The sequence below is a fragment of the Streptomyces sp. NPDC048297 genome, from assembly GCF_043201585.1.
GTDB lineage: Bacteria > Actinomycetota > Actinomycetes > Streptomycetales > Streptomycetaceae > Streptomyces.
In genome coordinates this window covers 1-114,747 of the sequence record NZ_JBICZA010000024.1, presented here as the reverse complement: position 1 = coordinate 114,747, position 114,747 = coordinate 1, and the positions used below count along the sequence as shown (strand labels likewise).

The 114,747-nt window shown below is 70.7% G+C and carries 94 protein-coding genes and 6 pseudogenes (1 of these 100 only partly in view); 63 read left to right on the top strand and 37 right to left on the bottom strand.

Annotated features, from left to right (window positions below; genetic code table 11):
* The 3 genes from clpB to ACGFYV_RS25085 all read left to right on the top strand — a co-directional run.
* Positions 1-425, top strand: the 3' end of a protein-coding gene (gene clpB / locus ACGFYV_RS25095; protein ID WP_393880690.1) for an ATP-dependent chaperone ClpB. It extends 2,173 nt beyond the left edge of the window; the window shows 425 of its 2,598 coding nt (coding positions 2,174-2,598); its start codon lies off the left edge, out of view; the stop codon is at positions 423-425.
* A gap of 483 nt (positions 426-908) precedes the next feature.
* A complete protein-coding gene (locus ACGFYV_RS25090; protein ID WP_393880689.1) occupies positions 909-1,448 on the top strand; it encodes a YbjN domain-containing protein in 540 nt (179 codons plus the stop codon).
* A 193-nt stretch (positions 1,449-1,641) separates the two neighbouring features.
* Complete coding sequence (locus tag ACGFYV_RS25085) at positions 1,642-2,127, top strand: prevent-host-death family protein (protein WP_393880688.1); 486 nt, start codon at positions 1,642-1,644, stop codon at positions 2,125-2,127.
* A gap of 424 nt (positions 2,128-2,551) precedes the next feature.
* Here ACGFYV_RS25085 and ACGFYV_RS25080 read toward each other — a convergent pair whose 3' ends face one another.
* Positions 2,552-3,769 carry a pyridoxal phosphate-dependent aminotransferase gene (locus ACGFYV_RS25080; protein ID WP_393880687.1) on the bottom strand — a complete coding sequence of 406 codons (1,218 nt, stop codon included), beginning with the start codon at positions 3,767-3,769 and terminating at the stop codon, positions 2,552-2,554.
* Positions 3,770-3,940: 171 nt separating this feature from the next.
* Between ACGFYV_RS25080 and ACGFYV_RS25075 the strand changes: the two genes are divergently transcribed.
* Positions 3,941-4,369 (top strand): hypothetical protein, encoded by a 429-nt coding sequence (locus ACGFYV_RS25075; protein ID WP_393880686.1) that lies wholly within the window; start codon positions 3,941-3,943, stop codon positions 4,367-4,369.
* Here ACGFYV_RS25075 and ACGFYV_RS25070 read toward each other — a convergent pair.
* Positions 4,279-4,608, bottom strand: coding sequence for a helix-turn-helix domain-containing protein (locus ACGFYV_RS25070; RefSeq protein ID WP_393880685.1), 330 nt, complete (start codon positions 4,606-4,608; stop codon positions 4,279-4,281). The two genes, ACGFYV_RS25075 and ACGFYV_RS25070, sit on opposite strands and share 91 nt — an antisense overlap.
* A 69-nt stretch (positions 4,609-4,677) precedes the next feature.
* Positions 4,678-4,983, bottom strand: coding sequence for a hypothetical protein (locus ACGFYV_RS25065; protein WP_393880684.1), 306 nt, complete (start codon positions 4,981-4,983; stop codon positions 4,678-4,680).
* A gap of 580 nt (positions 4,984-5,563) precedes the next feature.
* On the opposite strand from ACGFYV_RS25065, the gene ACGFYV_RS25060 reads away from it, so the two are divergent.
* From ACGFYV_RS25060 to ACGFYV_RS24990, 15 genes are all read left to right on the top strand, one after another.
* The gene (locus tag ACGFYV_RS25060; protein WP_393880683.1) at positions 5,564-6,181 is read left to right on the top strand and encodes a DUF2617 family protein; all 618 of its coding nucleotides are present in this window, start codon (positions 5,564-5,566) and stop codon (positions 6,179-6,181) included.
* An 89-nt stretch (positions 6,182-6,270) separates the two neighbouring features.
* Positions 6,271-7,893, top strand: a complete 1,623-nt coding sequence (locus ACGFYV_RS25055; protein ID WP_393880682.1) for a polyamine aminopropyltransferase — start codon at positions 6,271-6,273, stop codon at positions 7,891-7,893.
* A 67-nt stretch (positions 7,894-7,960) separates the two neighbouring features.
* On the top strand, positions 7,961-8,845 hold the full coding sequence (locus ACGFYV_RS25050) for an SRPBCC family protein (RefSeq protein WP_393880681.1): 885 nt from the start codon (positions 7,961-7,963) through the stop codon (positions 8,843-8,845).
* A gap of 40 nt (positions 8,846-8,885) precedes the next feature.
* Positions 8,886-9,692, top strand: coding sequence for an aldose 1-epimerase (locus ACGFYV_RS25045; protein ID WP_393880680.1), 807 nt, complete (start codon positions 8,886-8,888; stop codon positions 9,690-9,692).
* Positions 9,693-9,702: 10 nt separating this feature from the next.
* Positions 9,703-10,275, top strand: a complete 573-nt coding sequence (gene pyrE / locus ACGFYV_RS25040; RefSeq protein ID WP_393880679.1) for an orotate phosphoribosyltransferase — start codon at positions 9,703-9,705, stop codon at positions 10,273-10,275.
* A 150-nt stretch (positions 10,276-10,425) separates the two neighbouring features.
* Positions 10,426-11,448: a class II fructose-bisphosphate aldolase gene (fbaA, locus tag ACGFYV_RS25035; protein WP_393880678.1), complete on the top strand. Its 1,023-nt coding sequence runs from the start codon at positions 10,426-10,428 to the stop codon at positions 11,446-11,448.
* Between the two features lie 82 nt (positions 11,449-11,530).
* Positions 11,531-13,003 carry an MFS transporter gene (locus ACGFYV_RS25030; RefSeq protein ID WP_393880677.1) on the top strand — a complete coding sequence of 491 codons (1,473 nt, stop codon included), beginning with the start codon at positions 11,531-11,533 and terminating at the stop codon, positions 13,001-13,003.
* 72 nt (positions 13,004-13,075) lie between these two features.
* A complete protein-coding gene (locus tag ACGFYV_RS25025; RefSeq protein ID WP_393880676.1) occupies positions 13,076-13,489 on the top strand; it encodes a DUF3151 domain-containing protein in 414 nt (137 codons plus the stop codon).
* Positions 13,490-13,638: 149 nt separating this feature from the next.
* Entirely contained in the window at positions 13,639-14,487 is an 849-nt protein-coding gene (locus ACGFYV_RS25020; protein WP_393880675.1) for a tryptophan 2,3-dioxygenase family protein, read from the top strand.
* The gene (gene kynU / locus ACGFYV_RS25015) at positions 14,480-15,685 is read left to right on the top strand and encodes a kynureninase (protein ID WP_393880674.1); all 1,206 of its coding nucleotides are present in this window, start codon (positions 14,480-14,482) and stop codon (positions 15,683-15,685) included. The genes ACGFYV_RS25020 and kynU overlap by 8 nt, the downstream gene beginning before the upstream one ends.
* A 229-nt stretch (positions 15,686-15,914) precedes the next feature.
* Entirely contained in the window at positions 15,915-16,850 is a 936-nt protein-coding gene (locus ACGFYV_RS25010; protein WP_393880673.1) for an alpha/beta hydrolase, read from the top strand.
* Between the two features lie 141 nt (positions 16,851-16,991).
* A complete protein-coding gene (locus ACGFYV_RS25005) occupies positions 16,992-18,395 on the top strand; it encodes a sensor histidine kinase (protein WP_393880672.1) in 1,404 nt (467 codons plus the stop codon).
* Positions 18,392-19,057, top strand: a complete 666-nt coding sequence (locus ACGFYV_RS25000) for a response regulator (protein ID WP_393880671.1) — start codon at positions 18,392-18,394, stop codon at positions 19,055-19,057. Before ACGFYV_RS25005 ends, ACGFYV_RS25000 begins: the two co-directional genes overlap by 4 nt.
* 116 nt (positions 19,058-19,173) lie before the next feature.
* Positions 19,174-20,394, top strand: a complete 1,221-nt coding sequence (locus ACGFYV_RS24995) for a cytochrome P450 (protein ID WP_393880670.1) — start codon at positions 19,174-19,176, stop codon at positions 20,392-20,394.
* A gap of 87 nt (positions 20,395-20,481) precedes the next feature.
* Positions 20,482-21,078 carry a Uma2 family endonuclease gene (locus tag ACGFYV_RS24990; protein WP_393880669.1) on the top strand — a complete coding sequence of 199 codons (597 nt, stop codon included), beginning with the start codon at positions 20,482-20,484 and terminating at the stop codon, positions 21,076-21,078.
* A gap of 3 nt (positions 21,079-21,081) precedes the next feature.
* Here the strand turns inward: ACGFYV_RS24990 and ACGFYV_RS24985 are convergent, their stop codons facing one another.
* Both ACGFYV_RS24985 and ACGFYV_RS24980 read right to left on the bottom strand, forming a co-directional pair.
* Positions 21,082-22,722 carry an ABC transporter permease gene (locus ACGFYV_RS24985; protein ID WP_393880668.1) on the bottom strand — a complete coding sequence of 547 codons (1,641 nt, stop codon included), beginning with the start codon at positions 22,720-22,722 and terminating at the stop codon, positions 21,082-21,084.
* On the bottom strand, positions 22,719-23,690 hold the full coding sequence (locus ACGFYV_RS24980) for an ATP-binding cassette domain-containing protein (RefSeq protein WP_393880667.1): 972 nt from the start codon (positions 23,688-23,690) through the stop codon (positions 22,719-22,721). The genes ACGFYV_RS24985 and ACGFYV_RS24980 overlap by 4 nt, the downstream gene beginning before the upstream one ends.
* A gap of 74 nt (positions 23,691-23,764) precedes the next feature.
* On the opposite strand from ACGFYV_RS24980, the gene ACGFYV_RS24975 reads away from it, so the two are divergent.
* On the top strand, positions 23,765-24,262 hold the full coding sequence (locus tag ACGFYV_RS24975; protein ID WP_393880666.1) for a GbsR/MarR family transcriptional regulator: 498 nt from the start codon (positions 23,765-23,767) through the stop codon (positions 24,260-24,262).
* A gap of 805 nt (positions 24,263-25,067) precedes the next feature.
* Here the strand turns inward: ACGFYV_RS24975 and ACGFYV_RS24970 are convergent.
* Positions 25,068-25,481: an ATP-binding protein gene (locus tag ACGFYV_RS24970; protein ID WP_393880665.1), complete on the bottom strand. Its 414-nt coding sequence runs from the start codon at positions 25,479-25,481 to the stop codon at positions 25,068-25,070.
* A gap of 215 nt (positions 25,482-25,696) precedes the next feature.
* Between ACGFYV_RS24970 and ACGFYV_RS24965 the strand changes: the two genes are divergently transcribed.
* The gene (locus ACGFYV_RS24965; protein ID WP_393880664.1) at positions 25,697-26,566 is read left to right on the top strand and encodes a helix-turn-helix domain-containing protein; all 870 of its coding nucleotides are present in this window, start codon (positions 25,697-25,699) and stop codon (positions 26,564-26,566) included.
* A 6-nt stretch (positions 26,567-26,572) separates the two neighbouring features.
* Complete coding sequence (locus tag ACGFYV_RS24960) at positions 26,573-26,800, top strand: DUF397 domain-containing protein (protein ID WP_393880663.1); 228 nt, start codon at positions 26,573-26,575, stop codon at positions 26,798-26,800.
* Between the two features lie 201 nt (positions 26,801-27,001).
* Here ACGFYV_RS24960 and ACGFYV_RS24955 read toward each other — a convergent pair whose 3' ends face one another.
* On the bottom strand, positions 27,002-29,293 hold the full coding sequence (locus tag ACGFYV_RS24955) for a WXG100 family type VII secretion target (RefSeq protein ID WP_393880662.1): 2,292 nt from the start codon (positions 29,291-29,293) through the stop codon (positions 27,002-27,004).
* A 679-nt stretch (positions 29,294-29,972) separates the two neighbouring features.
* Between ACGFYV_RS24955 and ACGFYV_RS24950 the strand changes: the two genes are divergently transcribed.
* Positions 29,973-30,104: a hypothetical protein gene (locus tag ACGFYV_RS24950; protein ID WP_393880661.1), complete on the top strand. Its 132-nt coding sequence runs from the start codon at positions 29,973-29,975 to the stop codon at positions 30,102-30,104.
* Here the strand turns inward: ACGFYV_RS24950 and ACGFYV_RS24945 are convergent.
* On the bottom strand, positions 30,096-30,944 hold the full coding sequence (locus tag ACGFYV_RS24945; RefSeq protein ID WP_393880660.1) for a diacylglycerol kinase: 849 nt from the start codon (positions 30,942-30,944) through the stop codon (positions 30,096-30,098). The two genes, ACGFYV_RS24950 and ACGFYV_RS24945, sit on opposite strands and share 9 nt — an antisense overlap.
* 195 nt (positions 30,945-31,139) lie before the next feature.
* On the opposite strand from ACGFYV_RS24945, the gene ACGFYV_RS24940 reads away from it, so the two are divergent.
* Positions 31,140-32,423 (top strand): adenylosuccinate synthase, encoded by a 1,284-nt coding sequence (locus tag ACGFYV_RS24940; RefSeq protein WP_393880659.1) that lies wholly within the window; start codon positions 31,140-31,142, stop codon positions 32,421-32,423.
* Positions 32,424-32,607: 184 nt separating this feature from the next.
* On the top strand, positions 32,608-34,449 hold the full coding sequence (locus ACGFYV_RS24935; protein WP_393880658.1) for a bifunctional metallophosphatase/5'-nucleotidase: 1,842 nt from the start codon (positions 32,608-32,610) through the stop codon (positions 34,447-34,449).
* 83 nt (positions 34,450-34,532) lie between these two features.
* Here ACGFYV_RS24935 and ACGFYV_RS24930 read toward each other — a convergent pair whose 3' ends face one another.
* The 3 genes from ACGFYV_RS24930 to ACGFYV_RS24920 all read right to left on the bottom strand — a co-directional run bounded on the left by ACGFYV_RS24930 (position 34,533) and on the right by ACGFYV_RS24920 (position 37,408).
* Entirely contained in the window at positions 34,533-35,183 is a 651-nt protein-coding gene (locus ACGFYV_RS24930; protein WP_393880657.1) for a hypothetical protein, read from the bottom strand.
* Between the two features lie 74 nt (positions 35,184-35,257).
* The gene (locus ACGFYV_RS24925; RefSeq protein ID WP_393880656.1) at positions 35,258-35,950 is read right to left on the bottom strand and encodes a GntR family transcriptional regulator; all 693 of its coding nucleotides are present in this window, start codon (positions 35,948-35,950) and stop codon (positions 35,258-35,260) included.
* A 102-nt stretch (positions 35,951-36,052) separates the two neighbouring features.
* A complete protein-coding gene (locus ACGFYV_RS24920) occupies positions 36,053-37,408 on the bottom strand; it encodes an aspartate aminotransferase family protein (RefSeq protein WP_393880655.1) in 1,356 nt (451 codons plus the stop codon).
* 174 nt (positions 37,409-37,582) lie between these two features.
* Between ACGFYV_RS24920 and ACGFYV_RS24915 the strand changes: the two genes are divergently transcribed.
* Positions 37,583-39,811, top strand: coding sequence for a protein kinase (locus ACGFYV_RS24915; RefSeq protein ID WP_393880654.1), 2,229 nt, complete (start codon positions 37,583-37,585; stop codon positions 39,809-39,811).
* Positions 39,812-39,875: 64 nt separating this feature from the next.
* Here ACGFYV_RS24915 and ACGFYV_RS24910 read toward each other — a convergent pair whose 3' ends face one another.
* A complete protein-coding gene (locus ACGFYV_RS24910; RefSeq protein ID WP_393880653.1) occupies positions 39,876-40,625 on the bottom strand; it encodes an SLATT domain-containing protein in 750 nt (249 codons plus the stop codon).
* Positions 40,626-41,019: 394 nt separating this feature from the next.
* Here ACGFYV_RS24910 and ACGFYV_RS24905 point away from each other — a divergent pair, with 394 nt between their 5' ends.
* The 9 genes from ACGFYV_RS24905 (at position 41,020) to ACGFYV_RS24865 (ending at position 48,827) form a co-directional block, all read left to right on the top strand.
* Entirely contained in the window at positions 41,020-41,361 is a 342-nt protein-coding gene (locus ACGFYV_RS24905; RefSeq protein WP_393880652.1) for a YbaB/EbfC family nucleoid-associated protein, read from the top strand.
* Positions 41,362-41,483: 122 nt separating this feature from the next.
* A complete protein-coding gene (gene recR / locus ACGFYV_RS24900) occupies positions 41,484-42,083 on the top strand; it encodes a recombination mediator RecR (RefSeq protein WP_393880651.1) in 600 nt (199 codons plus the stop codon).
* Positions 42,076-42,735 (top strand): DUF5063 domain-containing protein, encoded by a 660-nt coding sequence (locus ACGFYV_RS24895; RefSeq protein WP_393880650.1) that lies wholly within the window; start codon positions 42,076-42,078, stop codon positions 42,733-42,735. The genes recR and ACGFYV_RS24895 overlap by 8 nt, the downstream gene beginning before the upstream one ends.
* Before the next feature lie 166 nt (positions 42,736-42,901).
* On the top strand, positions 42,902-43,654 hold the full coding sequence (locus ACGFYV_RS24890; protein WP_393880708.1) for a helix-turn-helix domain-containing protein: 753 nt from the start codon (positions 42,902-42,904) through the stop codon (positions 43,652-43,654).
* A complete protein-coding gene (locus ACGFYV_RS24885) occupies positions 43,651-43,965 on the top strand; it encodes a DUF397 domain-containing protein (RefSeq protein ID WP_393880649.1) in 315 nt (104 codons plus the stop codon). Before ACGFYV_RS24890 ends, ACGFYV_RS24885 begins: the two co-directional genes overlap by 4 nt.
* A 152-nt stretch (positions 43,966-44,117) precedes the next feature.
* A complete protein-coding gene (locus ACGFYV_RS24880; protein WP_393880648.1) occupies positions 44,118-45,395 on the top strand; it encodes an aspartate kinase in 1,278 nt (425 codons plus the stop codon).
* Positions 45,395-46,474: an aspartate-semialdehyde dehydrogenase gene (locus tag ACGFYV_RS24875; protein ID WP_393880647.1), complete on the top strand. Its 1,080-nt coding sequence runs from the start codon at positions 45,395-45,397 to the stop codon at positions 46,472-46,474. The genes ACGFYV_RS24880 and ACGFYV_RS24875 overlap by 1 nt, the downstream gene beginning before the upstream one ends.
* 473 nt (positions 46,475-46,947) lie before the next feature.
* Entirely contained in the window at positions 46,948-47,532 is a 585-nt protein-coding gene (locus tag ACGFYV_RS24870; RefSeq protein ID WP_393880707.1) for a SigE family RNA polymerase sigma factor, read from the top strand.
* Positions 47,529-48,827 carry a hypothetical protein gene (locus tag ACGFYV_RS24865; RefSeq protein WP_393880646.1) on the top strand — a complete coding sequence of 433 codons (1,299 nt, stop codon included), beginning with the start codon at positions 47,529-47,531 and terminating at the stop codon, positions 48,825-48,827. Before ACGFYV_RS24870 ends, ACGFYV_RS24865 begins: the two co-directional genes overlap by 4 nt.
* On the opposite strand, the gene ACGFYV_RS24860 is transcribed toward ACGFYV_RS24865, so the two are convergent.
* Together ACGFYV_RS24860 and ACGFYV_RS24855 are read right to left on the bottom strand one after the other, a co-directional pair.
* Complete coding sequence (locus tag ACGFYV_RS24860; RefSeq protein ID WP_393880645.1) at positions 48,800-49,648, bottom strand: SURF1 family protein; 849 nt, start codon at positions 49,646-49,648, stop codon at positions 48,800-48,802. The genes ACGFYV_RS24865 and ACGFYV_RS24860 overlap by 28 nt on opposite strands.
* A 260-nt stretch (positions 49,649-49,908) precedes the next feature.
* A pseudogene (locus tag ACGFYV_RS24855) lies at positions 49,909-50,258 on the bottom strand (hypothetical protein).
* 216 nt (positions 50,259-50,474) lie between these two features.
* Here ACGFYV_RS24855 and ACGFYV_RS24850 point away from each other — a divergent pair.
* Together ACGFYV_RS24850 and ACGFYV_RS24845 are read left to right on the top strand one after the other, a co-directional pair.
* Positions 50,475-51,104 carry a class I SAM-dependent methyltransferase gene (locus ACGFYV_RS24850; RefSeq protein ID WP_393880644.1) on the top strand — a complete coding sequence of 210 codons (630 nt, stop codon included), beginning with the start codon at positions 50,475-50,477 and terminating at the stop codon, positions 51,102-51,104.
* Positions 51,105-51,478: 374 nt separating this feature from the next.
* Positions 51,479-53,272, top strand: coding sequence for a S9 family peptidase (locus ACGFYV_RS24845; protein ID WP_393880643.1), 1,794 nt, complete (start codon positions 51,479-51,481; stop codon positions 53,270-53,272).
* Between the two features lie 73 nt (positions 53,273-53,345).
* Here the strand turns inward: ACGFYV_RS24845 and ACGFYV_RS24840 are convergent, their stop codons facing one another.
* Positions 53,346-55,265 (bottom strand): NAD-binding protein, encoded by a 1,920-nt coding sequence (locus ACGFYV_RS24840; RefSeq protein ID WP_393880642.1) that lies wholly within the window; start codon positions 55,263-55,265, stop codon positions 53,346-53,348.
* 451 nt (positions 55,266-55,716) lie between these two features.
* On the opposite strand from ACGFYV_RS24840, the gene ACGFYV_RS24835 reads away from it, so the two are divergent.
* The gene (locus tag ACGFYV_RS24835) at positions 55,717-56,688 is read left to right on the top strand and encodes a permease (protein ID WP_393880706.1); all 972 of its coding nucleotides are present in this window, start codon (positions 55,717-55,719) and stop codon (positions 56,686-56,688) included.
* The gene (locus ACGFYV_RS24830; protein ID WP_393880641.1) at positions 56,685-57,461 is read left to right on the top strand and encodes a TIGR03943 family putative permease subunit; all 777 of its coding nucleotides are present in this window, start codon (positions 56,685-56,687) and stop codon (positions 57,459-57,461) included. The genes ACGFYV_RS24835 and ACGFYV_RS24830 overlap by 4 nt, the downstream gene beginning before the upstream one ends.
* 46 nt (positions 57,462-57,507) lie before the next feature.
* Here ACGFYV_RS24830 and ACGFYV_RS24825 read toward each other — a convergent pair whose 3' ends face one another.
* The gene (locus ACGFYV_RS24825; RefSeq protein ID WP_393880640.1) at positions 57,508-58,515 is read right to left on the bottom strand and encodes a hypothetical protein; all 1,008 of its coding nucleotides are present in this window, start codon (positions 58,513-58,515) and stop codon (positions 57,508-57,510) included.
* A 271-nt stretch (positions 58,516-58,786) separates the two neighbouring features.
* On the opposite strand from ACGFYV_RS24825, the gene ACGFYV_RS24820 reads away from it, so the two are divergent.
* The 3 genes from ACGFYV_RS24820 to ACGFYV_RS24810 all read left to right on the top strand — a co-directional run bounded on the left by ACGFYV_RS24820 (position 58,787) and on the right by ACGFYV_RS24810 (position 61,345).
* Positions 58,787-59,260, top strand: a complete 474-nt coding sequence (locus ACGFYV_RS24820; protein ID WP_393880639.1) for a carboxymuconolactone decarboxylase family protein — start codon at positions 58,787-58,789, stop codon at positions 59,258-59,260.
* A 211-nt stretch (positions 59,261-59,471) separates the two neighbouring features.
* Entirely contained in the window at positions 59,472-60,494 is a 1,023-nt protein-coding gene (locus ACGFYV_RS24815) for a permease (RefSeq protein WP_393880705.1), read from the top strand.
* Positions 60,491-61,345 (top strand): TIGR03943 family putative permease subunit, encoded by an 855-nt coding sequence (locus ACGFYV_RS24810; RefSeq protein ID WP_393880638.1) that lies wholly within the window; start codon positions 60,491-60,493, stop codon positions 61,343-61,345. The genes ACGFYV_RS24815 and ACGFYV_RS24810 overlap by 4 nt, the downstream gene beginning before the upstream one ends.
* A gap of 53 nt (positions 61,346-61,398) precedes the next feature.
* Here ACGFYV_RS24810 and ACGFYV_RS24805 read toward each other — a convergent pair whose 3' ends face one another.
* The 4 genes from ACGFYV_RS24805 to ACGFYV_RS24790 all read right to left on the bottom strand — a co-directional run bounded on the left by ACGFYV_RS24805 (position 61,399) and on the right by ACGFYV_RS24790 (position 65,903).
* Complete coding sequence (locus ACGFYV_RS24805; protein WP_393880637.1) at positions 61,399-62,304, bottom strand: hypothetical protein; 906 nt, start codon at positions 62,302-62,304, stop codon at positions 61,399-61,401.
* Positions 62,305-62,398: 94 nt separating this feature from the next.
* The gene (locus tag ACGFYV_RS24800; protein ID WP_393880636.1) at positions 62,399-62,677 is read right to left on the bottom strand and encodes a hypothetical protein; all 279 of its coding nucleotides are present in this window, start codon (positions 62,675-62,677) and stop codon (positions 62,399-62,401) included.
* 483 nt (positions 62,678-63,160) lie between these two features.
* Entirely contained in the window at positions 63,161-64,459 is a 1,299-nt protein-coding gene (locus ACGFYV_RS24795) for an amidohydrolase family protein (protein WP_393880635.1), read from the bottom strand.
* Positions 64,460-64,733: 274 nt separating this feature from the next.
* Complete coding sequence (locus ACGFYV_RS24790; RefSeq protein WP_393880634.1) at positions 64,734-65,903, bottom strand: trans-sulfuration enzyme family protein; 1,170 nt, start codon at positions 65,901-65,903, stop codon at positions 64,734-64,736.
* Positions 65,904-66,055: 152 nt separating this feature from the next.
* Here ACGFYV_RS24790 and ACGFYV_RS24785 point away from each other — a divergent pair, with 152 nt between their 5' ends.
* The gene (locus ACGFYV_RS24785) at positions 66,056-66,496 is read left to right on the top strand and encodes an Lrp/AsnC family transcriptional regulator (protein ID WP_393880633.1); all 441 of its coding nucleotides are present in this window, start codon (positions 66,056-66,058) and stop codon (positions 66,494-66,496) included.
* A gap of 241 nt (positions 66,497-66,737) precedes the next feature.
* Here the strand turns inward: ACGFYV_RS24785 and ACGFYV_RS24780 are convergent, their stop codons facing one another.
* From ACGFYV_RS24780 to ACGFYV_RS24770, 3 genes are all read right to left on the bottom strand, one after another.
* Complete coding sequence (locus ACGFYV_RS24780; RefSeq protein WP_393880632.1) at positions 66,738-67,577, bottom strand: alpha/beta fold hydrolase; 840 nt, start codon at positions 67,575-67,577, stop codon at positions 66,738-66,740.
* An 83-nt stretch (positions 67,578-67,660) separates the two neighbouring features.
* Positions 67,661-68,359, bottom strand: coding sequence for an alpha/beta fold hydrolase (locus ACGFYV_RS24775; protein WP_393880631.1), 699 nt, complete (start codon positions 68,357-68,359; stop codon positions 67,661-67,663).
* A 147-nt stretch (positions 68,360-68,506) separates the two neighbouring features.
* Positions 68,507-70,822, bottom strand: coding sequence for a tetratricopeptide repeat protein (locus ACGFYV_RS24770; RefSeq protein WP_393880630.1), 2,316 nt, complete (start codon positions 70,820-70,822; stop codon positions 68,507-68,509).
* A 435-nt stretch (positions 70,823-71,257) separates the two neighbouring features.
* Here ACGFYV_RS24770 and ACGFYV_RS24765 point away from each other — a divergent pair, with 435 nt between their 5' ends.
* From ACGFYV_RS24765 to ACGFYV_RS24730, 8 genes and pseudogenes are all read left to right on the top strand, one after another.
* On the top strand, positions 71,258-73,819 hold the full coding sequence (locus ACGFYV_RS24765) for an ATP-binding protein (protein WP_393880629.1): 2,562 nt from the start codon (positions 71,258-71,260) through the stop codon (positions 73,817-73,819).
* Positions 73,820-73,925: 106 nt separating this feature from the next.
* A pseudogene (locus ACGFYV_RS24760) lies at positions 73,926-75,239 on the top strand (amino acid permease); the annotation flags it as partial.
* 257 nt (positions 75,240-75,496) lie between these two features.
* Complete coding sequence (gene kdpF, locus ACGFYV_RS24755) at positions 75,497-75,586, top strand: K(+)-transporting ATPase subunit F (RefSeq protein ID WP_018533641.1); 90 nt, start codon at positions 75,497-75,499, stop codon at positions 75,584-75,586.
* Positions 75,587-75,594: 8 nt separating this feature from the next.
* A complete protein-coding gene (kdpA, locus tag ACGFYV_RS24750) occupies positions 75,595-77,256 on the top strand; it encodes a potassium-transporting ATPase subunit KdpA (RefSeq protein ID WP_393880628.1) in 1,662 nt (553 codons plus the stop codon).
* Positions 77,256-79,412: a potassium-transporting ATPase subunit KdpB gene (gene kdpB / locus ACGFYV_RS24745; protein ID WP_393880627.1), complete on the top strand. Its 2,157-nt coding sequence runs from the start codon at positions 77,256-77,258 to the stop codon at positions 79,410-79,412. The genes kdpA and kdpB overlap by 1 nt, the downstream gene beginning before the upstream one ends.
* A gap of 5 nt (positions 79,413-79,417) precedes the next feature.
* Complete coding sequence (locus ACGFYV_RS24740; RefSeq protein ID WP_393880626.1) at positions 79,418-80,086, top strand: potassium-transporting ATPase subunit C; 669 nt, start codon at positions 79,418-79,420, stop codon at positions 80,084-80,086.
* 185 nt (positions 80,087-80,271) lie between these two features.
* Positions 80,272-80,955, top strand: a complete 684-nt coding sequence (locus tag ACGFYV_RS24735) for a response regulator (RefSeq protein ID WP_393880625.1) — start codon at positions 80,272-80,274, stop codon at positions 80,953-80,955.
* A 1-nt stretch (position 80,956) separates the two neighbouring features.
* Positions 80,957-83,470, top strand: coding sequence for a DUF4118 domain-containing protein (locus tag ACGFYV_RS24730; protein WP_393880624.1), 2,514 nt, complete (start codon positions 80,957-80,959; stop codon positions 83,468-83,470).
* A gap of 241 nt (positions 83,471-83,711) precedes the next feature.
* Here the strand turns inward: ACGFYV_RS24730 and ACGFYV_RS24725 are convergent, their stop codons facing one another.
* On the bottom strand, positions 83,712-84,278 hold the full coding sequence (locus tag ACGFYV_RS24725) for a universal stress protein (RefSeq protein WP_393880623.1): 567 nt from the start codon (positions 84,276-84,278) through the stop codon (positions 83,712-83,714).
* 358 nt (positions 84,279-84,636) lie between these two features.
* On the opposite strand from ACGFYV_RS24725, the gene ACGFYV_RS24720 reads away from it, so the two are divergent.
* Positions 84,637-85,092: an SAV_915 family protein gene (locus ACGFYV_RS24720; RefSeq protein WP_393880622.1), complete on the top strand. Its 456-nt coding sequence runs from the start codon at positions 84,637-84,639 to the stop codon at positions 85,090-85,092.
* A 20-nt stretch (positions 85,093-85,112) separates the two neighbouring features.
* Positions 85,113-86,447 (top strand): diaminopimelate decarboxylase, encoded by a 1,335-nt coding sequence (gene lysA, locus ACGFYV_RS24715; RefSeq protein WP_393880621.1) that lies wholly within the window; start codon positions 85,113-85,115, stop codon positions 86,445-86,447.
* Between the two features lie 604 nt (positions 86,448-87,051).
* Here the strand turns inward: lysA and ACGFYV_RS24710 are convergent.
* Positions 87,052-87,852: pseudogene (locus ACGFYV_RS24710) on the bottom strand (hypothetical protein); the annotation flags it as partial.
* Between the two features lie 232 nt (positions 87,853-88,084).
* On the opposite strand from ACGFYV_RS24710, the gene ACGFYV_RS24705 reads away from it, so the two are divergent.
* Genes ACGFYV_RS24705 through ACGFYV_RS24695 form a run of 3 tightly spaced genes read left to right on the top strand, consistent with a single transcriptional unit; the run spans position 88,085 to position 90,740 of the window.
* Entirely contained in the window at positions 88,085-89,410 is a 1,326-nt protein-coding gene (locus tag ACGFYV_RS24705; RefSeq protein WP_393880620.1) for a lanthionine synthetase LanC family protein, read from the top strand.
* Positions 89,359-90,222, top strand: coding sequence for a hypothetical protein (locus ACGFYV_RS24700; RefSeq protein ID WP_393880704.1), 864 nt, complete (start codon positions 89,359-89,361; stop codon positions 90,220-90,222). Before ACGFYV_RS24705 ends, ACGFYV_RS24700 begins: the two co-directional genes overlap by 52 nt.
* A complete protein-coding gene (locus tag ACGFYV_RS24695) occupies positions 90,219-90,740 on the top strand; it encodes a nucleoside deaminase (RefSeq protein WP_393880619.1) in 522 nt (173 codons plus the stop codon). Before ACGFYV_RS24700 ends, ACGFYV_RS24695 begins: the two co-directional genes overlap by 4 nt.
* Before the next feature lie 520 nt (positions 90,741-91,260).
* Here the strand turns inward: ACGFYV_RS24695 and ACGFYV_RS24690 are convergent.
* The 6 genes and pseudogenes from ACGFYV_RS24690 to ACGFYV_RS24665 all read right to left on the bottom strand — a co-directional run.
* Positions 91,261-92,487, bottom strand: coding sequence for a cytochrome P450 (locus tag ACGFYV_RS24690; RefSeq protein ID WP_393880618.1), 1,227 nt, complete (start codon positions 92,485-92,487; stop codon positions 91,261-91,263).
* Positions 92,488-92,778: 291 nt separating this feature from the next.
* On the bottom strand, positions 92,779-93,816 hold the full coding sequence (locus ACGFYV_RS24685; protein WP_393880617.1) for a 3-oxoacyl-ACP synthase III family protein: 1,038 nt from the start codon (positions 93,814-93,816) through the stop codon (positions 92,779-92,781).
* Positions 93,813-95,699: an acyl-CoA dehydrogenase gene (locus ACGFYV_RS24680; RefSeq protein ID WP_393880616.1), complete on the bottom strand. Its 1,887-nt coding sequence runs from the start codon at positions 95,697-95,699 to the stop codon at positions 93,813-93,815. Before ACGFYV_RS24680 ends, ACGFYV_RS24685 begins: the two co-directional genes overlap by 4 nt.
* 35 nt (positions 95,700-95,734) lie before the next feature.
* A complete protein-coding gene (locus ACGFYV_RS24675; protein WP_393880615.1) occupies positions 95,735-96,673 on the bottom strand; it encodes an ACP S-malonyltransferase in 939 nt (312 codons plus the stop codon).
* Between the two features lie 248 nt (positions 96,674-96,921).
* Positions 96,922-97,257 (bottom strand): hypothetical protein, encoded by a 336-nt coding sequence (locus ACGFYV_RS24670; protein WP_393880614.1) that lies wholly within the window; start codon positions 97,255-97,257, stop codon positions 96,922-96,924.
* Between the two features lie 76 nt (positions 97,258-97,333).
* A pseudogene (locus ACGFYV_RS24665) lies at positions 97,334-97,825 on the bottom strand (4-hydroxy-3-methylbut-2-enyl diphosphate reductase); the annotation flags it as partial.
* 894 nt (positions 97,826-98,719) lie between these two features.
* Between ACGFYV_RS24665 and ACGFYV_RS24660 the strand changes: the two are divergent.
* Both ACGFYV_RS24660 and ACGFYV_RS24655 read left to right on the top strand, forming a co-directional pair.
* The gene (locus ACGFYV_RS24660) at positions 98,720-99,289 is read left to right on the top strand and encodes a carph-isopro domain-containing protein (protein WP_393880613.1); all 570 of its coding nucleotides are present in this window, start codon (positions 98,720-98,722) and stop codon (positions 99,287-99,289) included.
* 173 nt (positions 99,290-99,462) lie between these two features.
* Positions 99,463-99,759 carry a hypothetical protein gene (locus tag ACGFYV_RS24655; protein WP_393880612.1) on the top strand — a complete coding sequence of 99 codons (297 nt, stop codon included), beginning with the start codon at positions 99,463-99,465 and terminating at the stop codon, positions 99,757-99,759.
* A 151-nt stretch (positions 99,760-99,910) separates the two neighbouring features.
* On the opposite strand, the gene ACGFYV_RS24650 is transcribed toward ACGFYV_RS24655, so the two are convergent.
* Positions 99,911-100,465 carry a hypothetical protein gene (locus tag ACGFYV_RS24650; RefSeq protein WP_393880611.1) on the bottom strand — a complete coding sequence of 185 codons (555 nt, stop codon included), beginning with the start codon at positions 100,463-100,465 and terminating at the stop codon, positions 99,911-99,913.
* Positions 100,466-100,951: 486 nt separating this feature from the next.
* Between ACGFYV_RS24650 and ACGFYV_RS24645 the strand changes: the two genes are divergently transcribed.
* The 3 genes and pseudogenes from ACGFYV_RS24645 to ACGFYV_RS24635 all read left to right on the top strand — a co-directional run.
* The gene (locus ACGFYV_RS24645; RefSeq protein WP_393880610.1) at positions 100,952-102,031 is read left to right on the top strand and encodes a hypothetical protein; all 1,080 of its coding nucleotides are present in this window, start codon (positions 100,952-100,954) and stop codon (positions 102,029-102,031) included.
* Between the two features lie 178 nt (positions 102,032-102,209).
* Positions 102,210-103,031 (top strand): annotated as a pseudogene (locus ACGFYV_RS24640) (helix-turn-helix domain-containing protein); the annotation flags it as partial.
* A gap of 1 nt (position 103,032) precedes the next feature.
* Positions 103,033-103,423 (top strand): annotated as a pseudogene (locus ACGFYV_RS24635) (hypothetical protein); the annotation flags it as partial.
* A gap of 290 nt (positions 103,424-103,713) precedes the next feature.
* Here ACGFYV_RS24635 and ACGFYV_RS24630 read toward each other — a convergent pair.
* From ACGFYV_RS24630 to ACGFYV_RS24615, 4 genes are read right to left on the bottom strand one after another with little or no spacing between them, the layout of a single operon-like run.
* Positions 103,714-105,003, bottom strand: a complete 1,290-nt coding sequence (locus ACGFYV_RS24630; RefSeq protein WP_393880609.1) for a TIGR02679 family protein — start codon at positions 105,001-105,003, stop codon at positions 103,714-103,716.
* On the bottom strand, positions 105,000-109,238 hold the full coding sequence (locus ACGFYV_RS24625) for a TIGR02680 family protein (protein ID WP_393880608.1): 4,239 nt from the start codon (positions 109,236-109,238) through the stop codon (positions 105,000-105,002). Before ACGFYV_RS24625 ends, ACGFYV_RS24630 begins: the two co-directional genes overlap by 4 nt.
* Positions 109,235-110,560, bottom strand: a complete 1,326-nt coding sequence (locus ACGFYV_RS24620; protein ID WP_393880607.1) for a TIGR02678 family protein — start codon at positions 110,558-110,560, stop codon at positions 109,235-109,237. The genes ACGFYV_RS24625 and ACGFYV_RS24620 overlap by 4 nt, the downstream gene beginning before the upstream one ends.
* On the bottom strand, positions 110,557-112,185 hold the full coding sequence (locus ACGFYV_RS24615) for a TIGR02677 family protein (protein WP_393880606.1): 1,629 nt from the start codon (positions 112,183-112,185) through the stop codon (positions 110,557-110,559). The genes ACGFYV_RS24620 and ACGFYV_RS24615 overlap by 4 nt, the downstream gene beginning before the upstream one ends.
* 233 nt (positions 112,186-112,418) lie before the next feature.
* Here ACGFYV_RS24615 and ACGFYV_RS24610 point away from each other — a divergent pair, with 233 nt between their 5' ends.
* On the top strand, positions 112,419-113,063 hold the full coding sequence (locus ACGFYV_RS24610; RefSeq protein WP_393880605.1) for a DUF433 domain-containing protein: 645 nt from the start codon (positions 112,419-112,421) through the stop codon (positions 113,061-113,063).
* Positions 113,060-113,407, top strand: coding sequence for a DUF5615 family PIN-like protein (locus ACGFYV_RS24605; protein WP_393880604.1), 348 nt, complete (start codon positions 113,060-113,062; stop codon positions 113,405-113,407). The genes ACGFYV_RS24610 and ACGFYV_RS24605 overlap by 4 nt, the downstream gene beginning before the upstream one ends.
* 213 nt (positions 113,408-113,620) lie before the next feature.
* On the opposite strand, the gene ACGFYV_RS24600 is transcribed toward ACGFYV_RS24605, so the two are convergent.
* The gene (locus ACGFYV_RS24600; protein WP_393880603.1) at positions 113,621-114,409 is read right to left on the bottom strand and encodes a hypothetical protein; all 789 of its coding nucleotides are present in this window, start codon (positions 114,407-114,409) and stop codon (positions 113,621-113,623) included.
* Between the last annotated feature and the right edge of the window lie 338 nt (positions 114,410-114,747).

Below are 114,747 nucleotides of genomic sequence, written 5' to 3'. Positions count from 1 at the left end.
GCAGCCAGTTCCTGGTCGACCCGGTGCTCGGCGAGGCGGAGAAGAAGGAGCAGGTCCTGGAGGTCGTACGGGCCTCCTTCAAGCCGGAGTTCCTCAACCGGCTGGACGACCTGGTCGTCTTCTCGGCCCTGGACAAGGACGAACTGGCCCGGATCGCCCGGCTCCAGATCGACCGGCTCGCGAAGCGGCTGGCCGAACGCCGTCTCACCCTCGACGTCACGCCCGCGGCCCTGACCTGGCTGGCGGACGAGGGCAACGACCCGGCCTACGGCGCCCGCCCGCTGCGCCGCCTCGTCCAGACCGCCATCGGCGACCGGCTCGCCAGGGAGATCCTCTCCGGCGAGATCAAGGACGGCGACACGGTCCGCGTGGACCGCTTCGGCGAGGGCCTCATCGTGGGCCCGGCGACGGGCAAGACACTCTGACGAACGCGCCCGCGCGTTCGCGGTGACACTCCGACGGACGCGCGCCGCGCGCTCGCGGTGACGGACGGCCCGCCGCCTGGCCACGACGGCGCCCGCCCCGGCCCATCAGGCGCCCGGGGCGGGCCGCCGCGCGTGGCGGCCGGATTCCGGTACTCGCACCGGCACTCGCACCGGCACTCGCACCGGTACTCGCACCGGCACTCGCACCGGCACTCGCACCGGCACTCGCACCGGCACTCGCATCGGCACTCGCATCGGCACTCGCATCGGCACTCGCATCGGCACTCGCATCGGTATTCGGACCGGTATTCGGCTCGGTCCTCGCCTCGGTCCTCGCCTCGGTGATCGCCTCCGTGACCGGCGACTCGGCAGAGGTCGCCGGTGGAGCCGCTTGCCGGGGGTGGTGCAAGAGCGAGAGGGTGGGTTGTACGTCTGGCCTCAGTGACAGCCGGACGAGCCGGACGACCGCAGGAGTAGCCAAGTATGTCCATCGACCCGTCCTCGATTCCGAACTTCGGGGGCCAGCCCGAGCCGCAGCCCCAAGGACCGGCCGGCCCCGTCCTTCCGGATCAGGACCTCGTGAAGCAGCTCCTCGACCAGATGGAGCTGAAGTACGTCGTCGACGAGGAGGGTGACCTCGCGGCGCCCTGGGAGCAGTTCCGCACCTACTTCATGTTCCGTGGAGAGGACGAGCAGGCGATCTTCTCGGTGCGGACCTTCTACGACCGCTCCCACAAGATCGACGAGAAGCCCCAGCTGCTGGAGTCCATCGACGACTGGAACCGCCGCACGCTGTGGCCCAAGGTCTACACCCACACCCACGACGACGGCACGGTCCGCCTCATCGGCGAGGCTCAGATGCTGATCGGCACGGGCGTCGACATCAACCACTTCGTCTCCTCCACGGTCAGCTGGGTGCGGGCCGCGATCGAGTTCGACAAGTGGCTGGTGGAGCAGCTGGGCCTGGAGCAGGAGGTCAACGACGCGGACGACGCGGAGAACCCCGGGGACGACGCGGAGTAACCGTCACCCCACGGCATCACGGAGCCGGGCCGGGGTCCGGGGGCGACACACCCCGGACCCCGGCCTCTCACATGCCGCGCAGCCGCTGCGCGGCCTCCCGCAGCACCTCCGCCCTCTTGCAGAAGGTGAAGGTGCGCGCACCGAGGGCCAGACCACACTGGAAATCAGAGCACGATCTGAGTAAGCTCTGATTATGTCTACCGCGCGCCTGCAAGCAGAAACGGAAACCGTCTCCTTCACCGACCTCTCCCGCAATCCCAAGGGTGTCGCGGCCAGAGCGGCGGCCCTGGGGCGGCTCCGCGTCACACATCGGGACGCGCCGGACATGGTGCTGACCACGGCTGTACAGGCGGAGAACGCCGAGGAGAACCTGACCACGGCCTCACGGCTCTTCCTCGCGCTGATGAAGCAGGACGACGGCGCCAAGTCGCTCCTTCTTGCGCTCCCCGAGGTGTTCCCCTGGGTGCGACACCTGGACGCGGAAGAGGTCCGGGCTTTCACCGTCGAGCTTCTTGAAGCGCTGTCGGACGCCGCCGAACTGGGGGCGGGAGAGGCCGTGCATCGCGCGATCATCTCCTGGCGCGCCACGGCTCGCATCAATGCCGATCCCGACCAGCTCAGGGAGTCGACGCGCCCGCTCGATGGTGATGACCTCGGCCCGGTCGAGGTGTGTGGGTGAGCCCGAAGAAGGGGGATCGGGTCAGCGTTCCGCCCCTCCACGGGTGGAACGTCGTCTTCGGGACCACGGAGGCGGTGACCGGCTGGGAGGAACTGTGCCGTGTGGCGTTGCCGAGCGCGCATCGCTGCTTGGACGCCCTCCGAAACGACCCGCTGTCCCGGTCCAACTGGAGTCGCCAGCATCAGCTACGAGGCAGGCACGCAACCAAAGCGTGGAAGGGGTCCGACCTTGAGCAGTGGGAGTACGAGGTCACCAGCGGTGGTCGCGTGCGCTACTTGGTCAGCGCGGAGACTTCCACCGTGATCCTTGTGTACGCCTCCCCACAGCATCCGAAAGACACCGAGTGAGCCTGGGGCATTTCCGGTCGGGGCCCGCGAGCAGGCCCCGACCCCGCCCCCCGGCGGGACTTGTTCCACGTGCTCTGTCAGACCGCCAACCGCTTGAGGCGGGTCACCGCCTCGTCCAACACACCCTTCCGCTTGCAGAACGCGAACCGCACGAACGGCGCGCCCGCCTCGCGGTCGTCGTAGAAGACGGCGTTCGGGATGGCCACCACTCCCGCCCGCTCGGGCAGGGCCCGGCAGAAGGCAAAGCCGTCCTTCTCGCCGAGGGGCCGGATGTCGGTGGTGATGAAGTAGGTGCCCGAGGTCCTGAACACCTTGAACCCGGCCTGGGCCAGCCCCTCGGCGAGGATGTCCCGGCGCTCCCGCATCTCCCGCCGGAACTCGTCGTAGTACGCGTCGGGCAGCGCGAGGGCCTCGGCCACCGCGTACTGGAACGGCCCCGCGGACACGTACGTCAGGAACTGCTTCGCCGAGCGCACCGCCGTGACCAGCTCGGGCGCCGCCGTCACCCAGCCGACCTTCCAGCCGGTGAACGAGTACGTCTTGCCGGCCGACCCGATCGTCACCGTCCGCTCGCGCATCCCCGGGAACGTGGCCAGCGGGATGTGCTCGGCGTCGTCGAAGACCAGGTGTTCGTAGACCTCGTCGGTCACCACCAGCAGATCCCGCTCCACGGCCAGCTCGGCGATCGCCGCCAGCTCCGTGCGCGTGAGGACCGTGCCGGTCGGGTTGTGCGGGGTGTTGATCAGCAGGAGCCGGGTGCGGTCGGTGACCGCCGCGCGCAGCTCGTCGAGATCCAGCCGGAAGCGGCCCCCGCCCGTTCCGTCCTGCGCGTCCTCTGTGGACGGGCGCAGCGTCACCGGGACGCGCCGGCCGCCCGCCATCGCGATGCTCGCCGCGTAGGAGTCGTAGTACGGCTCCAGGGCCACCACCTCGTCACCCGGTTCCAGCAGGCCCAGCAGCGACGCCGCGATGGCCTCCGTCGCGCCCGCGGTGACCAGCACCTCCGTGTCGGGGTCGTACGACAGCCCGTAGCGGCGCAGCTGGTGCGCGGCGATCGCGGTGCGCAGCTCGGGGATGCCCGGACCGGGCGGGTACTGGTTGCCGCGCCCGTCGCGCAGCGCCCGTACGGCCGCCTCCCTGATCTCCTCGGGGCCGTCCGTGTCGGGGAAGCCCTGGCCCAGGTTGATCGACCCGGTCGAGGCGGCGAGGGCGGACATCTCGGCGAAGATCGTCGTCCCGAACTCGGCGAGCCGGCGGTTGAGGTGGGGGCGCGCGGTGGAGGTCATGCCGGTCATCCTGCGCCCAGCCTCCGGAGTTCCTCAACTCCGCCCCGCGTGCGGTCGCGGTGCCGGGGGATTGCGGCCATGCTGGCAGAGGAGAGTGGCTGGCTTCGCGCGGGCCGTGTGCGGCGGGCGCTGTGCGTCCGCTGGGCGTCCGTGACCGCGCAGTACAGGAAGGCTGCTGTCATGACAACGGTGCCGAACAGGACACAGGGCGGGCCCGGCGGTCCCGGCGGCAGCGGGACGGTCGACGGCGCCTCCATGTTCGCCGGGATCATGATGCTGCTCAGCGGGCCCCTCAGCATTCTGATGGGCGCGTCCGGCATCGCACAGGACAGGCTGTTCGCCGCGTCCCGGTACGCCTACCGGTTCGACCTGACGGCCTGGGGCTGGATCCACCTGGTGATCGGAGTGGTCCTCGTCATCGCCGGTATGGGAGTCCTGACGGACCAGAGCTGGGGTCGCGGGGCCGGTGTGGTGGTGGCGGCGATCAGCCTGATCACCCAGTTCATGTTCGTCCCGTACTACCCGCTGTGGGCCATCCCCGTGATGACACTCGACCTCCTGATCCTCTTCGCCCTGACGAGGATCCACATCGAACACGCCACCCGCTGAACCCCACCACGCCACCACCCCAGCGGAACCGCGAAGGCCCCCGGTGGTGCCGCCTTCTGCCGACCGGAGGGGTTCCGGCCGTTACGCCATCGCTTTCCCGTGCGGAGGTTGATGCCGACGGCCTTGGCTGCCTCCGCGTAACTCACGCCTTGCTGCACGAGCCGGAAGTATTCCTCCCGCTCACGGGTCGGCTTTCTACGGCCCTGAGCCACCGTCCGGGTCTTGCGGATCTCGAACATCGCACCCCTTGAGCTGGGGTGTTGCGACGATCGCTAGAACTCAAGGTCTGCGCAGGTCAGGGGCCCTTTTCAGGTGCTCACCCTCAGAAGTTCCTCAACTCTGCTTTGGCCGGTCGGAGGGCCGGGCATTTCCCGGTCACCGTGTGAGACGCGGTGACCGGGAAGGCGCCCACGGGGGGTCGCTTCGGGGGAAGGGAAGGAGGGTGGGGCCATGGTGTTCGGCGTCATCCTGGCGGTGGCCGTCGTCGTGATCGTTGCGGTGGCGGTGAGCAGGGCCCGCAGGAACCCGTACGTCCAGGGGCCGCGCGGAAGGAGTGGAAGGAACGGCCGGACGCGCGTGTCCCGCTCGTCGTCCATGTCGTCCTCGTCGTCCACGTCCTCGTCCTCCTCGTCGTCCTCAGGGGCGGCCGGGGCGTACGACGACGGGGGTGCGAGTTGGTGGGTGTGGGGTGGCGGGGCCGACTCGTCCTCGGGTGGGCACGGGAGCCATGGGAGCCATGGCGGTCATGGGAGCCATGGTGGTCACGGGAGTCATGGGGGGCACTCCTGTGGCGGCGGACACTCGTGCGGGGGGCACTCGTGCGGTGGGGGCTCGTCGTGTGGTGGCGGGGGCGGTTGTGGAGGGGGTAGCTGACGGGGCTACGACCGTGGTGACCAGAGCGTCCGCCGGAGAAGGTGTCCGGCGGGCGCTCGGGGGCACGGGGCTCGCGCCCGGCGTACGCCGTAGTTGAACAGTTGAGCTGTGGAGCCCTCTGAGGGATGGAAACCCTCCGAACTTGGGTAAAAACGCTGTGGCGCGGCCACAGTTCATGATTCCCTCTAAAACACCACCGCAGCCCTCTGGCGTCCCGCAGACACCCCTTCCCCGGTCCGGCCGGCCTGGCGAATCGCCCGGTGTCTTCCGAGGTGCGCCGGACCTCACTCCTGCCTCATTGCGTGTTAGCGGAGCCGACCCATGCTCACGACCCTGAACACCTCCTACACCGATACGCGTGCCGCCGACCTCGCCTGGGCCCTGGGGCGCGAGCCGCTTCCCGCCCTGGCCACCCTCGACCTCGAACTGACCGGGGCGAAGCTCCAGTTGAGACTGCTCGGCGCCTCCCATCAGGTCCTGCTCGACGAGGAGTGGGGCAGCTGTTCGGAGACGGTCGCCTGCATCCCCGGCTCCAGCACCCCGCTTCCGCTCGGCGTCGCCAAGCGGATCGGCGACTGGGAGTACGAGTTCGCCGCGCGCGTGGAGATGCTCACCCCGGGCTCGTTCGCGGGCCGCGCCCAGGAGTTGCTCGCCCTGGTCTCCGGCCATCCGCACGGCCTCGCCGGCGTCTTCCCCGGCAGCCCGCACGCCTTCACCGCGATGCTGGCCCACCGGCACGAGGGCCAGGTGCACTGGCGTACCTGGCACGCGTACCCGCAGGACGGGCAGTTGGTGGCCACGCGGACCCGGGTGGGGGCGCGCGCGGCGGCCGGCCTGCCGGGGCAGGCGCGTACGGCGATGCTGCCGGACCGGGTGCGCGCCGCGATCGGTCCGGACGGGGCGCGCCGCGACCCGGCGGACACGGGCCCGACGAGATGAATCCGGCCAAACCCGAGGGACGTCAACTGCCCCCAGTTCCACACGTGTGGGTGACGAAGCGTACCGAGGGTGTGACGTAACGTCGCAGCGTGATCGATCCGCACGCCCCCGCGCCCCCGGGCGCCCCGCCCGGCTGGGCAGGCCCCGCGCTGCTGCCCGTCCGGCCCGGTACGGGGCGGTTCCTGGTCCTCGTGTGCGTCTTCGTCTGTGCGGCCTGCGGACTGGTGTACGAACTCGAACTCGTCGCGTTCGCCTCGTACTTGATCGGCGACCCGGTCACCCAGGCCTCCGTGGTGCTGTCCGTGATGGTGTTCGCCATGGGCATCGGCTCCCTCGCCGCCAAACGGCTGCGCTGGCACGCGGCCGCCGGCTTCGGCGCGATCGAGACCGCCCTCGCCCTGGTCGGCGGATGCAGCGCGATGGCGTTGTACGCCGTCTTCGCCTGGACCGGCGGCTGGGGCGGCGTCTGGTCCGACGGACCGCGCTGCCTGCTGGTCGCGTTCTCGCTGGCGATCGGCCTGCTCGTCGGCGCCGAAGTCCCCCTGCTGATGGAGCTGATCCAGCGCATCCGCCGGCAGGACGCGGGCGGTGTGGTCGCCGACCTGTTCGCGGCGGACTACGTGGGCGCGCTGGTCGGCGGCCTCGCCTTTCCCTTCCTTCTCCTGCCGTTCCTCGGCCAGTTGACCGGCGCCCTGGTCACCGGCACGGTCAACGTCGTCGCCGGCGGCGCCCTGGTCCTCGGCCTGTTCCGCCACGACCTCACCCGCCGCGCCCGCTGGACCCTGCTCCTCGCCGGCGTCACCGTCCTCGCCGTCCTCGCCTCCGCCGCCGCCCTCGCCGACGAGTTCGAGCGCGCCGCACGGCACGCGGTGTACGGCGCGGACGTGCGGGTGGCCCTGCGGACCGACGTGCAGGAGGTCGTCCTCACCGGCGGCACCGACGGCAAGCCCCTCGACCTGTTCCTCGACGGCCGTCTCCGGGCCGGCGGTCGCGGCGAGCGGCGCTACCACGAGGCCCTCGTCCACCCGGCGCTGTCCGGGCCGCACGCCCGCGTCCTCGTCCTCGGCGGCGGCGACGGCCTGGCCGCCCGCGAGGTCCTGCGCCACCCGGACGTGCGCCGCGTCGACATCGTCGAACTCGACGCCGGCCTGGTCCGCCTCGCCCGCAGCGACCCCGGCCTGTCCGACCTCAACGACCACGCCTACGGCGACCGGCGCGTCCACGTCACCACCGCGGACGCCCTCGGCCGGCTCCGCCACGCACGGAAGGGCGCCTACGACGTCGTCGTCGCGGACCTGCCCGACCCGGGCATCACCGCCAGCACCAAGCTCTACTCCCAGGAGTTCTACGGCCTCGCCCGCCGCGTCCTCGCCCCCCACGGCCGTCTCGTCGTCCACGCGGGACCCGTCACCACCCGCGCCTTCTGGACCGTCGACCGGACCCTGCGCGCGGCCGGCTTCTCCACCACGCCCTACCGCGTCCTCGGCTTCCCCGCCGGCCCCGACCGCTCCACCCGCGCCTCCCGCGCCCCCCACGACTGGGGCTTCCTCCTCGCCGCCCCCGCCCCCACGGCCCCCCGCCTCTTCCTGGACCCGAAGGGCCCGCACCTGCGCACGCTGACGGAAGCGGACCTGCGCGCCGACGAGCGGGCGGCCCGGCGGGCGCGCATCGGGGGCCTGCCGCCGTCGACGCTGGTGCATCCGCGCTACTAGCGAACGCCGCGCACCGCATCCCCGGGGGAGGGTGATTTCCGGGACTTACTGGGTAGGCTCAGCCGACATGGAGCACCAGGTCTTCCTCCCGGTTCCGGCCGACCTGCTCAGAGCGGCCCTCGCCGACCCCGCCCGGGTGGCCCGGTCGATTCCCGGGCTCCAGCAGGACGCCGGCGCCGACCCCGTCGCCGGGCGGCTGAAACTGCGCGTGGGCGGCCACTCCGTCACCTACCGGGGAGCGCTCCGCGTCACCGCCCGCGAGGACGGCACGTACGCCGTCGAGGGCGACGCCACCGAGTCCCGCGGCCCCGGCGCCGTGAAGATCGCCCTCACCCTGCGCCTCGCGGACACCGACGGCGGCACGACCGTCACGGTCGACGGCACCGCCGACGCGGACGGCCGCCTCGCGGAACTCCCGGCCGACGCGGTGGGTTCGGCGGCGACCCGTCTGCTGGACCGCTTCCTGGAGGCGCTCGCGTCGAGCGAACCGCCCCCGGAACCCGGCACCACGCCCGCCCCGGCACCGGCACCAGCGCCGGAACCCCCGCACACCTCCGTCTTCGAGACCGAGATCCCCCCACCGTCCCTGGACCCCGACACGGACGACGACACCGCCGACGGCACCGACAACGGAACCGACAACGGCACCGATGACGGAACCGCCGACAACAGCGCGGACAGCAGCGCCGACCGCACCCCCCAGGAGGCCCCCATCCCCGGAGACTTCGCGGACACGGGCGAGCCCCCCGCCGAGGCCGCGCACGCGCGCCGCACGATGATCGGCCGCAGCGCCGAGGAGGTCGACCACGCCCCGCCCCGCGGTCGCTACGCCCCCGTACCGGCCCCCCAGACCGTCGCCTCCGGCCAGGTCCTGCGCTGGGCGGCCCCCGCCGCCGCCCTGGCCCTGGCCTCCGCGATCGTCGTGAGCAGGGCACTTCGCAAACGCCGGTGACCACCCGTCACCGCGTCCGTCCCCCCAGTACTGTCATCCCGTGAGCAACGCAGAGATCACGCTGACAGCAGGCAACGCCGAGGTCCGAGTCAGTCCCGCGGGCGGCGGCCGTATCAGTGGCCTCACGGTCGACTCCCTGGAACTGCTGAGACAGGGGGACCGCTACGGCTGCTTCCCGATGGTGCCCTGGTGCGGACGGATCCGGGACGGCCGGTTCCTGGACGGCGGCGTCGTGCGCCAGATGCCGGTCAACGCCCCGCCGCACGCCATCCACGGCACCGCCCGCGACGGCGCCTGGCGCACCGCGCGCACGGCGCAGAACGAGGCGGTGATCACGTACGACCTGGTCGAACCCTGGCCGCACCCGGGCCGCGTCACCCAGGTCGTCACCCTCACCGAGGACAGCCTCACGCTGACGATGTCGGTGGAGGCGCGCGACGACTCCTTCCCGGCGCAGCTCGGCTGGCACCCCTGGTTCAACCGCACCCTCACGGGCGCGGACGGCACGGTGGGCGAGGGCGCCCGCCTCGCCTTCAACCCGGCCTGGCAGGAGGAGCGCGGCGACGACCACCTGCCCACCGGCCGCCGTATCGACCCGAAGCCCAGCCCCTGGGACGACTGCTTCGGCATGCCCGGCGGCGTCGACGTCACCGTCACCTGGCCGGGACAGCTGGAGCTGAACGTGAGCAGCCGCGAGGAGTGGGTCGTCGTCTACGACGAGCAGGCCGAGGCCGTCTGCGTGGAGCCGCAGACCGGCCCGCCCAACGGCCTGAACACGGCGCCCCGCCTGGTCACGCCGCTGGAGCCGCTGGAGGCCACCACCACCTGGAGCTGGCGCCGCCTCTAAGCTGGGCGGCATGACGGACGCCAACGAAGTATCGCCGCCGGGCACGCGCGGCGCGCTGCTGCAGCAGATCAAGGACAAGGCCGTGGTGCACGGCAAGGTGACCCTCTCCTCGGGTCTTGAGGCCGACTACTACGTCGACCTGCGCCGCGTCACCCTCGACGGCGAGGCCGCCCCGCTGGTCGGCCAGGTGCTCCTGGACCTCACCGCGGACCTCGACTTCGACGCCGTGGGCGGCCTCACCATGGGCGCCGACCCGGTCGCCGCCGCCATGCTGCACGCCGCCGCCGCGCGCGGGCGGAAGCTGGACGCCTTCGTCGTACGCAAGGCGGCGAAGGCGCACGGCATGCAACGGCGGGTCGAGGGCCCGGACATCGCGGGCCGGCGCGTGCTGGTCGTGGAGGACACCTCCACCACGGGCGGTTCGCCGCTGACCGCGGTCGAGGCGGTGCGCGAGGCCGGCGCCGAGGTGGTGGCCGTGGCGACCATCGTGGACCGGGCCACCGGTGCCGCGGAGAAGATCGAGGCCGGCGCGGGCGTTCCGTACCGTTTCGCCTTCTCGAAGGATGAACTGGGTCTGGACTGACTCCCGGGTAGGGCTGGACTTGCCCGGGGCTTGACCGCTGGGCCGTACTTCGGGTCAGGTCTGGAAAGATGGGGTCGACGATGACGTCGCCCCCGCACGGTCCAGGTCGGGCCGAAGCACAACCCACCCGCAACACTGAGGAGCGGACAGATGCCCATCGCAACCCCCGAGGTCTACAACGAGATGCTCGACCGGGCGAAGGCCGGCAAGTTCGCCTACCCGGCCATCAACGTCACCTCGAGCCAGACCCTGAACGCGGCGCTGCGCGGCTTCGCGGAGGCGGAGAGCGACGGCATCGTCCAGATCTCGACCGGCGGTGCCGAGTTCCTGGGCGGCCAGTACAGCAAGGACATGGTCACCGGCGCGGTCGCGCTGGCGGAGTACGCGCACATCATCGCGGAGAAGTACCCCGTCCAGATCGCCCTGCACACCGACCACTGCCCGAAGGACAAGCTCGACGGGTACGTGCGCCCGCTCCTCGCGCTCTCCGAGGAGCGCGTGAAGGCCGGCCGCACCCCGCTGTTCCAGTCGCACATGTGGGACGGCTCCGCCGAGACCCTCGCCGACAACCTGGCCATCGCCCAGGAGCTGCTGGAGCAGGCCCGCCGCGCCAACATCATCCTTGAGGTGGAGATCACCCCCACCGGTGGCGAGGAGGACGGCGTCACGCACGAGATCAACGACGAGCTGTACACCACCGTCGACGACGCGATCCGTACCGCCGAGGCCCTGGGCCTGGGCGAGAAGGGCCGCTACCTGCTGGCCGCCTCCTTCGGCAACGTGCACGGCGTCTACAAGCCGGGCAACGTCGTCCTGCGTCCCGAGCTGCTGAAGGACCTGGCCGACGGCGTCGCCGCGAAGTTCGGCAAGCAGTCGCCGTTCGACTTCGTCTTCCACGGCGGCTCCGGCTCCACCGAGCAGGAGATCCGCACCGCGCTGGAGAACGGCGTCGTGAAGATGAACATCGACACGGACACCCAGTACGCCTTCACCCGTCCGGTCGCCGGTCACATGTTCCAGAACTACGACGGCGTCCTGAAGATCGACGGCGAGGTCGGCAACAAGAAGGCCTACGACCCGCGCACGTGGGGCAAGCTGGCCGAGACGTCGATGGCCGCGCGCATCGTCGAGGCCACGCACAACCTGCGCTCGGCGGGCAACAGGATCAAGTAAAGCCGGCGGGACTTTCCGCGCTTTTCGTACGTGTTCGCAGCGAGCCCGCGCCCTGGTGCCGGGCTCGCTGTATACCTGGGGCATGCCCGACGTCCGGTTGGCCTCGCCCCAGGGCAAATGGATCCTGCTCACCACCGTCCTCGGCTCCAGCATGGCCATGCTGGACTCGACGGTCGTCAACGTCGCGCTGCCCACCATCGGCCGTGACCTGAACGCGAGTCTGGCCGCCCTGCAGTGGACGGTCAACGCGTACATGCTGACCCTGGCCGGGCTCATCCTGCTCGGCGGGTCCCTCGGCGACCGTTACGGCCGCCGCAAGGTCTTCGTCATCGGTGTCGTCTGGTTCGCGGCGGCGTCCCTGCTGTGCGGCCTCGCCCCCACCGACGTCGTCCTGATCATGGCCCGCGCCCTCCAGGGCATCGGTGGCGCGCTGCTCACCCCCGGCTCCCTCGCCCTCATCCAGGCCTCCTTCCACGAGGACGACCGTGCGAAGGCGGTCGGCCTGTGGTCCGGGTTCGGGGGCATCGGCGGGGCCGTCGGCCCGTTCGTGGGCGGCTGGCTGGTGGACGGCCCCGGCTGGCGCTGGGTGTTCCTGCTCAACGTCCCGCTGGCCCTCGTCTGCGTCCCCGTCGCCCTGCGGCACGTCCCCGAGTCGCGGGACAGCAGGAGCCACGGCCGCTTCGACGTCCTCGGCGCGGTGCTGGGGGCGCTCTCGCTCGCGCTGGTGACGTACGCGCTGATCGAGGCGACCAGCGGCTCGGTGATCATCGCGGTCATGGCGGTCGCGGGCGTCGCGGCCGGTGTGGCCTTCGTGTACGTCGAGAAGCGGCGCCCCGACCCGATGATGCCGCTCGACATCTTCGCCTCGCGCCAGTTCACGGCGGTCAACCTGGTCACCCTGTGCGTGTACGCGGCCTTCGGCGGCTATTTCTTCCTCACCGCGCTCCAGCTCCAGGTCGTGGCCGGCTACTCGGCCCTCCAGGCCGGTACGGCCCTGCTGCCCACGACCGCGCTGATGCTCCTGTTCTCGGCCCGTTCGGGCGCCCTCGCCGACAGGATCGGCCCGCGCATCCCGCTCACCGTGGGCCCGCTGCTGTGCGCGGCGGCGATGCTGCTGATGCTGCGTGTGGGCAAGGACGCGAACTATCTCGTCGACGTGCTGCCCGCGCTGCTGGTGATGGGCGCGGGCATGGTCACCCTGGTGGCCCCGCTCACCGCGACCGTGCTGGCCTCCGTGGACACCGACCGGGCGGGTCTGGCCAGCGGCATCAACAACGCGGCGGCCCGCGCGGCCGGCCTGATCGCGGTGGCCGCGCTGCCGCTGCTGGCCGGCATGGGCCCGGAGGCCTACCGCTCGGCGGACGCCTTCAACGCCGCGTTCGACCGGGCGATGCCCATCTGCGCGGGTGTCCTGGTCCTCGGCTCCCTGATCGCCTTCACCACGGTCCGCACCCTGCCCCCGGGCTGCACCCGCCCGCAGTGCCGCGTCCACGGCAACGTGACCTCCCCACCGGTCGAGCCCCGCCGGGGCCCCGAGCGGCGCGTGCGCCGCTGACGGGACGGGATCGCCCGGCCGGGCCCCGGGGACGATGAAGCGGTCCTGGGGGCATGCAGCAGACTGGAACCCATGACGATTCACGAGAACCTCCTCGGTGGTCCGCCCCCCACCCACCTCCCCGACGACCCGCAGCCGCGCGAAATGCTGGCGAACGGCACCGCGCCCGCGGACGTGGCCGCCCAGTACCCCACCTCCTCCCTCGCGTGGGCCCAGCTGGCCGACGACGCGTTCGAGCGGGGCTCGGTCGTGGAGTCGTACGCGTACGCCCGAACGGGCTATCACCGCGGTCTGGACGCGCTGCGCCGCAGCGGCTGGAAGGGGCACGGCCCGGTGCCTTGGGAGCACGAGCCCAACCGCGGCTTCCTGCGCGCCCTGCACGCCCTGGCCCGCGCCGCGCAGGCGATCGGCGAGCAGGACGAGTACGAGCGCTGCTCGCAGTTCCTGAAGGACTCCTCGCCGACCGCGGCCCAGACCCTCGGCTGACCGGTCCGCACGAGCGGTGTGGCCCGTCTGGCAGCGGGCGGGCCTTGCCGTCGGCCGGGGTATCACTGAGGATTCCGTTTGGGGACCGGGGCCCCCGTGTCGGCATCGGCAGGGGCGGACCGCTACCCGGAGTACAACAGGAGACAGCGATGTCCCAACAGGCTCACCTCCCTTCCGAGGCCGCTGAGCCCGAGACCCCGCATCTCGACTTCGCCGGTACGACCCCGTACGAGGACTACGTCAAGGCGGACGTGCTGACCCACCTCCAGCACACCCTCTCCGACGACCCCGGAGAGATGGTCTTCCTGGTCACGACCCAGGTCATGGAGCTGTGGTTCACGGTCGTCGTGCACGAGTGGGAGACGGCCGCGAAGGCGCTCCGCTCGGACGACGTCCCGGTCGCGATCGCCGCGCTGGGGCGCTCCGTACAGGAACTGGAGGCGCTCAACGCCTCCTGGAAGCCGCTCGGCCGGCTGACCCCGGCCCAGTTCAACGCGTACCGCGCCGCTCTCGGCGAGGGTTCCGGTTTCCAGTCGGCGATGTACCGGCGCATGGAGTTCCTGCTCGGCGAGAAGTCCGCTTCCATGCTCGTCCCGCACTCCGGCGCCCCGCGCGTGCACGCCGAGCTGGAGAAGGCCCTGCACGAGCCGAGCCTGTACGACGAGGTCGTACGCCTCCTCGCGCGCCGCGGCCACGCGATCCCGGACGAGGTGCTCGGCCGGGACGTCGCTCAGCGCTACGAGCCCTCGGACGCCGTCGAGGCCGCCTGGGCGGCGGTGTACTCCGGCGACGGGGACACCGAGCTGGCCCGCCTCGGCGAGGCGCTGACCGACGTCGGCGAGCTGGTCTGGCGCTGGCGCAACGACCATCTGGTCGCCACCCGCCGTGCCATGGGCGCCAAGCCCGGCACCGGCGGCTCCGCCGGCGTCGCCTGGCTGGAGAAGCGCGCCCGCAAGAACGTTTTCCCCGAGCTGTGGACGGCGAGGTCTCATGTCTGAGACGACGGGAGTGGCGTTCGAACTGGCGTCGCGCGCGAAGAAGTCGGACGCGGCCGACGAACTGGCCGGCCTGCGCTCCCGTTTCGTCCTCGACGAGGGCGTCTACCTCGACGGCAACTCGCTGGGCGCGCTGCCCGCGCACGTTCCCGACCGGATCGCGGACGTGGTCCGCCGCCAGTGGGGCGAGCTGCGCATCCGTTCCTGGGACGAGAGCGGCTGGTGGACGGCGCCCGAGCGGATCGGCGACCGGATCGCCCCGCTGGTCGGCGCGGCCGGCGGCCAGATCGTCGTCGGCGACTCGACCAGTGTCAACGTCTTCAAGGCGCTGGTGGGCGCCGTCCGGATGGCCCCGGACGACCGCGACGAGATCCTGGTGGACGCGACGACGTTCCCGACGGACGGCTACATCGCGCAGTCGGCGGCCCGGATGACCGGGCGGACGCTGCGGGCGCTGGACCCGGAGCAGGTGCCGGCGGCGCTGGGTGACCGTACGGCGGCCGTGCTGCTCAACCACGTCGACTACCGCACGGGCCGTCTGCACGACCTGCCCGCGCTGACGGCAGCGATCCACGCGTCCGGCGCCCTCGCGGTCTGGGACCTGTGCCACAGCGCGGGCGCGCTGCCGGTCGGCCTGGACGAGCACGGCGTCGACCTGGCGGTCGGCTGCACGTACAAGTACCTGAACGGCGGCCCGGGTTCACCGGCATACCTGTACGTGCGCAGGGAGTTGCAGGACCGCTTCGACTCCCCGCTGCCCGGCTGGAACTCCCACGCCGAACCCTTCGGCATGAGCCCGACCTTCACCCCGGCACCGGGCGCCCCGCGCGGCCGTGTCGGCACGCCGGACATCCTGTCCATGCTGGCCCTGGAGGCGGCGCTGGAGGTCTGGGACGGCGTGTCCGTCGCCGCCGTGCGTGCCAAGTCCCTGGCGCTGACGGACTTCTTCCTGGAGTGCGTGGCGGCGTACACCGAGCCGGGGCGGGTGGAGTGTGTGACCCCTCGGGCGCACGACGAGCGGGGCAGCCAGATCGCGCTGCGCTGCCCGGATGCCGGGCGGGTGATGAAGGAGCTGATCGAGCGGGGTGTGGTCGGTGACTTCCGGCATCCCGACGTGCTGCGGTTCGGCTTCACGCCGTTGTACGTGGGCTTCGGCGAGGTCGAACGGGCGGCCCGGGTGCTCGGGGAGGTGCTGAGGTAGGAGCGCTGTGGAGGGGCGGTCGCGCGACCGCCGGTGTGCGCACCCGCCCCTCCACGAAACCCCGTGGAACCCCCGTGGAACCCCCGTGGAACCCCATGGAACCGTTTTCCCCTCACCCTCCGTGACATCCCCATATCCGCGCACGTCACTGGACTGGTACCGTCCCCGCGGGCGGCCGACGAAGATCCCCCGGTCCGCCAAAACCGTTATGTCGCTGAGAGGTTGGAGCATGCCGGACGACGCCGCAGAATCCCGCGCCGCCGCCGAGGAGGAGTCGGCCTTCTCCCACCCCCCGGTGGACCCCGACGTCAGCGTCGCGTACGGCGAACACCCCGACCAGGTGATCGACTTCTACACCCCGCGCACGCCCACCCCGGTCGGCCCGCCCGTCGACCCGCAGGCCGCTCCGCAGACCGCCCCCCTGGTCGTCGTCCTGCACGGCGGCGCCTGGCGCGCCCGCTACGACCGCCGGCACATCACCCCCTTCGCGGACTACCTCGCCCGCAGGGGCTTCGCGGTGGCCAACGTCGAGTACCGGCGAGGCGGCGACTCCCCGATCCCCGCGCAGGCGCAGGCGCAGGACACGGGATCCGGTGTCCCCCGCGCCGGCCGCTGGCCCGACACCTTCGACGACGTCGCCGCCGCCCTGGACGCCCTCCCCGCCCTGGTCCGCGAGGCGGTCCCGGCGGCCGATCCCCGCCGCATGGTCCTCACCGGCCACTCCGCCGGCGGCCACCTCGCCCTGTGGGCCGCGGCCCGTCACGTCCTCCCGGCCGACGCCCCCTGGCGCACGAGCCACCCGGCCGCGCTGCGCGGGGTGGTCGCGCTGGCCCCGATCGCCGACTTCGGGGTCGCCGAGAAGCTGGACGTCTGCGGCAACGCGTCGCTGCAACTGCTCGGAGGACAGGAGCACTTCACCGATCGCCGCCCCTACGCCGACCCCGCTCTCCTCCTCCCCACGGGCATCGCGACGGCCCTCGTCCAGGGCCGTACGGACCTGGTGGTCCCGCAGGCGGTGTCCGAGGCCTACGCGGACGCGGCGGCGAAGGCGGGCGAGATGGTGGGCCTGACCCTGCTGGAGGACGTCGGCCACTTCCCGCTGATCGACCCGGCGGCGGACGCGTGCGCGGTGGTGGCGGAGGAGATCGCCCAACTGGCCTGGTGAGCCACTCCGTTCCGCCCGGTTCCCACCGGTGCCGGCCTGTTGCCTCCCCCTGATCACCGGCCGTAGTACTTGAGACGGACCCCGAAGGACCCGTCTCGCAGGGGACGACCGGGGGCCCGGTCCCGGCCTACCTTCGGGAGTGTGACCGAGGAGACGACCCACACGCAGAGCGCCTACGAGGCGTACAAGGCGCGCAGCCCCGAGTTCCGGGCGGCGGAACAGGCGCTGCGCGGGCTGCGGCAGGACCTGTTCCGTGACGCCTTCGCCTACCGCCCGCTGCCCCGCATGCGGGCCGACGGCCCCCTCACCGGACGGCTGAGCGGCCGACGGCGGGAATGGGCGACCCGGATCCCGCAGGCGGCGGTGGTCGCGGGCGCGGCCGTGACGCTGCTCGTCTGCCTGGCGAGCGCCGACAGCGACACCCGGGGCCTGGTGTACGGCCTCCTCGCGGTGGTGCCGGTGCTGCTGACGCTGGTGCGTCCGGTCGGCGCGTTCTGGCTGTCGCTCGCCGGGACCACGGTGGTCGACCTGCTGGCGGCGCCCTGGGACTCCTGGCCGTGGATGCCGGGAAGCTTCGTCTCGCATCTGCTGGTGCTCACCGTGGTCGCGCTTCGCACCCGTCCGCGTACGGCGGCGTGGATGTGGGTGGTGACGGCGGTGTACGGGTTCCTGGCCGAGGGGCTCTTCGGGTTCCACTACGACACGAACACCGCCCCCATGCTCGTCGTCTCCGCCCTGGTCCTGTCCGCCGTGACCGTCCGGCAGGTCCGCCGTGACGCCCGGCAGGAGGTGACCGCCCAGCAGACGGTGACCGCGCACGAACGCTCGCGGCGCACCCTGCTGGAGGAGCGCACCACCATCGCCCGTGAGCTGCACGACGTGGTCGCCCATCACATGTCGGTGGTCGCCATCCAGGCGGAGGCCGCGCCCTACCGGGTGGAGAACCCGCCGCCGGAGCTGGAGAAGGCCTTCGCCACGATCCGGGAGAACGCGGTGGCCGCGCTCACCGAGCTGCGCCGGGTGCTGGGTGTCGTACGGGCCGAGGACTACGAGGCCCCGGACGCCCCGCAGCCCACGCTCGCCGACCTGGACGGGCTGCTCGGCAACGTGCGGGAGGCCGGGCTGGTGGTCGAGAAGGCGGTGACGGGCGCGGTGCGGGAGCTGCCGCAGGGCGTGGAGCTGTCGGCGTACCGGATCGTCCAGGAGGCGCTGAGCAACGCGCTGCGGCACGCGCCGGGGGCGAGCGCGCGGGTGGAGATCGGGTATGTGCTGGGCGGGCTGGGCCTGCGCGTCGTCAACGGCCCGCCGCCCGCGCCGGCCCTGATCAAGCCGTCGCCGGGCGCCGGGCACGGGATAACCGGGATGCGGGAGCGGGTCTCCATGCTGAACGGCGAGATGACGGCGGGCCGGGTGGACGGCGGTGCGTACGGGGGCGGGTACGAGGTGGCGGTGTTCCTGCCCGTCGCCCTGGTGCGCGGGAGCGGCGAGGGCAGCGGGAACGGCCAGGGCAGCGGGAACGGCGAGGGCGGCGGGGGCGGGGCATGACGATCCGGGTACTGATCGCGGACGACCAGATGATGGTGCGCGAGGGCTTCTCGGTGCTGCTGAACGCGATGCCGGACATCGAGGTCGTCGGGGAGGCGGTCAACGGCAGGGAAGCGGTCGACCGGGTGCGTGAACTGTCGCCCGACGTGGTCCTGATGGACATCCGCATGCCCGAGCTGAACGGCATCGAGGCGACGCGGGAGATCGTGGCGGCGGACGGTGCGGCCAAGGTGCTGGTGCTGACGACGTTCGATCTCGACGAGTACGTGTACCAGGCGCTGCGGGCGGGCGCGTCGGGGTTCCTGCTGAAGGACGCGTCGGCGCGGCAACTGGCGGACGGCGTAAGGGTGGTGGCCTCCGGCGAGGCCCTGCTCGCCCCCACGGTGACGAGGCGCCTGATCACCGAGTTCTCGAAGCTGGCGGCCACGCCCAGGCTGATGCCGTCCGCCCACGCGGCCTACGGCGACCTCACGGAACGCGAGACGGAGGTCCTGATCCTCATCGCCCAGGGCCTGTCCAACGCGGAGATCGCGGAGCGGCTGGTGGTCGCGGAGTCGACGATCAAGACGCACGTGAGCAGGGTCCTGGTGAAACTGGGCCTGCGCGACCGGACCCAGGCGGCGGTGTTCGCGTACGAGGCCCGGCTGGTGACACCGGCGTGAGCGGGGGCCGGCGACCGGCCACGGTCAGCCACGGTCAGCCACGATCGGCCATGACCGTCCACGATCATCCCTCGGACGGTGTACCGGATTTCCGGCGGAGCGCTTAGCGTCGGTGCATGGCACCTGCTGCGGACCTCGCCTTCGACCCGTGGGACCCGGCGTTCCTCGCCGACCCGTATCCGGCCTACGCCGAGCTGCGGGCGCGCGGCCGGGTGCTGCGGTACGAGCCGACCGACCAGTGGCTGGTCCCGCACCACGCGGACGTCTCGGCGCTGCTGCGGGACCGGCGGCTCGGGCGGACCTACCAGCACCGGTTCTCGCACGAGGAGTTCGGGCGCGGTGCGCCGCCCGCCGGGCACGAACCCTTCCACACGCTCAACGACCACGGCATGCTCGACCTGGAACCCCCGGACCACACCCGGATCCGGCGACTCGTGTCGAAGGCGTTCACGCCCCGGACCGTGGAGCGGCTGAAGCCGTATGTCGTGGGGCTCGCCGGAGAGTTGGTGGCGGGCCTGGTGGACGCCGGCGGGGGCGACCTGCTGGCCGACATCGCCGAGCCGCTGCCCGTCGCCGTGATCGCCGAGATGCTCGGGATCCCGGAGGCGGACCGGGGGCTGCTGCGGCCCTGGTCGGCGGACATCTGCGGGATGTACGAGCTGAACCCGGGCGAGGAGACGGCGGCGCGGGCCGTACGGGCGTCGGTCGAGTTCTCGGCGTATCTGCGGGAGTTGATCGCCGAGCGGCGCGAGGAGCCCGGTGAGGACCTGATCTCGGGGCTCATCGCCGCGCACGACGGAGGCGACCGGCTCAGCGAGCAGGAGATGATCTCCACCGCCGTGCTGCTGCTCAACGCCGGGCACGAGGCCACGGTGAACGCCACGGTCAACGGCTGGTGGGCGTTGTTCCGCCACCCCGGGCAGCTGGCCGCGCTGCGCGCCGACCACTCCCTGGTCCCGACGGCAGTCGAGGAGCTGATGCGCTACGACACCCCGCTCCAGCTCTTCGAGCGGTGGGTGCTGGACGACATCGAGATCGACGGGACGACGATCCCGCGCGGCTCGGAGGTCGCCCTGCTGTTCGGCTCCGCCAACCACGATCCCGAGGTGTTCGCGGACCCGGGCCGGCTGGATCTCACGCGGGTGGACAACCCGCACATCTCCTTCAGCGCCGGCATCCACTACTGCATCGGCGCCCCCCTCGCCCGTATCGAACTGGCCGCCTCCATGACCGCCCTGCTGGAACGGGCCCCGACCCTGACCCTGGCGGCGGACCCGGAACGCAGGCCGAACTTCGTGATCAGGGGGTTGAAGGGGCTGAGCGTGGACATGAGGTGATCACCTGTTCGGCTGATCATTGGATGACGTGGGGTGATGTGTGCCCGCGGTTCGCCACGCTGGTGTCCGCCTGCGAAGGGAGGCACCATGACGGTTACGGCAGAGCGCACGTCGTCTCAGTTGTCAGTGGACGTGTTCGAGCGGATCGCCGAGTTCGCCGCCCGTGAGGACGAGACCGTCAGGTTCGAGTTCATCGACGGACGGATCGAGGTCAAGAAGGTGACGAACGGCAGTCACGGCGAGATCGCCATGTGGTTGGTCTTCCAGTGCAAGCACGCTCGGCCCGATCTCACCCTCAACACCACGGGGCAGGGGCTGAAGGTCGAGACGTACCGGAACGGGCGAGCGCGGCCGGATGCTGTGCTCGCCCCGGTGGGGCACTTCAGTGGGCAGGGCGACTGGGCCGAACCCGACGGCGTGCTGATGGTCGTCGAGATCGCGTCGTACGACTCGGACGCCCATCGGCGCGACCGGATCCAGAAGCCCCTGGCGTACGGCGAGGCGGGAATCCCGGTCTACCTCCTGATCGACCGCGACCGGTCGAGGGTCGTCGTGCACAGCGAACCGGGCGCGCGGGTCGGGTACCACCACACGTACGTCGCGGAACTCGGTGAGAAGGTGACCCTTCCCGCGCCCGTCGGCTTCGAACTCGACACCGAGGACCTCAAGGGGTACATGGACTGATCGTCACGAGACCATGTCCCGCCTGCGCAGCCCCGCGAGTCCCGCCGCGACCAGTGCCGCCGCAAGCGCCGTGAGGATCAGGACCGGGGGCCACGACATCTCGCCGCCCGGCATCTTCGGCAGGTGGCCGAAGGGGGAGAGGTCCAGGATCGCCTGGGGGAGGTTCAGGACCGGGCCGATCCAGCCGATCAGGAGGATCGCGCCGGCGACACCCCAGGCCGCCATCGCCGCCCGGGGGAGCAGGCCGTAGAGCGCGACCGCCACCGCGCCGACCACCCAGATCGCGGGTACCTGGAGCAGACACGCGCCCAGGATCGGTCCGGCCTCCTTGCCGTAGCCCACCGCGAAGCCGAGGCCCGTCAGCAGCATCAGCGCGACCGTGCCGCCGAAGGCGATCACCAGGTGGCCCGCCGCCCAGCGCAGGCGCCCCACCGCGGCGGCCAGGAGCGGTTCCGCCCGGGACGACGTCTCCTCGCCGTTCAGGCGGAGGGTGGAGGACACGATGTACAGGGCCGCGATCAGGCCCATCAGGCTCACCATCGACGCCAGGAACGCGTCCGTGAGGCCCGCGTGGCCGCCCAGCCGCTGGAACATCTCCTTGGCCTGCTCGTTGCCGCCGACCAGGTCCGCCGCGCCGTCCGTCAGGCCGCCGTAGACCACCCCGGCGAGGAAGAAGCCGATCGACCAGCCGAGGACGCCGCCGCGCTGCAGGCGCCAGGCCAGGGCGCCGGCGGACGCCAGCCTGCCGGTGGCCGGGCCCGGCCGGGTGGGCAGGAAGCTCATGCCGATGTCGCGGCGGCCGGCCAGCGTGTAGGCGGCGGCTGCCTGTACGGCCACCGCCGCGACGAACAGGAGCAGAACCCACCAGCGGTTTCCCGCGAAGGAGCGGGTGTTCTCCAGCCAGCCGAGCGGGGACAGCCAGGTGAGGACGGAGGAGCCGTCGGTCGTGGCCGAGTCGCCCGCCGCCCGCAGGACGAAGGCCGCTCCGAGGACCGCCGCCGTCAGGCCCCGGGCCAGGCGCGCGCTCTGCGTGAGCTGGGCGACGATCGCCGCCATCGTGGCGAAGACCATGCCCGTCCCGAAGAGGGCGAGGGCGAAGCACAGCGCTCCCGCGGCGCCCTGGTCCGACAGGCCCGCCGTGACCAGCAGGGCGAGGGCCGCGTTCGCCACGGCCGCCGCCAGCAGGCTCGCCGTCAGCGGGGCGCGGCGGCCCACCATGCCGGACGACACCAGCTCCTGGCGACCGCTCTCCTCCTCGTCGCGGGTGTGCCGTACGACGACCAGCAGGCTCGTCACGGCCGCCAGCGCACCCGCGTAGACCCCTACGCGCCAGGCCGTCAGCGCGCCCAGCGACGTGTCGAAGACGGGCCCCACCAGGGCGCGCAGCGAGGCGTTGGTGGCCATCTGGTGGGCCAGGTCGGTTCGTTGGGCGGTGGTGCCGTAGAGGGTCTTCAGCGAGTTCGGCATCGACAGGACCATCAGCGTGTTCACCGCCACCCAGACCGGGATCAGCACCCGGTCCCGGCGCAGGGCGAAACGCAGCAGGGTGCCCGTGGCGGCCAGCGGGCGGGTGCCGGCGGAGGGCGGGGCGGAGACCGGAGCGGCCGGGGTGGTCGTGGGGGTCGTGGGGGTCGTGGCGGTCATCGCGCAGCCGCCTCGTCCGCCCCGGCCTCCGCCTCGGCTGCGTCAGCCGCCCAGGCCCCCTCGGCCGCCCCGTCCGCCCCGCTCGCGCCATCCTGATAGTGCCGCAGGAACAGCTCCTCCAGCGTGGGAGGCGTCGACGTGAGGGACCGTACGCCCGACTCGCTCAACTGCCGCAGGACGGCGTCGAGTTTGTCGGTGTCCACTTGGAGGCGGACACGACGGCCCTGGACGTCGAGGTCGTGGACGCCGGGCAGGTGGGCCAACCCGTTGGGCGGGCCCGCCAGTTCGGCCTTGACGCTGGTGCGGGTGAGGTGGCGCAGGTCGGCCAGGGAGCCGCTCTCGACCGTGCGGCCGGCCCGGATGATGCTCACCCGGTCGCACAACTCCTCGACCTCGCTGAGGATGTGGGAGGAGAGCAGGACGGTACGGCCCCGGTCCCGCTCCTCCTCGACGCAACGCTGGAAGACCTCCTCCATCAGCGGGTCCAGGCCCGAGGTCGGCTCGTCCAGGATCAGCAGGTCCACGTCGGAGGCGAAGGCGGCGACCAGGGCGACCTTCTGCCGGTTGCCCTTGGAGTAGGTGCGGCCCTTCTTGGTGGGGTCCAGCTCGAAGCGGTCGATCAGCTCCGTACGGCGACGGGCGTCGAGGCCTCCGCGCAGACGGCCGTAGAGGTCGATGACCTCGCCGCCGGAGAGGTTGCGCCACAGGGTGACGTCGCCGGGGACGTAGGCGATCCGGCGGTGCACCTCCACGGCGTCCGCCCACGGGTCGCGGCCCAGTACCTGCGTGGCGCCCGAGTCGGCGCGCAGCAGGCCGAGCAGGACCCTGATGGTGGTCGACTTGCCGGCGCCGTTGGGACCGAGGAAGCCGTGCACCTCGCCGGCCTCGACGTCCAGGTCGAGTCCGTCCAGTGCGTGCGTACGGCCGAAGGACTTGTGGAGTCCGGCGACCGTGATTGCCTTCGTCATGCTTCGGAACGTACGCTACTTTCAGAAAATTGTGAAGTTAAGGAAGCGTGAAAACCGTCGATAGGATGAGCGGCATGACGGAAACAGCCGGGACGGGGCGGGACACGGAGGCCGTGTCGAGGTTCGTCGAGTCCTTCGCGGCGCAGCTCGTCGAGGCCGGGATGCAGCGTATGCCCGCCCGGATCTTCGCCGCGCTCCTCTCCTCCGACGAGGGCGCGCTGACCTCCGCCGAACTGGGCGAACAGCTCCAGGTCAGCCCCGCCGCCGTCTCCGGCGCGGTCCGCTACCTCGCCCAGCAGCACATGGTGGCCCGCGAGCGCGAGCCCGGCTCACGGCGCGAGCGCTACCGCGTGCACAGCAACCAGTGGTACGAGGCCCTCACCAACCGCGAGGCCGTGATCAAGCGCTGGGAGGGCGCACTGCGCGAGGGCGTCACCAGCCTGGGCCCCCAGACCCCCGCGGGCCGCCGCATGGCCGAGACACTCGCCTTCTTCGAGTTCGTGGACGACGAGATCGCCGCGATGATGGAACGCTGGCGAGTGCATCGCGACAGGACCTTCGGGCGGGGGTGACCCGGTCGCCGCGCATGAATCACCTTTCCGCCGCATGCGGCGGCAGTCTCCGACCGCCGCGCCGGCATCCCGGTCCGCATGTGCCGACGCCGCTCACGTTCCGCTTTCTTCAGCCGGGGGCCTTCGCGTGGCGAGAACGTCGGCGTAGAGCGCCCTGCCTGTGGCGCAGCCCTTCGACGGGACGGGCGCGTTGACGCAGGAGTCGCAGTTCGGGCCCGTGAGGGGTGCGGAGTGTTCCATCCACTTGCCCCATGCCTGAAGGAACTCCGTTCTGACGACGGGAATCGCCGCCTGCGGGTCGCTCACGTGTGTCACCTCTCCCGGTCGCCGTGCGGGACGTACGGCCGGACCACAGCGCCCGCGTCCTCGAAGAAGGCGTCATGCCGCGCGGCTCGACGCCGGTGTTCCGACTGGTGCCACCCGAGAGGAGGACCCCAAAGGTGCGGGTCATCGGTGGGGGGTGGCACGGGGCGGAGCCCGGGAGTTCCTCCCCGGGCGCGTTGCAGGCGTCGCCACCGGGCGTCGCGAGCGCTGGGAGGCCGCCAGCCCCGCCACACGTACGGGTCGGGCACCGCGGGCGCCTGGGCGAGATCCGTGGGCGGCGCGCCACGTGGACGCCCGTAGCTGCCCTCGCCGCGGAGGGTGCGTACGTAGCCGAGCGCGAGCCCGGCCAGGGCGCACGCGGCGGCGGACCCGGGGAGTGCCCAGCCGATAAGGTCTGTCATGGTCTGCGATCTCCCTTGCATCGGTTGCGGACTGCCGCCACGCGCCCTTCGCGGAGCATCGGCGCGTCGTGTCGCGTGCCTCACCCGGAACATGCGGGCACCTTCACCCTGAGTTCCGCCCAGACGGTTTTACCTGTGGTTTCTACGCACCATCCCCAGTCGCAGGAGAGCGAGTCGACGAGGAATAGACCACGGCCGTGCACGTCACCCTGTGCGGCATTCTTTTTGGCGGGAGCTTCGGTCTCGTAATCCCGTACAGCGATGTGCAGTACGTCTCCGAAGAGTTCGAGTGCGAGCCAGAAGTGTGAACGGGTGCAGGCGTGTGTCACCGCGTTCGTGGCCAATTCACTCGTCACGAGGATGGCGTTTTCCGTATCCTCTCCGGCAGCGTCTGTGATGCCCCATTCCCGTAAGAACTCCCGTACCAGGGTGCGGGCTTGGGCGACGGAGGCCGGTTGGGTGGGATACTGACGCCGCGTGGTTGGTTCGGGCATTGCTACATCCCCCAGGGGGTGGGCAGCGCTACGGAAGGCGCCCGGCCGGTTACGGCTGGGTGCGGTTGCAAGCTTGCGCCTTCGTCGCGCTGAGATGCAACCCTGCAACGACGTGTTACTCCGAATGAGGGTTGGTCAGCTGCCCGTGTCAACTGGGGTGTTGGCATGAAAGTGCAGCTCGGAGAGGGTGGGTGTGACGGATGGTCAATAGGCGCATGGTTGAGCCGACGGCACGCCAAGTGCGGCTGGGCCATGTCCTCAAAGGCCTCCGGGTCGACGGTGGGTACGGCAGTCAAGGAGACGTTGCCGCCTCGCTCGGCTGGTCGGAGTCCAAGCTGAGTCGCATCGAGTCGGGGCGCCTGGGTATCACGGACAACGACCTGACCGCCTTGCTCGCCCGGTACGACATCACGGACCGTGGTCTGAGGGCCTACATCGTCCAACTGAAAGCGCGCGGCAATGAGCGCGGCTGGGAAACCGCCGTGCGAAACGCGGTGTCGTCTGTGTATGCGGATTACATCGGATACGAGGGCGATGCGTCGGACGCCTACAACTGCGAAACCGTCCTCATCCCAGGCCTGCTGCAGACGCATGATTACGCGGCAGCGGTAATCGACCAGCACTTGCCGGACATTACGGAGGGAGAGCGCGAGGAACGGCTGGACATCCGGGCCAAGCGTCAAGAGGTGTTCGGGCGTCCGAACCCGCTCGTTTTCTGGGGCGCGGTATCCGAATCTGTGTTCCGTCATGTTATTGGCTCGCCAGAAATTATGGCGGCGCAGCTTGATCACATGTTGAAGATGTGTCAGGCGTATCCGCGCGTCATCAACATCCAAATTCTGCCGGAGTCGGCTGCAAGTCATGCAGCTCTATTCGGGCCGTTCGTGGTCCTGTCCTTCCCGGAGCGCTGGGAGCCTGACATCGTCTACTTGGAGGGGTTGACGGCGAACAGGTTCCTTGAGGAAAACGGCGAGGTGCAGGACTACTCGCGGCTGTTCAAGCGGCTCATGATGCAGGAATCCTTGAGGGAGCCTGAATCGCTTGAGCTGATCCGGAAATATAAGGACACCTATAGCAAGGGGTAGGCACTCATGTCTGAGCACGTCGTCACGGACGCTTCGATGCTGGACGTCACGTGGCAGAAAGCGGAGGCGTCCGGAGGGAACGGTAACTGCGTCGAGTTCGCTGCCGTGGACGGCATGGTCGCCGTCCGGCACAGCAAGGCGCCCACCGGGCCGGCGCTCCTGTTCAGCAAGTCGGAGATCGCGGCCATGCTCGACGGCGCCCGGCAGGGGGAGTTCGATCACCTGGCCGAGTAGCCACAGCCGGTACGGCTCACAGCCGCAGGGGCGCCCCTGGCCGGTTCCCTCCGGTGGGGGCGCCCTTCGGACAGAGGTGAGAGGCTTCCTGGCTGGTTGCTTGAGACGTGAGACATCTCGATCAACCGCCAGGGAGCCTCGTTCGTTCTGCCTTCACCGCGATCGACCGGCTGTCACCCGGTCGGGGCGATCTGAAAAGGCTCACTGAGTGTTCTGGGGAGCAATCTCCGTTGGAGTGGTCTGCCCGGATATGCCGTTCACGATGCCCTCCCTGCCAGTCAGGTACATCGCGTAGTAGGACCAGGAGATGGGCGACGAGGCGATCCATCGCAGAAGCGCAGGTGATCCTGAGGGTTCGTTCCGGTGGCCGAGCGGTTCGCCCCATCGGTGGAACGCTGTCTGCCTTGTGCCCGCAAGGGTGCCGATGAGGACTTGGAGGCCGAACTGCTGCGCCGTCACCGGCTGATCGGAATTCCGGATATGGTTCACTGCGACATTTGTCTGCAAGTTTCCGATTACGGTCTTGACGCCTTCGGTCACTCCCGCATCAATCGATTGGGCCCAAGTCTTCGGCGTGAATCCCTTATGTGTTGCGGGCAGCTCTGTGGAGTCAGGAACCCTGAACTCTCGTGAGGCCCTGCTGCTCGAGCGTGGCGCCAGCACCTCGCCCATACGAGCTGCGTCCGCCGCCACATCAGGAAGTGCGTCGGTGAAGGCCGGATCATGAAGGGGAACGGGGGACTCAGGTGCGTGCGGAAGGGACGTGGTGGCGCGCTCCGGGGAGCCCACGTGGGGGTGGGCTTCGGTGGTGGCCGATACCTTCGGGTTCTCGGGGTGGAGGAGTTCCGGAGTGTCTTTCGGTTGGGTGACCGGGGTTGCGTGTGTTTCGGGTGCGGGATCCTGGGCCGTCGTGTGGGGGTGGGTTTCGGTGGTGACCGATTCCTTGGGGTTTTCGGGGTGGAGGGGTTCCGGGGTGTCTTTCGGTTGGGTGACCGGGGTTGCGTGTGTTTCGGGTGCGGGATCCTGGGCCGTCGTGTGGGGGTGGGTTTCGGTGGTGACCGATACCTTCGGGTTCTCGGGATGGAGGAGTTCCGAGGAGCCGCTCGGGCGGCTGGGCCCGGTGATCTCGGGCCCCCGGTAGGACTGCGACGATGGTGCCTCATCCTCACCGGGCCGGACTATGCGGACCGATGCCTCGGATTCGCCATCGCCAGAGGCGTGGAGCTGCTGCGCTCGGCTGGAGGCAGAGGAGGAACGAGCGCCTCGCGCTGCTCCTGCGTCAGCAGCCCCGCGCACACTCGTGCTGTCGCTGAGGGCGGCGACGGGCTCAAGCGGCTCAGTCCAGGCCGCTACGGGATGCTCGACTGCGGCCGGCTGCGCCTCCAGGCGTACATCGTGAGGACTTGTTGCCGAGTGACTACCGGTTGCCCGTGCGTCGGTCGCCAGATGTGAGTCCGTCGAACCTGAATCGCCTCCCACCGGCCGTGTCGACGCCTGTTCCGTCTCCTGGGCAGAAGGAGCCTCGCTCCTGACATCGCCGCGGCCGGCGTCGTGAAGTTCCGTCTCCTGGACAGAAGGAGCCTCGCTCCTGACATCGCCGCGGCCGGCGTCGAGAAGTTCCGTCTCCTGGGCAGGAGGAGCCTCGCTCCTGACATTGCCGCGGCCGGCGTCGTGAAAAAGATCAACAGGATCTGTGGAGGGGACACCACGAGCCTCGGCAACCACGGAACCCTCCGAATCTGCCGCGCCCCGCCCTGATCGAACTATGGATCTGAATGCTGATTCGACCAAACTGTTGGCTATGTCGAAGCCGAAGAACAGTGCAGTCTGCCATGCGTCTTCGGCCCATGCGACAGGTCGACCGCTCAGCGCCGGCGCTGTCGCTTCGGCCAGGTAGAATTCGGTATAGACCAATGCGTATTCGGGGATTTCGGAGAGGACCTTCTCGGTCCCGCTGCCGATCATCGTGCCGATCTTCTCGCCCACCCTGCCTGCAGTGCTGCCGACTTCCTTTGCCCATTCCGCGAAGTCCGCGAGCAAGGCTCGGTATCGTTCCATGATCTGGACGATCCGCTCGATCAGAGGTGCGACGCGAGCCCAGAGAAGGTTTGTGATTCCGGCGAAAATCCAGCTCAGGAGGAGTCCGACCGCCAGGATCTCGAGTATCTCAAGGGCGATTCCGATGACTTCCTTGACGATTTCCCAGCTGTGATCCGCATGCTCGTCCACCCGGTCCGCCGTCGACTGCAGGTTGCCGGCCGTTTCCTCGGCTAATTTGGCATGTTCTTGCCATGCAGCCGAGAAGGCTTCATGGTCCGCACCCGACCAGGAGGAGGAGCTCACTTCCGTGGCGAGCTGCGCGTGCACGGCTCTGACATGGGCGGCCTGTTCCCGGAGCTCATCGGCGTGGTCGCGGAGCCCGTTCGGATCTCCAATTTCCCGAAGGACATTGGTGAGCCATTCGGCGATGGCCCCGTTGATGTCCACGCTCACGTTCGGCCTCGAGCGGAAAAGCTACGGGCCGCGCCGGTGTTGGATTCCTCCACCGCTGTGTACAGTTCGGATGCGGCGGAGCGAAAGAATTTCGCAAGCCTGTCCGCGTTCTCCATCTGCACGCTGAAATCATGACTCATGGCGGAACCTCCTCCTAAGTGAAAAAGCGTCTGACAGCAGGGGTGGACGGCCGCTACCTGCTCAGAGAGATTCCAGGAGCCGGACTTCGTTCAGGGTTTATCGACGCCTCGTCCACCTGAACCTGAGTTCCGCCGTACTCGACGGACAGCTTCGCGGAAGAAGCCGACTGTATGGCGGCTACGGTCGCCAATGCGACGGTGGCCCCGATGATGGACGTCCGCTGGGTGAGTTTCCCGTACCGCACGGATTTTCCTCCAGAACCCGCAGGTGCCGCTCTTCCTGATAGGCGCAGATCAGACAGGGTGAACTTCTGGAGGATCGTGGATCGTGCCCACTCATGGCGTCAACGGCTCGCCGTCATCTGAAAGAAATCAGGCACCAAGGCTGCCCTTCGAGCCTGGCCGGTCGCATAGCGGTGCCCGCACGTCTCGGAACGACCAAAGGTATGGGGAGTGGGCCGAGCCGCCGGTCGCCGGACCCGCACCGGTGGCGACGTTGACGTCGGCGCCGGCTATGCATGCGGGAGGAGCAGGTCACGGTGTTCGGGAATCCCTCGGCCAAGGGATACGAGTCGCGCGAGACGAAGCCGTTCGGGGAGAAGCTGACCATCCCCGCCCCGTTCGGCTGTCCCCTCGTCACCGCCGGTTTCCAGGCTCCCGGCTCACGCTGACGGCAGTACCAGACCCCACGCCCCCTCCACCCCGCGCCACGTCCGCCTTCGTACCGGGCCTGAGACCGCCGCGTCGGCGCGGTAGCGGAAGTCGCCGCCCGCCACGGTCACCGCGTGCCCGGAGACGCTGAACGCGGGCTCCTGGGTGTCCAGCGGCAGTGGGCGGACCTCCACCCGGGCGAGGCCGCCGGAACCCGGTGTCACCGACACCGCCTCCACGGGCCGGTCCAGGTCCACGACCGTCTCGCCGTCGACCTCCACCCGCAGCCGGGACGGGCCCGGCGCCGGTATGCCGCCGGGGCGGGCGGGGCGGGGGCCCAGGGTGCGGACCAGGGAGCGGTACGTCGAGCGCAGCCACGGCCGTCCGGGCGGCGCCGGAACCGGTTCGCGGGCGCCCGGACGCCGCGGCGCCGGCGGGATGCCCAGGGCGCCGAGGACGACGCCGTCGCTGTCGTCGACCAGCAGGTCGAGGCGCCGCTCCACCCCCTCCAGCACGGCCCGCGCGGACGCCACCGCCCCGGCGGGCACACCGAGGGACCGGGCGAGGCCCGCCTCCCCGACCGGCACCACCGACAGCGCGCATCCGGCCAGCTCGCGGTGCCGGTGCAGCAGGGTCACGGCGCGGACCAGCGCCCGGTCGTCGCCGACCACGACCGGGCGCCGGGACCCCCGCCTGCCGAGGACCCGGGCGAATTCCTCCGGCCCCTCCGGCAGGCACACCTTGGCCGCCGCACCCGCGCTGAGCACGTCTTTCGCGATGCGTACGGACTCCCCGTCCGCCTCCCGTGCCCCCGGATCGATGATCACCAGCAGCTGGTCGGACGTCGCGAAAGTCGCCACCTCGGTCCTGCCTCACTTCCTCGGGTAGCATCTTTGTGCAAGAGCCCCTTGCGCTATTGCGCCAGGGGCTTCGTCTATTCCGGGGCATCCGGTCCGACGGTTTGCGGCCAACGGTGGTCGCTGTGGCACGCGGCGGTGAACCTTACGCCCACGCCCCGACCTTGGACATGCCCCGCCCGGAAGGGGTGTACGCGCGTGCCCGCACTTGTGCTGCTCGGTGCTCAGTGGGGTGACGAAGGCAAGGGAAAGGCGACGGACCTGCTCGGTGGCTCCGTCGACTATGTGGTGCGATACCAGGGCGGCAACAACGCCGGCCACACGGTCGTCGTCGGCGACCAGAAGTACGCACTGCATCTGCTCCCTTCCGGAATCCTCTCGCCCACATGTGTTCCGGTCATCGGCAACGGAGTCGTCGTCGACCCGTCGGTCCTGCTCTCCGAGCTGAGCGGTCTGAACGAGCGTGGCGTCGACACGTCCAAGCTCCTGATCAGCGGTAACGCGCACGTCATCACGCCGTACAACGTGACGGTCGACAAGGTGACGGAACGCTTCCTCGGCAAGCGGAAGATCGGTACGACCGGGCGCGGCATCGGCCCGACCTACGCCGACAAGATCAACCGCGTCGGCATCCGGGTCCAGGACCTGTACGACGAGTCGATCCTCCAGCAGAAGGTCGAGGCGGCCCTCGACGTCAAGAACCAGCTGCTCACCAAGCTCTACAACCGGCGCGCCATCGCCACCGACCAGGTGGTCGAGGAGCTGCTCGGCTACGCGGAGCAGATCAGGCCGTACGTCGCCGACACGGTGCTGATCCTGAACCAGGCCCTGGAGGACGACAAGGTCGTCCTGTTCGAGGGTGGCCAGGGCACTCTGCTGGACATCGACCACGGCACGTACCCCTTCGTCACCTCCTCGAACCCGACCGCGGGCGGCGCCTGCACCGGCGCCGGCGTGGGCCCGACGAAGATCAGCCGGGTCATCGGCATCCTCAAGGCCTACACGACCCGTGTCGGCTCCGGTCCCTTCCCGACCGAGCTGTTCGACGAGGACGGCGAGGCGCTGCGCCGCATCGGCGGCGAGCGGGGCGTGACCACCGGCCGTGACCGCCGCTGCGGCTGGTTCGACGCCGTGATCGCCCGCTACGCGACCCGCGTGAACGGCCTGACGGACTTCTTCCTCACCAAGCTCGACGTCCTCACCGGCTGGGAGCAGATCCCGGTCTGCGTGGCGTACGAGATCGACGGCAAGCGCGTCGAGGAGCTGCCGTACTCGCAGACCGACTTCCACCACGCGAAGCCGGTGTACGAGAACCTGCCCGGCTGGTCCGAGGACATCACCAAGGCGAAGTCCTTCTCCGACCTGCCGAAGAACGCCCAGAACTACGTCAAGGCGCTGGAGGAGATGTCCGGCGCCCCGATCTCCGCGATCGGCGTGGGTCCGGGCCGGGACGAGACGATCGAGATCAACTCGTTCCTGTAGTCCCGTTGTTCGGGAACCCTTCACGGGCCGGTCATGGACATGAAGTTCCTTGACCGGCCCTTGGGTTGTTCGTGGTTCTCAGGGGAGGGGCCGAAGACAAGCATCTACGCGGGTAGTTGCCGTGTCCGGCCCTCGTCGCCGTCGCGGCCCCTGTCGCCTCGTCGCCTCGCCCCTGGAGCCCTGAATGCCTCTCAGCCCCATGAACCGCCGGGAGTTCGTGAAGAAGTCGGCCGTCACCGGGGCGGCCGTCGCCGCCGCGGGGACCGCGGCGGCGCAGGCGCCCGCGCAGGCGGCCGAGCGGGAGAGCGGGCGGGGGAGCGAACACCGCCCCCGCACCTGGTCGTTCTCCATCCTCGGCACCACCGACCTGCACGGCCACGTCTTCGACTGGGACTACTACAAGGACGCCGCCTACACCGACAGCGCCGGCAACTCCTGCGGCGTCGCCCGGGTCGCCACGCTCGTCGAGCGGCAGCGCGCGGCCAAGGGCGAGGACCGCGTCCTGCTCGTCGACGCCGGCGACATCATCCAGGGCACCTCCCTGGCCTACTACTTCGCCCGCGTCGACCCGATCACCGGCACCGACGGCACGGCCGGCCCCCGGCACCCGATGGCCGTCGCCATGAACCACATGCGCTACGACGCCGCCGCCCTCGGCAACCACGAGTTCAACTACGGCATCGACGTCCTGCGTAAGTTCGAGAGCCAGTGCCGCTTCCCGCTCCTCGGCGCCAACGCGCTCGACGCGAAGACGCTGCGGCCCGCCTTCACGCCGTACACCGTGAAGCGGATCCGGGTGCCCGGCGCGCCCGACATCAAGGTCGGCATCCTCGGCCTCACCAACCCCGGCATCGCCCTGTGGGACAAGGACAACGTCGGCGGGAAGATGGTGTTCCCCGGGCTGGTGGAGCAGGCGAGGAAGTACGTGCCCCGGCTGCGCGCCCTCGGCTGCGACGTCGTCTTCCTCACCGACCACTCCGGGCTCGACGGCTCCTCGTCCTGGGGCGACTCCCTGCCCTACGTCGAGAACGCCTCCAACCTGGTCGCCGAGCAGGTCCCCGGCATCGACGCGATCCTCGTCGGCCACACCCACGTCGAGGTGCCGTCGTACACCGTGAAGAACGCCGAGACCGGCGAGGAGGTGCTGCTCTCCGAGCCGTACTGCTGGGGCTACCGCCTCAGCGTCTTCGACTTCGCACTCGAACTCCACCACGGCCGCTGGAAGGTGACGGGCAAGACGGCCCAGACCCTCAACGCCAACACGGTGGACGAGGACCCGGAGATCAAAAGGCTCCTGGAGGCCGACCACGAACTGGTGGTCACGTACGTCAACACGGCGGTCGGCACCTGCACACAGGACCTCTCGGCGGCGGAGTCCTGCTGGAAGGACGTGCCGATCATGGACTTCATCCACAAGGTGCAGACGGAGACCGTGAGGTCGGGCCTGTCGACGGCCGACGCGGCGCTCCCGCTGATCTCCGTCGCCGCGCCCTTCAGCCGCACCGCCGACATCCCGCGGGGCGACGTCACCATCAAGGACGTCGCCGGCCTCTACATCTACGACAACACCCTCTACGGCAAGAAGCTGACCGGCGCCCAGCTCAAGGACTACCTGGAGTTCGCGGCGAAGTACTATCACCAGGTCCCGTCCGGCACGAAGGTCGACACCGCGACCCTCACCAACGCCAACAAGTTCTGGGACTACATGTACGACACGGCGGCGGGCGTCGACTACGAGATCGACATCGCGCGGCCCGAGGGGTCGAGGATCAGGAACCTCAGCTACGGCGGCGCCCCGGTCTCCGACAGCCAGGTCTTCGTGGTGGCCGTCAACAACTACCGGGCGAACGGCGGTTCGGGCTACCCGCACATCGCGACCGCCGACATCGCGTACAGCTCCACCGACGAGATCCGCCAGCTGATGATCGACTACGTGACGGCCAAGAAGGCCCTGGACCCGGCCGACTTCGCGGTCACCAACTGGAAGCTGACGCAGGACGGCACACCGGTGTTCCCGGACGCCTGAGCCGGGAGGGGTGCCGGTCCCCGGCACCGTCCGTCCGTCCGTCCAGCCGGTCCGGCCCGGACCGGCTGGACGGACGAGCGGGGTCAGCTGAAGACGATCATCGAGCCCTGGGCCAGGCTCCGGGTCGCCGCCGCGTGCAGGCCCAGCCACACGTGCCGTTCGCGGGCGAAGGGGCTCGGGTCGTACGGCGCCGCGACGGCCGGCTCCTCCAGCTCCGTGGGGGCCGCCGGCGGGGCCGGGGCGGCGGGCGGGTTGGCCGGGTCGATGCCGATGGCCGGGGCGATGTGCTCCAGCTCCCGAAGAAGCGCGTGCGAGGAGCCCAACGGGCCGCCGCCTTCGAGGAGTTCGTCGGACGACAGCGGGTGCGGGAAGTCGACGGGGACGTAGGCGCCCGCGTGGTCGTAGTGCCAGACCAGGTGGGACTGCTGTGCGGTGGACTCGAACATCTCCAGCAACTGCTCGTAGTCGCCGCCGAGTTCGTCCACCGGGGTCACCGGCAGCCCGCAGACCTGGAGGAGATAGGCGCGGCGCAGGAAGTGCAGCGCGTCGTAGTCGAATCCGGCCACCGGGGCGACCTCGCCGGACAGACCCGGCATGTACTGGTACACCGGCACCGGCGGGAGACCGGCCGCGGCCAGCGCGTTGTTGTAGTGCGCGAGTTCCTCGGCGAAGGGGTTGTCCGGGGTGTGGCACAACACGTCGACGAGCGGTACCAGCCACAGGTCACAGGCCAAAGAGAGCTCCTCGCATCATCGGCACGCACGCGTACACGCACACAAGCAGGTGGTCTGGGAAGGGTAACGGTCCCTTACCCGTTGGTCAGGCGTTCCACCAGCTCCAGGGAGTGCGCGTTGGCGGCGGCGACGATCGCGCGGGCCGCCGCGGGATCGCGCCGGGACAGCGCGTCGACCAGCTCCGTGTGCCCGGCCCACAGCCGGCCGCGCACATCGGGCACCCGGCGCAGGTGCTGCACCGCGCACACCCAGGACTGCACGCGCAGCCGGTGCAGGAAGTCGGCGAGGTAGGGGTTGCCGAACAGGCCGCTCAACTCGCGCCAGAAGCGCAGGTCGTAGCCGATGAGCACGCCGAAGTCACCGGCCGCCGCGGCGCGCTGGGCCTCCTCGCCGCGCCGGCGCACCGCGGCCAGCGCCGCCGCCGTACGGGGGCCGGGGGACTCGGCGAAGGCGGGGTGGCCGGCGGTGAGGCTCTGGAACATGCCGTCGGTGACCATGCTCCGGGCCTCGATCATGCTCCGGTAGTCGGCCACCGAGTACTCGGGGACGCGGAAGCCGCGGTGCTGGTCGGCCTCCAGGATGCCCTGCGCGGACAGGTCGACGAGCGCCTCGCGCACCGGGGTCGCCGAGACGCCGTACTGTTCGGCGATCTCCTTGACCGTGAACGCCCCGCCCGGCAGCAGCCGCCCCGCGAGGACCTCGTCGCGCAGCGCGTCCGCGATCTGCCGGCGCAGGGTGTTCCGCGTCACGGTGCCGTTGCCGGGCATGTCCGGGACTCTCCTCACGCGAAAGGGTGACGTACTCGCACTGAGTTCTTACGAGCACGTCACCTTACGCGTCGGGTCGGCCCGGCGGCAGTTGCCCGCCGGTCACACCGTGTGTTCGTCAGCCACGCTCAAGGCCGCGTCCAGGGCCGCGAGACCCTCCTTCAGCTCGGCCTCCGTCACGTTGCACGGCGGCACCACATGGGTGCGGTTCATGTTCACGAAGGGCCACACGCCGTGCTTCTTGGCGGCGGCCGTGAACGCGGCCATCGGGGCGTTGGCCTCACCGGCCGCGTTGTACGGCACCAGCGGCTCGCGGGTCTCCCGGTTCCTCACCAGGTCCAGCGCCCAGAACATGCCGGTGCCGCGCACCTCGCCGACGCTCGGGTGCCGCTCGGCCAGCTCGGTGAGAGCGGGGCCCACGACGCTCTCGCCGAGCCGCTTGGCGTTCTCGACGACGCCTTCCTCCGCCATCACGTTGATCGTGGCGACGGCCGCGGCGCAGGCCAGGGGGTGCCCGGAGTAAGTCAGACCGCCCGGGTAGGGCCGCTTGCCGAAGGTCTCCGCGATCTTCTGTGAAATGGCCACGCCGCCGAGGGGCACGTAACCGGAGTTCACACCCTTGGCGAAGGTCATCAGGTCCGGGACGACGCCGAAGAGGTCGGCCGCGAACCACTCACCGGTGCGCCCGAAACCGGCCATGACCTCGTCCAGCACGAAGACGATCCCGTGCCGGTCGCACAGCTCCCGCACCCCGGCGAGATAACCGGGCGGCGGCATCATGATCCCGGCGGTGCCCGGAACGGTCTCCAGGATGATCGCGGCGATCGTGCCGGGCCCCTCGAAGGCGATCGTCGTCTCCAGGTGCTCCAGCGCCCGCGCGCACTCCTGCTCCTCGGTCTCCGCGTAGAAACGGGAGCGGTAGAGGTAGGGCGCCCAGAAGTGGACGACACCGGCGCTCGCGCTGTCGGAGGCCCAGCGGCGCGGGTCACCGGTGATGTTCACGGCCTGCTGCGTACCGCCGTGGTACGAGCGGTAGGCCGCGAGCACCTTCGGGCGGCCCGTGTGCAGCCGGGCCATGCGCACCGCGTGCTCGACGGCGTCGGCGCCGCCGTTGGTGAAGAAGATCTTGTCCAGGTCGCCGGGGGTGCGCTCGGCGATCAGCCGGGCGGCCTCCGAGCGGGCCTCGATCGCGAAGGCGGGCGCGAAGGTGGTCAGCTTCGCGGCCTGCTCCTGGATCGCGGCGACGACCTTCGGGTGCTGGTAGCCGATGTTGGTGTAGACGAGCCCGCTGGTGAAGTCCAGGTACCGCTTGCCGTCGTAGTCCCAGAAATAGGACCCCTCGGCGCCGGCGACGGCGAGCGGGTCGATGAGGTCCTGGGCGGACCAGGAGTGGAACACGTGGGCGCGGTCCGCGGCCTTCACTGCGGCGCCGGCTTCCGGATTGGGCTGAGGGGTCATGCGGGCGAGCGTAAATGTCCGGCATGCGGACGCGACATCGGCGTCCTGTTCCGTGGGCGGGCCGTTTTTGCGACAGGTTGTCGACAGGCTGCCGACGACGCCCTCGTGCGGCCGCATTATTCTCGGTCAGGCGCACACCTATGGGGTGCGCGCTCGGGGGAAGGCGGGGCGGGCGTGGAGAAGCTGGGACCGGGGGATCCGCCGCGCATCGGCGCGTACCGGCCGCTGGCGCGGCTGGGCGCGGGCGGGATGGGGCACGTGTATCTGGCCCGCTCGGAGCGGGGCCGTACCGTCGCCGTGAAGCTGGTCCGGCCGGAGCTGGCCGCGCAGGAGGAGTTCCGGGCGCGGTTCCGGCAGGAGGTGCGGGCCGCGCGCGAGGTCGGCGGCCACTGGACCGCCCCCGTGCTGGACGCGGACACCGAGGCGGAGGTGCCGTGGGTGGCGACCGGCTACGTGGCCGGACCGAGCCTGCAGCAGATCGTCGGCCACGACCACGGGGCGCTGCCCGAACGCTCGGTCCGCATCCTCGCGGCCGGTCTCGCGCACGCGCTGAAGGACATCCACGCGGCCGGGATCGTGCACCGGGACCTGAAGCCCTCCAACGTCCTCGTGACCATCGACGGGCCACGGGTGATCGACTTCGGGATCGCGCGGGCGCTGGAGACGGCGTCGGGCGACGGGCTCACCCGTACCGGTTCGCTGGTCGGGTCGCCCGGCTTCATGGCGCCCGAGCAGGTGCGCGGGGACCGGGTCACCGCGGCCTGCGACGTGTTCTGCCTGGGCTCGGTCCTGGCCTACGCCGCCACCGGCGCGCTGCCCTTCGGGGGCTCGGACAGCGGCGTCCACGCCGTGATGTTCCGGATCGCGCAGGAGGAGCCCGACCTGGAGGGGATGCCGGAGGGCATGGCCGACCTGGTGCGCGAGTGCCTACGGAAATCCCCCGCCGCCCGCCCCACCCTGGACCACATCCTCGACCTCACGGGCGCCGGCGACACCGTCTCCGACGGCCGCTCCCACGACCCCTGGCTTCCCAGCGCCCTGGTCGCCCAACTGGGCCGCCACGCCATCCAACTCCTCAACACCGAAACCCCCACCTCCACCACCCCGCCCCCGGCACACCCGACCCCCACCGCCCCGGCGTCCACGCCCGCGCCCTTCACCGGACCTGGCCCCGGACACCCGACCCCCACCGCCCCGGCGTCCACGCCCGCGCTGCCCACCGGGCCTGGCCCCGGACACCCGACTCCCACCGCCCCGGCTTCCACGCCCGCGCCCTTCGCCGGGCCTGGTCCCGGACACCCGACTCCCACCGCCCCGGCTTCCACGCCCGCGCCCTTCACCGGGCCTGGCCCCGGACACCCGACTCCCACCGCCCCGGCGTCCACGCCCGCGCCCTTCACCGGGCCTGGCCCCGCACACCCGACCCCCACCACGCCGGCCTCCACGCCCGCGCTGCCCACCGGACCTGGTCCCGCGCACTCAACCCCCACCGCCCCGGCGTCCACGCCCGCGCCCTTCACCGGGCCTGGCCCCGCACACCCCACCCCCACCGCACCCGTCCCCACGCCCCCGACCCCCACGGTCATCGCGCCCACCCCCGCCCCCGCGCACCCGTCCGCTCCCGCGCCCGCGCGCGCTCCCGCAGTCGCCAACGGCGGGTACCCCCCACAGGGGCCACCGGCACCCGACAACGCAATCCGCACGGGTGGTGCGGGTGGGAACCCGAACCCGGCCGGAGGCCGGGTGCCCACCCACACACCCGCACCCGCAAACGCACCCGCAAACGCACACCCCTACCGCACCCCCCAGCCCTACCGCACCCCCCACCCCTACCCGTACCACCCCTACAACTTCCCCCCACGCCCCCCTGAGCGCAGAAACACCCGCTCCACCATCCTCCTGATCCTCGTCGCCCTCGTCGTCGCCCTGGGCGCCGGCGGCTCCGTCTACGCCCTCATGCAGCAGCACGCCGACGACCACGGATCCGGCACCCCGACCACCCCCACCACCCAGCCCCCCACCAAATCCAACACCCCCGCCCCCAAGAACGGCGCGATCCCCGAGTCCTACCTCGGCACCTGGACCACCACGATCGACGGCGCCGACGGCACCAGCACCCGGCAACTGACCATCACGCAGGGCCACGTGGGCGACAAGGTCCTCACCCTCGTCGCCGACGGCCCCACCGGCGGCGGCTCCTACCACTGCGTGTTCGAGGCGACTCTGTCCGAACGCCCCACCGGTGACGGCCCGTTGGAGATCGGCCCGTCCACCGTCAGCTCCGGACAGCCCGCCTCCTCCTGCTCTCCAGGCGAGCCGACGGAGGTCACCCTGCTCCCGGACGGACAGCTGAAGCGCGCGAAGAAGTCCGGCGGCGAGAGCCTGACGTACACCAGACAGTGACCCGAAGACAGCGACCGAGCTGAACCGGACCCGAGCCGAACACCAACCGGAACCCAGCGGAGCGTCACCGCGGCTCCGGCGGCCGCTGCCGCGGCATGTTCGGCCGGGTGCCGTTCGCCGAGGAGAGCGGGAACCGCCCCGCCGACCCTCCCGACTCCGACCGCGCCCCGGACGTCACCGCCGCCTGGATCCCGAGCGGCGCCGCCCCGGTACGGAACTCCACCATCCAGTCCGCCGTCTCCAGGCGGACGAGATCGGTGACGTCCTCGGAGAACTTCCGCAGCACCCCGAGACACCGCTCGGCGGCCTCGCTCGCCGTCCCCTCGGCCGGCCCGAGAACCTCTCGTACGCACTCGGACGCCCAGTCGAACTGCAGCGCCTGCAGCCGCCGTTGCACGGCCTGCGCGGTGGCCACGTCCCGCATCCAGCCGGACGTGACCCCGAGGCAGCGGTCGACGGCGACACAGGCCACGGCGACGAGCAGGGCCAGATAGCCCCAGGGCGCGACCCCGCCGACCACCCGCGTGAGGTCCAGCAGCGGCAGCGCGGCCCCGACGACCGCTCCCGCCGCCGCCCCGCCCCGCAGCGCCCGCGCACCGCGCCGCTTCCACACCCGGTCCTCCAGGTACCAGGACGCGGTCTGCAGCGCCCCGCGCTCCACCCACCGGTACAGCTCGTCCAGCCGCTCGGCCGGCTCGCCCCAGTCGCCGAGCGGCAGGGACCGCCCGGTCAGATCGCCCGGCCGCAGCCCGGCCGCACCCTCGCCCCACCCGTCCTGAGGCGGACCCTCGGGCTGCATCTCCGGCTGACCCACCCGGCACTCCCTACTGACACGACACCGAACTCGACACCCGGTACACGGGACGGAAAACGGCACACAACACGGCACACGACACGGCACACAACACGGCACATACGGCACACACGGCACAGAGCACAGCACGGAACACGGCACGGAACCACGCATCGGACGTGGTCGCTCACACTGCGTGACATTGGATGCCGACGTGCGGCCCCCTTCCTACCGCCCAATGGGTGGCGGGGAAGACCCTTTCCCGGCTTTTCCGCCCGTAAGGGGGTGTTGATCAGGTATAGACACGGTGACGTTCTCACTCGAAAGAGTGGCGGAGCGACGGTCGCGTAGACCACGTAGGCTCGTGCACAACGGAGAAGCAGCCGAGAGTGCACGAGGAAACCAGGAGCTGATCGTGATCCCCGGTGGTGGCCAGCCCAACATGCAGCAGTTGCTTCAGCAGGCCCAGAAGATGCAGCAGGACCTGCAGCGGGCGCAGGAGGAACTGGCGAACACGGAGGTCGACGGGCAGGCGGGCGGCGGTCTGGTGCAGGCCACCGTGACCGGTTCCGGCGAGCTGCGCGCGCTGAAGATCGACCCGAAGGCGGTGGACCCGGAGGACACCGAGACCCTCGCCGACCTGATCGTGGCGGCCGTCCAGGCGGCCAACGCGAACGCGCAGAGCCTCCAGCAGCAGAAACTGGGCCCGCTGGCACAGGGCCTGGGCGGCGGCGGTATCCCCGGCCTGCCGTTCTGACGCGGGCCTGATCCGCTGACCGTTCGGGTGTTCGCCACCTGTGCGACACCCCCGCCGCCTTCCTAGGACAGGCGGCAGCCAACTACGGTACGTACCGAAAGGTCTCCAGGAAGGGCAGTCCGGTGTACGAAGGCGTGGTCCAGGACCTCATCGACGAGCTGGGGCGGCTGCCCGGCGTCGGTCCGAAGAGCGCGCAGCGGATCGCTTTTCACATCCTCCAGGCGGAGCCGACGGACGTGAAGCGGCTCGCGCAGGCCCTCCTGGAAGTGAAGGCGAAGGTCCGTTTCTGCGCGACCTGCGGCAACGTGGCGCAGGAAGAGCTGTGCAACATCTGCCGCGACCCGCGCCGCGACCCCACGGTCATCTGCGTGGTCGAGGAGCCCAAGGACGTCGTGGCGATCGAGCGCACCCGCGAGTTCCGGGGCCGCTACCACGTGCTCGGCGGCGCGATCAGCCCGATCGAGGGCGTCGGCCCGGACGACCTGCGGATAAGGGAGCTGCTCGCCCGGCTGGCCGACGGCACGGTCACCGAGCTGATCCTCGCCACGGACCCCAACCTCGAGGGCGAGGCGACGGCGACGTACCTCGCCCGCATGATCAAGCCCATGGGCCTGAAGGTCACCCGCCTGGCCAGCGGCCTCCCGGTGGGTGGCGACCTGGAATACGCGGACGAGGTCACCCTCGGCCGCGCCTTCGAGGGGAGACGACTCCTAGATGTCTGACGCCACGCTGCACGCCACGTCGCAGAACCCGGACGACTTCGCGGTCCAGGTCTCGGACCAGATCGAAAGCTTCCTGGTGGCCGTCACCGAGGTGGCGAGGGGCGACGAGCCCGGCTCGACGGTGCCCTTCCTGCTGCTGGAGATCTCCCAGCTGCTGCTGGCCGGCGGCCGTCTCGGCGCGCACGAGGACATCCTCCCCGACGAGCGCTACGAACCCGACCTGGGCCCGGAGCCGGACGTCGACGAGCTGCGCGAGAACCTGGCCCGGCTGCTGGAACCGGTGGACGTCTACTCCGAGGTCTTCGACCCGTACGAGCCCCGCAAGGCCCCCGTGCCCGCGCGGCTCTCCGACGACATCGCCGGCATCATCACCGACCTGCGCCACGGCATGGCCCACTACCGCTCGGGCCGCACCGCGGAGGCCCTGTGGTGGTGGCAGTTCTCCTACTTCTCCAACTGGGGCCCGACCGCCTCCGCCGTCCTGCGCGCCCTGCAGTCGGTCCTCATCCACGTCCGCCTCAACCAGCCCCTGGAGGAGCTGGACGGTCTCGACACCGACCAGGGCGTGGGCGACGAGACCCTGGAGATCGAGGCGGGCCGGGTGATGGCCGAGGAGATCGGCGCACCGCTCGGTATGCGCCAGGGGAAGTGACGCCTCCCGTTCCGAATTCGGTCACACGACGGCATACGGAACGCTACGCTCGGTAGCGAGCCGGAAAGGGTGCGCAAGGGGGCGCGCCCGGTCGGAGGTGGTGACCTTGTCGGGTACGGACAGCAACAACCAGCCGCCCGCCGCCTGGCGTTACAGCGGCGACCAGATGAAGCGCTGGCGCATCAAGGCGGACGTCAGCCGCGAGAAGCTGGCTTCCGCCGCCAACTACTCCACGGAGACCATCGCGTCGATGGAACGGGGGGTCCGCAGACCGACTCCTCGGGTGCTGGACGTGGCGGACGAACTGTGTGACGCACACGGGATGTTGAGCGCGGCGAAACCGTTCCTGAACCTGGAGCGGTTTCCGGCGCGGGCTCAGGACTTCATGGAGCGGGAGCGCGAGGCGACCAGCATCTGGTGGTACGAAGTCACGTACATCCCCGGCCTGTTGCAGACCCAGCGGTACGCGCGAGCGCTCATTGACAACCATGTCCCACCTCTTGACGAAGAGGTGGTGGAGGAGCGGATCGCGGCCCGAATGGAGCGACAGGCCATCCTCACGGCCCGGAAGCCGACGGTGGGTCTGAGCTTCGTTGTTTACGAAGCCGCCCTGTGCAGCCCCCAGGTGGACAAAGAACAGCTTCATCACCTGCTGGAGGCGTCTCGCCCTCGGAACGTCCTTGTGCAGGTGCTTCCTTTCGAGCGGGCCATCCCTGCGGCGCTCATGGGCCCCATGGTGTTGCTGGAGACCCGGGACCACGAGCGATTCGCCTTTACGGAAGGCGCGTTCGCCAGTGAGTTGTCGGCTGATCCGGGGGTTGTCAGCCGGGCGACCGAGCGGCTTAGCATGATCCGGACGCAGGCTCTCGGCCCCGACGAGTCGGCCCGTTTCATCGAGAGGATGGCGGATCAGCGATGAACGACCAATTGCAGTGGTTCAAGTCGAGCTACAGCGACAGCGAGGGCGGCAACTGCGTTGAGGTCGCCCTGAACTGGTTTAAGTCGAGCTACAGCGACTCCGAAGGCGGCGCTTGCGTCGAGGTCGCTCTGAACTGGTTCAAGTCGAGCCACAGCGACAACGAAGGCGGCGCCTGCGTCGAAGTGGCGGCCCTCTCCACCGCCGTCCACGTGCGTGACTCCAAGGTCCCCGCAGGCCCCGAGCTTCACGTGGCCGCGCCCACCTGGGCGGCGTTCGTCTCCACGGTTCGGCTGGTCGACCGGATCGTGTGACACGGCCCACTTCCGTGCGTGACGTGCCCCCGTCCGGGCATGTGAGCGTCCGGAACGGGCGGCCCGAATGTCTCACCATGCGGTATCGGACAGGGAAAATTCGGACGCTCGATAGACTGAGCCGACATAAACGAACCGAGCGAGGAGCGCACGTGGGCCTTGTCGTGCAGAAGTACGGAGGCTCCTCCGTAGCCGATGCCGAGGGCATCAAGCGCGTCGCCAAGCGGATCGTGGAAGCCAAGAAGAACGGCAACCAGGTGGTTGTCGTGGTCTCCGCGATGGGCGACACGACGGACGAGCTGATCGATCTCGCCGAGCAGGTATCGCCGATGCCTGCCGGGCGTGAGTTCGACATGCTGCTGACCGCCGGAGAGCGTATCTCCATGGCCCTGCTGGCCATGGCGATCAAAAACCTGGGCCACGAGGCCCAGTCGTTCACCGGCAGCCAGGCAGGCGTCATCACCGACTCGGTCCACAACAAAGCCCGGATCATCGACGTCACGCCCGGCCGCATCCGCACCGCGCTGGACGAGGGCAACATCGCCATCGTCGCCGGTTTCCAGGGCGTCAGCGCCGACAAGAAGGACATCACCACGCTGGGGCGCGGCGGGTCCGACACGACGGCCGTGGCGCTGGCCGCCGCGCTCGACGCCGAGGTCTGCGAGATCTACACCGACGTCGACGGCGTGTTCACCGCCGACCCGCGCGTGGTGAAGATGGCGAAGAAGATCGACTGGATCTCCTTCGAGGACATGCTGGAGCTCGCCGCCTCCGGCTCCAAGGTGCTGCTCCACCGCTGTGTGGAGTACGCCCGCCGTTACAACATCCCGATCCACGTCCGCTCGTCCTTCAGCGGGCTGCAGGGCACGTGGGTCAGCAGCGAGCCGATCGAGCAAGGGGACAAGAAGGTGGAGCAGGCCATCATCTCGGGTGTCGCGCACGACACCTCCGAGGCCAAGGTCACTGTCGTCGGTGTGCCGGACAAGCCGGGCGAGGCCGCCGCGATCTTCCGCGCCATCGCCGACGCGCAGATCAACATCGACATGGTCGTGCAGAACGTGTCCGCCGCGTCCACGGGCCTGACGGACATCTCCTTCACGCTGCCCAAGACCGAGGGCCGCAAGGCCATCGACGAGCTGGAGCGCAACAAGGGCGGCATCGGCTTCGACTCGCTGCGCTACGACGACCAGATCGGCAAGATCTCCCTGGTCGGCGCCGGTATGAAGACGAACCCGGGCGTCACCGCGACCTTCTTCGAGGCGCTCAGCGACGCCGGGGTCAACATCGAGCTGATCTCCACCTCGGAGATCCGTATCTCGGTCGTCACCCGTGGCGACGACGTCCCGGAGGCCGTGCGCGCCGTGCACTCCGCCTTCGGGCTCGACTCCGACTCCGACGAGGCCGTCGTCTACGGAGGAACCGGCCGCTGATGGCGTCGACCGGCAAGCCGGCACTCGCGGTCGTGGGAGCGACCGGAGCCGTCGGCGCGGTCATGCTCCAGATCCTGTCCCAGCGCGCGGACGTCTGGGGCGAGATCCGTCTGGTCGCCTCGCCGCGCTCGGCCGGCCGCAAGCTGACCGTGCGCGGCGAGGAGACCGAGGTCGTCGCGCTGAGCGAGGAGGCCTTCGACGGGATCGACGTCGCGATGTTCGACGTGCCCGACGAGGTCGCGGCCGAGTGGGCGCCGATCGCCGCCGCGCGCGGTGTGGTCGTCGTCGACAACTCGGCGGCCTTCCGCACGGACCCGGACGTGCCGCTCGTCGTCCCCGAGGTCAACGCGCACGCGGTGCGTACCCGGCCGCGCGGCATCGTCGCCAACCCCAACTGCACGACCCTGTCGATGATCGTCGCCCTGGGCGCGCTGCACGCCGAGTTCGGGCTGCGCGAGCTGGTCGTGTCGTCGTACCAGGCGGTGAGCGGCGCAGGACGGGCCGGGGTGGAGGCGCTGCGGGCCCAGCTGTCCCTGGTGGCCGGTACGGAGCTGGGGACCACTCCCGGCGACGTACGGCGGGCCGTGGGGGAGGACACCGGGCCCTTCCCGGAGCCGGTCGCGCTCAACGTCGTCCCGTGGGCCGGGTCGCTGCGCGAGGACGGCTGGTCGTCGGAGGAGATGAAGGTGCGGGACGAGTCCCGCAAGATCCTCGGACTGCCCCAGCTGCCGGTCGCCGTGACCTGTGTCCGGGTGCCGGTGATCACCACGCACTCGCTGACCGTCCACGCCCGCTTCCAGGGCGAGGTGAGCGTCGACGGCGCCCGCGAGATCCTCGCCACCGCCCCCGGGGTCGTCCTGTACGACGACCCGGCCGCCGGTGAGTTCCCCACCCCCGCCGACGTCGTGGGCACCGACCCCACCTGGGTCGGCCGGGTCCGGCGGGCCCTGGACGACCCGACCGCGCTGGAACTCTTCGTGTGCGGCGACAACCTGCGCAAGGGTGCCGCGCTCAACACCGCGCAGATCGCGGAGCTGGTGGCGACGGAGATCACAGGCGACGTCCAACCTCGCGGGTAAGACGTTTGTAGGATCATTTTAAGAACTGTGGCCGGAACCATGGTCCAAACCACTTGAACCCGCAACCACAGCAACAGAGGATTTCCCTCCCCGCCCCGCGCAACCGCGCGCAGGGCGGGGAGCGTCTTTGCGGTCACCCTCGGTGGGCTCCGAGTTCATCCGTGGTGGGACCGGGGCGTAAGGATCCTGGCGTGGGGACGCCATGGTCGGGGCGTGGGGACGCCCGTTCACATGGGACATAGGGGAAGAGCGGGGCGCATGGCGGCACTTGAGGCACCGTCGGTCGTCGCACGTGTGACGTCCGGCACGTACAACCCTTGCGGGGGTAAACGTGTCCAACCGGCGTGGCAGAGGTACTCGAACTCACCCCCGGACTCTTCGAGCAGGGGGTGTCCCCAGCGGCCGGCGGCGCCGCGGCTCTCCGGCCGTCCCGCGCGGCACACCGTCTGCGTGTCGCCGGCCCGGCCGGCGGCATGCCGGTGATCGCGCCCATGCCCGCGACGCGGCCCGCCCGCATACCCGGCCAGCGCGACGGCGCCGAGGACACCGCGCCCGCCGCGGTCGTCGGCACCACCGTCGACCACCTCACCGAGACCTACCGCGCGCACTACCGCTCGCTGCTCGGTCTCGCCGCCCTGCTGCTCGACGACACCGCCTCCTGCGAGGACGTCGTCCAGGAGGCGTTCATCCGGGTCCACTCGGCCCGCAAACGCGTCCGCGACCCCGAGAAGACCCTCGCCTACCTCAGGCAGACGGTCGTCAACCTCTCCCGCTCCGCCCTGCGCCGGCGCATCCTCGGTCTGAAGCTGCTCTCCAAGCCGATGCCCGACATGGCGAGCGCCGAGGAGGGCGCCTACGACTCGCTGGAGCGGCGCGACCTCATCAAGGCGATGAAGGGCCTGCAGCGCCGTCAGCGCGAGGTCCTCGTGCTGCGCTACTTCGCGGACATGACGGAGGCCCAGGTCGCCGAGACGCTCGGTGTCTCCCTCGGCTCGGTGAAGGCGTACGGCTCGCGGGGCATCGCCGCGCTGCGGATCGCCATGGAGGCGACCCGATGAGCGACAACTCCGAAGGGGGCGATCCTCACGAACGCCTCTCGCACGCCCGCCACGAGCCCTTCGCCTGGCGCGAGCCGACGAAGCGGCACGAGCACGACCACACGCCATCGCACGTTGGGAACGGAACTGTGAACCACGGCCCCGACGAGAAGGGCCCCGAGGGGCTCGGCGACAAGGGTTCCGAGGAACTCGGCCAGGGCCTCGACGGGCTCGACGGCCTCGAAGGGATCGGCTCGCTCGGCTCGCGCGACGGGCTTGGCGGGCTTGGCGGGCTCGACGGGCTCGCACCGGACGAGCAGGCGCTGCGCCGGCTGCTGCACTCGGCGGTCGACGACATCGAGCCGCGCACCGGCACCCTGGACCACCTGCGCCGGGCGGTGCCCGCACGCCGGGCCCGCAAGCGCCAGGCGGCCGTCGGCATGGCGGCGGCGGCCCTGTTCATCGGCACGGCGATCCCGGCCCTCGTGCACGTCTCGAACTCCGGCGGCTCCGACCCCAACACCGCCATGGCCGGCCAGTCCTCGGTCAGCGAGGGCGGCAACGGCCAGAGCAAGCACCCGGACGCCGCCGGCAGCGGCACGGGCGGCTCCCAGGGCCAGACCCCCGGCCCCGGCACGGACACCGGCACGCCCGACGCGTCGAGCAGCCCCGGTGCCGGCGAGACCGGTGCGAGCAGTGGCGCCGACCCGGCCGCCACCGCGACCGCGGGCGTCCTGGCCTGCACGTCGGCCCAGCTGGGTGCCACCGGCACCGCGACCGCCCCGGACACGGCGGGCGCCGTCTACGGCACCTTCCGCGTCACCAACGTCTCGGGCACCCCCTGCACGGTCTCCGGCGGGGTCACGGTCGGCGCCACGGCACAGGGCGCGGCCGACCAGACCAAGCTCGCCGTCTCCCAGCACATGGCCGGGGACCCGGCGGCCGGCCTGCCCGCCCCGACCGCGGCGGCCTCCAGCCTGGTCCTCCAGCCGGGCGGGGCCTACCAGGAGAAGTTCGCCTTCGTGCCCTCGCAGACCTGTCCGGCCACGGGCGGCACCAGCACCGGCGGTTCGGGCAGCGGCGGCCCCTCGCCCGACCCCTCGCCCTCGCAGGGCGCGAGCACGGGCGGCAGCGGCAGCACGGACCCCGGCACGTCGTCGGGCACCACCACCCAGCTCACCTTCGCGGAGGGGACGGCCGACGGCAGCGTCGTCGTCACCTACACCGGAGAGACGGGCGCCCCGTCGGCGACGGCGCTGGTGCCGAACGCGTGCGCGGGAACGGTGTACTACACCGGGGTGCTCGCGGCGTCGTAATTCTTCTCGGGGTCCTGCTCCGAGGGGTCCTGCTCCGAGGGGTCCTGCTCCGAGGGGTCCTGCTCCTGTACGAGGCCGAGTGCCGCGTCGCGCTGGAACTCCACCTCGCGGCGCAGCAGCCGGAACCACATGAAGAGCGTGAAGCCCGCGAAGACGAACCACTCACCGGTGTAGCCGAGGTTCTGGAACGCCTTCAGGTCCAGGCCGGTGCCCGCGGGCGCGGTCGCGGGCACGGCCTTCATGCCCGCGTCGGCCCTGTCGAGGGTCACCCACGCGTCGTACATCTTGTCCGGCACCAGGTTGACGAGCGAGGCCGGGCTGATCGCCGACGTCTGCCCCGCGGGCAGCCCGCCCTGGGCGCTGACGCCGTTGTCCCCGGGCGTCTCGGGCGCCTGGAGCGCGCCGGTGACGGTGACCTCGCCGGCGGGCGCGGCGGGCGCCTTCGACGCGTTCGCGGCGCCCGGGATCCAGCCCCGTACGACGGGCAGGGACGAGCCCGAAGCGGTGCGCAGCAGGGTCAGCACGTAGAAGCCGTTCCTGCCGTCCAGCTCCCGGCCGGGCACCAGCAGCTGCGTGCCGTACCGGCCGCTCGCGGTGACCCGCCGTCCCGAGGTGGTCTTGTCGACCGGCAGCAGGTCGGCCAGCGGCCGGGCGGCCTCGTCGCGGTCGGAGGCGGCCTGTTCGGTGGCGGTGCGATGTTCCTGCACCCGCCCCTCGAACCGGCCCAGCTGCCAGGACCCCATGAAGATGCAGAAGGGGATGGCGAGCAGCACGAAGACGTTGATGCCCCACCAGCGGGATGTCAGCAGAAACCGGTACACGCCCCCACGGTACGGCGCCGCCGTCGCCTTCCGGGGCGCGGGGCCGGAAAGTTATCCACAGGCTGGGCACAGTGGTCGGCGGATTGTGGGTGCGGCCAGGCACTATGGGGGCATGACTGGGGCGAAGAGTGAGAGCAGGACACCGGGCACACCGGACACGCCGGACTTGGGGACGCCTGTCCGGTCCCGCCGGGCATCCCTCGCTCTCCTCACGCGCTGACCCCGCCTCTCCGGTCCCTGACGGGGTTCTTCCCCCGACCTCAGTCAGGAGTGGTCGAGTACCGCTCGATGCTCGCACGGGCGCTCGACCGGTCGAGCAGGCTCAGCTCCCACGGTCCGGTGTTCACGTCGAAGTCCTTCCCGAACCCCACCCACTTGCCCGCCATGCGTCGGCCTGTCGGCTCGATCAGCATCTGAATGGCGCCGTGATAGCGGGCCCGGTACGGCCCGTGAACCGCTTCAGCGCCCGCGCGTACAGCGGACGGCATGTCCTGGTCTCCCCGGACTCCCAGCGTTGCACGAGTCGCTTGGAGGCGTCGTTGGGTTCGCCCAGCTCCTCACCCGCGCCGCGTAGGCCCTGAGCGAATTCGTCCTGGCTGAGGACTCGCAGGACGGCGGTCCGCTGGTCCTGGAACGGACGATCAAGGCCATCGAGGCGGCCGGGTTCGAGGTCGACCCCGACCAGTGGGGCATGGAGAGTGCGGCCGACTGCAACCAGTGCCACGCCGGATGCCACGACTCGCCCAAGTAGGGCCGAACAGCACATGAGTTGGGGGCTCATCCCCGTACGTTGGGGGTGGGCCCCGCTCCCGGAGAGGAACACCGCATGTCATTGGCTGAGTCCTGGGACAGGTACGCGGTCGGGAGTACGCCCCGTAGGGCCGAGAACGCCAAGGGAGATACGACCTGGCTGAACTGGACTCAGTACGCCGAGCACGGGCCGAACGAGAGTCTTCTAGGTCCTGTGGCCGGGCGCCGGGTGTTGGAACTCGGCTCGGGGAGCGGAAGCAACCTGGCACACCTGGTGACCCTCGGCGCGTCCGGTCTCGGGGTGGACATCGCCCCCGCCCGCGAGGCTGTGGCACGGGAGCACTGGGGTGATCTGCCGGGACTTGAGTTCCGGACGGCGGAGGCGACGGCGTTCCTGCGCGGGACGGACCAGACATTCGATGTCGTGCTCTCGATCTTCGGCGCCGTCTGGTTCGTCGATCCGGAGACTCTGCTCCCACTGATCCGGGCCCGCATGACAGCGGGTGGCATTCTGGCGTTCTCGCACCTGCCTGCCGGAAGTCGGAGTCCGCGACCAGGCAGGGCAGGTATGCGGCACGACCACAGCCCAACCGCATGGGAGCGACTCCTCACCGGCCACGGATTCACCGATGCTTCCGCATTCGTCATCGACCCGCCGGAAGGCAGGACTGTAGGCACGATGCTCGTTCGTGCGGTAGCTCCCTGACCCTTTCCGCCCGGACATGACGATGCCCCCGACACAGACGGGGTTCTGGATGACGCAGGCAACGGTGGCGGCTTTCCGCTTCCAGCAACAGTAACGATGTGCTTGTTGTTGTCCTCGACCCGGTCGAGGAGTTCGGAGAAGTAGCGGACCTCCCGGGATATCCGGTCGATACGCGGGAAAGCCAGCGCGTCCCATTCATCCATGCGCTCGGTTATCCAGGGGCCGAGCTGTGGCCGCGAAGATTCTCAGGAATTACTTGAGTTCTAGCCCGTTCCATGGTTTCGACCTAGCGATCAAAATGCGTGAAAGAATGCGGGGTTTAGCGTTTCCGAAACCCGTTCTTGGCAGGTCGCGCCATTTGGTTGAATAGAGGCATGACGACTGATGCAGCCATGCCCGACTGGGAGAAGCGGTTCCGAGCACCTCGCGTCTCGCTGCCCGACTGGGCAGAGGACGCCCCCGACCGCAGCCTGTTCGTGTCGAACGCGACCGGCACGTACGAGATCTACGCGTGGGACCGGAAGACCGGCGAACAGCGGCAGGTCACCAACCGGCCCAACGGCACCACGGACGGCACGCTCTCCCCGGACGGGGCGTGGATCTGGTGGTTCGACGACAAGGACGGCGACGAGTTCGGGATCTGGCGCCGCCAGCCCTTCGGCGGCGGTCCGGACGAGCCGGCCGTCCCCGGTCTCGACCCCTCCTACCCGGCGGGCCTGGCCCTGGCGCGTGACGGCCGCACGGCGGTCGTCGGCCGCTCGACCGACGAGGACGGTACGACGATCCATCTCGCCCGCGAGGGCGAGGACCCGGTGGAGATCTACCGGCACCGCGAGTCGGCCGGCGTCGGCGACCTCTCCCACGACGGCTCGCTGATCGCCGTCGAGCACACCGAGCACGGCGACGCCATGCACTCGGCGCTGCGTGTCCTGCGCCCGGACGGCACGACGGTCGCCGAGCTGGACGACACCAAGGGCGGTGCCGAGGAACTGGGCCTGGAGGTCCTGGGCTTCGCCCCCGTCACCGGTGACACCCGGCTGCTCATCGGCCACCAGCGCCGTGGCCACTGGGAGCCGCTGGTGTGGGACGTGGCGACCGGCGAGGAGACGGACCTGTCCCTGGACCTGCCCGGTGACGTCGGCGCCGAGTGGTACCCGGACGGCAGCGCCCTGCTCGTCGCCCACAGCCAGGAGGCCCGCAGCGAGCTGTTCCGCTACGACCTCGCGGGCCACGAGCTGACCCGTATCCCCACCCCGCCCGGCACGGTCTCCGGGGCGAGTGCCCGGCCCGACGGCAGCGTGGAGTACCTGTGGTCGTCGGCCGCCGAGCCGCCGGTGGTCCGCTCGACGGCGGGCGGTGTGGTCCTGGACCCTCCGGGCATGGCGTGCCCGCCCTCCGTGTCCGTGGAGGACGTGTGGGTGGAGGGCCCCGGCGGCCGCATCCACGCCCTCGTCCAGAAGCCGGCCGGCGCGACCGGCCCCCTTCCCACCGTCTTCGACCTGCACGGCGGTCCGACCTGGCACGACAGCGACTCGTTCGCCGCGGGCCCGGCCGCCTGGGTCGACCAGGGCTACGCGGTGGTCCGCGTCAACTACCGCGGCTCCACGGGCTACGGCCGCGCCTGGACGGACGCCCTCAAGCACCGGGTCGGCCTGATCGAGCTGGAGGACGTGGCGGCCGTCCGCGCGTGGGCGATCGACTCCGGCCTCGCCGACCCCGACCGCCTGGTCCTCACCGGCGGCTCCTGGGGCGGCTACCTCACCCTCCTCGGCATCGGCACCCAGCCCGACGCCTGGACGGTGGGCATCGCCGTCGTGCCGGTCGCGGACTACGTCACCGCGTACCACGACGAGATGGAAGCCCTGAAGGCCATGGACCGCACCCTGCTGGGCGGCACCCCCGAGGAGGTTCCCGAACGCTTCGAGGCCTCCTCCCCGCTGACCTACGTCGACCAGGTCAAGGCCCCCGTCTACATCTCCGCGGGCGTCAACGACCCCCGCTGCCCCATCCGCCAGATCGACAACTACGTCAAGCGCCTGGAATCCCGCGGCGCCCCCCACGAGGTCTACCGCTACGACGCCGGCCACGGCTCCCTGGTCGTGGACGAACGCATCAAGCAGGTCCGCCTGGAAATGGAGTTCGCGGAGCGGCACCTGCCCCGGCCGTAAGGAGCGTCCGCGCACCTGCCCCGGCCGTATGGAGCGTCCGCGCGTGGCCCTGGGTGGACCCCAGGGCCACGGGTCAGGTCAGTTCGGCCAGGCCCCGGCGGGTGGCGGCGACCACGACACGGTCGTCCTTGGTCAGCACATGATCGCCGCGGACGTCCGGGCGCCCCTCCAGGGCCAGCACCCGGAACGCGCCCGCGCGGAAGGCGTCCCGCACGGTCCGGCCCTCCAGCTCCGGGTTCCCGGCCACCTCGACCGAGGCGAACAGCAGCACCCGCCGCTCCACGGGAACCGCCCCCAGGATCCGCCGCCCCAGCATCGCCCCGGCGAACGCGGGCGTGGACATGTGGGACACGCTCCTGCTGCGGGTCGACGCCTGGGGGTGCGCGGCACGCAGGGTGCGGTACACCGCGGTCGCGAAGTCGTCGTCGTACAGCCGCAGCACCACCCGCAGATCGGGCCGCACGGACCGCGCGTACAGCACGGCCTCCAGATTCGTCGTGTCCGCGCTGGTCACCGCGAGCAGCGCGTGGGCGCGATGGATCTTCGCGGCCTCCAGCACGCCCTCCTGCGTGACGTCCCCGAGCACCACCGGCACCCGCAGCCGCCGCGCCGTCGCGAGTCCCCGCGCGTCCGGGTCGGACTCCACGCACACCACGGGGACGTGCAGTTCCCGCAGCCGGGTCAGCACGCGGGTGCCGATCTTCCCCAGCCCCAGCAGCACCACGTGTCCGCCCAGTCCGCGGGGCGGTTTCCGCAGCGTGGAGGCCGTGCGGAAGGTACCCAGCGCCTCCAGCACGGCGGCCAGCAGGACCGGCAGCAGCAGCAACCCCATGAGCCCGGACAGCAGTTGCAGGATCTGCCGCCCGAGGGACTTGCCGAGCGCCGGGTCGTCGATCGCGAACATGTCCAGCAGCGTCAGATAGAAGGCCCCCAGCGGATGGATGCCGGTGACCGCCCACAGCGCGACGGCGAGCGCGCCCACGCACCCCACGAGCCCGGCCAGCGACCAGCGCAGCCGCCGCGAGAACAGCGAGGCGAGCGGCGGCACCGCGCCCACCCCGCGCGCGGTGGTCGCCGAGGCCGCGGCGCCGGCGTCGGAGACCTGCTCCAGGACGACGGAGGGGCGCCCGAGGGCCTGGCTCACCTCCTCGTCGTCCGGGAGCAGCCGGGGCCCGTGCTCCCTGCCGTCCTCGACCGTGGACAGCAGGGCGAGGGTGCACAGCCCGGGGTCGGTGACGAGGCCGCCCGGGGGCGGGGTCCGTTCCACGGCCCGCAGCAGCAGACCCTCGGTCTGGACGACCTTGCTGGTGCCGGCGACGGCGGTCGCGGCGAGCGCGGGCGCGGCGGTGTCGGCGTCGGACAGGACGGTCGTGGAGGCCTCCAGGGTGTCCTCCTCGCCGTCCCCGGCGGCCAACGCGGCTGCCTGGTCGAGGAGTTCCTCGATGTGCTGACCCAACCGCCGGTTGTAGAGCCGCAGGACGAGGCGCAGGCGCGGGTTGAGCCGGCGGGCGGTGAGCGCGGCGCGGATGTTGGTCTCGTCGTCGTCGTACACGAGGGCGAGCGCGGCGGCCCGTTCCACACCGGCCTCGGCGAGGACGGCCTCGGTGGGCAGGGAGGCCTCCAACACGCGCTCGCCGTCGCCCCGTTGCCCACCGCTGCCGGCGCTGCCCGAGGTCCCGCCGCTTCCTCCGCTGCCGCTGCTGCCACTGCCGCCGCTTCCGCTTCTGCCGCTTCCGCTTCCGCTTCCGCTTCTGCCGTGCCCGGGGCCGCCGCTCGGGGGTGTGGTGGTGTTCCCGTTGCCGCCGCCCCTCCCGACCGTCGCGCTGACCACCCGGTCGAACAGCGACGCCGAGGCGGACCGGGCCCGCCCGACCACCGGGGGCCGCGCGGTTCCCTCGTGCGGGGGTACGACGAGGACGACCTGCTCGCGGTAGACACCGCGCAACTCGGCCGTCAGCCGGTGCGCGAGTCCGTCGTCGCCGCACACCACCATGTGCGCCGACGTGTCACTGGGTCCACCTTGGTACGGAACGCTCGCCACGAGGGGAAAGACTGCCCCAAGGAGACGGGTGGTTCCAGCAAGTAGCTGAACGGGCTTGCGGGGCAGCGCGTATGAGGGAGTAGCGGAGTAGCGGAGCAGTGGAGTAGCGGAGCAGTGGAGCAGCGGAGCAGTGGAGCAGCGGAGCAGCGGAGCAGTGGAGCAGCGGAGCAGTGGAGCAGTGGAGCAGCGGAGCAGTGGAGCAGTGGACAGCCGGAGGTACCCATCCGTGGCCATCACCGAAGACGCCCGACTGGGGACCGCCGTCCCCGACCCCGGGCCCGCCCCCGAGCCCGCTTTCTCCCCTGAGCCTGTCCCCGTCCCCGAGCCCGCTTGCGCTCCCGAGCCTGTCCCCGTCCCCGAGCCTGTCCCCGCTCCCATCCCCGTCCCCGACTCCGCGCCGGACATGCGGGACTCCGCCCCGGACGCGCGGCGCCTCAGCTCTCCGCTGCTGCTGACGCTGCTGCTGGTCCTGGCGGTGCTCGCGCAGTCCCCGATCCGCGGGGCCCTCGGCACCCCGGTGATGCAGAGCTGGATGACGGTGTTCGTGGCCGTGACGGTCCAGGCGCTGCCCTTCCTCGTCCTGGGCGTGCTGCTCTCGGCGGCGATCGCGGTCTTCGTGCCGCCCTCCTTCTTCGCCCGTGCCCTCCCGCGCCGCCCGGCGCTCGCCGTACCGGTGGCCGGGATGGCGGGCGCGGTGCTGCCGGGCTGCGAGTGCGCATCCGTCCCCGTGGCGGGCGCGCTGGTGCGCAGGGGCGTGACCCCGGCCGCGGCCCTCGCCTTCCTGCTCTCCGCCCCGGCGATCAACCCGATCGTGCTGACGGCGACGGCGGTCGCGTTCCCGCGCGACCCCGTGATGGTCCTGGCCCGCTTCGTGGCGAGCCTCCTCGTGGCCTGCGTGATGGGCTGGCTGTGGCAGCGGCTGGGCCGCACGGACTGGCTGCGCCCGCCGGCCCACGCGGCGCACGAGGGCGCGACCAAGGGGGAGGCGTTCTGGGACTCGGTCCGTCACGACACCATGCACGCGGGCGGTTTCCTGGTGCTGGGCGCGATGGCGGCGGCCACCCTCAAGGCGGTGGCCCCGGCGTCCTGGCTGCGCACGGCCGCCGACAGCCCGGTGTTCTCCGTGCTCGCCCTCGCCGTCCTGGCGGTGGTCCTGTCCATCTGCTCGGAGGCGGACGCGTTCGTGGCCGCGTCGCTGACCCAGTTCTCGCTGACGGCCAGGCTGGTGTTCCTGGTGGTGGGCCCGATGATCGACCTCAAGCTCTTCGCGATGCAGGCGGGCACCTTCGGGCGCGGTTTCGCGCTCCGCTTCGCCCCCGCGACCTTCGCCCTCGCCGTCGCGGGCGGCCTGCTGACCGGGGCGGTGCTGCTGTGAACCGGCAGGCCCAGGCGGCGGTCATGTTCCTGCTCGGCGCGGCCCTGCTGCACGCGGGCTCGACCGGCCTGTACCTGCGCTATGTGAAGGCGGGCCTGCAACCCCTGTTGCTGGCCTCGGGAGCCGTCCTGATCGCGGTGGCCGCGGCGACGGCCTGGTACGAGCGCCGGCGCGCGAAGGCGTCCCGCTCGGAGGACGCCGGCGACACCCACGCCCATGCCGGTCACGCCCACGCCGGCGCCCACGCCGACGCCGGCACCCCGCACCCCGAGCCCCGTATCTCCTGGCTCCTCGTGCTGCCCCTGCTCGCGCTCATCCTCGTCGCGCCGCCGGCCCTCGGCTCGTACAGCGCCGTGCGGACCGGGACCGCGCTGCAACAGCCGTACGGATACGACAGGTTGCCCGCCGGTGACCCGGTCCCGCTGAGCGTGGTGGACTACGCCTCACGCGCCGCCTACGGGAACGGCCGCTCGCTGCACGGCCGTACCGTCCGCGTCACCGGTTTCCTCGCCCTGGACCACGGGGGCACCCCGTACCTGGTCCGGATGGCCCTCAACTGCTGTGCGGCGGACGCCCAGCCGGTCAAGATCGCCCTGAGGGGCGAGCTGCCGCCGGTCCTCCAGCCGGACGCCTGGCTGGAGGTGACCGGCACCTACACGCCCGGGGTGACCCGCGACCCGGTGAACGACGGCCCGATCCCGTACTTGAGGGTCGACCGGGCGAAGCCGGTGCCGACCCCGCGCGATCCCTACGACGAGACCTGGAACAACTGAGCCGTCATTCCGTCAGCCGTCAGCCGCCCAGAGATCAGGACGACTGTCAGCCGCCCAGGCAGAGGACGACCAGGCACAGCTGGTTCGGGTGGGTCGCCGCGGGGGAGGGGGGCGTCTGGGGTGTGCCGGAGGTGCTCGTCCCGCCGGTCTGCGCGGGCGCGGGGGTGGCCGCCGGCTGCTGCGCCGGGGCCACGCTGGTCTGACCGGTGCTCGTCGTGCCGCTGCCGCTGCTGCCGCCGGTGCTGCTGCCGGTGGTCGTGGCGAGGGCGGAGGAGGCCTGGTGCGGTACGGCCGCTGTCAGGGCGGGCACGGAAGCAGCCGCGGAGTCGGTGTGCGCGTTCGACACGGAGGTGTGCGGCGCGGCGGCGACGGCGTGCGCGGCCTGCTGGTACGGGGCTCCGGCCGTCTGCCGCTGGGGGTGCGCAGGGCTCGTGCGGTGCGCCGGATGGTGGGCGCCGGGCGCGGCCGGCTGCGGGGTGGCGTCGCCGGTGCTCTCGTCGCCGGTGGTCTCCTCGCCCGCCACGCCCATGCTGCGGTTGTCCGGTGCCGAGGCCGCCTGCGTGCGGTCGGTGGACTGGCTGTTCATCGAGGCCAGCGTGATGCCGCCGCCGACGAGGGCGACGGCGGTGGCGACGGCGGCCCGGCGCTTGTTCTTCTTCCAGCGGGCCAGCTGACGGCGCCGGGCGGCCCGGCCTCGCGGCGCGTCGAAGGAGGGGCCCGCGCCGCCGGACGGCTGGAACTCCGTGGCGTCGTCCGCGCCGGCCGCGTCGGCCGCTGCGGCTGCCGCGGTCTCGCCGTGCAGGTCGCTGTGAAGGTCGCCGTACAGGTCGTCGTCGAACGCCGCCGCGTGGTGCGGGGTGTGGAGGTCGCCGAAGTTCCGGAAGTCCTGGAGGTCGTGGAGATCCTGGAGACCTTGGGGATCCCGGGGTCCCTGAGGGGCGCCGTGCCGGCCGGTCGGGGCCGTGGACGGGGCTATGTCAGGGGCGTACGCACCGCACCCGGGACAGACGAGGGCGCCGTTCAGATGCCGACGGCACGAGGAGCAGTAGTCCATTTCGGTCTTCCTGAGTCGATGGCGCCTGCGGCCTCGGCACCGGGCCTGGTCACGTTCGTACGCGGGCTCGAACGGCCAGCAACGCTAACGACCCTTTCGGAAGACTGTGTGCGCCCGGTGTGCCTCTCCTGCACACATTCTCAGCGGATTCGTGAACGCCTGTGGCGCGGGTCACATGCGGTCCTGTCACATCCCCGCGCTCCGCCCCGTCGTGACAGTGAAACCGCGAGAACGGCCGCCCGACCGCCCGACGACGACACAGGAGCCCGCCATGGAAGCCCGTCTGAACCTCTTCGGCAGCCCGCTCGCCGGCAAGATCCTCAAGCACTTCAACGCGGCCGGCAAGGTCGTCGCCGACTCGTCGCTGCCGGAGGCGACGCAGCACCTGGTGCTGCTCCGCGCCAGCCAGATCAACGGCTGCGGCTTCTGTACCGACATGCACAGCAAGGACGCCGTCGCCGCCGGCGATACCTGGCCGCGCCTCAACCTCGTCGCGGCCTGGCGCGAGGCGACGGTGTTCACGGACGCCGAGCGCGCCGCCCTGGAACTGGCCGAGGAGAGCACCCGTATCGCGGACGCGGCCGGCGGTGTCGACGACGAGGTCTGGGCGAACGCCGCCAAGCACTACGACGAGGAGCAGCTCGCCGCCCTGGTCGCCCTGATCGCCCTCATCAACGCCTACAACCGGGTGAACGTCATGGTCCGGCAGCCGGCCGGCCACTACGAGCCCGGCATGTTCGCGTAAGGCGGGACGGCACTGCCGTTCACCCATCCCGTCCACGACGTCCCACCCCGCCATCCGCGCCGCAGCCCACCCCACCATCCGCCCCGTCATTCATCCCGCCGCCGTCCCGTCATCCATTCGCGACGGCGTGTGCGCACGGCTACGACTGCGTCCCTCGCATATCGTCGGCCAAACGCCAACATCCGGAGTGAAAATGGGAAAAACGGATGAAATGGTGAGCGTCGGCGTTCTCGACGGGGAGGCGGTCGTCTCCACGGGCCCGCCGGTACGCCGCCAGATCCCCGTACGGCCGCTGGTCGCCGCGTCCGCGGTGGCGGCCGTCGGGCTGGCGGTGCCGCTGCTGGCCGCCGCCGGGTGGCTCGGCCACCCCGCCGTCCAGGCCTGGCGCACCGTCTGCCTGGCCATCACCGTCCAGGCGCTGCCCTTCCTCCTGCTGGGCACCGCCCTGTCCGGCGCCATCAACGCCTTCGTACCGGCCGACCTGTTCACCCGGGTGCTGCCGAAACGCGCCGTCCTCGCCGTGCCGGTGGCCGGCGTGGCGGGCGCGGTGCTGCCCGGGTGCGAGTGCGCCTCGGTACCGGTCGCCAACAGCCTGATCCGCCGGGGTGTGACCCCGGCCGCGGCCTTCGCCTTCCTGCTCTCCGCCCCCGCGATCAACCCGATCGTGCTGACCGCCACGGCCGTCGCCTTCCCCGGCAACCCCGCGATGGTCGCCGCCCGGCTGCTCGCCTCGCTCGCCACCGCCGCGCTGATGGGCTGGCTGTGGCTCTGGCTCGGCAAGGAGAAGTGGCTGCGCCCGGCGGTACGGCACACCGGCCATCGTCACGGGCACAGCCGCTGGACCGAGTTCCGCCAGGGCTTCCAGCACGACTTCCTGCACGCCGGGGGCTTCCTCGTCCTCGGCGCCATGGCCGCGGCCACCTTCAACGTGAGCGTGCCGCGTTCCGTCCTCGACACGTTCTCCGGATCGCCCCTGCTGTCGGTGCTCTTCCTGGCCGGCCTCGCCGTGCTCCTGGCGGTCTGCTCGGAGGCCGACGCGTTCGTCGCGGCCTCGCTCACCGGTTTCTCGCCGACCGCGCGGCTGGCGTTCATGGTCGTCGGGCCGATGGTCGACCTGAAGCTGATCGCTCTTCAGGCGGGCACCTTCGGTCGCGCGTTCGCCGTGCGCTTCTCCACGGCGACCACGGTCGTGGCGGTCGCCGCGAGCGCCCTGATCGGAGGCGCGCTGCTGTGAGACGCCCCGCCCAGTCGGCCCTGCTGGCCCTCACCGGCATCGGCCTGCTGCACACGACCCTCTTCACGGACCTCTACCTGCGCTACGTCAAGGACGGCCTGCGCCCGCTGCTGATCGTGTCGGGGTTCGTCCTGCTGATCCTGGGCGTGGCGAACGCGGCCCTCGACGGACGCGGAGCGGCCCGCCGGATCGACCTCCCTGAACCCCCGAAGCCCTCGACAGGCGCCCACTCCCACCACACCGAGGACCACCACGCCGAGGACCACTCCCACGACCACGGCCACGACCACGGCCACGACCACGGCCACGACCACGGCCACGGCCACGACCACTCCACCGCCCCCCGTGTCGCCTGGCTGCTCTTCCTCCCCGCGTTCAGCCTGCTCTTCTACGCCCCACCGGCCCTCGGCGCCTACACGGCGGCGCACTCGGCGAACAAGGCCGTCACGAAGCAGAGCCGCTTCGACGCGCTGCCCGCGGCCTCCCCGGTCCCCATGACCCTCACGGGCTTCACCACCCGCGTCCAGCAGGACCGCGCCCTGGCGATCAAGGGCCGTACGGTCCAGCTCACCGGCTTCGTCACCCCGATCGCCGGAAACGGCGGCGGCTGGTACCTGACCCGGATCATCTTCACCTGCTGCGCGGCCGACTCCCAGTCCGTCAAGGTCCGCATGTACGGCACCGAGGCCCCGCCGGCCAACACCTGGCTGTCCGTCACCGGCACCTGGCATCCTCGGGGGGCCCTGGGCACCCGGTCCGCGGAACCGGCCCTCGACGTCCGCGCGAGCCGGACCGTCGCCCAGCCGGTCAACGCCTTCACGGACGACCTGCCGCTGACACCGGACCGCTAGGACGGGCCCTGTCCTACAGGCTTCGTGGGACAGGGCCCGGTGAGCGGGGAGGGTCAGCCGACGTTCAGGGTCAGGGCCGCGGTGTGCAGCCGGCCCGCCGTACGGAACTGGAGGAACAGCCGCCAGTCGCCCGAGTCGGGGAACTCGGCGTGGAAGGTCAGGGACGGTCCGCCGTGGTCGCCGTCGACCTCGGTCTCCGGGTGGAGGTGCGCGAAGGCCATGTCGCCCCGGTGGAACGCGGTGAGGTGGGCGTACGTGTCGAGGTACGGCTGGAGGTCGGTGACGGGCTTGCCGTCCTTGGTGACGGTGGCGGTCAGCTGGTGGGCCATGCCGGCCATCGGGGCGCCCTTCACCGTGACCGTGTAGCCGTCGACCGTGGCCGTGGCGGACGCCTTGGGCAGCGGGGTGGCCGTCGCCGTACCGTTCACCTCGACGGTGCGGCTGAGGACGAGACCCTTGCCCTTGCCGGACCCGCTGTCCGGGGTGAAGGAGGCGTACAGCCGCCAGGTGCCGGGCCGCAGCGCGTCCAGCGGCGCGGTCCAGGTGCCGTCGCCGGCCATGGTGGGGTGCAGGTGCTGGAATCCGGTGAGGTCGGAGCGGATGGCGTAGAAGTGCATCCGCTTGGTCTGGTCGACGGCGAAGTCCGTGACCGGCCGCCGGTCGGGACCGGCGACGGTGAAGCGGTAGCCGGTCGCCTTGCCGGCGGGCAGGGCGGCGGCGGTGACGGGGTCCATCCGGTAACCCCCCTTCGCGGCGCCCAGGCCATTACCGGCCTCGGCGCCACCCATACCAGGCATGCCGGGCATGGCCGGGCTGTGCCCGGAGTGCTGCCCGGAACCGGAACCGGAGTCGGAATCTGAGCCGGAGTCGGAGCCGCACGCGGCCAGGGTGAGGGTGAGCGCGGCGGTGGCGACGGCCGCCGTCAGGGCATGACGGGACGTCCGGAAACGCTGGGACATGAATACGTCTTTCCAGGTGGGCGCCGTGAAGAGGCGCGGTGAACGGGAGAGCCGGTGCCGGACCGCGGCGCTGGGCGGCGGCCCGGTGCTCTCGTCACGTCCGCGCGACGCACACCTGGAGAAGGAGCCGACGACCGCTCGGCGGCGGCCCCCGCCGGCGCGTGCCGTCGTACGTACGGCGCCCTCCCGGCACCAGGACCACCGCCGGGAGGACGACGGCGACCGCGGACAGCGGAGGAATCGGGAACGCCGATCGGGGCGTAGTGGCCACGCACTGCACACCCCGCATGGAGGGATCCGCCTGCACGACGACCTTGCCGCCACCCCCGTGCACCGCGTGTCCGGTGTGCCAGGCACCCGTATCGACAGGCATCCCCCCATGACAGCCCGCCTCTGCCGAGGCCGGCCCACCGTGCATGAGAAACAGCCCGAACAACACCGCCACCAACACGGCGAACCGCACCGAACGACGGCCCCCGGCCGTGCCATCGACGGGCTGCGTAACAATCACCGCTCCACTCTACGGGCGCATCCAACACCCCACCGACACACGGCCAGAGTCACCCCAACCCACCCCAACTCCCAAGGAGCGCGGGGCTGTATCGATTTGCGGCTCCGCCGCGCGGGCGCGACCAGCCCCCACACACCCGCACCGGCGAACCACCCCCCCCAACCCCCACCCCCAAGCTGTGGGATCTCAGACCTCGTGGGACGCTGCTCGGGTCGCGTACCCGGCCCTCGCCGACCACGAGGCCGAGCGCCACACGTCCCACATTGGTGAACGTGACCAGCTTCATCAGCCGGCTGTCCCTTATCCGAGGTGGGTTGAGCAGGCTGTTGGCCGTGCTCGGTGCGGCTAGTTCGTTGCGGGCTGCGGGTTCCAGGTGCCATCGAGCGGGACCCCGGCTGCCGTTGCGATGCGGTTGCGGGATGCGAGCAGGCGGGCCTTGAGCGTCGCCAGGTCCACGTCCACCAGCGCGCCGTCGCGTTTGACGACGCGGCCGGCGACGAGGACGGTGTCGACCAGACCGGCGTGCCCGGCGGAGACCACGGTGCCGACGGGGTCGGTCACCGGGAACACGGTCAGGTCGTCGGTGCACAGCAGGATGATGTCGCCGTCCTTGCCGGGGGTGATGCTGCCGGTGCGGGCGTCGAGCCCGCACGAGGCGGCCGCGTCGGCGGTGGCGAACTCCAGCAGGTCGCGCGAGCGCAGGCCGCCGTCCAGGCCGCGCTGCGCGGCGAACGCGACCCGCATCGCGGAGAACATGTCGCCGGCGACCGAGGGGACGACGTCGATGGACAGGGTCGGGCGCAGCCCTGCCGCCAGTGCCCGCCCGGTCATGGGGGCACCGAAGCCCATCTTCAGCTCGACGTCCGGGCTGATCGAGATCGAGCTGCCCGCGTCGGCGAGCATGCGCAGTTCCTCATCGCTCAGCCCGTTGCCGTGGACGAAGGTCGTGGTGGCGCGCAGCAGACCGTGCTTGTGCATGTCGGCGATCGGGCGCTGGGTTCCGTCGGACCCGGTGTGCAGGCTGGTGCGCAGGCCGAGTTCGGCGGCCAGCTCCAGCTCCCGGGCCAGGGCGTCCATGCCGGTGTCGTCGGCGCCGCGCAGTCCCCAGGCCATGGTGACCAGGCCCTCGCCCGGCAGTGCGGAGCGGACGCGACGGATGTCATCGTCGACGGAGTGCGGGGCGGCCCATCCGGCGCCGAGGCAGAAGACGGAGCGCGCCGGGGCGTCACGCAGCGCGGCGACGGCGGCGTCCTCGTGCTCGGGGCCCTGGGCGACGTGGTACCAGTCCAGCATCGTGGTGATGCCGGAGTGCAGCGCCTCCAGGCGGCCGACCAAGGTGGCCACGTAGACGTCCTCGGGCGTGTAGTGCGGCTTGACGGTGCCGTGCATGGCCGCCGCCCACTCGCCGAACGTCCAGTCCGCGCCGATGCCACGGAAAGCGGTCTGCCAGTTGTGGCGGTGGTTGTCGACGAAGCCGGGCATGACGATCCGGTCGCTCGCGTCGATCACCTCGGCGTCCGGTGCCTCGATCCGCTCGGCCACCTCGACGATCACGCCGTCCTCGATCAGCACGTCACCGCGGTCGAGATCGCCGACCGCCGGGTCCATGCTGACCACGGTGCCGCCAGTGAGCAGGGTCCTCATCGCGGGCTCCTTCAGGTAAATGTTCCAGTTCGTGCAAATTCGTGACCCCCTCAAGCGTTTATCCGGCTGCCTGCCGGGTGCGCGCGATGGCGGCAGTTTTGGCAGCAAGTTGCGCCAGACCCGGCTATCAGGCCGTGCTGGAGGGGGTGAACGAGCAATAATCTGCCGCTCGGACGGGGCGAGCCGGTCGATCCTGTCCGGGCCTGCAAGGGCAGGCGGATGCACAGCCCTGGGCTCGCCGCCGAGGGGCGTGACCGAAGCCCGCGCCGGTCGCTCAGGTGCGCGCCGCGTCGGCCGCGGCGAGCACGTCCGCGACCAGGTCGGACGTGTCCTCGGTCCCTGCTGCCAGCCGGATCAGGCCAGGCGGAACGGCTGCGGCGATCTGTTCCTCGTCGAGCATGCCGCGCCACATGGACGCCGGGTGCACGGCGAGTGATTCCACGCCGCCCAGGCTCGCCGAGCGTCGCGGGTAGCGCAGGTGGCCGAGGAAGGCGTCGGCGGTCTCGAAACCGCCGGCGAACTCGACGCTGAGCACCCCGCCGTAGCCACTCATCTGGTCGAGGGCCAGCTTGTGCTGCGGGTGCGTCACCAGCCCGGGGTAGTGCACCGTGGCCACCGCTGGATGCTCGTGGAGCGCCCGTGCGAGAGCGAGACCGTTCTCGTTGTGGCGCGGCATCCGCAGCGGCAGGGTGCGTATGCCGCGCAGCAGCAGCCAGGCGTCGACCGGGCCGAGCGTGGCGCCGGTGAGCAGGCTGGTGTCCCAGATGCGGTCCAGGATCTCCGCAGGCCCCGCGAGCGCTCCGGCGGAGACGTCGGAGTGGCCGTTGAGGTACTTGGTGGCGCTGTGCATGACCAGGTCGATGCCGAAGTCCACGGGGCGCTGGTTCAAGGGCGTGGCGAAGGTGTTGTCCGCCAGGGTCAGCGCGCCGTGGGCGCGGGCCAGCTCGGCGACGGCCCGCAGGTCGGTGATCTGTAGCAGCGGATTGCTCGGCGTCTCCACCAGGATCAGGCGCGTCCGGGGGGTCAGAGCCTGGGCGAACGCCTCGGGGTCGGTCTGGTCCACCAGGGTGGTCGACACCCCCAGGCGCGGCAGCAGGTTCTGCAGCACCGAGGCCGTGCCACCGTAGGTGGACTGCTGCCCGATGACATGGTCACCGGCGGACACCACGGCCAGCACGGCCGTGGTGATCGCCGCCATCCCTGAGGCGGTGACCATCGCGGCCTCCGTGCCCTCCAACTCCGCGACGACGGCTGCGGCCTGTGCATGGTTCGGGTTGCCGAAGCGGGTGTAGAAGTTGGTGCCGCGCGGATCGACGGCGGCCTGCGCGAACGTCTCCGCGTCCTCGGCCGAGAAGGTCGCGGTCTGGTAGATGGGTGGCGCCACGGCGCGGCTGGGGTGGATGTCGCGATCGGCGTGAACGGCGATGGTGCTGTTGCCCGGCATGGCTGACCTTCCGTGGACCGGCGGGGTACGCCATCCAGCCTGGCCCTCCGGCAGTCGTAGATGCCCGAATCGCCGCAACGTTGGCAGTAAATTGCTCCCTCGGCAGGCACAAGATTGTGCTAGCAGGCACTCCAGCGCAATATTCTGCTTCCATGGATGAAGTGGACCGGTCGATCCTGGCCGTACTCGAAAAGAACGGCCGTATCAGCAACGCCGAACTCGCCGCCCAGGTCGGACTGTCGCCGTCCCCCTGCCTGCGGCGCGTGCGCCAGCTTGAGGAAGCCGGGGTCATCCGCGGCTACCGCGCACTGATCGACCCCGCCGCCATCGATCGCGGCCTGCGGGTGTTCGCCGGCGTACGGCTGATGCGGCACACCCGCCCCGACGTGGTCGCGTTCGAGCGCAAGGTCACACAGCTGCCCGAGGTGATCGCCTGCCACCACATCACCGGCAACTTCGACTACCTGCTCCAGATCGAGGTGGCCGACCTGCCCGCGTACGAGAACCTCCACGCCAACCAGCTGGCCAGCCTGCCCGGCGTGGCCACCGTCACCAGCTACGTCGCCATGAAGACACTGTCCCCCAACACCTGACGCGCTTGGCGTGCCCACGCACCTTCGTGAACCAGCGGGGGCGGGTGCCGCGTCATCCTGGTGTGCCGCTCGTGCCGGTGCCGCCCGGCTCGTCAGCGTGTTCATCATCAGCGTCGCCCAGTCCTGATCGGCACGGGCCACCGGCGTCGGCGGCGGCTTCGCCCAACTGCGGTACACGGTCCAGAAGTAGTGCTCCGTCGCCCCGTGCCCCGGCCCTGAGCGGGCCGGGGCCGGAGGTGCGTCACCGGATGGCGCGGGCGGCGTCCTCGATCAGCTGCGCGGTGGCCTTGGGGTGGCTGATCATCGCGACGTGCGACGAGGTGGGTACGTCGACGACCTTGCGGCACTTGGCCCGCTGGTACATCCAGCGTTCGGTCGCGGGCGGGATCGTCCGGTCGCGGCCGGCGACCAGCCCCCACGACGGGATCGTCCGCCACGCAGCGGCCTGGGTCGTGTAGGTGAAGGAGTCCGCGTCGAACGGGCGTTGCGTGGCCTGAAGGAGCCGGAATGCGGACGGGGACAGGTCGGCCGCGAACGCGGCCTGGCCGTCCTTGCTCAGATACAGGTCGGTGCCGGTGGTGCCGTCCGGCTTCGTGTAAGGGACGGGCACGCTCACCGCCTGGACCTCGCTGCCGGGGAACTTGGCGATCAGATCGGCCTGGCTCTCGCCCACGTCCGGCACGAACGCCGCGATGTAGACCAGCGCCTTGACGTTGCTCTTGCCCGCCGCGGCGTTCGTGATGACGGTGCCGCCCATGGAATGCGCCACCAGCACGACCGGCCCGCTGATGGAGTCCAGCAGGCTCGCGATGTACGGGGCGTCGGTGGGGATGCCCCGCAGCGGGTTCGATCCGGCGATCGTGTCGTAGCCCTTGCTCTGCAGTTGCTGGATGACCGCGTTCCAGCACGATGAATCGGCGTAGCCGCCGTGGACCAGCACGATCGTCGGCCGGGCGCCCGGCGAGTGCGTGCTGCCGGTCGCGGCGGTGGCGGGGTGCGGGGCGAGGACCGCGGCGGATGCCGCGGCGGCCGCGCCGGTGGCGAGGACTCTGCGGCGGGTGAACATGGGGCGTGCGGGCATGAGCATCTCCCTCGTGTGGACAAAGGCGTGCCCCGGGCGGATGGTGCCGTCCAGGGCACGAGGATGGTGGCGCGGCGATGGGGTTACGCGTTGCCGCCGCGGCCTTCGGCGGCCTGGGTGATGACGGCGGCGACCGTGGCGGGGCGGGAGATGTAGACCGCGTGGCTGCCGGGGGTCTCGGAGACGGTCGCGCCGGTCCGCTCGGCCATCGCGCGCTGCGCGGGCGGCGGGATCATGCGGTCGTCGGTGGCCACCAGGTACCAGGCGGGCTTGGTCCGCCAGGCCGGCTCCGAGACGGCACCTTCAAGTGCCGCCACTCCCCAGGGCACTTGGGAGTCCGCGAGGAACGCGGCCTGGACGGCGGGCAGGTCAGCGGCGAAGGAGTCGGCGAACTTGGCACGGTCCAGGAACAGCACCCCGTCCCGAGGAGGCAGGATCGGCGGCACCGGTGCGCCGGGCGGCGGGTCGGCGATCAGGGTGCTGACCGACTCACCCTTGTCCGGGGCGAACGCGGTGACGTAGACGAGTGCGCTGACGTTGGGGTGGTTGCCGGCCTCGGTGATGACGGCGCCGCCGTAGGAGTGGCCGACCAGCACGGCCGGTCCGTCGAGGGCGTCGAGGATCTGGTGAGTGGCCGTCACGTCGCCGGCCAGCGACTGGGTCGGGTTCTGCACGATGTGCACCCGGTAGCCGTCCGCGGTGAGCTGTTCGTGGACGCCCTGCCAGCCCGAGCCGTCCACGAACCCGCCGTGCACCAGCACGATGTTCCTGATGGTCGCCATGGTCACTCCTGCCGGAGAGGGACAGGCCCAGCGCCTGTCCGGTGCCCCCCAGTGAAGCCGTCCGAGCCGGGGCGGACCATGCAGAACAGCACGCAGAAGTTCTGCGCACAACCGCCCGCGAAGCGTCCGCCTCGCGTCCCACGAAGGTCACTCAGTGACGGCGAGTCGCCGGCAGCGCCGGTGTCCTTCGACGTCACCGATCGCCTCGTAGACCTCGGCCGCGCGGGCATAGGCGCGACGGCTCTCCTGCACCCGGCCGGTCTCGGCGAGCAAAGGAGCAAGGGCCTCCAGGACAAGGCAGTTGACGTAGCTGGGGTCCTTTCCCAGGGCCGAGTCCGCCTGGGTGAGGGCGGTGATGGCCTGCGCGCGCTCGCCGAGTTGCCGCAGGCTCAGCCCGAGCCCCGCCGCCATGTGCGTGCGCAGATACTCGGCCAGGGTCGGTGCCACGTCGTAGCCGTCGTCGAGCAGTGCGATGGCCTCGTGGTAGTGCTCCACGGCCTCACGGTGGCGTCCGGCGTCGCGCAGGCAGTGGGCGAGATTGCCCATGCAGGTCAGGTGCGAGTCGTTGTCGCCCAGCGCCTTGAAGGAATCGACCGCCCGGTACGCGGCGCTGACGGCCGCGTCGAACTGCCCCAGCTTGCGCTGGGCCACCGACTGGTAGTTGTGGGCCCAGGCGACCTGCGCCGCCGCACCGCTGCGCACGGCCAAGTCCAGTGCCTGGGTCGCATACCGCAGGGCGGGCACCGGATCGTTCATCGGCGTGCTGTGCACCCAGGACAGGTAGTTCAGCTGGGTGGCCTGCTGAGGCAGATCCCCCAGCGAGGCGGCGGCCTCCGCGCCGAGCGTGAAGACCTCCCGCCAGTGCGGACCGTGGATCCACCGGTCCGAGTACCAGTGCATGGACTCGGCGCAGTCCAGCACCGCTTGGTCCTCCCCGGCCGCCCTGGCTTGGCGTAGTGCCCCGAGCCAGCTGTCCACGTTGGCCCGCAGCCACGTGTCGGCTTCCTGCGTCGTCGCCAGGACGGTCAAGTCGAGGCCGGGCCGGTCGGGTTTGCCGTAGCCGGGCTCGAACCAGCGCCCGGCCATGGTCGCCATCCGCAGCAGCCACGACCGCACCTCCAGGGCGACCGTGGTCCGGTCGGCCTGCGACTCCTCCCGCCGCAGCCGGTCCCGGGCGAAGAGGCCGACCAGGTCGTGGAAGCGGTAGCGGCCCGAGGTGCCGTCCTGCAGCAGCCCGAGATCGACGAGCTCGTCCAACGCGTCCCAGCTGTCACCGAGACCGATACCGCCCGCCACCGCCGCGAGAGCGGCATCGAAGTCCGGGCCGGGAACCGCCGCCAGACGCCGGAACACCCGCCGGGCCACGGAGCCCAGCTGCTCGTACGACATCCCGAACGCATTGGCGATCTTCAAGTCGCCCGCGGTGAACTGCTCCAGACGACGCTCCTCATCCGCCAGACGAGCGGCGAGTTCCTGCGCGCTCCACCGCGGGCGGCTCACCAGCCGGTTGCCGATGATCCGTAGCGCCAGCGGCAGCCCTCCGCACAAACGGGCCAGCCGGTCCAGCGCGGCCTGCCCATCGGTGGCGGCCCGCTCGCCGACGATGCCGGTGAGCAGCTCCGTGGCCTCCGGCAGCTGCAGCGGGCCCAACACCAGGCGGCGCACCCCCTCCATGCCCGCCAGCAGCCGTCGGCTGGTGACCAGGACCCGGCTGGATCCCCCCGCCCCCAGCAGCGGACGGACCTGCTCCTCGGAGGCGGCATTGTCCAGCACCACCAGGATCCGGCGCTCACCCAGCAACGACCGGTACAGCGAGGCCCGTTCCTCCGGACCGGTCGGCACCTGCCGCTCCGTGATCCCCAGTGCCCCCAGCAGCAGACCCAGCGCGTCGAACGACGAACGGGGATGCGTGGCCATGCCCAACAGATCGAGGAAGAGCACCCCGTCAGCGAAGTCCGGCCGCAGTGTGTGCGCGGCACGGATCACAAAGCTCGTCTTCCCCGACCCGGCCGAACCCGTGACAAGCCCCACCAGGGCACTGCCGGGCGGATCAGGAGTCCGGGCCAGAGCATCGATCCAGCCCAGTTCCGCGCCCCGGCCAGTGAAATCGTCCACCGCGCGCGGCAGTTCACACAGCCCGCTGGGCCGCCCCCAGTGATCCCGCAGACGACCATCGCGCGCCATCTCGACGAGCCGCTTGCGGTCAGCCTCCGCCAAGGCGAGAGCCTGCGCCACCGCGACGACCGTCCGGTGCTGGGGCCCTCTGCTGCGGCCACGCTCCATGTCGGACAGCGTCCTGGCACTTACCCCGGAGACATCCGCGAGCTGTTCGAGCGTCAGACGAGCCGCCTGCCGATGACGACGCAGCAACTCAGCGAGACTCGGATCGTCAACGATGACGACACCCCCCTGCGAGCGGAACAACAACCGAACCGTTCGAATGAGGGCAATCGTACGGAGCACCCGAAGAAGCGACAGGGACTACGCCATAAACGCTCAGCTTCCGCTGGCTGATGACGAGTACGAGCCTCGTACGCAGACTCTGCCGTTCCGCCGGAACGGGATGGACCACGCCGCCGTCAGTACCGTCAACGGCAGGACTGGTCCTCCCGTCGCGCCGAGGACCTGGACACGGTCGTGAGACCGAGGTCCGCGGACACAACCTGAGACAAGCCAAGAAGGGCGCAGGCTGCAGAGCAGGCGTCGGGACATCGTCAGCGGGATCCCACACAAGCCCTGGGCCAGAGCCACTCACGTCAAGACAGCGTCAAGGTGCCCGACAGCAGCGCCAAGGAAGCGCTAACAATAGACCCCGCCGCCCCACGAACCCGCTTCCTTGGAGGAAGAAGCCCTCCCGCACAGAGGAGTCGGCCGAGCGAGCGGAGCGCGTCAGCGGCGATGAGTGACGTACGGCCCGGACGACTGAAGATCTACCTCGGAGCTGCCCCAGGGGTCGGCAAGACCTACCGGATGCTCGACGAGGGCCGGCGCCGCGCCGCCCGCGGGGCGGACGTGGTGGTGGGACTCGCGGAGTGCCACGGGCGCCCGCGCACGGAGGCGATGCTCGCCGGTCTGGAGTCGGTCCCCCGGGCGCCGTGCGTCCACCGGGGTGGCCGGTTCCAGGAGATGGACCTGCCCGCCGTCCTGGCCCGGTGCCCCCAGGTCGCGATCGTCGACGAGTTCGCGCACAGCAACATCCCGGGCGAGGGCCGCAACCCCAAGCGCTGGCAGGACATCGAGGCCCTGCTCGACGCGGGCATCGACGTGATCACCGCCCTGAACATCCAGCACCTGGAGTCGCTGAGCGACGTGGTCGAGAAGATCACCGGGGTGCCCCAGCACGAGACCGTGCCCGACGAGGTCGTACGACGCGCCTGGCAGATCGAGCTGGTGGACATGCCGCCCGAGGGCCTGCGTCGCCGCATGGCGCACGGCAACGTCTACGCCCCGGAGAAGATCGACGCCGCCCTCGCCAACTACTTCCGGCCCGGCAACCTCACCGCGCTGCGTCAGCTGGCGCTGCTGTGGGTCGCCGACCGGGTCGACGAGGCACTCCAGGAGTACCGCTCCCAGCACGGCATCGGCCGGGTCTGGGAGACCCGGGAGCGGGTCGTCGTGGCCCTGACCGGCGGCCCGGAGGGCGACACGCTCGTACGCCGGGCCGCCCGGATCGCCGACCGGTCGGCGGGCGGTGACCTGCTCGCCGTGCACGTGGCCCGCAGCGACGGCCTCGCCGCCGGCGTCTCGCACGCCTCGCTGGCCCGCCAGCGCCGGCTGGTGGAGGACCTCGGCGGCAGCTACCACTGCGTGGTCGGCGACGACGTGGCCACCTCCCTGGTGGACTTCGCCCGCGCCGAGAACGCCACCCAACTGGTCCTCGGCACCAGCCGCCGTGGCCGGCTCGCCCGGTTCCTGACCGGGCCCGGCACCGGGGAGACCGTCACCGAACTGTCCGGGGACATCGACGTGCACCGGGTCACCCACGAGCGGGCCGGGCTCGGCACCCTCCTGCCCTCGCGGCGCCGGACACTGTCGACGGCCCGCCTGATCGCCGGCCCGGTCGCCGGACTGGTGCTGCCCGTGCTGCTCACGGCAGGCCTCACCCAGTCGCGCGGCACCCTGAACCTGACCAGCGAGGCACTGCTGTTCCTGCTCGCCGTGGTGGGCGTGGCCTGCATAGGCGGGGTCGCCTCGGCGGTGATCGCGTCGGTGACGGCGTCGTTGCTGCTGAACTACTGGTTCATCCCGCCCGTCGGCCAGTTCACGCTGAACGATCCCAACGCGCTGCTGGCCCTCGCGGTGTTCGCGGTCGTGGCCGCCACCGTCGCCGCCGTCGTCGACCGCTCGCTCAGGCTGTCCCGGCGCTCCGCGCGGGCGACGGCCGAGGCGGAGACCATGTCGTCGCTGGCCGGCAGCATCGTGCGCGGCGAGGCCACCATCCCGGCCCTGCTGGAGCGCACCCGCGAGACCTTCGGCATGGAGTCGGCGGACCTGGTGGACGAAGCCGTCGACACGGCCGGGGTGACGGCCGTACCCGCCGGATCCGGCGCCCACCTCGCCCTGACCGGCCGTACGCTCTCCTCCTCCGAACGGCGGGTGCTGGCCGCGTTCGCCGCGCACGTCGGCTCCGCGGTCGAGCGGGCCCGGCTCGCCGAGGCGGCGGCCGAGGTGGAGCCGGTGAAGGCCGCCGACCGGCTGCGCACGGCCCTGCTGCGGGCCGTCGGCCACGACCTGCGCACCCCGCTCGCCGCCGGCTGGGCCGCCGTCACCTCGCTGCGCAGCCGCGACGTCGCCTTCTCCGACGAGGACCGCGACGAACTCCTCGCCACCGCCGACGAGTCCATGGCCAAGCTGAACCGCCTGGTGGAGAACCTCCTCGACCTCAGCCGCCTGGAGGCCGGCGCCCTCACCCTGAACCTGCGGGCCGCCTGCCTGGAGGAGGTGCTCCCGATGGCGCTGGCCGACGTGCCGGAGGTCGAGGTCGCCGACCTGGAGGACATCCCCTCCGTGCTCGCCGACCCGCCCCTGCTGGAACGGGTGATCGCCAACCTGGTCGGCAACGCCGCCCGGTACACGCCGGCCGGGAAGAAGGTACTGGTCACCGCCAGCGCCCTGGCGGGGCGGGTGGAGCTGCGGGTCGTGGACCGGGGACCCGGGCTGCCCGCCGACGGGCGCGAGCGGATGTTCGAGCCGTTCCAGCGGCTCGGCGACACCGACAACACCACCGGACTCGGCCTCGGACTGGCCCTCGCCCGGGGACTGACCGAGGCCATGAGCGGCACCCTCACCCCGGAGGACACGCCGGGCGGGGGCCTCACGATGGTCGTGTCCCTGCCGATCGCCACCCGGCCCGCACCGACCGACCGGCAGAGCCCACAGAGCCCACAGAGCCCACGGAGCCCACAGAGCCCACAGAGCCGGCGTAGCCAGCAGAGCCTGGAGAGTCGGCAGAGAGCGTAGGAGGTGCGTGATGAGCACCGTGACCGGTATCCGCAAGCAGCATCACCGCGGAGAGACCCGCGCCCCGCACCGCACCTGGCCGGTGCGCGACCGCATCGCCCTGGTGGCAGCCCTGGCCGCCCCGTTCCTGGTGGCCCTCGCGCTCGTCCCGTTCCGTACGACGCTCACGCACGCGAACGCGGCGCTCGTCCTCGTCGTGGCGGTGGTCGCGGTGGCCGCGCTGGGCAGCCGTACGGCGGGTGCCGTGGGCGCGCTGTCGGCGGCGGCCTGGTACGACTTCTTCCTCACGCCGCCCTACCGCTCCTTCGACATCACCGCGTCCGCCGACGCCGAGACTGCGGTGCTCCTGCTGGCCGTCGGCACGGTCGTCGCCCAACTGGCGGCGCGGGCCCGCCGGCTGGAGGTCGTGACGGTGACGGACGAGGCCCACCTCACCCGCGTCCACCGCACGGCCGCCCTGGCGCAGTCCGCCAACTCGGCGAACACGTCCTTCGGCGGCCTGCCGGTCCTGCTGAGGCTGCTCGCCCGTGACAACTACCTGCCGCACGTCTTCGCCCTCAAGGCCGACCGCCAGGTGCACCGGCACGGCGTCCTGGCCCTCGCCCTGGTCTCGGCGGCCCTGCTGGTCTTCTCCGGCGGCGACACCAACACCCTGGTGCCGCTGTTCGCGATCGGGGTCTTCGTCGGCTTCACCATCGCCCAGGTGGGCATGGTCCGGCACTGGTTCCTGGAGCGTGGCACCGGCCAAAATGGCACCGGCCGGCGCGGGAAGGCGCTGCTGAACGGCTTCGGCGCGGTCCTCACCGGCGTCGCGGCCGTCGTCGTCACCGCGAGCAAGTTCACCGAGGGCGCCTGGCTGATCGTGATCGCCCTGCCGCTGCTCGTGGCCGCCTTCGAGACCGTGCACCGCGCCTACGGCCGGATCGGCGAGCGGCTCGGCCTCGGCCGGATCCCGCGGGCCCCGCACCGCGAACGCTCGCTGGTGATCGTCCCCGTCTCCTCCCTGACCCGGCTGACCTCCGAGGCGCTCACCGCGGCCGCCTCCCTCGGCGACGAGGTCCGCGCGGTGACCGTCTGCTACCCGGACCCCGAGGACCGGGTCCAGCTGCACGCCCTGGAGCGGGCCTGGGCCGACTGGGACCCGGGCGTGGAGCCGGTGCGGCTGTCCTGCGAGCGGCGCGGCCTGGGCCGTCCCATCGCCGCGTACGTCCGTGACGTGTCCGCCGCCGAGCCGGGTACCCGGGTGACCGTGCTGATCCCGGAGACGGAGCCGGAGCGGCTGTGGCTGGGGGTGCCCCCGCGCGAGCGAAGCCGAGCGTGGGGGAGGCTGCTGCAGAACCAGTGGGGCGCGGTCGTCGCCCACGCGGTGCGCCGCGAGACGAATGCCGTGATCTGCAGGCTGCGTTTCCGGCTGCCGTGACGCCGGTCACAGATCGTCACCAGGCTTTACCCACCGGTACGAGTCAACCTCGTAAGAGTCCCGTCAAAGGCGTACGCGGCGCCGTAAGGGAGCCGTCAACGGCCGGTCGGATCCGGCCATCCAGGGGTTTTCCTTCTAAGCGTCCGTTTCAACCGAACCTCACTCCAGGAGTTCGCGATGGCCGATCTGGCCTTCGTCGTCACCGTGCTCGCGGGTTTCGCGCTGGTGGCCCTCGTCGCCAAGGGGGTGACGAAGCTGTGACCGCCGAGAACATCGTCGGCCTCGTCGTGGCCGTCGCCCTGCTGGGTTATCTCGTCCTCGCCCTGATCTACCCGGAGAGGTTCTGAGACATCTCATGGGTCCCGTACTCGCCACCGTGCTCCAGCTGCTCGCCCTCATAGGCGCGCTGGCGCTGGTCTACGTCCCCGTCGGCACCTACATGGCCCGGGTCTACTCCTCCCCGAAGCACCTGCGCGTGGAGAAGTGGGTCTACAAGGGCATCGGCGCCGACCCCGACACCGAGATGACCTGGCCCGCCTACCTGCGCGGTGTCCTCGCCTTCTCCGCCGTCAGCGTGCTGTTCCTGTACCTGCTGCAGCGGCTCCAGGGCGTCCTGCCCGGCTCGCTGCACTTCTCCTCGGTCAACCCGGCGCAGTCGTTCAACACGGCCGTCTCCTTCGTGACCAACACGAACTGGCAGTCGTACTACGGCGAGCAGACCATGGGGCACGTCGTGCAGAGCGCCGGTCTGGCCGTGCAGAACTTCGTCTCCGCCGCCGTCGGCATGGCCGTGGCCGTGGCCCTCGTGCGCGGCTTCGCCCGCTCCCGCACCGGTGAGCTGGGCAACTTCTGGTCCGACCTGGTGCGCGGCACGCTGCGCATCCTGCTGCCGGGTGCCGCGATCGCCGCGGTGGTCCTGGTCGCCTGCGGCGCGATCCAGAACTTCTCCGGCATCCACGAGGTCGGCCAGTTCATGGGGGGCTCGCAGCAGTGGAACGGCGGCGCGGTCGCCTCCCAGGAGGCGATCAAGGAGCTGGGCACCAACGGCGGCGGTTACTTCAACGCCAACTCCGCCCACCCCTTCGAGAACCCCACCCCCTTCACCAACCTCTTCGAGATCTTCCTGATCCTGGTCATCCCGTTCGCGCTGACCCGCACCTTCGGCGTGATGGTCGGCTCGGTGAAGCAGGGCTACGCGATCCTCGCCACGATGTTCACGATCTGGCTGGGCTTCGTCGCCCTGATGATGTGGACCGAGTTCGCCCACCACGGTGCGGCGCTGCAGGCCGCGGGCGGGGCGATGGAGGGCAAGGAGGTCCGCTTCGGCGTCGGCAGCTCGTCGATCTTCGCCGTGTCGACCACGCTCACCTCCACCGGCGCGGTGGACTCCTTCCACTCCTCCTTCACCGGCCTCGGCGGCGGCATCACCATGCTCGGCATGATGCTGGGCGAGATCGCGCCCGGCGGCACCGGCTCCGGCCTCTACGGCATCCTGATCATGGCGGTCATCGCGGTGTTCATCGCCGGTCTGATGGTCGGCCGCACCCCCGAGTACCTGGGCAAGAAGATCGGCGGCCGCGAGATGAAGCTCGCCGCCTGCTACATCCTCATCACCCCCACCCTGGTCCTCGTCTTCACGGCCGCCTCCATGGCCCTGCCGACCCCGCCGCACTCGATGCTCAACCCGGGCGCCCACGGGTTCTCCGAGGTGCTGTACGCGTTCACCTCGGCCGCGAACAACAACGGCTCGGCCTTCGCCGGCCTGAACGCGAACACCGACTGGTTCAACACCATGACCGGACTCGCGATGCTGCTGGGCCGCTTCCTGCCGATGGTGTTCGTCCTGGCGCTCGCCGGCTCGCTCGCCGAGCAGAAGCCGGTCCCGGAGACCGCGGGCACCCTGCGCACCGAGAAGCCGCTGTTCACCGGACTGCTGGTCGGCGCGATCCTGATCATCACCGGCCTCACGTACTTCCCCGCCCTCGCGCTGGGCCCGCTCGCTGAAGGGCTTGCGTGATGACCAGCCGTACCGAGAACTCAGAGGACTCCATGTCCACAGCCACTCCCACCCGGGCGCCGCACAGCGACGTCCCCACCGGGCACAAGCAGGCCGAGGGCCGTGTCGGCGCGGGCCTGTTCGACCCCAAGGCACTGGTCAGGTCCCTGCCGGACGCCTTCCGCAAGCTCGACCCGCGGGTGATGGTCAAGTCCCCCGTGATGTTCGTGGTGTGGGTCGGCTCGATCCTCACCACCGTCTTCTCCTTCCAGCACCCCGGCGACTGGTTCGGCTGGACCATCAGCGTCTGGCTGTGGCTGACCGTGGTCTTCGCCAACCTGGCCGAGGCGGTCGCCGAGGGCCGCGGCAAGGCGCAGGCCGACACCCTGCGCAAGGCCAAGACCGACACGGTCGCCCGCCGGCTGCTCGCGGACGGCGCGTCCGAGGAGCAGGTGCCCGGCACCGAGCTGAGGATCGGCGACCTGGTGGTCTGCGAGGCCGGTGACGTGATCCCCGGCGACGGTGACGTCGCCGAGGGTGTCGCCTCCGTGGACGAGTCGGCGATCACCGGTGAGTCCGCCCCGGTCATCCGTGAGTCCGGCGGCGACCGCTCCGCCGTCACGGGCGGTACGAAGGTCCTCTCCGACCGCATCGTCATCAAGATCACGACGAAGCCCGGCGAGACCTTCATCGACCGGATGATCAACCTGGTCGAGGGCGCGGCCCGGCAGAAGACGCCGAACGAGATCGCGCTGAACATCCTGCTGGCGTCCCTGACGATCGTCTTCCTGCTCGCGGTGGCGACCCTGCCGCCGTTCGCCGACTTCGCCTTCAACAACGCCGGCAGCCACCAGCACCTGACCATGGTCGTCCTGGTCGCCCTGCTGGTCTGCCTCATCCCGACCACCATCGGCGCCCTGCTCTCCGCGATCGGCATCGCGGGCATGGACCGGCTGGTGCAGCGCAACGTGCTCGCCATGTCCGGCCGCGCGGTCGAGGCCGCCGGTGACGTCTCCACGCTGCTGCTGGACAAGACCGGCACCATCACGTTGGGCAACCGGCAGGCTTCCGAGTTCGTGCCGGTGCGCGGGACGACCGAGGCCGAGGTCGCGGACGCGGCCCAGCTGTCCTCGCTGGCCGACGAGACCCCCGAGGGCCGCTCCGTCGTCGTCCTGGCGAAGGAGAAGTACGGGCTGCGCGAACGCCACCAGGGTGAGCTGGCGCACGCCGACTGGATCGAGTTCACCGCCCAGACCCGGATGTCGGGTGTGGACGTCGACGGCCGGAAGATCCGCAAGGGCGCCACCGCCTCGGTCATCGCCTGGGTCGAGGAACAGGGCGGCACGGTCCCCGAGGACGCCGACACCGTCGCGCACCGCATCTCCGCGGCCGGCGGCACCCCGCTGCTGGTCGCCGTCCACGACGAGCGGGGCGCCCGCGTCCTGGGCGTCATCCACCTCAAGGACGTCGTCAAGGACGGCATGCGGGAACGGTTCGAGGAACTGCGCCGCATGGGCATCAAGACGGTCATGATCACGGGTGACAACCCGCTGACCGCCAAGGCGATCGCCGAGGAGGCGGGCGTCGACGACTTCCTCGCCGAGGCGACTCCCGAGGACAAGATGGCCCTCATCAAGCGGGAGCAGGCCGGCGGCAAGCTGGTCGCCATGACCGGTGACGGCACGAACGACGCGCCCGCGCTGGCCCAGGCGGACGTCGGCGTGGCGATGAACACCGGTACGTCGGCCGCCAAGGAGGCCGGCAACATGGTCGACCTCGACTCCAACCCGACCAAGCTGATCGAGATCGTCGAGATCGGCAAGCAGCTGCTGATCACGCGCGGCGCGCTGACCACGTTCTCCATCGCCAACGACGTCGCCAAGTACTTCGCGATCATCCCGGCGCTGTTCGCGGCGGTCTACCCGGGTCTGGACAAGCTGAACGTCATGCAGCTGTCCTCGCCGAACTCCGCGATCCTGTCGGCCGTCGTCTTCAACGCGCTGATCATCATCGCGCTGGTGCCGCTGTCCCTGAAGGGTGTGCGGTACCGGCCGCTCAGCGCCGACAAGATGCTCCGCCGCAACCTCGGGATCTACGGCATCGGCGGCCTGATCGCGCCCTTCGTCGGCATCAAGATCATCGACCTTCTCATCTCCCTCATCCCCGGGATCGGCTGATCGCCATGAACAACTCCGTAACGAACACCGCCCGGTTGCTCGGGGCGGGCCTGCGCGCCCTCCTCGTACTGACCCTGGTGACGGGCGTCCTCTACCCGCTGGTCGTCACCGGTGTCGCCCAGGCACTGTTCGGCGACAAGGCGAACGGCTCGGAGATCAGGGCGGACGGCAAGGTCGTCGGCTCGTCCCTGATCGGGCAGTCGTACAACCTGCCGCTGAAGAAGGGCCAGGAGACCCCGGACCCCGACCTGAAGTGGTTCCAGGGACGCCCTGCCAACGGACTTGGCGGCAACAGCATCAACACGCGGTACAAGCTGATCCTGTCGGGCGCCACCAACCTCGCCGCCGACAACAAGGTGCTGATCAAGCAGGTCGAGGACGCCAAGGCCGCCGTCGTCAAGGACAACTCGGTCCCCGGCTACCCCGTCAAGCCGTCCGACGTCCCCGCTGACGCCGTCACCTCCTCCGGCTCCGGACTCGACCCGGCCATCTCCCCGCAGTACGCCGAACTCCAGGTCCACCGGGTCGCCGTGAAGAACGGCCTGCCGGTCGCGCAGGTGGAGAAGCTCGTCAAGGACCAGACCCAGGGCCGCGCCCTCGGGTTCATCGGCGAGCCGCAGGTGAACGTCCTGAAACTCAACATCGCGCTCAAGGACCTCGTGGCCAGGAAGTGACGGCCTTGCGCGTGAGGGCCTTACGTGTGACGGCCTTACGTGCGGCGGCGTTTCGCGTGACGGCCTTACGTGCGACGGCCTTGCTCGTGACGGCCTTGCTCGTGACGGCCTTACGCGATTCACGACGGGAGTTGGCGCCCTGCGGGTGCCAACTCCCGCAGGCATGACAGGAGAGGCACACACCCATGACCCGGGTGCTTGTGGTGGAGGACGACCCGCAACTCGTACGGGCCCTCGTCATCAACTTGCAGGCTCGTCACTACGGCGTCGACGCCGCCCCCGACGGGGCCACGGCCCTGCGGCTCGCCGCCGCGCGCCAGCCCGACGTGGTGCTGCTGGACCTCGGCCTGCCCGACATGGACGGCGTCGAGGTCATCAGGGCGCTGCGCGGCTGGACCCGTGTGTCGATCATGGTCCTCTCCGCACGGCAGGCGTCCGACGAGAAGGTGGCCGCGCTCGACGCGGGCGCCGACGACTACATCACCAAGCCGTTCAGCATGGACGAGCTGCTGGCCCGGCTCCGGGCCGCCGTCCGCCGCACCGAGGACACTCCGCTCGTCCCCGAGACCACCCGGGTCGAGACGGACGACTTCACCATCGACCTGCTCGCCAAGAAGGCCGTCCGCGCCGGCCGGGACGTCCGGCTGACCCCGACCGAATGGCATCTGCTGGAGATCCTGGTGACCAGCCCCGGCCGCCTGATCACCCAGAAGCACCTTCTCCAGGAGGTCTGGGGCGTCTCGCAGAGCAACAAGACCAACTATCTGCGGGTGTACATGGCGCAGCTGCGCCGCAAGCTGGAGACGGACCCGTCGCACCCCCGCTACCTGATCACCGAGCCCGGCATGGGCTATCGCTTCGAGGGATGACATGGGACGCGGCAAGCTCCGGATCTACCTGGGCGCGGCACCGGGCGTGGGCAAGACCTACGCGATGCTGTCCGAGGCGCACCGCCGTGTGGAGCGCGGCACCGACTGTGTCGTCGCCTTCGTCGAGCACCACGGCCGCGCGCGCACGGAGGTGATGCTGCACGGCCTGGAGCAGGTTCCGCGCCGGGAGATCGAGTACCGGGACAGCACCTTCACCGAGATGGATGTGGACGCGGTGCTGCGTCGTGCTCCGGCTGTCGCTCTGGTGGACGAGCTGGCTCATACGAACATTCCGGGTTCGCGTAACGCGAAGCGGTGGCAGGACGTGGAGGAGTTGCTGGCGGCCGGGATCGATGTGGTGTCCACGGTGAACATCCAGCATCTGGAGTCGCTGGGTGATGTGGTGGAGTCGATCACGGGGGTGCGGCAGCGGGAGACGGTCCCGGACGAGGTGGTGCGGCGGGCGGACCAGATCGAGCTGGTGGACATGTCGCCGCAGGCGCTGCGGCGTCGTATGGCGCACGGGAACATCTACCAGCCGGACAAGGTCGACGCGGCGTTGTCGAACTACTTCCGGCCGGGGAATCTGACGGCGTTGCGGGAGCTGGCGCTGTTGTGGGTGGCGGACCGGGTCGACGAGTACCTGAACGCGTACCGCAGTGAGCACCGGGTGTCGAAGATCTGGGGTTCGCGTGAGCGGATCGTGGTGGGTCTGACGGGTGGTCCGGAGGGCCGGACGCTGATACGGCGTGCCGCGCGGCTGGCGGAGAAGGGCGCGGGCGGCGAGGTCCTGGCCGTGTACATCTCGCGCAGCGACGGCCTGACCGGTGCCTCCCCGAAGGAACTGGCTCTGCAGCGCACCCTGGTGGAGGACCTGGGCGGCACCTTCCACCATGTCGTCGGCGACGACATACCCGCCGCCCTCCTCGACTTCGCCCGCGGCGTCAACGCCACCCAGATCGTCCTCGGCGTCTCCCGGCGCAGGACCTGGCAGTACATGTTCGGGCCCGGCGTCGGCTCCACGGTCGCCCGCGAGTCCGGACCCGACCTCGACGTCCACCTCATCACGCACGACGAGGTGGGCAAGGGACGCGGACTGCCGGTCGCGCGCGGGGCACGGCTCGGACGCTCCCGCGTGATCGCGGGCTGGCTCGTCGGCGTGCTGGGCCCGGTGCTGTTCACCTGGCTGCTCACCGGCGTCGCGCCGGCCGTCGGACTCGCCAACGACATGCTGCTGTACCTGACCTTCACGGTCGCCGCGGCCCTGCTCGGCGGCCTCTTCCCGGCACTGGCCTCCGCGGTCGTCGGATCCCTGCTGCTCAACTGGTACTTCACGCCGCCCGTCCACACCCTGACGATCGCCGACCCGAAGAACATCGTCGCCATCGCGATCTTCGTCGGGGTCGCCGTGTCCGTGGCCTCCGTGGTCGACCTCGCCGCCCGGCGCACCCACCAGGCGGCCCGGCTGCGCGCCGAGTCCGAGATCCTCTCCTTCCTCGCCGGGAACGTCCTGCGCGGCGAGACGAGCCTCGAAGAACTGCTCGAACGGGTCCGCGAGACCTTCGGCATGGAGTCGGCGGCCCTGCTGGAACGCACCGGCGAGAAGGCCCCCTGGACCTGTGCCGGCAGCGCCGGACCCCGGCCCGCGGACACGCCCGAGGCCGCCGACGTCGACGTGCCGGTCGGCGACCACATGGCACTGTCCCTGCGCGGACGCGTGCTGCCGGCCGCCGACCGGCGGGTCCTGGCCGCGTTCGCCACGCAGGCCGTCGTCGTGCTGGACCGCAGGCGCCTGCGGGAGGAGGCCGACCAGGCCCGCGCGCTCGCCGAGGGCAACCGCATCCGCACGGCACTGCTCGCCGCCGTCAGCCACGACCTGCGCACCCCGCTCGCCGGGATCAAGGCCGCCGTCTCCTCGCTGCGCTCCGACGACGTGGCCTGGTCCGAGCAGGACCGGGCGGACCTGCTGGAAGCCATAGAGACGGGCGCCGACCGGCTCGACCACCTCGTCGGCAACCTGCTGGACATGTCCCGCCTGCAGACCGGCACGGTCACACCCGTCATCCGGGAGACCGACCTCGACGAGGTCGTGCCCATGGCGCTCGGCGGGGTGCCCGAGGACAGCGTGGAGCTGGACATCCCCGAGACACTGCCCATGGTCGCCGTCGACCGGGGGCTGCTGGAGCGGGCCGTCGCCAACGTCGTGGAGAACGCCGTCAAGTACAGCCCGCCCGGACAGCGCGTCCTGGTGTCCGCGAGTGCGCTCGGCGACCGGGTCGAGGTGCGGGTGGTCGACCGCGGACCGGGTGTCCCGGACGAGGCCAAGGACCGGATCTTCGAGCCCTTCCAGCGCTACGGCGACTCGCCCCGCGGGGTCGGCGTCGGCGTCGGCCTCGGGCTCGCGGTGGCGCGGGGGTTCGTCGAGGCGGTCGGCGGCACGGTGCTCTCCGAGGATACGCCGGGGGGTGGGCTCACCATGGTGCTTGTCGTGCGGACGGCGGCGGGGCGGGGGTAGTTGAGGGAGGGGAGGGGGCGGGGGGCTTGTGGGGGTGTGTGGGTGTGGGTGGGGTGTGGTTGGGCGCGCAGTTCCCCGCGCCCCTGGGGAGTTGGGGTGCTGTTGGTCGTGATGGGTGGCCTCGTCGGGGTGGGGGGCTTGTGGGGGTGTGTGGGTGTGGGTGGGGTGTGGTTGGGCGCGCAGTTCCCCGCGCCCCTGGGGGGTGGGGTGCTGTTGGTTTTGATGTGCGGGCCCGTCGGTCTCAGGCTTCCGGCCTTGCTGTGTGCAACTCGCGTTGCAGGTGGGTGGTGTTCAGGCGGAGGCCCCACGTGTTGCGGCGGTGGAGGGAGGTCAGGTCGGCCTGGAGGGGGGAGGGGGGTATCGCGAGGACGGGGCAGCCGGCGTGGGTGAGGCAGTAGCGGCCGACCGAGGGGAGCAGGGTGCGGTGCAGCAGGTCGCGGCGGCCGGCGCCGACGACGAGGATGTCGTCGTCCCGGTCGGCGAGCGCGACCAGCGCATGCCCCGGGGCGCCCCGGGCGATCAACGCCCGCCCGCGCAGCCCGGAGCCGGCGCCGCCGAACACCTCGCCCAGCGCCGTGACCAGCCGCTCCCGCGCCAGCCGCTCCCACTCCTCCACCATGACGGACGCGGCCGGGGAACGGCGCGCGGCCAGATCCCCTCCGGGCGGCTCCGAGGCCAGCACCGGCCACAGTTCCGCTCCCCGGCCGCGGGCCTCCTCGGCCGCCCGGGTCAGCGCGGTGAGGCTGCCCAGCGAGCCGCTCACCCCGACCACGACACGAGCGGCTGAGCACGGGCGGGACTCGGACATCGTTTCCACCGTTCTGCGTACGCGGGCCGGAGTTCGGCCGCCGGAGGTTCCGGCCCGGGGTTCCGGCCGGCGGTCCTCTTCGGGACCCCTCCATCCCACTCCCGCTCCTACGCTCCCGAACAGGGGCAACGCCCGTTCTTGGCGCGCTTCTGACGGCCCCTTCCACGCCCTGCGACCAGCACGTCAGCGTCCCGTCAAGGTCGTCCGCGACGCCGTCAGCGTCCCGTCAGGGGTTGCCCGGATCCCCCGGACCGCGGGCATACCGTCGACGGCGAGCCCCGGTCCGCCTCCCCGCGGCCGGGGCCCGGCCCACTCCCCGCGCACACTCCCCGCGCACCATGCCTCCGGGAGGCACCCCATGGCAGAAGTCCTGTACGGCGACGACCCCGAACCCTCCGATCGGTTCCCGGCCGGACCCCTGTACGTCCCGGTCCGGCCGGGCCCTTCCGGGTGTGCGGCCCGGCTCTTTCGCACACCGGTCGGCGACCGTACGGCCGTCGCCTTCACCTCCGAGCGGCGGCTGACCGCCACCCTCGCCCCCGGCCAGGCGTGGATACGCCTCGCCGAACCCGCGCTGCGCGCGCTCACCGCCCCGCTGGGCATCGCCGCCGTCACGGTGGACCCGCTGTTCACCGCCCCGGCCCCCGCCCCCGCCCCGGCCCTCGCACCGGTGGCTCAGGCCGTCGAGGGATCCACGGCCGCCACGGCCGCCGCGGCCTCCGCCGGCAGGTCCGGCTCCCGGTTCTCCACCTCCGCCTCCACCTCCGCCTCCGCCTCCGCCCCCGCGCCCGTCCGCGCGCTGCGGATCGCCTGAGACCGAGAGAGGTCCGCACGATGACCACCGTTCATGAACCCGGCACCGCCACCCCGTCCGCCGAACTGTCGGTGTGGCCGGCCTCGACCGCCCGGTCCCCGCACGGCGACCTCGCGGTGGGCGGCGTCCCGCTCGCCGACCTCGCCGACCGCTTCGGCACCCCCGTCTACGTCCTGGACGAGGCCGAGGTCCGCGACCGCTGCCGCACCTACAAGGACGCCTTCCCGGAGGCCGACGTCCTCTACGCCGCCAAGGCGTTCCTGTGCCGGGCCATGGCCCACTGGATGGACGAGGAGGGCCTCGGCCTGGACGTCTGCTCCGCCGGCGAACTGGAACTCGCCGTCACCACCGGCTTCCCGCCCGAGCGGATCGTGCTGCACGGCAACGCCAGGTCGCCACGCGACCTGGACACCGCCCTGCGGCTCGGCGTCGGCCGCATCGTCATCGACAGCCCCTCGGAGATCGCACGGCTGGCCGCCGCCGTCGGCCCCGACGGTCACCAGAAGGTGATGGTCCGGGTCGTCCCCGGCATCAGCGCGGGCGGCCACGAGAAGATCCACACCGGCACGGACGACCAGAAGTTCGGCCTGTCCATCGCCGACGGCTACGCCCAGCACACCATCGCCCGCATACTCGACCAACCGCAGCTCCACCTCACCGGCCTGCACTGCCACCTGGGCTCCCAGATCACCAGCGTCAAGCCGTACCTGGTCGCCGTACGCCGCATGGTCGGCCTGATGACCCGCCTGCACGAGCAGCACGGACTGGTCCTGCCCGAACTCGACCTCGGCGGCGGCCACGGCATCGCCTACCGCCCCGGTGAGGCGGCCCTGGACCTGACGGCACTGGCCCGCAAGGTCCGCGCCGAACTCGCCGACGCGTGCGCCGGCGCCGGGCTGCCCGTGCCGCGCCTGATCATCGAGCCGGGCCGGGCGATCGCGGGCCCCGCAGGAGTCGCCCTCTACCACGTCCTGTCCGTGAAGCACACGGGCGAGAACGTGTTCGTGGCCGTGGACGGCGGCATGAGCGACAACCCGCGCCCCGCCCTGTACGGCGTCCGCTACCAGCCCCGGCTGGTCGGCCGGCACAGTACCGGGGCCCCTGCCCGGGTGACCGTCGTGGGCCGGCACTGCGAGGCCGGCGACGTGCTCGCCGCCGACGTGGAACTGCCCGCCGACATCCGCCCCGGCGACCTGCTCGCCGTACCCGTCGCGGGCGCGTACCACCTGTCCATGGCCTCCGCCTACAACCTGGTCGGCTGCCCGCCGGTGGTCGCCGTCCGCGACGGCCTCGCCCGCCTGCTGGTCCGCCGGGAGTCCCTGGCCGACTTCCGCAGCCGCGACGTGGGCCTGTGACCGGCCCGGTCGTCAGCAGATGCCTTCGGCGGGTGTCTTCCACAGGTGCCGTCGGCGGGTTCCGTCACTGCGTGGTCTTCGGCGGGGCGGTGCCCAGGCCGAACTGCGCGGCTTCGAGGGTGCCCGTCCCCGAGCCCGAGGCATGGGTGCCGCCGACGTCGAGGCTGAGGTCGTTCGTGGTGGCGTACCGGGTGTACCAGATCCGGTCGGTGCCGAGCCTGTCGAGGGCGGCCCGCTGGGCGGGGGTGGGATCGGCGGCGTACCGCCTGCTGACGACCAGCCGGTCGGTGTCCGTGAAGGTGCAGTCCGCGTTGTCGCCGCCGGTGCGGTAGGACCAGTGGACCTTGCTGTAGTAGTCCCGCGGGAACGCCGGGTCGGCGTGCGGCACGGGGTCGGACTCGCGGGCGGTGACCATGCGTGGGTCGAAGGCGCCGACCAGGCGCGTGCCCGTACGGGTGTCGTCGACGATGAGGACCGGGACGAACGCGGAGTCGTACTCCTCGCGCAGATGCATGTCGGCGCCGATCACCGAGTACACGCCGACGCTGCCGCGGCCCCAGCGCCAGTGATCGACGTAGGAGGGGAACGGCTCGTTGCCCCAGTTGTGGTCGTGGTACCCGTGCCCGGAGAACGGGCGCTGCTCGCCCTTCACGGTGACGGTGCCCGTGACGGTCCCGGACGGCACCGCGCACAGCCAGCCCAGGTACATGTTCGTGTCCCCGAGGTAGAGGACACCGGTGCCGGGGCGGAACGGCTGCACCAGGCTGGTCAGCGTCAGGTCGACGCCCACGTCGCCCGACTGCCCCCGCAGCCGGTACGTCCTCAGGTCACCGGTCATGCTGAAGGGCCCCACGCGCACGTCACAGCGCTCCTGCGAGGCGGTGAACTCGTCCCAGCCGTAGGTGTGGGAGCCTCCGTGGCTGGTGCCGTCCGGGTCGGTCACGATGACGGAGGCCGCCGGCCTGCGCCCGGTCTCGCCCGGCGCCGGTACGAAGCCGTCGTTCACCCGGGTGTGCAGGGTGAAGGACACGACCGTGCCGTCGCTGCCGGTGAAGTCGGCGTACCACCACTCGAAGACGCTCGGATCGCCGTTGTCGGCGGCGGTGCGGAACCCGTCCTCCCAGATCTCGACGCTGTCGCGCCGCAGCCCCACCCGGACGAAGTCGGCGTCGGTGTGCCCGTACCCGTTGGACGTGAGCCCGGCACCCGAGGCCGACCGGTCCTGCCGGGGCCGCGCCTCCGCGGTCTCCGTCCGCGTCGCCGCGGAACAGCCCGACAGGGCCACCCCGGGCACCGAGGCGAGCAGCCCGGCCGCCGCGGTGCCCCGCAGCAGCGAACGCCGCGACGGAGCGGGGCGCCGGGACCCGTACGGACGCCGGGACGGAACGGAATCCTCATGCACCATGGGGTCTGCCTCGCACTCATGCCGACAACGCGCCGCGATCCCAGTGCACGCCCCTTCCCGCGCTCCGGCATGCGGGGCGACCCCGATCGAGTGAGCGGCGCGCTCAGGACCCCGGCACGGTCGCCCGGCTGACCGCCCCACCACCGGGGGAAATCCCCACCCCACCTCGCCCCCGCCCCTCCCTCTCCTCCCCCCTCTGGACGGGCCCGGAAGATCACGCGAGGGTGGGCCCATGACGGCACCAGAAATCAAGGTCGTAGCGAGCGAGGGCATAGGGAATATCGGGGACATCGGGAACGTCGGGGACATCGGGGACGTCGAGGAACTCGCGGTGGACGGGCTGAGGTGGCTGACCGCGGCGGCACGCGAAACCGCCGGAGGCGGCCTCGCGTGGACGACCAAGCCGTCGGACGACGACGCCGACCCCATGCTCTACAACGGCACGGCCGGCAACATCCCCGTACTCCTGGACGCCTGGCGGCACTTCGGCGACGACTCCTACGCCGACACCGCCGTGCGCGCGGCCCGGAGCCTCGCGGAATCCGTCGACGGCGCCGACGACGACTCCCTCTACTTCGGCCGCACCGGAACAGCCCTCGTCCTGCGGGCAGTTCACGACGAACTGGGCGACACGGCCGCCGGCGCCGCCGCGGACCGCACGCTGGAACTCGTACGGTCACGCTTCGACGGCACCCGCTGGGGCGAACTGTTCGAACTGATGGGCGGCAACGCGGGCATCGGCCTCGGCGCACTCCTGTCCGGCGACCCCGAACTCGCCGTCCTCGCCCTGGAGCCGTATCTGCGCACGGCGGAGCAGACCCCGGCGGGCGTCCAGTGGGCCCACCGCCCCGGAATCGACTCCCGTCTGCACCACGTCTCGCACGGAACGCTCGGTATCGTCCTGGCACTTGCCCGGGTCGGCGAGGCGACCGGCCGCGCCGACCTGGTCGAACTGGCGCTGGCCGGCGCCGCGGACGTCGTCGCCCGTGACGAAGCGGGGCCCGAGGGCTTCCTGGTGCCGCACTCCACCCCTCAGCACCGCCCCGACGTGGTCGATCCCGTCAGCTACGGCTGGTGCCACGGCCCGGCCGGCGACGCCCAGGCCTTCCGGATCCTGCGGGACGTCACGGCCGACCCCGCCTGGTCCGCCCTCGCCGACCGCTGCTGGCACACGGTCACCCACTCCGGCCTGCCCCGCCGCCTTCGCCCCGGCTTCTGGGACAACAACGGCCGCTGCTGCGGCACCGCGGGCGTCCTCGCCCTGGCCTGCGACCGGATCGCCGAACAGCGGGACCCGTACGACTTCGCCCACGTCCTCGTCGCGGACCTCACCGCCCGCGCCCTCCGCGACGGCGCCGGCGCCCGCTGGTCCAACGTCGAGCACCGGGCCACCCCGAGCGACCTCGAACCGGCCACCGGCTGGGCCATGGGCAACGCGGGCATCGTCCGCGAACTCCTCCGCTTCGTACGCCTGAGCCGCGGCGGCAACCCCCGCTACACCTTCCCCTGGCCGGACCAACTCCCCGTACCCGCCCGCCCGATGCCACCGAACGCCTAGGTGGGCGGGTCGCCGGGGAGGGCGCAGGCGAGGTAGAGGTCGACGCGGTCGCCGGCGCCGTCCAGGCCGCGCGCTCGCTGAGCTTCTCCTCCTACGCGGCCGACTACACCCGCTACCTGCCGCGCGACACACCACCGGGCAGACTCGTCCGCAACGCCTTCGGCGGGGCACTGCTGGGCTCGGTGTGGATCGCGAGCCTGGGCGCGGCCATCGGCACGCTCACCTTCGTCGGCACCCCCACCGACCTGGTCAACAACGTCCTGCCACCCGCCCTCGGGGCACTCACCATGCTCGCCCTGGGCATCTCGACCATCACCTCCTCCTGCCTGGACTGCTACTCCGGCGCGATGGCCTGGCTGGTGGTCGGGGTCAGGATGGCCCGCTGGCAGGCCGTCCTGGTGGTCGGCACGATCGGCTCCGCGATCGGCTCCGCGATCGGCTGGGCGGCCGGACAGGGCGACTACTGGGAGTCCTTCCAGAACTTCCTCATCCTGCTCGGCAACTGGATCGCCCCCTGGATCGCCGTCATGCTCGTCCACCACTACTCCGCCCCCGCCCCCTCGGACGGGGAGACGCCCCGCTTCGGCGCGGGCTTCGCAACCTGGCTGCTCGGCATCGCCGCGGCGATCCCGTTCATGAGCCAGCCCGGCGTCTTCACCGGCCCCCTCGCCGACCACCACCCGTCCCTCGGCCCCTACGCCGCGGCCGTCGCCTTCACGACCGCCGGGCTCACCCACCTCCTGCTCACCCGCACCACACGCACGCGCAGGCACCTCAACTCCCCTACCAACCCTGAGGAGATCCCCGCATGACCACCGTCCACCCCAAAGCCGAAACCCCCTCCCCCTCCTTCTCTCCCTCCGCCACCGACCTCGCCCACCTGCGCACCGCCGTCACCGTCGCCCAGCGCTCCCGCGACCGCGGCAACCACCCCTTCGGCGCCCTCCTGGCCGGCCCCGACGGCACCGTCCTGCTCCAGGCGGAGAACACGGTCACCACCGACAGCGACGCCACCGGCCACGCCGAGACCAACCTCGTCCGCCTGTCCACCCAGAAGTACGACGCCGACTTCCTGCGCACCTGCACCCTCTACACCAGCACCGAACCCTGCGCGATGTGCTCCGGCGCCATCTACTGGGGCAACATCGGCCGCGTCGTCTACGCCCTCGGCGAGGACGAACTCCTCGCCATGACCGGCGCCAACGCGGAGAACCCCACCATGGCCCTGCCCTGCCGCGACGTCTTCAACGCCGGCCAGCGCGCCCTCCCGGTGCTCGGCCCCATCGACCTGCCCGAGGCCCGCGAAGTCCACCACGACTTCTGGAACTGACCCCCACACCCACCCAACCCCCCGCCGACCGCCTGCCCGGAAGCTTCTGGCAACTCCCGGGCGGGCGGCCCCATGCCACCGCACCACAAGCCACGCAGAAACAGATCAGGCAGGTACTGATGTGGTGTCGCCCGTCACCGCGACCCGCACCAGCCCATCGTGACCACGTTCAACGAGCACCCAAAGAAGGTGTTCCGCGTCCGCGATCCGCACGAGCACCTCGGGTCTGCCTACCGACGAGCCCTTGATAAACGTCACCCGCTCCCGCCTGGGACGACTTGTCCGCCAGGGACCCATCGAACAACCCGGTCGCGGCCGCTACCAGAAACGGACTCAACGCTCTCTGAAGGGGCTGGATCCGAAGGCGCGGGAGACCGCCGTGCGTGCCGCGAGCTCATGGGGGCACGACATCGCAGGCGTCCACCTCGTCCGACATGGGACGACCGGGCAATGGTGTGTACGGGAAGTCAGCCCGACCCCGGCCCAGTCGTAGAACCCGGCCCACTCGTCGTGCCCGGTGTCAGGTGAGAACGACCGGCAGCTCACGAACACAGTTCGTCGACAGCGAAGGCACCGGCTCGAGCGAGTCGAGATCGACCGGGCAGTACAGCTCGGGGAAACGGGCGAACAGTGCCTCAAGAGCCACCTCGGCCTCCAGCCGGGCGAGCGGGGCGCCCAGGCAGAAGTGCGGGCCATGGCCGAAGGCCAGGTGGCGGCGGCTGCCGTCCGGTCTGTCCAGCAGGAAGGCGTCGGGGTCGGGCACGGCGTCCGGGTCCCGTCCGGTCGTGGCCAGCGAGACGAGGACGGGTTCTCCGGTGCGTATGAGCCGGCCCGCGAGCTCAAGGTCTTTCGCCGCGTAGCGGAACAGCACGCAATTGACCGGTCCGTCCCGTCGCAAGGTCTCTTCCACGACAGCGGACCAGCCGACGGTCTTCTCACGGACGAGGGACAGTTGATCGGGATGCTGCAGCAGATTCTTCACCGCGTTGGTGATGAGGTTCTGTGTGGTCTCGTGTCCGGCCAGCAGCATCAGGAACAGGGTGTCTCCGAGTTCCTTCTCGGACAACCGGTCCTCGTCCTCGTCCCGCGCCGCGATCAGCGCCGTCGTCAGGTCCTCCCCCGGCTCTTCGCGCTTGCGCATCAGCAGGTCGCTCGTCACGTTCTGGACGCCTTCCAGCGCCGCCAGAATCCGCTCGCCGCTGGTACGGCTGTCCAGCAGCGCGTCCATGTCCGAGGCGAGCCGATCGCGGGCGGCCGCGTCGTCAAGACCGAACAGCTCGCAGATGACCTCCATGGGCAGGCGGGAAGCGAACCGGCTGCGCAGGTCTGTCGACGTGCCGGGCTCGGTCCCCGCGAGCTGGTCGAGCAGACCGGCGACGATGTCCTCGATCCGTGGGCGCAGCGCCTCTATGCGTGCCCGGGTGAAGGCCGCCTGTACGAGAGAGCGCACTCTCATGTGGTCCATGCCGTCGTAGTTGAGCATGGTCTCGGCCACGACCATGCCCAGCAGCGGCCATGTCGGAGGGATCTTCCCCTCGGTGTACGCACGCCAGTTCTTGGGGTTCTTGAGCAGGTCCGGATGGTGAAGCACCGAGCTGACCGTCTCGTGGTCGGTGGCAGCCCAGGCGGGCACACCCTGGGGGAGTTCCACCGGGACCATCGGACCCAGGGCGCGCAACCGCCGGCCTTCGGCCTGGATGTCCCGGGCGAGCGGATCGAGGGTGAGGAGAGGATGGGCCAGATCCATGGATGCTCCGCTGGAGTCGTTGACGGGCAAGCGGCCGAGGCACCGCCTGACTGCTCACCTAGAGATACGCCGCGCCGGGCCGGCAGTCGACCTCGGCAACTGCCACAAGCATCGACGCCGCCCGTTCGACCAATTCCCTTGTACCGGAGGGCTGTTGTGTACGAGAGCTGGTGGACGCGCCGGTCCCGCCGTCGCGTCCCGGCCCGAGCCGCCGTCCGCTCAGTCGGCCGCTCAGTCTCCCGTCCGCTCAGTCGGCCACTCAGTCTCCCGTCCGCTCAGTCGGCCGTCCGCTCAGTCGGCCGTCCGCGCCGGGGCGGCGCTGACGGCTGGGGCCCCGGACCAGTTCAGCAAGGCGCTGCCCCATGTCATGCCGGCGCCGAAGACGGTGATGAGTACGCGGTCGCCGGGCCGGAGCGCGTGGCGGTCGGCGGCGGCCGTCAGGGCGTAGGGGGCGCTGGCCGAGCCGATGTTGCCCACCTCGTCGCCGACAATGATCATGCGGTCGTCGCCGATTCCGAGCTGATCACCCAACGTGCGCAGCAGGATGGGGTTCGGTTGGTGGGCGATCACGCAGTCTATGTCGTCGAGGGTGAGGTTGTTGCGGGCGAGGGCGCCGTGGACGAGGCGGGGGAAGGTCTCTTGGATGAAGCGGCTGACAGCCCGGCCGTCCATGTGGATGTAGTGGTCGCCCTGGCCGAGGGTGTCGGGGCTGGCGGGTCGTCTGCTGCCGCCTCCAGGGATGAGCACCCAGTCGGCAAGTGTTCCGTCGGAACCGAAGTGGAAGTCGCCGAAGCCTTCCTGGGCGGGCACGGGACCGAGGATCGCGGCGGCGGCGCCGTCGCCGAACAGGACCGAGGTGCCGCGGTCGCCGGGAGCGAGGAACTTCGAGTACGCCTCGACGCCGACGACCGCCGCGTATCCGGTGCCAGGCGCTTGGCGGAGCCAGTCGTGGGCCGTTTTCGCGGCGAACAGCCAGCCGGAGCAGGCGGCCGCCACGTCGAAGGCGACCGCCTGCTTGGCGCCGAGCAGCCCTTGGATCCGGCAGGCGGTGGACGGGCCGAGTTCATCGGGTGTGGAGGTCGCGCAGACCAGCAGCCCGAGATCCGAGGGGTCGCGTCCAGCGGCCTCCAGGGCGCTGCGGACCGCGGCCGCCGCCATGTCGGAGGCTGCCTCGTCCGCTGCCGCGACGCGTCGTTCGCGGATACCCGTGCGTTCGAGTATCCAGCCGGACGGGAGACCCAAGGTGTCCGTGATCTCCTTGTTCGTGCGGATTCTCGTGGGCAGGTGGCTGCCCATGCCGAGGACGCCGATGCCGGGGGCTGTGCTCATGAGAGGTCGTTCTCCTGACCGGGGGTGGTGTGCGGGGGCCCGGCCGCTTCGGCGGGGGCCGACGGTGCGTGGACGATGTCGTCGGGGTACGCGAACGCTTCCTCCAGCTGCGGCAGGTGGGGGAGCAGTCGCTCGCAGAGCTGGTCGGCGGATTCGGCCAGGGCGCTCATCTCCTGTCGGGAGACGGTTCCCGCGGTCAGCAGCCGCCCCGCCCAGTGCGCGCCCGCCCTGGTCGCGTTCAGGGCGGCGAGGGTGGTGAACGCTTCATGCGCGGGCACGTCGTCCGGTTCCACGAACCGCTGCACGGCCCAGGCCACGTCGTCCGCCGCGAGCCGTGCGGCGTACGTCTCGCCCAGTTCGCCGGCGAGTTCGAGCAGGGGTCCCCATACCCCGAAGTCGTCGTGTCCCTCGGCGAGCCGGGCGTCACGGGCCTGGCGCAGCCGCACGGCGAGGCCGCGTTCGTGGGCCCGTAGTACCGCGGGCCACCAGTGGACGTCGGTGACGTCACGGGGCCGTGCGATGTCACCGAGGGGGGTGGAGCCGACTTCGTCGGCGAGGCGCTGTCCGAGGTCGTAGTAGATCAGCTGGCTGTCGCCGCCCGCCGGGTCGAAGGCCCGCAGGAACCCGTGGTAGCCGGCCAGCCGGTTGGCGTCGAGGAGTCCGGAGTATCCGCACAGGCTCTGGCAGTGGGCGATGACGCGGGATGCGGTCCGGGCGGCGTGCGCCTTGTACGCGGACAGGGAGCGGCTGACCGCGGCCCAGGGAGAGAACTCCATCTCGTCCACGGAGCGCTCTCCCCCCTCGTCGGGGGCTTGAACGGTGCGAAGTACGTCGCGGGCCCGCGCGGCGGCGCACGTCAGCGCGAACGCTTCGGCCAGGGCGCCGAGTATGGCGTGGCGTTGGCCGGGAAACTCGAACAGGGGGGTACCCGGAGCGAGCCGCGCCTGAGTGCGGCGGCCGCGTGCGTAGTGCAGCGCGAGGACGGCGGACTGGCGGGTCTGGGCCGCGGCGGCGGCCGGGAGCGTGGCCCACAGTTCCCTTCCCACGCTCAGGGTGCGCTGGAGCCTGGCGGCCTCGGATCCGAGTGGATCCCGCGGGGTTCCTCCGCTGTCGATGGTCGCGTCGTCCCGCAGCCACCAGCTGTAGGGCACCTTCACGTCGTCGAAGCTCACCAGGACGTAGTTCAGTGGCAGGTCGGTGAGAGGCATCGGCGGGGAGAGGCGGACGCCGGGCCGAAGGCCCCGGTCGTCGGCGAGTTCCACCAGGAAGGGGTACACACCGTGTTCCTCTTGCCCTGTCCGTAGCCGGGCGAGTACGACGGCCAGGCGGCGGCCGGGGAACGACGACACCCCGCCGAACTTCGCCGCGCCGTCGTCCGGGGTGCGCAGGGCGAAGGTACGGGTCTCGGGGTCGAAGACGGCTGTCGTCCGGGTCGCCAGGTGGCTGTTGGCGTTGCCGGCCTCGGTGATGAGGTAGCCGCATTTCGCGTCTCCTCGCTCCAGTTCCTCGCGTACCGATGTCAGCTCCGCCTCGTCCGCACCGAACCGGGAGATGCTGCCCTGCCCCAGCACGAGGTGGGTCACAAGGTTCATGCACAGACGCGGGTCGGCGACGCCGGTCCACGCCATGAGTTCGGCGAGCCGATCGGGGTCGTTCAGCAGGCGGTGTGCGGGAGGCAGGGCCCGGGACACATCGCGCAGGCGCGTGTCCAGGTACGCATCGCGGTCGTCCGGTTCCACGGCGGTGCGGAAGGGGGTCGCGGCGAGGGCCTTGTGCAGGCCGGTGCGGAAGGCCGGTTCACAGGCGCCGTGGATGAGCCGGTGCAGCGCGTTTCCCCCGGTCGGGGCGGAGTGGGTGTCATGGGTGGGACGGTTCGACGGCATGGGTCGGCTTTCGGGAGTGGTCCGGTGTGTCCTGGTCAGGGCGCGGTGGTGCGGGCAAGGGGCGCGGTCACGCTTGTCCGGTCCGTGGGAAGGACCCGGCGGACACTGCGTGCGAGCGCGCTGCCTGGGCCGGCCTCGCGGAAGACGGTGTAGCCGGTCTTGTCCATCAGGTGCAGCAGACCGGGGAGTCTCGCCGGATGGTCGAGGCAGTCCCCGAGCCGTGCCGCCAGGTCTTCGCCGGGGGCGTACGACCGTCCGGCCACCGCCGAGAAGACGGGGTGCCGGGGTCGCTGCCAGGTGTGGGAGCGTACGAAGTCGGCGAAGCGTGCCGCCTGCGCGTCGAACGCCGGATGGTGGGAGCCGAAGGGCAGTTTCAGGCGGTGTGCCGCCAGGCCCAGCCGCTGGGCGCCCGTTTCCACGGCGGTGAGCTCCGTGAGCGGACCGCACACGACCGTCTCCTGGTCGTCGTTCACACACGCGATGACGACGGAGGCGGTGGCGGATTGGGCTATCAGCTCGGCCGCCGTGGCTTCGTCGCACGTCAGCAGGGTGAGGCCGCCCGGACAGTCTCCCAGGACGCGGGTCAGATCGTGGGCGACGAGCGCACCGGTCCCCACGGACCACGCCTCTGCCGCCGTGAGCGCGGCGATCTCTCCGAAGCTGACGCCCAGCAGGGCGGCCGGTTCGCCGTACCGGGCCGCGAGGGTCCGGTGCACGCTCACCGAGGCTCCGTAGAGCGCGATTTGCTGCGCACCGTCGCCGAGTCGGGCCAGTTCCAGGCCGCTCGGTGGGGCGTCGCCGAGCAGGCGCGGTCCAAGGGCGGGCAAGCCGCGGGTTTCCGTCGCCTCGTCGATCTCGGCGAACACGTCCTGGGCGGCCCGGCGAAGGTGGGTGTCCTGGGCCAGTCCCACCGTGAACGCTCGGACGGAGAAGTCCCCTTGTCCCGGGAAGAGGTGGACTGTTGTCGCGCACATCGTGAACTCCGCATGGTCGCTCGCGCATGCCGGCCTGGTGTTTTCGCGGGCAGGCGTCATCTGGGGGAAGGGGTGCTCGTGGCGGGTCCCGTTTCGTCCGCGAGGCGGGGGAACCCTTGTACGTCGGCGAGGTCGCGTCGGCCGCTCGGGGGTGTCATCAGGTCGGACGTCGATCCGGCGTCTGCTGTCCGAGTCCCCGTGGCAGGCCGAAGATCCGGTTCTCCCGGGCGACTTCGGCGGGAAGCGGCTCACCATAGCCGCGTGCGGCCAGTGCCGTCAGGGCGTCGTCGATCGAGTGCCGGGGGGGCTGGGGCACCTGCTGTCACGCCCACGACGCGCACGCGCTCCAGCCATTCGTCCCGTATGTCGTGGGCGTCCCGCACCAGATGGGCGGGAGTGCCCGCGGTGAGGGACACCTGGACGAGGCGGTTGGTGTTGTGCGAGTCCGGTGATCCGACGACCAGGACGAGCTCGCTCCGGACGGCGAGGCGTCTCATGCCCGCCTGCCGGTTCTGTGCCGCGTAGCGGATGTCCTCGCTCGGGGGATCGCGGAGTTGCGGGAAGCGTCGGCGCAGCGCCGCCACCTTGTCGGTCTGTCGGTCTGTCGGTCAGCGTGGTCCGGGCGAGCCGGACGACCCCGTCCGGATCCGTCACCTCGATGTTGTCGACGCTGTCCCGGCCCGCGACGATCCTCGTCCGCTCGGGCGCGACCCCCAGGATCCCGACCACTTCGTCGTGGCCGGGTTGGCCGATCAGCAGGACGTCGCAACCAGCGGCCGCGAACCTCCGCGCTTCTTTGCGGACCTTGGAGACGAGGGGGCACGTGGCGTCGATCGTGCGCAGGCCCCTGTCCTTCGCGGCGGCGCGTACCTGTAACGCCACGCCGTGGGCGGATAAGACGACGACGGCCCCTTTGGGGACTTCGCCCACCCCCTTCACGAACACCGCCCCTTGCCGGCCCAGCTCCTCGACGGTGTGTTGGACGTGTTGGTTGTGGACGATCCGGCCGCGTAGGTACACCGGTGCGCCGTACAGCGAGAGGGCCTGCTCGACAGTGGCGACGGCTCGGAAGACGCCGGCACAGAAACCGTTGGGCGCGGCTACGAGTACCGTCGCCCCGATTTTGGGGCGGGTTCTTCCCTCGGTGTCCATGGACCGGCCTCCTTGGCATGTCACCTTGGGGATTCAGTCAATCACCGCGGGTAGACGCCGGTCCTCGGCGCGAGGGAAGATCTGCACGAAAGGACAGTCCTGAAGTCCTGGCGGTCCGGGTTCCGGGGGCGTGGGGCGTCACAGCCGGGACGGGCACCGGCACCGGCACCGGCGTCGCCGTCGACCGGAAGGTCCACTGCGCTGATCCAGGCCCCGGACTCCTGTCCCTGACCCCAGGTCCCAGCAGACCGCCTGCCTGGCCGTCGGGAGCGGTAGGAGAAGCGGGCGCGGGGCGGGAGCAGTCGCCGTCGGTGACGGTGATCTCGATCTCCAGGCCGCCGCAAGCCAGGCTCCTGCGGTCGATGCACAGAACCAACGGCGGACTGCCCGAGACGAAGGCGTTCGTCGCGCGCTCGGACCCGATCAAGCGGGCATCAGCGAGCACGTCCGTCTCAGTGCCCCGCAGCGCCGGCGTCACGGCGCCCCGGGCGACCGCGGCCGCTTCGGGTCCGTACGGCAGATCCGTGATCAGCGTGGTCGTGCCGTCTCAGCGACGAGATCGCGTCCCGGGGGCAGAGGCTGGTTGACCAGCGTCACGGTCCAGCACGCCGGCCGGTCGGCCCGGGGAGGGTCTTGTGCGCTGTCTCAAGGCCCCCTCTTTCTCCGTCGGCTTGTGGAAGACGGGTGCCTCAGCCGGGATCCAAGAACACGGGAAGGGGCCGGTCACACGGCACCCGATCAGTGGGTCAACTCGGTCAACTTCCATAAGACGGTGGTGAATCGCCTACCCAGCGGCATCACCACGGAGCCCGCGAAGTGACAGCCGAACCACTGGAGCGAAAGGCGGCCGGACGTGCCGCCGCCGACAGGTGAACCCAACGCCGTACTGGCGGGGTGCCTCGACGAACTCGGTTGGACCCGAAGGCGCTTGCTCGCAAGCTCAACAGGGTGTTCGGAGCGGGCACGACGGCCGAGTCAGCGCCGTACCACTGGCGGGACGCCGGTTCCCTGCCGCGCTCGCCGTTGCCGATGGCGGCCGCCTACGTGCTCTCCCAGGAACTGGGCAGAAAAGTCTCGCCGGCCGAACTCCGACAGGGCCGTGTGGGCGACTCGTCAGCGCTCGTCCCTGGACCGCGCACGGCATGGAGCGATCGTGGACGACTGGGTGACAACGACTTCGCCCACACCCGTGGCGCCGCCCGCGAACTGATCGCAAGCCGTGACGGCAGCCAAGAAGAGCCCCGTCGGATGTACTTCATCACGGACAACCGCTCGGACTGTCAGGCTGGTTACGGACTGATCCAATTGGGTCGTGCCCGACAGAAGGCCGACAGCGGGAAGAAGAGCCGTCGCTTCCTCGCCGAGGGGACCGTTCGGCCCCCTGTTTGCCCCCCAAGCACGGCAGAGGCCACATACGGAAATCCATATGCGGCCTCTGACCAGCGTCGGGGTGGCGGGATTTGAACCCACGACCTCTTCGTCCCCAAGCAACGTGGGTGCGTGCCTGGCTTTAGGCTGGTGCGGCTCTCACCTGCACTGAGGGTCCGCAGACGTTCGTCCTCATCCGCCGTTGTTCGTCGGCGTTGTCACGCAGTTGGGCACTCGGGGGGTGCCGGGGGCGCGGTACAGTGCGCGCCGTGGACATACCCGACTGGTCCGTCTGGATCGCTCTGAGTCTGACCGTCTTGCAGGCCCTCGGCCTCGTTCCCGCCATTCGTCGACTGCGTGGATCCGACTCGTCGGTGCGTTTCAAGGCACGCCTAGACCTGATGGACGGCATTGGCTCCCTACTGCTCTTCGGCGGCCTGTTGCTGAGTCTTGCAGCGGCCGAATCCTGGATCTGGCTCACCTTCGCCGGCTTCGCGCTCATGGCCGTCGTCTACGCCGCAAAGGGCGTCCACTGGCTCCGCGCTCGCCGCCGTTCCACGGCCTGATCCAAACGACAGGCTCTCACCGCTCGGCGCACTCAACTGACGACCGACACCTTCAATGCCCTGCCTGAGCCCCAGCTTGGGAAGCTGTGGTCATCCGGGGGAGCTGCGGGCGCTGACCTGCGTGAACACCCCCGCCCTGTAGCCCAATGCCCTACGACAAGGGGCCGGGGAGTCTGTCGTCCACGTGCAGATCCTTGACCTGGATAGGGCAACTGGCTGCGGTGGCTGTGACTTTGCTGGCGGAGGCTGAAGCGGTGAACGCAAGTGGTGCCCCCTCGGACAGTCCGGTCACACCGATCCAGTAAGAGAGGCCGTCACCTGAGTGTTCGGAGAGGAGCACGCCCTTTAGCCTCCTGATCCGGAGCTTGGCGGTGGCCGCACCGAAGTGGGACTCGTCCCAGCTGGTTGGGTCAGTCGCGCTGGGCGCGCCCCAAATGTAGCCGTTGGGGATCTGGCTGTAGCCCACGAACTGCGGCTGATCCGACGATGACGTAGCGTCCGTGGCCACGATCTCCAGCGTGAGCAAGACGTCCTGGAAGGTGATTGTCTGGTACTTCGTAGATGTCAGCACGTCGATGCTGAGAAGCGCAGTGGCATGCGGCTGAGGCCAGTCTGGTTTCTCGGTGTGGGGGTGCAGTTGCACGTCGCCCACGAGTACGACGTCGGAAGTGCACTCGGGATCGATCTTCGATGAACTGGCGGCCATAGAACGGCTCCCTTTGCTGTCTGGGACCCGCGTGACGCGGCCCTGGGCGCCCCTCCTCGTCCGGACCTGCGGGACGATGCGCCATGCGCGTCCGTCTTACGGCACAACTCCATGCAAACACCGGCCGGGCCGTGCTGCCACTTGGAGACAGGCCCACCCGCAGGGCTGCGTACCCTGGTCGGCGCGGGCGCGGGACCTTGCGCGCCTGGGGGACACCCGTGGTCGATGAGCGAACCGCTCAACGACGCCTGATCGTGGCTGAACTTAATCAGGTCGATCGCGGACTTTCCGAGAGTGGAGGGACCTTGGCCCTGCTCGGATCGATCGATCAGCTGGGTGCCGCTCTCTCCCGTCGCGTTCACCGCCGGTCGACTTCAGCCGTTGGTGTCACGCGCAATGGGGAGTGGCAAGTTCAGGTAGTTGGATGCACCCTGGAACCAGGGACTTTAGCGCGCGTATGGGTGCTCATAGGGACGCCGGCACAGCGTGCCGCTGCTGCAGCACCCCGATTTGGCACGATGCGGATCGTTTGTTTGCTTGCCGATTTGGGGCGACACCTGTCCGGCGGCCACCAGATCTCCCGGCGCTTCAGCGCCTTTGGTGCGGCTGGACGAGGAATCGTGGCGCGGTGGCCGGAAATCGTTTGCGCGCGAACGGCGATGTGACGCGCTCTCAGCACTGACGACAGCAAAACGAGGTGACACCATGACGCTGGCTCCCTCCACTCGGAAAACTACCCGGCCGATCAGCCGGACCACCTCGGACGATGCCATTCGGGGCACCTCGCTGAAGAAGCTTCAGCAGTCCATGACGACCTTTGGGAATGCTCGGCTGGTCGAACTGCGCAGTCACCGTCGGTATCCCACCGAGCTTGAATCTGACGCTTCCGCAGCGCTTGCTGATGGCGGGACGATGGAGGAGCTGAAGAGGGACTTGCTTGACGGCCTCACCAACCGACTTCGGCCCGAACTCACTCCGCTCAGGTTGGACATCCACCCCGGAACGCAGGTAGTCGCAGCACCGTATGACAACAGCTGGGAGACCGGACTCGGGCTTCCCCTTTCAAAGGTCGACGGACACATGGCTCTGCTCGGGGGTGATGAGTTCTCCGGAGCGGGCTTCAGCTTTTTCCTCACGGCTACTGCGGACGCGTCAGTGGCGGTGACACCCCAGGGGAGCTACGAGCATTCGTTCGGTGTCTTGGACCTGCAGACCCATCCGAATGTGACGACGACGGGCGGGGCCGGGGCCATCGTCTATGGAAGCGGCGGGACCACGATCGTGGATCCCAAGGCCACGCTCTGGAACCGGGTGGGCATGACCCCTACCACCGGGGAGTCCGTGAATATCGCGATGCCTGACATCACTGGGATGTCAGGGGGACCTTTCCCGGGACAGCGTCTCTTTCCGGTCCTGTTCGACATGCGCCAGGGAGACACTTTCGAGGTGTGGATCTATCTCTGGAATGCGAACGCCAACACCACCGGGACGCCTTTCCTGTGCAGTCAGTCAGGCAAGGTGCCGGTCGTGACTGTAGAAGCCGGACCTCCCTTCATCCTGGGTTAGGTTTGAGTCCCACCGCCATTCCCATCTTTGGCCTGCGGAGCCGACCGCCCCGGCCGGAGGCCGGGCCTGCGCGCGGTGAGCGGAGCGAGCCGCCTTGAACCAGTAGAGAAAGTTTGAATCATGGCGGGGCTGGCCTGGGGTGTAGAACCCTGACGTGGGGAGTGGACGGCGGGAGTTGATGAAGGCGTTGGGAGCGCGTCTTCGTGTGCTTCGGGCGGAGTCCGGCTTGACGGGTGCTGTGCTGGCGCAGCGTGCTGGTGTGGGGCAGCCGACCGTGTCCAAGGTTGAGACCGGGCCCATGGTTCCGAGTCTGGATGTGCTCGACCGGCTCTCGCGGGCTCTCGGCCTCGGTGAGCCGACCTCTCGTGAGATTCGTGAACTGTTGGCTGCCGTGGCTGCTGCCGAGGATTCCGAGCCGCCTGTAGACGGCACCGTTGGGGCTGGTGCGACCGTCGATGAAGAGATCCGGTTCGCGCGGCTCGTGCGCTCGTTCCAGTGCGTCGCTGTGCCGGCCATGCTTCAGAGGGCGGAGTATGCCCGGCACGGCTTCGCCAGTGCGCCCGACTTGACGCCTGAGGTTGTTGGTCGGGCTGTCGCTGCCCGTGTGGATCGGCAAGGTGTGTTGTACGAGCCGGGCCGAGAGTTGGTGTTCGTGCTGACGGAGGCCGTGTTGCGGACCTGGCCCGGGACCCCTGCGCTGATGCTTGCCCAGATCGATCGGCTGCTGGCTGTCGAGAGCCTGAACACGGTACGGATCGGGGTCATCCCCTGGCGCCGGCCGGTGCCCGTGTTGCCGCGTCACGGGTTCACTCTCTGCGATCAACGGGCGGTCGTGGTGGAGACGTTCGACAGCGAGCGTGTGTCGGTCGACCCTGTTGAGCCGGCCTCCTACGGCGAGACGTTCGCTCGCCTCGAGCGGGCTGCGGTCTTCGGTGGCGAGGTGCGTGAGCCGCTGTTGCAGGTGATGCACGAGTTCCGGGTCTTGGGAGACTCCCTCACTGACGCTCAGCACGCGCACGCTCCAGGGAATCCACTCCTGCCTCAACCGCGCGGTCAAGCGGGCCATGGCGCGGGACAAGGTGTAGCGCAATGTCGTCGAGCTGTGCTCGGTGCCCCAGGGACTGGCCGGGTGCCCGTCCATGGCGCTCACCTTCACCCAGGCAGAGGCCGTCCTCAAGGGCGCCGAGGGGACCTCGATGTACGCGTACGTCGTCGCCCTGCTGACCGGCGCCCGCACCGAGGGGCGTGCCGCTGGAGGAGATCTCTCGGCTCGTCGGGCACTCCGGGACGCCCGTGACCGAGGAGGTCCACCGGGAGCAGATCCGGCCTGTGATCCAGACCGGCGCCGTGGTCATGGACGGCATCTTCGGCACGCAGGAACGGCGGCCGTAGGCACGCGGGAAGCGGTAGGCACGCAGATAGGCACGCAGGCAGAGACAAGAAGACCACCTAGGAGCGTTCCTAGGTGGTCTACCTGCTATTACGGCTGTCGGGGTGGCGGGATTTGAACCCACGACCTCTTCGTCCCGAATGAGGTTCGCTCAAGATGCACACCGGGTAGTTTGGTGTTTTGCCTGGTCAGGGTGTTGGAGAGAAACGGTTTCGGGTGGTGTGGAAGGGGCTCGGGGAGCGGGTCGGCTCCCAGATGGCTCCCAGACGCCGGCACGGAGGCGTCGATGTCCCTACGCCCGGCGTGACAGGTCGTCCACCAGGAGGTCGAGGGTCGCCTCCTCATGGAGCGCGACGCCGAGGGCGGTCATGGCAGGGGCGAGATCCGCGTCCCAGTCCGCGTCGACCGGCTGGCCGTCGAGCGCCAGTTGAGGGATGCCCTCAGCCTGGCTGCGAGCGGCCAGGTGCTCGTAGTCCGTGGTGCCCATGCGCCACGGCCGGGCTTCGTAGCGGCGGATGACCCGGTTGGCCAGAGCGATCCCCGGCCAGTCGAAGTCGCCGTGGTAGGCAAAGCGGCAGCCCGTGGCGGCGAGGGCGTCAAGAAGCGTGAAGACCACGGTGGCGCCGCTGCCGGAGGTGCACACGAGGGGCTGGACGCAGGCCGAGTCCGCCGCGGCTTCCACCACGCGCGGATTCTCACAGATGTGGATGAGCGTTGCGGCGGGGAGTTGGAGCCGGAGGTCATGCAGGTCGCGTGGTGTGACGTGAACCTCGGCGTGATGGTCGGCCCGCTCCCGCAGGGCACGCTCCCGCCAGCCCTCGCCGTCGGGCCGCAGCCCGTAGGTGAGCACCGTGCTGGAGACCTCGTCCGGCGTGACGGACACCAGCCGCCACAGAGCGCGTCTACCGGCGGCGTCGTCGGGGAACTCGGTGCCGTGGGCGAGGGCGACCCCGCGTTGGACGAGGCGTGCGAGCCAGGTGCCGTCGTCCAGGCCGTGCGCGGAGCCGGTCGTCATGGCGGCGAGTTCTCCTCGGCCGCGTGTGCCGTTGCGTTCAGGTCTTTCAGGTCCTTCGGGTCCGAGGAGAGCGGTGAGGACTTGGACCGCCTGCTGGAGTGTCCAGATCGCCGTTTCGGGCGTCACTCCTCTCGGAACGCCGGCACGGCGCAGCAGGTCGCACCACTGCCGGGGCCATTCCTGGTCGGCGAGTGGGGAGGCGTCCAGTGACGAAGCGAGGGATGACCACACCTGTTCCCGCCGTGCCGCCACGTCCGCGCGGGCGGCACGGCGGTCGGTGAGTGGCGGGCCGAGTTCCTCCAGGGTCTGTCTGAGGCCGAGTCCGGCGGCCGAAGCGCGTAGCCGTGCGTCGAGCACGTCGAGCCGTATGGTCACGGCGGCACCTGTGAGGGGTTTGCCCAGTAGCAGAGAAAGGTCATTGCGTTCCTGGGCGTTCATCGCGGTCAGCCGGAGGGAACCGGTGGCCTGTACGCCGTTGCTCTCCAGGCGTTTCCGTGCCCCCTGCCAGAGCCGGGTGAGTCCAGGTCCCGTCAGCCAGTCGCGCGTTGCGGCGGGCAGCGCGCTCATACGGACACCAGACGCCGGTGCCGGCCGTTCCAGGTGTAGTGCAGGGTGGCCACCCCGCGTACGTGGGGGTCACGCAGGCACTCGTAGATGTGCAGGGACGGAACCTCGGGCCAGTTGCCCATGAGCCGTTCGCTGGTGAGGACGAAGTCGAGATCGAGGTCGACGAGGATACGGCCCAGCCGGCCGTGGGTGGGTTCGTCGACCTTGGCGAAGGCGTCGTCCAGGAGGATCAGCCGCGGCGCGTGCGGTGCCGACTCGGCGAGGCTGGTGAAGTGGGCGGCCGCCGCGGCGAAGAGCACGAGGTAGGAGAGGACCCGCTGTTCGCCCTGGCTGAGACCGGTCCGGCCGGTAAGTTTCCGACGGCGGCCCGGAGCCGCGTCCTCGACCACGAAGGTGTGGAAACGGAACCAGTCGCGGTAGTCCAGCGCGGTCCGCAGATGGGCGGCGTAACCGGCTGACGGGTCGGCACGACGGGCGTCCTCGATCCGGCGTTGCAGCACCTCGCGCAGCTGCTCGGTCTGATCGCGAGTCCTGAGGCTCGACGGACTGCGCAGCAGCTCGACGGCCGCGCGCACATCCGCATCCACGTCCTCGTCCAGCTTCCACAACAGCTCGACGCCGAGGCCGTGGGAGGTGCGCACGGTCTTCAGGGTGTCGTTGAGAGCCGCGACCAGGTTCGCCGCGGTGATGACCTGCGCCGAGAGGTGGTCGCCGAGCTCACCGGTCAGGAACCGCTGGAACACCTCGCGCTCGCGTTCGGTGAGCCGTCCCCGGGCCTCCGCGGCCTGAACCGCGATCCGCTCGCCCACGGATGCGACGTCATGAGACCCGTGGTCGTCGACCAAGCGGCACACCTTGATTCCGTCGCGCTCCTCCAGCTGCGCGTCGAATCCGCCAGCCAGTTGGTCGCGCAGATCGGTGTGGCGGTTGAGCAGGGTGCTGTCCGACACCTCGCCCTTCGGGCGGCCGAGGGCCTGTTCCACGGCGTCGGCGAGGGCCCGAAGCGCTCGCAGACGGCTGCGCACGTCCGTGCCGGGATCGTCCGACATGTACTCGGGCAGCGAGGACCGGTCAAGGCCGGCGCCGAGCACCACCTCCGGTCGGCCGAGAGCCCCGCGCAGAGCGCTGCCGGTGTCGATGACCGCCGTCTCCTGGTCCGCCAGGGTCCCGCGCAGGCGTTTCTCGTCCTCTTCCGCGCGCACGCGCAGGTCGTGGAAATCGTCGCGAGCTCGTTGCGCCGTGGGGAGCGCTTGGACGGCGTTCGAGATGCGCTGCTTGGCCTCCTGCTCACGGGAGAGGATCTCCTCCTCGGACGACCCGATGGCCTCCTCGCGGGTACGTAGGTCCTGCTCAGCGGTGCGCAGTCCAGCGAGGTGGAGCCGGTAGCTCTCGTCTGCGGCCAGGCGGTCCTCTCGGGCGCGTCGGTACCGGTCGGCATCGGCCTGGTTCGTACCGAGCCGCTCGCCCGTGCCGCCGACGGCCCTGCGCAGATGCCCGACACCGCTGAGCAGGCCGGCCAGTGCGGTGCGCACACGGTCCAGGGCAGCAGGGTCGCCGGGCAGGTCGTGGGCGGTGGCGGTGGCCTCTGCCTCGGTCCGCGCCGATACCGCGAGAGCGCGTGCCTCCTCGGCCAGCCGCGCCGCCCGGGTCGCCTTGGCGGTCAGGTCGCGCAGCGTCCGCTCGGCTGATTCGGTCCTGCTCCAGGCGTCCGCGAGACTCCGCGCCCTGGGAAAGTCCCGTTCCGCGAGCGTGAGAGCCCGACGCATGGCATCGGCTACGGCGAGCTCTTCGCGGACATCGGCCAGCCGCTGTTCCGTATGCGCGATCCGCTCCTCCAACTCGGCGAGAATGCGCCGCCGAGTCTCGGCGCGTACGGCGGCCCCCACGTACTCGGTGCCGCGCTTGTCATGACGACCGCTGAGTACGCCCAGACGCCAACTGCCGTCGTAGAAGACCGCGTTGTGCGCGGAGGTCTCCTGTGCCGATGTGAGTGCGATGGTGGCCAGGAGACCCCCCACCTGCTCGGAGGTGACGCCGCAACCCGGTTCAGGGGCTGGGCGCAGGGCCGAGGCGAGAGTCGGCCCGTCGGACAGCGTGGGACCCGGCTGGAGAAGGGTGTCCCGGGTGCGCGGATCGAGAAGGACGCCGTCCGCACTCACCCACGCGTCCAGGATTCCACTCGCCTCCAGCGCCCCTTCCAGACCGGCTCGGTCGGCCGGAGCCAGGTCTTCCACGAAGTCCACGAGCCGATAGAAAGGGGCTCCACTGCCCGGCGTCCTCGCGGCGGCGCGATGGTGCGGGGCCGGCGGCTCGGGGTCGGTACGTTGCTCCCAGTCCCGCTTCTGCTCCGCCAGGTGGTCGAGTTCCTCGCCGAGTCGGTTGACGCCGAGTGCCAGGGCGTCCCGGCGTCCGGTGAGTTCCTCGCCGTACGGCTCCAACGTGGCCTGAGCTGTCCGCCACGCCTGGCTGTCGATATCGGGCGGCAGCGTGCGGTCCGCGAATGGCGCGTCAGCAGCGGTCTCGTGGCCGACGGTGGCGTGGACGGCGTTCAGCGACGGGCAGTCGGGACCGAGCGCATTCCGCGTGCGGGCAGCCCACTCGGCGACTTGAAGGGAGTAGGCGCTGCTCTCCTCGGCGACCTTCTGACGGCTGCTGTCGAGATGGCCGGCGGCCTCTTCTGCCTCGCCTTCCAACCGTTCCCGCTCGGCATCGGATTGAGCCGCTGCGGCCCGGGCCTCGTCCGCCCGTGAGATGAGGCGGGTCACCTCCTGAACCATCCGGGCCCGGTTTCTCACGACCGACTCGGCGTCCTCCAGCTGGTTCTGCCAGGACCGCAGCCCTTCCTGCGCCGTGACGGTGTCCACACGGGCCACCGATCGGTGCCGTACGGTACGCATCTCCCCGTCCGGAGTCGTCAGTTCGGTCTCGGCGGCCTGGGCCAGAACCGTGCGCGGCAGGGCTACCGCCTCGCCGAGATGGCCGGTGGGAAGCCCCGCCTTCTCCGCCTGCGTCAGCAGCTCCCGGTGTTCGGTTCCCAGCTCGGCCAGCCGACTTCCGAGGTGTTCGACACCTTCGGCCAGCCGCTCCGCCGAGCCCTCCTCCGCATCGTGTGCGTTCCGCAGGGTGGTGAACGCGGCCGCGGCGGCGGTGTGCAGCGCCTCCACCGTGCCGCGGCGTTCCGACAGTTCGCGCAGGCTGCGGTAGGCGTGACTGGCGTGCAGGGCGGCCAGGTCGGTCCTGGCGGCCTGTTCCTCCTCACGGAAGGTCTCCAGTCGGCCCTCCGACTCCTCCTCCTGGGTCCTCAGGTCGCTCGTCCGCTGTGCGGCGTCTCCGGCTGCCCGGCGCCGCTGTGCGAGGACGCCCAGCTCGTGGCTCACTCTCTGGGCGGAGGTGCGCAGGACCCCGGCCAGGTAGCTGCGGTAACTGGTGAGGAACGTGCGCAAGGCCGCGTCGGTGCGTTCCAGGCGGCCGAGTTCGTCCCGTACGGCGTCAAGGTCGTGGAGGTTGCGCGCCACCTTCTCGACGACGTCCTCGTCGAGCCCCGGCAGGGTCTCGCTCAGCAGGGAGACCAGGCCCCCGTGTTCGATCCGATCGCCGACCGTCGGGCGCCGCAGCCGGTGGAGGAGCTGGGTGAGGTTGCGGTAGCGCGTCGCGTCGGTGATGCCGAACAGTTCCCGGGCCACACGCGCACGGTGCTGGACCGCGCGGTCGGTCGTGTTGTCGGAGCCGATGATCTCTTTGAGCCGGTCGACCGGGAGCGGCTTACCGGCCTCGACCAGGTGCAGGTCCTCACCGATTCGCAGCGGGGTGACGAAGAACGTCGGCAGCGCCTTCTGTGTCGACTTCGAGGCGCGGATGGCGGCACCGAGTGTCAGGTGGCGGTGACCGCCGTCGTCGGCCGTGCCCCGGAACTCCACCCACAGGTACCCGAGACGGTTGGTTTGTTCGAACCCGTCCAGCATCAGCCAGGCGAGCGTGGTGCGGCCGGTGCCGGTCGCGTCCAGTGCCCGGGAGTCGCCGTCCAGAAGATACGGGAGCAGCATCTCCAGGGCCTTGGACTTGCCCGCGCCGTTCTTGCCGCGCAGCAGCAGCCGTCCGTCGCCGAAGGAGAACTCCTGCTCGTCGTACTGCCAGACGTTCTGGATGCCCGCCCGGTGCAGCCGGAAGCGCGCGCCGGTGGATGTCGCGGGGTCGGAACGCGGCAGCGGTACGAGGCCACGCGCGTCGGTGGTCATAGCGGCAACTCCTCTTGAACGTCCGTGCCTTTGCCGGCTGCGGTGGCCGGGCGCACCGTGACGTGGGTGGCGTAGCGGGCCGCTGCGGCCAGCAGCACCCAGCCGTCGCCGCCGGGCCGTGCACCATGGACATCGGTCACCGTGCGTCCTTCCGACGCCTCTTCGACGTACCCCTCCGGCAGTCCTTCGCCCTCGGCGCGCAGCCGGTCCGCGCGGGCCATCAGCCGCATGCGGACCAGCAGGTCCAGTACGGCCTCTCGCAGGGAGGGAAGGTCCTCCAGGTAGCCGCGTTGCCAGCTGCTGCGCTGCCCGTACTCGGTGATGAGCTCGGCGAGCACCTCGTCCACCAGGCCGTCCGGGACGGCCACCCCGATGACGAGCGTCCCGCCGGTCGCCGGATGCCCCGGTTCCTGCGGCCGAAGCCGTTCCACGAGCCGTTCCGCCAGCAGCAGCGCGGCCTGTGCGACGGTCCCGGTGCCCGGTAGGTGCAAATCCGTGAGCTCTTCCTCGGGGTCCACCAGCGCCACGCCCTCGGCACGGATCTCCATCTCCAGGCCCAGGAGCTCGGAGAAAGCCTGGGCCTCCCGGCGCTGCCGGGTGCGCAGCCAGTCACGCTCGGCGTCCGTCAGCTCGTCGAGGTGGACGACGGGTGTCTCGACGAGCATCCGGCGCACGTAGGTGCGTGGTCCGCCGAAGCCCGGGTCCGCTGCCCGCCGGACCAGGTCGGCGCCGTCCCGTGCCTGGGAGAGCGGGCCGGCGACGACCACGCGTGCCAGCTCCCGATCTATCGTGATCAGGGCTTCTCCGCCCGCCTCCTGCGCAAGCGCGGCCACATGGCCCTCGGTCTCGATGAGCACGCCCCAGTCGACGAGCTGGCGCAGAGCCGCGACCAGGGTCCGCTTCCCGGCCGCCCGGCCCGGTTCCTCCAGCTCAATCCCGGCGTCGGCTGCGGCAGCCCTGATATCGGCGACCAGGTGTGACAGCAGCATCTGCTCGGGCGCGGTCACCAGAACAGACAGGGCCAGCGCGAGGCAGGCGTACGTGTGTGGGGTGAACGGGGTGCCGGTGGAGCGCTCCAGCCGATGCCCCGAACCCGCCCCCAGCCCCGCCTTGAACAGCCGGGCGTAGGAGCTGTCGACCAGCAGGCGGTAGCCGAGCACCTGCTGGAACCGTTTGCCCAGCCAGTCGGCATGCCTGCGGATCAGTGGGAAGAGGTCGGCGTGGGGGCCGTCCGACGCGACCAGCGGGTGGGCGAGCAGCAGCCGGGCGGCGGTGCGGCGCTCGGCTGCCAGGGCTACGTCGTGAGTCGAGGGGAGGGTCATGACACGCTCGCCTCCGCTTCGCCCTCGACCGCGGCGGAGGTACGACCGATGTCCAGCTCCAGGTCGTCCAGCAGCAGGTCGCCGTCGGCCGAGTACAGCACCGTTCGCGTGCCCGCCGTCCGGCCCACGGTGAGGCGGATACGCAGTTCGGCGTCTTCACTGCTGGCCGAGTCGAGGTCGAACCCCGCCGTCCTCTCCCCGTCCGTGCTGACGGGCCTGCTGAGCTGTGCGTTTCCGAGCGCTGTGGCCAGTAGCTCCAGGAGCAGGCCGAGCGCCGCTGACGTGAGGCGTACCTCGGCGAACCGGCCGGACGCGCTGCGCAGTTCGTCTGCCGCCGCTGCTCTGGCCGCTGCCCGATGACGGGCTGCCCCCATCAGCAGCTGCTTCTGTGCAGAGTGGTCCTCCACCGCTGAGGCCCGGCCCCGCTGGGCTCGGCTGCCTCTTTCGCGCAGGGCCACCGGCACCTCGACCACCGGACCGGTCCACCAGCTTGTGTAGGCGGGCACCACCTCGTCGGTGGCCGGAGGTATGCCCAGATGGCGGGCGCCGTACAGCCCGAATGCGGCGACGGCGATGTCGTGTGCGTCCCGCGGCGCCGCTTCGTCGAACCAGCGGGCCAGCCGCAGCAGATCCTTGCGCCGGGACATCTCACCGGTGGCCGACCGCAGCATCCGCTTGGCGTTGGCGAGCAGTGACTGCAGCGCGCGCAGGGTGGCGTCGCGTAGCTGGTCGACCTGGCTGCCCTGGCCGTCGGTGTTGCTGAACCAGCCGCGCAGCCCCTCCCAGTCCGCGAATTCGCGGCCCCGGCTGCGCTGGATCCGGACCTCCGGGCGACTTTCGCCCTGCGCCTGCGCCGAGAGCCCGGTGAGCCCCTGGGCGTGGGAGTCCAGCCGGTCCAGCAGAGCCGGGATGTGCGGCCACAGGGTGTCCAACGCCGCCGAGATCCGGGGCGCGCGGAACGCCACATCCTCCGTGATCGCCTCGACGTAGTCCAGGAGCAGCTCCTTGAAGCCCTGGTACTCGGCGCTGTCCAGGTCGTAGCGGGACAGCACCTGGCCGAGGTAGGCGTAGAAGTCGCGTATGGAGTCCGCGAACTCGGTGAACTGCACGAACAGCGTGCTGATCCGCTCCAGTCCGTCCTGCGGCTCGACGCCGCCCGGCGCGGTCACGAGGTCGGCCAGCTCCCGTAGCCCGCGCTCGACCAGTGCCAGCAGTTCGTTGCTCACCTCGCGGGCGGCGTCGGCCTCGGCCAGGACCCCGTCGGCGTCCCGCTGGATGCGTTCACCCAGTTTCGACAGCTGGTAGCGCGAGCGGGAGCGCTGGTACTCGCTGATGCTGGACGCGTTCACCGTGTGGCTGCTGCGGAGCAGGTTTCCCCACTGGACCAGCTGTTCCAGTCGGACCGTGAGGGTGTCGGCGTCGAGTACTGCGGCGGAATCACCGGCCTGGCGCAGTTTCGCCATGATGTCCGGGACGGCGAGATCCGCCAGCAGCGTTCCGCAGAAGACCCGCATGATCGCGACATGCTCCAGCCGCTCGGGCGCGCTGAGGTACGTGTACGCGTTCAGCCGCCGCCGTGCCTCCTCGTCGGCGTCCTGACCTGCACCGGATGCTGATGCCCCCATGCCCGTGAGGTTACGCGGAGCATGCGGGCGCCGCCGGTGGGTGGCCGAAAATGCCACGGACGTGTGCCGGCCTGTGGCGATTCCCGTGGCAGCGGCCTGTGCGGCATGCGGGCGTTCGGCGTCCCCGGCTCACCCTGAATGGGCCCTTCGGTTTCTGCGCTGGGTGGCCTCCAGGACAATGGGGTACGTTCAGGCCGATATCGATGGGGGCGGAAGACGGAAGGAGGCACGCGGTGTCGTACGAACCCAAACTCGCCGCGGCTCTTTCCGGCGCGACTCTGCGCCAGCTGTCCCACTGGCGCCGGGCCTCCGGGCCCAAGGGCGCCGTGCTCGTGCCCGAGATCTCCAGCGAGAGGCCGATCCTCTACTCGTTCCGCGACGTTGTCGCACTCCGCATCTGTGTGCAGCTGCGCGAAGAGGCTTCGTTGCAGAAGATCCGCCGTGCGCTGAACACGCTTCGAGAAGACCTCGGCGAGTGGGAGCACCTCTCCTCGTACAAACTCGTCGCGGGCCCGGACACGATCTATCTGGCTGAACCCGACCACGCCGTAGACCTGATCAAGGGAGGCAACGTGGTCATCCACCAGATGGTGGATGTTCTCGCGCCCTTCTATAAGGACGGCCGCAGCATTCCCGCTCCGCTCACCCCCCGTGAGCACGTCGCGGTCGACGAGTCGGTCCGTGGCGGAGAACCGGTCATCCAAGGCACCAGGATCCCGGCGTCAGATGTCGCTGCCCTCGTAAGAGACGGCATCCCGCCGGACCAGATCGGTGAGTTCTACCCAGGCGTGACGGCCGAGGCCGCCCGTGACGCGGCCGACTTCAGCGAGTACGTCGACAGCTACGGCAGCAGCGAGCCCCGGCAGGTCGTCGCTTGAAGCTGTTGCTCGACGAGAACGTGCCCCGGCCCATGGCCGAGATCGTGCGGATCCTGCTGAAGGCTCATGACGTCGTCCACGTCCACGAGCTCAAGGGCTGGACGGGCACGAAGGACATCGAGCTGTACGCCAAGGCCAAGGCCGACGGCTTCGAGGTCGTCATCACCAACGACACCAAGCAGCTCAGCCGGCCACTCGAAGTGGCGGCCATCGCGCAGTCGGGCCTGCATCGCGTCGAGTATCGCCAGAACAACAAGCATGGTGGGCCTGGTGGGCCTGGGCACGGCGATCGCCACTGTCTGCGCGGCCCTTCCTCACGCCCTTTCCGAACTCGAAGCAGCTGACGGCCAGCGTCTCGTCTCTCTGACGTCGATCGACCCGACCCGGTAGAAGCGCCTCCAGATCACGGACCCGGCCGTCGCCCCGCCGAAGCACTGGCCGGGGCGTGATTTTGGCCTCTGAGCCCTGACGCCTCGATACACGAGGGTTCCCGGCCGGTACCCCATGGGAAGCGATGCCGGGAAAGGATCTGGCATCGCCGCCTGCGCTTCGTCTCATCAAGACTCACTGCCGAGCTCTTCCTGGAACTCGGCGATGCGCCGTTGGGTTGCCGCCGCGCTCTTCTGCTGACGGGTCAGTTTCGCCTCGGCCGCAGCCAGTTCCCGAGCGAGCCGCTCTCGATCAGCTGCCACCCGCTCACGGATGGTCCCGTCATCGCGGTACGCCGGCCCTACCTGCTCACTGCTCACTACGCCGCGACGCTCTCCGCACTCTGGGCAGTCGACGACGCGGGCAGAGACGCGGGTGTTCTCGCGATGCTGAATGTAAGGCACCACGTGGTCGCAACGGAGAGTGAGATCCCATCTATCGAGGTCCTTCTTGCGTTCCTCCCGTGAGGGCCAGGAGGCGAACAGCCTGGCGAGCTTCTCCACCTGCTTCGGCCCCATCGGCGGTGGCGGGCAGCAGAAACAGCAGTGCGTTACCCGAGAACCGCTGACGGTCCACCGCGCGTCCCGGCAGTCGGCGTGCCGCTCCCGGAACCTCTGGTTGGCTTCCTCGTATTCGAGCTTCTCCGCCTCGGACAACTTCAGGAGGGGTGGCCAGCTCCCCAGCTCATCCGTCATGGGCAGTCCGCAACCGCGGCAGGGCTCACCAGCCACGTACTCCGCCCAGCTGAGGCGTGTACCTTCTCGCTCCCATTGCTCATCCCGCTCGCGGCGCCGCCGGTCATCCGCTTCGGCTTCGAGGGCCGAGCGCAGAGCACGCTTGGCGGCTCGTTGCTGCTTCTGCTCCTCAGTGAGCTTGGCCATGGGCTTCACCCCTCGCTGCACCGTGTTCTCGTGCACGACCGTGCAATCCATGCTGGCGTGGCCACCCCATGCGCCGACTGCCCGTGTGCCGGATGACGACTTGTGACCGGACCTGGATCGCAAGCGGCCTTCAGGCGACTGGTGTCGTCTGGAGCGGACAGCCGGAGGTTCCCTATTTGATACGTTGTCAGGAGCCGCACTATAGAGAGCACGGACAACAGGGCACACGACGCAAGGGCCAATCTCGCCAGCCCGCGACCTGCCCCGAACCCGTAGATGGAGCAATGCTCAGGACTTGTGGATCAGCCCCGGGCGAGGACGCGGAGGGCGTACCTTCCCGAATGATCCGTAAGGTCTCCGAGTAGGCCCGCGTT

Bases quoted from the DNA above. Each gene is read 5' to 3' on its own strand.
- ACGFYV_RS25090 (WP_393880689.1), top strand. From the start codon at position 909: ATGTCCATCGACCCGTCCTCGATTCCGAACTTCGGGGGCCAGCCCGAG.
- ACGFYV_RS25085 (WP_393880688.1), top strand. From the start codon at position 1,642: ATGTCTACCGCGCGCCTGCAAGCAGAAACGGAAACCGTCTCCTTCACC.
- ACGFYV_RS25080 (WP_393880687.1), bottom strand. From the start codon at position 3,769: ATGACCGGCATGACCTCCACCGCGCGCCCCCACCTCAACCGCCGGCTC.
- ACGFYV_RS25075 (WP_393880686.1), top strand. From the start codon at position 3,941: ATGACAACGGTGCCGAACAGGACACAGGGCGGGCCCGGCGGTCCCGGC.
- ACGFYV_RS25070 (WP_393880685.1), bottom strand. From the start codon at position 4,608: ATGTTCGAGATCCGCAAGACCCGGACGGTGGCTCAGGGCCGTAGAAAG.
- ACGFYV_RS25060 (WP_393880683.1), top strand. From the start codon at position 5,564: ATGCTCACGACCCTGAACACCTCCTACACCGATACGCGTGCCGCCGAC.
- ACGFYV_RS25050 (WP_393880681.1), top strand. From the start codon at position 7,961: ATGGAGCACCAGGTCTTCCTCCCGGTTCCGGCCGACCTGCTCAGAGCG.
- pyrE (WP_393880679.1), top strand. From the start codon at position 9,703: ATGACGGACGCCAACGAAGTATCGCCGCCGGGCACGCGCGGCGCGCTG.
- fbaA (WP_393880678.1), top strand. From the start codon at position 10,426: ATGCCCATCGCAACCCCCGAGGTCTACAACGAGATGCTCGACCGGGCG.
- ACGFYV_RS25030 (WP_393880677.1), top strand. From the start codon at position 11,531: ATGCCCGACGTCCGGTTGGCCTCGCCCCAGGGCAAATGGATCCTGCTC.
- ACGFYV_RS25025 (WP_393880676.1), top strand. From the start codon at position 13,076: ATGACGATTCACGAGAACCTCCTCGGTGGTCCGCCCCCCACCCACCTC.
- ACGFYV_RS25020 (WP_393880675.1), top strand. From the start codon at position 13,639: ATGTCCCAACAGGCTCACCTCCCTTCCGAGGCCGCTGAGCCCGAGACC.
- kynU (WP_393880674.1), top strand. From the start codon at position 14,480: ATGTCTGAGACGACGGGAGTGGCGTTCGAACTGGCGTCGCGCGCGAAG.
- ACGFYV_RS25010 (WP_393880673.1), top strand. From the start codon at position 15,915: ATGCCGGACGACGCCGCAGAATCCCGCGCCGCCGCCGAGGAGGAGTCG.
- ACGFYV_RS25000 (WP_393880671.1), top strand. From the start codon at position 18,392: ATGACGATCCGGGTACTGATCGCGGACGACCAGATGATGGTGCGCGAG.
- ACGFYV_RS24995 (WP_393880670.1), top strand. From the start codon at position 19,174: ATGGCACCTGCTGCGGACCTCGCCTTCGACCCGTGGGACCCGGCGTTC.
- ACGFYV_RS24990 (WP_393880669.1), top strand. From the start codon at position 20,482: ATGACGGTTACGGCAGAGCGCACGTCGTCTCAGTTGTCAGTGGACGTG.
- ACGFYV_RS24985 (WP_393880668.1), bottom strand. From the start codon at position 22,722: ATGACCGCCACGACCCCCACGACCCCCACGACCACCCCGGCCGCTCCG.
- ACGFYV_RS24980 (WP_393880667.1), bottom strand. From the start codon at position 23,690: ATGACGAAGGCAATCACGGTCGCCGGACTCCACAAGTCCTTCGGCCGT.
- ACGFYV_RS24975 (WP_393880666.1), top strand. From the start codon at position 23,765: ATGACGGAAACAGCCGGGACGGGGCGGGACACGGAGGCCGTGTCGAGG.
- ACGFYV_RS24970 (WP_393880665.1), bottom strand. From the start codon at position 25,481: ATGCCCGAACCAACCACGCGGCGTCAGTATCCCACCCAACCGGCCTCC.
- ACGFYV_RS24965 (WP_393880664.1), top strand. From the start codon at position 25,697: ATGGTTGAGCCGACGGCACGCCAAGTGCGGCTGGGCCATGTCCTCAAA.
- ACGFYV_RS24960 (WP_393880663.1), top strand. From the start codon at position 26,573: ATGTCTGAGCACGTCGTCACGGACGCTTCGATGCTGGACGTCACGTGG.
- ACGFYV_RS24935 (WP_393880658.1), top strand. From the start codon at position 32,608: ATGCCTCTCAGCCCCATGAACCGCCGGGAGTTCGTGAAGAAGTCGGCC.
- ACGFYV_RS24925 (WP_393880656.1), bottom strand. From the start codon at position 35,950: ATGCCCGGCAACGGCACCGTGACGCGGAACACCCTGCGCCGGCAGATC.
- ACGFYV_RS24920 (WP_393880655.1), bottom strand. From the start codon at position 37,408: ATGACCCCTCAGCCCAATCCGGAAGCCGGCGCCGCAGTGAAGGCCGCG.
- ACGFYV_RS24895 (WP_393880650.1), top strand. From the start codon at position 42,076: ATGTCTGACGCCACGCTGCACGCCACGTCGCAGAACCCGGACGACTTC.
- ACGFYV_RS24890 (WP_393880708.1), top strand. From the start codon at position 42,902: ATGAAGCGCTGGCGCATCAAGGCGGACGTCAGCCGCGAGAAGCTGGCT.
- ACGFYV_RS24885 (WP_393880649.1), top strand. From the start codon at position 43,651: ATGAACGACCAATTGCAGTGGTTCAAGTCGAGCTACAGCGACAGCGAG.
- ACGFYV_RS24875 (WP_393880647.1), top strand. From the start codon at position 45,395: ATGGCGTCGACCGGCAAGCCGGCACTCGCGGTCGTGGGAGCGACCGGA.
- ACGFYV_RS24870 (WP_393880707.1), top strand. From the start codon at position 46,948: ATGCCGGTGATCGCGCCCATGCCCGCGACGCGGCCCGCCCGCATACCC.
- ACGFYV_RS24865 (WP_393880646.1), top strand. From the start codon at position 47,529: ATGAGCGACAACTCCGAAGGGGGCGATCCTCACGAACGCCTCTCGCAC.
- ACGFYV_RS24850 (WP_393880644.1), top strand. From the start codon at position 50,475: ATGTCATTGGCTGAGTCCTGGGACAGGTACGCGGTCGGGAGTACGCCC.
- ACGFYV_RS24845 (WP_393880643.1), top strand. From the start codon at position 51,479: ATGACGACTGATGCAGCCATGCCCGACTGGGAGAAGCGGTTCCGAGCA.
- ACGFYV_RS24840 (WP_393880642.1), bottom strand. From the start codon at position 55,265: ATGGTGGTGTGCGGCGACGACGGACTCGCGCACCGGCTGACGGCCGAG.
- ACGFYV_RS24835 (WP_393880706.1), top strand. From the start codon at position 55,717: ATGCGGGACTCCGCCCCGGACGCGCGGCGCCTCAGCTCTCCGCTGCTG.
- ACGFYV_RS24825 (WP_393880640.1), bottom strand. From the start codon at position 58,515: ATGGACTACTGCTCCTCGTGCCGTCGGCATCTGAACGGCGCCCTCGTC.
- ACGFYV_RS24820 (WP_393880639.1), top strand. From the start codon at position 58,787: ATGGAAGCCCGTCTGAACCTCTTCGGCAGCCCGCTCGCCGGCAAGATC.
- ACGFYV_RS24815 (WP_393880705.1), top strand. From the start codon at position 59,472: ATGGTGAGCGTCGGCGTTCTCGACGGGGAGGCGGTCGTCTCCACGGGC.
- ACGFYV_RS24805 (WP_393880637.1), bottom strand. From the start codon at position 62,304: ATGTCCCAGCGTTTCCGGACGTCCCGTCATGCCCTGACGGCGGCCGTC.
- ACGFYV_RS24800 (WP_393880636.1), bottom strand. From the start codon at position 62,677: ATGCCTGTCGATACGGGTGCCTGGCACACCGGACACGCGGTGCACGGG.
- ACGFYV_RS24795 (WP_393880635.1), bottom strand. From the start codon at position 64,459: ATGAGGACCCTGCTCACTGGCGGCACCGTGGTCAGCATGGACCCGGCG.
- ACGFYV_RS24790 (WP_393880634.1), bottom strand. From the start codon at position 65,903: ATGCCGGGCAACAGCACCATCGCCGTTCACGCCGATCGCGACATCCAC.
- ACGFYV_RS24785 (WP_393880633.1), top strand. From the start codon at position 66,056: ATGGATGAAGTGGACCGGTCGATCCTGGCCGTACTCGAAAAGAACGGC.
- ACGFYV_RS24780 (WP_393880632.1), bottom strand. From the start codon at position 67,577: ATGCCCGCACGCCCCATGTTCACCCGCCGCAGAGTCCTCGCCACCGGC.
- ACGFYV_RS24775 (WP_393880631.1), bottom strand. From the start codon at position 68,359: ATGGCGACCATCAGGAACATCGTGCTGGTGCACGGCGGGTTCGTGGAC.
- ACGFYV_RS24765 (WP_393880629.1), top strand. From the start codon at position 71,258: ATGAGTGACGTACGGCCCGGACGACTGAAGATCTACCTCGGAGCTGCC.
- kdpA (WP_393880628.1), top strand. From the start codon at position 75,595: ATGGGTCCCGTACTCGCCACCGTGCTCCAGCTGCTCGCCCTCATAGGC.
- kdpB (WP_393880627.1), top strand. From the start codon at position 77,256: ATGACCAGCCGTACCGAGAACTCAGAGGACTCCATGTCCACAGCCACT.
- ACGFYV_RS24740 (WP_393880626.1), top strand. From the start codon at position 79,418: ATGAACAACTCCGTAACGAACACCGCCCGGTTGCTCGGGGCGGGCCTG.
- ACGFYV_RS24735 (WP_393880625.1), top strand. From the start codon at position 80,272: ATGACCCGGGTGCTTGTGGTGGAGGACGACCCGCAACTCGTACGGGCC.
- ACGFYV_RS24730 (WP_393880624.1), top strand. From the start codon at position 80,957: ATGGGACGCGGCAAGCTCCGGATCTACCTGGGCGCGGCACCGGGCGTG.
- ACGFYV_RS24725 (WP_393880623.1), bottom strand. From the start codon at position 84,278: ATGTCCGAGTCCCGCCCGTGCTCAGCCGCTCGTGTCGTGGTCGGGGTG.
- ACGFYV_RS24720 (WP_393880622.1), top strand. From the start codon at position 84,637: ATGGCAGAAGTCCTGTACGGCGACGACCCCGAACCCTCCGATCGGTTC.
- lysA (WP_393880621.1), top strand. From the start codon at position 85,113: ATGACCACCGTTCATGAACCCGGCACCGCCACCCCGTCCGCCGAACTG.
- ACGFYV_RS24705 (WP_393880620.1), top strand. From the start codon at position 88,085: ATGACGGCACCAGAAATCAAGGTCGTAGCGAGCGAGGGCATAGGGAAT.
- ACGFYV_RS24695 (WP_393880619.1), top strand. From the start codon at position 90,219: ATGACCACCGTCCACCCCAAAGCCGAAACCCCCTCCCCCTCCTTCTCT.
- ACGFYV_RS24690 (WP_393880618.1), bottom strand. From the start codon at position 92,487: ATGGATCTGGCCCATCCTCTCCTCACCCTCGATCCGCTCGCCCGGGAC.
- ACGFYV_RS24685 (WP_393880617.1), bottom strand. From the start codon at position 93,816: ATGAGCACAGCCCCCGGCATCGGCGTCCTCGGCATGGGCAGCCACCTG.
- ACGFYV_RS24680 (WP_393880616.1), bottom strand. From the start codon at position 95,699: ATGCCGTCGAACCGTCCCACCCATGACACCCACTCCGCCCCGACCGGG.
- ACGFYV_RS24675 (WP_393880615.1), bottom strand. From the start codon at position 96,673: ATGTGCGCGACAACAGTCCACCTCTTCCCGGGACAAGGGGACTTCTCC.
- ACGFYV_RS24650 (WP_393880611.1), bottom strand. From the start codon at position 100,465: ATGGCCGCCAGTTCATCGAAGATCGATCCCGAGTGCACTTCCGACGTC.
- ACGFYV_RS24630 (WP_393880609.1), bottom strand. From the start codon at position 105,003: ATGAGCGCGCTGCCCGCCGCAACGCGCGACTGGCTGACGGGACCTGGA.
- ACGFYV_RS24625 (WP_393880608.1), bottom strand. From the start codon at position 109,238: ATGACCACCGACGCGCGTGGCCTCGTACCGCTGCCGCGTTCCGACCCC.
- ACGFYV_RS24620 (WP_393880607.1), bottom strand. From the start codon at position 110,560: ATGACCCTCCCCTCGACTCACGACGTAGCCCTGGCAGCCGAGCGCCGC.
- ACGFYV_RS24615 (WP_393880606.1), bottom strand. From the start codon at position 112,185: ATGGGGGCATCAGCATCCGGTGCAGGTCAGGACGCCGACGAGGAGGCA.